This is a genomic window from Micromonospora sp. NPDC005979 (assembly GCF_040614415.1).
Classification (GTDB): Bacteria; Actinomycetota; Actinomycetes; order Mycobacteriales; family Micromonosporaceae; genus Micromonospora.
Map to the genome: position 1 here is coordinate 112,383 of NZ_JBEXUR010000008.1, position 114,276 is coordinate 226,658.

At 70.8% G+C, this 114,276-nt stretch carries 104 protein-coding genes and 2 pseudogenes (2 of these 106 running past the window's edge); 51 read left to right on the plus strand and 55 right to left on the minus strand.

Annotated features, from left to right (window positions below):
* Nucleotides 1-816 carry the 3' portion of a prolyl oligopeptidase family serine peptidase gene (locus ABZ272_RS15465; protein ID WP_355050600.1) on the plus strand. Its footprint begins 1,329 nt before the window's first position, so the window shows 816 of its 2,145 coding nt (coding positions 1,330-2,145); its start codon lies beyond the left edge, outside the window; the stop codon is at nucleotides 814-816.
* Between the two features lie 113 nt (nucleotides 817-929).
* On the plus strand, nucleotides 930-1,850 hold the full coding sequence (locus ABZ272_RS15470) for an alpha/beta hydrolase (protein ID WP_355050601.1): 921 nt from the start codon (nucleotides 930-932) through the stop codon (nucleotides 1,848-1,850).
* 105 nt (nucleotides 1,851-1,955) lie between these two features.
* Here the strand turns inward: ABZ272_RS15470 and ABZ272_RS15475 are convergent, their stop codons facing one another.
* The 4 genes from ABZ272_RS15475 to ABZ272_RS15490 form a co-directional block, all read right to left on the minus strand.
* Nucleotides 1,956-2,330, minus strand: coding sequence for a DUF805 domain-containing protein (locus ABZ272_RS15475; protein ID WP_355050602.1), 375 nt, complete (start codon nucleotides 2,328-2,330; stop codon nucleotides 1,956-1,958).
* Nucleotides 2,331-2,462: 132 nt separating this feature from the next.
* On the minus strand, nucleotides 2,463-3,104 hold the full coding sequence (locus ABZ272_RS15480; protein ID WP_355050603.1) for a hypothetical protein: 642 nt from the start codon (nucleotides 3,102-3,104) through the stop codon (nucleotides 2,463-2,465).
* A 100-nt stretch (nucleotides 3,105-3,204) separates the two neighbouring features.
* Nucleotides 3,205-4,377, minus strand: coding sequence for a helix-turn-helix domain-containing protein (locus ABZ272_RS15485; RefSeq protein WP_355050604.1), 1,173 nt, complete (start codon nucleotides 4,375-4,377; stop codon nucleotides 3,205-3,207).
* Nucleotides 4,367-4,594, minus strand: coding sequence for a hypothetical protein (locus tag ABZ272_RS15490; protein ID WP_355050605.1), 228 nt, complete (start codon nucleotides 4,592-4,594; stop codon nucleotides 4,367-4,369). The genes ABZ272_RS15485 and ABZ272_RS15490 overlap by 11 nt, the downstream gene beginning before the upstream one ends.
* 77 nt (nucleotides 4,595-4,671) lie before the next feature.
* Between ABZ272_RS15490 and ABZ272_RS15495 the strand changes: the two genes are divergently transcribed.
* Nucleotides 4,672-5,424, plus strand: a complete 753-nt coding sequence (locus tag ABZ272_RS15495; RefSeq protein ID WP_355050606.1) for an XRE family transcriptional regulator — start codon at nucleotides 4,672-4,674, stop codon at nucleotides 5,422-5,424.
* On the opposite strand, the gene ABZ272_RS15500 is transcribed toward ABZ272_RS15495, so the two are convergent.
* The 4 genes from ABZ272_RS15500 to ABZ272_RS15515 all read right to left on the minus strand — a co-directional run bounded on the left by ABZ272_RS15500 (nucleotide 5,413) and on the right by ABZ272_RS15515 (nucleotide 7,551).
* Nucleotides 5,413-5,865, minus strand: coding sequence for an NUDIX hydrolase (locus ABZ272_RS15500; RefSeq protein ID WP_355050607.1), 453 nt, complete (start codon nucleotides 5,863-5,865; stop codon nucleotides 5,413-5,415). The two genes, ABZ272_RS15495 and ABZ272_RS15500, sit on opposite strands and share 12 nt — an antisense overlap.
* Nucleotides 5,866-6,016: 151 nt before the next feature.
* On the minus strand, nucleotides 6,017-6,562 hold the full coding sequence (locus ABZ272_RS15505) for an ATP-binding protein (protein ID WP_355050608.1): 546 nt from the start codon (nucleotides 6,560-6,562) through the stop codon (nucleotides 6,017-6,019).
* A 16-nt stretch (nucleotides 6,563-6,578) separates the two neighbouring features.
* Entirely contained in the window at nucleotides 6,579-7,256 is a 678-nt protein-coding gene (locus ABZ272_RS15510; protein ID WP_355050609.1) for a uridylate kinase, read from the minus strand.
* A gap of 1 nt (nucleotide 7,257) precedes the next feature.
* Nucleotides 7,258-7,551, minus strand: a complete 294-nt coding sequence (locus ABZ272_RS15515; RefSeq protein ID WP_355050610.1) for a hypothetical protein — start codon at nucleotides 7,549-7,551, stop codon at nucleotides 7,258-7,260.
* A 171-nt stretch (nucleotides 7,552-7,722) separates the two neighbouring features.
* On the opposite strand from ABZ272_RS15515, the gene ABZ272_RS15520 reads away from it, so the two are divergent.
* Entirely contained in the window at nucleotides 7,723-8,535 is an 813-nt protein-coding gene (locus ABZ272_RS15520) for a DUF427 domain-containing protein (protein ID WP_355050611.1), read from the plus strand.
* 84 nt (nucleotides 8,536-8,619) lie between these two features.
* Here the strand turns inward: ABZ272_RS15520 and ABZ272_RS15525 are convergent, their stop codons facing one another.
* The 5 genes from ABZ272_RS15525 to ABZ272_RS15545 form a co-directional block, all read right to left on the minus strand.
* Nucleotides 8,620-10,362, minus strand: coding sequence for an ABC transporter substrate-binding protein (locus ABZ272_RS15525; protein WP_355050612.1), 1,743 nt, complete (start codon nucleotides 10,360-10,362; stop codon nucleotides 8,620-8,622).
* A 146-nt stretch (nucleotides 10,363-10,508) separates the two neighbouring features.
* Nucleotides 10,509-11,495, minus strand: a complete 987-nt coding sequence (locus tag ABZ272_RS15530) for an ABC transporter permease (RefSeq protein WP_355050613.1) — start codon at nucleotides 11,493-11,495, stop codon at nucleotides 10,509-10,511.
* Nucleotides 11,496-11,506: 11 nt separating this feature from the next.
* On the minus strand, nucleotides 11,507-12,514 hold the full coding sequence (locus ABZ272_RS15535; RefSeq protein ID WP_355050614.1) for an ABC transporter permease: 1,008 nt from the start codon (nucleotides 12,512-12,514) through the stop codon (nucleotides 11,507-11,509).
* On the minus strand, nucleotides 12,511-13,647 hold the full coding sequence (locus tag ABZ272_RS15540; protein WP_355050615.1) for a dipeptide ABC transporter ATP-binding protein: 1,137 nt from the start codon (nucleotides 13,645-13,647) through the stop codon (nucleotides 12,511-12,513). Before ABZ272_RS15540 ends, ABZ272_RS15535 begins: the two co-directional genes overlap by 4 nt.
* Complete coding sequence (locus ABZ272_RS15545) at nucleotides 13,644-14,687, minus strand: ABC transporter ATP-binding protein (RefSeq protein ID WP_355050616.1); 1,044 nt, start codon at nucleotides 14,685-14,687, stop codon at nucleotides 13,644-13,646. Before ABZ272_RS15545 ends, ABZ272_RS15540 begins: the two co-directional genes overlap by 4 nt.
* Nucleotides 14,688-15,132: 445 nt before the next feature.
* Here ABZ272_RS15545 and ABZ272_RS15550 point away from each other — a divergent pair, with 445 nt between their 5' ends.
* From ABZ272_RS15550 to ABZ272_RS15575, 6 genes are all read left to right on the plus strand, one after another.
* Nucleotides 15,133-15,684: a Uma2 family endonuclease gene (locus ABZ272_RS15550; protein ID WP_355050617.1), complete on the plus strand. Its 552-nt coding sequence runs from the start codon at nucleotides 15,133-15,135 to the stop codon at nucleotides 15,682-15,684.
* A gap of 32 nt (nucleotides 15,685-15,716) precedes the next feature.
* Nucleotides 15,717-17,153, plus strand: coding sequence for a TldD/PmbA family protein (locus tag ABZ272_RS15555; protein WP_355050618.1), 1,437 nt, complete (start codon nucleotides 15,717-15,719; stop codon nucleotides 17,151-17,153).
* On the plus strand, nucleotides 17,150-18,547 hold the full coding sequence (locus ABZ272_RS15560) for a metallopeptidase TldD-related protein (protein ID WP_355050619.1): 1,398 nt from the start codon (nucleotides 17,150-17,152) through the stop codon (nucleotides 18,545-18,547). The genes ABZ272_RS15555 and ABZ272_RS15560 overlap by 4 nt, the downstream gene beginning before the upstream one ends.
* 231 nt (nucleotides 18,548-18,778) lie before the next feature.
* A complete protein-coding gene (locus tag ABZ272_RS15565; protein ID WP_355050620.1) occupies nucleotides 18,779-19,585 on the plus strand; it encodes a hypothetical protein in 807 nt (268 codons plus the stop codon).
* 12 nt (nucleotides 19,586-19,597) lie between these two features.
* Nucleotides 19,598-21,526 (plus strand): fumarate reductase/succinate dehydrogenase flavoprotein subunit, encoded by a 1,929-nt coding sequence (locus ABZ272_RS15570; protein WP_355050621.1) that lies wholly within the window; start codon nucleotides 19,598-19,600, stop codon nucleotides 21,524-21,526.
* Nucleotides 21,523-22,590, plus strand: coding sequence for a succinate dehydrogenase/fumarate reductase iron-sulfur subunit (locus tag ABZ272_RS15575; protein ID WP_355050622.1), 1,068 nt, complete (start codon nucleotides 21,523-21,525; stop codon nucleotides 22,588-22,590). Before ABZ272_RS15570 ends, ABZ272_RS15575 begins: the two co-directional genes overlap by 4 nt.
* Nucleotides 22,591-22,679: 89 nt before the next feature.
* Here ABZ272_RS15575 and ABZ272_RS15580 read toward each other — a convergent pair whose 3' ends face one another.
* Nucleotides 22,680-23,120 (minus strand): (deoxy)nucleoside triphosphate pyrophosphohydrolase, encoded by a 441-nt coding sequence (locus tag ABZ272_RS15580; RefSeq protein WP_355050623.1) that lies wholly within the window; start codon nucleotides 23,118-23,120, stop codon nucleotides 22,680-22,682.
* A 183-nt stretch (nucleotides 23,121-23,303) separates the two neighbouring features.
* Here ABZ272_RS15580 and ABZ272_RS15585 point away from each other — a divergent pair, with 183 nt between their 5' ends.
* The 4 genes from ABZ272_RS15585 (at nucleotide 23,304) to ABZ272_RS15600 (ending at nucleotide 26,917) form a co-directional block, all read left to right on the plus strand.
* Entirely contained in the window at nucleotides 23,304-23,612 is a 309-nt protein-coding gene (locus ABZ272_RS15585; RefSeq protein WP_355050624.1) for a 4a-hydroxytetrahydrobiopterin dehydratase, read from the plus strand.
* A 40-nt stretch (nucleotides 23,613-23,652) separates the two neighbouring features.
* Nucleotides 23,653-24,015, plus strand: coding sequence for a PH domain-containing protein (locus ABZ272_RS15590; RefSeq protein WP_355050625.1), 363 nt, complete (start codon nucleotides 23,653-23,655; stop codon nucleotides 24,013-24,015).
* A gap of 207 nt (nucleotides 24,016-24,222) precedes the next feature.
* A complete protein-coding gene (locus ABZ272_RS15595; RefSeq protein ID WP_355050626.1) occupies nucleotides 24,223-24,954 on the plus strand; it encodes a class I SAM-dependent methyltransferase in 732 nt (243 codons plus the stop codon).
* A gap of 145 nt (nucleotides 24,955-25,099) precedes the next feature.
* Entirely contained in the window at nucleotides 25,100-26,917 is a 1,818-nt protein-coding gene (locus ABZ272_RS15600; RefSeq protein WP_355050627.1) for an MFS transporter, read from the plus strand.
* Between the two features lie 135 nt (nucleotides 26,918-27,052).
* On the opposite strand, the gene ABZ272_RS15605 is transcribed toward ABZ272_RS15600, so the two are convergent.
* Together ABZ272_RS15605 and ABZ272_RS15610 are read right to left on the minus strand one after the other, a co-directional pair.
* Nucleotides 27,053-27,814: a class I SAM-dependent methyltransferase gene (locus ABZ272_RS15605; RefSeq protein ID WP_355050781.1), complete on the minus strand. Its 762-nt coding sequence runs from the start codon at nucleotides 27,812-27,814 to the stop codon at nucleotides 27,053-27,055.
* 117 nt (nucleotides 27,815-27,931) lie between these two features.
* Nucleotides 27,932-28,363, minus strand: coding sequence for an ArsI/CadI family heavy metal resistance metalloenzyme (locus ABZ272_RS15610; RefSeq protein ID WP_355050628.1), 432 nt, complete (start codon nucleotides 28,361-28,363; stop codon nucleotides 27,932-27,934).
* Nucleotides 28,364-28,440: 77 nt separating this feature from the next.
* Here ABZ272_RS15610 and ABZ272_RS15615 point away from each other — a divergent pair, with 77 nt between their 5' ends.
* From ABZ272_RS15615 to ABZ272_RS15630, 4 genes are all read left to right on the plus strand, one after another.
* A complete protein-coding gene (locus ABZ272_RS15615) occupies nucleotides 28,441-28,809 on the plus strand; it encodes a metalloregulator ArsR/SmtB family transcription factor (protein WP_355050629.1) in 369 nt (122 codons plus the stop codon).
* A complete protein-coding gene (locus ABZ272_RS15620; protein WP_355050630.1) occupies nucleotides 28,806-29,543 on the plus strand; it encodes an MIP/aquaporin family protein in 738 nt (245 codons plus the stop codon). Before ABZ272_RS15615 ends, ABZ272_RS15620 begins: the two co-directional genes overlap by 4 nt.
* Entirely contained in the window at nucleotides 29,540-29,941 is a 402-nt protein-coding gene (locus ABZ272_RS15625) for an arsenate reductase ArsC (protein ID WP_355050631.1), read from the plus strand. Before ABZ272_RS15620 ends, ABZ272_RS15625 begins: the two co-directional genes overlap by 4 nt.
* 121 nt (nucleotides 29,942-30,062) lie before the next feature.
* The gene (locus ABZ272_RS15630) at nucleotides 30,063-30,644 is read left to right on the plus strand and encodes a Uma2 family endonuclease (RefSeq protein ID WP_355050632.1); all 582 of its coding nucleotides are present in this window, start codon (nucleotides 30,063-30,065) and stop codon (nucleotides 30,642-30,644) included.
* 289 nt (nucleotides 30,645-30,933) lie between these two features.
* Here ABZ272_RS15630 and ychF read toward each other — a convergent pair whose 3' ends face one another.
* Nucleotides 30,934-32,019: a redox-regulated ATPase YchF gene (ychF, locus tag ABZ272_RS15635; protein ID WP_355050633.1), complete on the minus strand. Its 1,086-nt coding sequence runs from the start codon at nucleotides 32,017-32,019 to the stop codon at nucleotides 30,934-30,936.
* A 109-nt stretch (nucleotides 32,020-32,128) separates the two neighbouring features.
* On the opposite strand from ychF, the gene ABZ272_RS15640 reads away from it, so the two are divergent.
* Nucleotides 32,129-32,473 (plus strand): hypothetical protein, encoded by a 345-nt coding sequence (locus tag ABZ272_RS15640; RefSeq protein ID WP_355050634.1) that lies wholly within the window; start codon nucleotides 32,129-32,131, stop codon nucleotides 32,471-32,473.
* Nucleotides 32,474-32,480: 7 nt separating this feature from the next.
* Here ABZ272_RS15640 and ABZ272_RS15645 read toward each other — a convergent pair whose 3' ends face one another.
* Both ABZ272_RS15645 and ABZ272_RS15650 read right to left on the minus strand, forming a co-directional pair.
* Entirely contained in the window at nucleotides 32,481-33,215 is a 735-nt protein-coding gene (locus tag ABZ272_RS15645) for a peptidase E (RefSeq protein ID WP_355050635.1), read from the minus strand.
* A 325-nt stretch (nucleotides 33,216-33,540) separates the two neighbouring features.
* Nucleotides 33,541-33,966, minus strand: a pseudogene (locus ABZ272_RS15650) (hypothetical protein); the annotation flags it as partial.
* Between the two features lie 243 nt (nucleotides 33,967-34,209).
* Here ABZ272_RS15650 and ABZ272_RS15655 point away from each other — a divergent pair.
* The 5 genes from ABZ272_RS15655 to valS are packed head-to-tail and all read left to right on the plus strand — an operon-like array spanning nucleotide 34,210 to nucleotide 42,613.
* Nucleotides 34,210-35,682 (plus strand): AlkA N-terminal domain-containing protein, encoded by a 1,473-nt coding sequence (locus ABZ272_RS15655; protein ID WP_355050636.1) that lies wholly within the window; start codon nucleotides 34,210-34,212, stop codon nucleotides 35,680-35,682.
* Nucleotides 35,679-36,188: a methylated-DNA--[protein]-cysteine S-methyltransferase gene (locus ABZ272_RS15660; protein ID WP_355050637.1), complete on the plus strand. Its 510-nt coding sequence runs from the start codon at nucleotides 35,679-35,681 to the stop codon at nucleotides 36,186-36,188. The genes ABZ272_RS15655 and ABZ272_RS15660 overlap by 4 nt, the downstream gene beginning before the upstream one ends.
* A gap of 37 nt (nucleotides 36,189-36,225) precedes the next feature.
* Nucleotides 36,226-38,115, plus strand: a complete 1,890-nt coding sequence (locus ABZ272_RS15665; RefSeq protein WP_355050638.1) for an ABC transporter ATP-binding protein — start codon at nucleotides 36,226-36,228, stop codon at nucleotides 38,113-38,115.
* Nucleotides 38,112-39,992 carry an ABC transporter ATP-binding protein gene (locus ABZ272_RS15670; RefSeq protein WP_355050639.1) on the plus strand — a complete coding sequence of 627 codons (1,881 nt, stop codon included), beginning with the start codon at nucleotides 38,112-38,114 and terminating at the stop codon, nucleotides 39,990-39,992. Before ABZ272_RS15665 ends, ABZ272_RS15670 begins: the two co-directional genes overlap by 4 nt.
* Nucleotides 39,993-40,048: 56 nt before the next feature.
* On the plus strand, nucleotides 40,049-42,613 hold the full coding sequence (gene valS, locus ABZ272_RS15675) for a valine--tRNA ligase (RefSeq protein WP_355050640.1): 2,565 nt from the start codon (nucleotides 40,049-40,051) through the stop codon (nucleotides 42,611-42,613).
* Between the two features lie 47 nt (nucleotides 42,614-42,660).
* On the opposite strand, the gene ABZ272_RS15680 is transcribed toward valS, so the two are convergent.
* The 5 genes from ABZ272_RS15680 to ABZ272_RS15700 form a co-directional block, all read right to left on the minus strand.
* The gene (locus ABZ272_RS15680) at nucleotides 42,661-43,305 is read right to left on the minus strand and encodes a hypothetical protein (RefSeq protein WP_355050641.1); all 645 of its coding nucleotides are present in this window, start codon (nucleotides 43,303-43,305) and stop codon (nucleotides 42,661-42,663) included.
* 85 nt (nucleotides 43,306-43,390) lie between these two features.
* Nucleotides 43,391-44,107: an ABC transporter permease subunit gene (locus ABZ272_RS15685; protein WP_355050782.1), complete on the minus strand. Its 717-nt coding sequence runs from the start codon at nucleotides 44,105-44,107 to the stop codon at nucleotides 43,391-43,393.
* A 62-nt stretch (nucleotides 44,108-44,169) separates the two neighbouring features.
* On the minus strand, nucleotides 44,170-45,084 hold the full coding sequence (locus ABZ272_RS15690; RefSeq protein ID WP_355050642.1) for an ABC transporter ATP-binding protein: 915 nt from the start codon (nucleotides 45,082-45,084) through the stop codon (nucleotides 44,170-44,172).
* On the minus strand, nucleotides 45,084-45,989 hold the full coding sequence (locus ABZ272_RS15695) for an ABC transporter permease (RefSeq protein ID WP_355050643.1): 906 nt from the start codon (nucleotides 45,987-45,989) through the stop codon (nucleotides 45,084-45,086). Before ABZ272_RS15695 ends, ABZ272_RS15690 begins: the two co-directional genes overlap by 1 nt.
* On the minus strand, nucleotides 45,982-46,896 hold the full coding sequence (locus tag ABZ272_RS15700) for an ABC transporter ATP-binding protein (protein WP_355050644.1): 915 nt from the start codon (nucleotides 46,894-46,896) through the stop codon (nucleotides 45,982-45,984). The genes ABZ272_RS15695 and ABZ272_RS15700 overlap by 8 nt, the downstream gene beginning before the upstream one ends.
* 250 nt (nucleotides 46,897-47,146) lie before the next feature.
* Between ABZ272_RS15700 and ABZ272_RS15705 the strand changes: the two genes are divergently transcribed.
* From ABZ272_RS15705 to galT, 4 genes are all read left to right on the plus strand, one after another.
* Nucleotides 47,147-48,661 (plus strand): glycosyltransferase, encoded by a 1,515-nt coding sequence (locus tag ABZ272_RS15705; protein ID WP_355050645.1) that lies wholly within the window; start codon nucleotides 47,147-47,149, stop codon nucleotides 48,659-48,661.
* An 87-nt stretch (nucleotides 48,662-48,748) separates the two neighbouring features.
* Nucleotides 48,749-50,278, plus strand: coding sequence for an adenylyl-sulfate kinase (gene cysC, locus ABZ272_RS15710; protein ID WP_355050646.1), 1,530 nt, complete (start codon nucleotides 48,749-48,751; stop codon nucleotides 50,276-50,278).
* 111 nt (nucleotides 50,279-50,389) lie between these two features.
* Nucleotides 50,390-51,214 carry a DeoR/GlpR family DNA-binding transcription regulator gene (locus ABZ272_RS15715; protein WP_355050647.1) on the plus strand — a complete coding sequence of 275 codons (825 nt, stop codon included), beginning with the start codon at nucleotides 50,390-50,392 and terminating at the stop codon, nucleotides 51,212-51,214.
* Nucleotides 51,211-52,287 carry a galactose-1-phosphate uridylyltransferase gene (galT, locus tag ABZ272_RS15720; RefSeq protein WP_355050648.1) on the plus strand — a complete coding sequence of 359 codons (1,077 nt, stop codon included), beginning with the start codon at nucleotides 51,211-51,213 and terminating at the stop codon, nucleotides 52,285-52,287. Before ABZ272_RS15715 ends, galT begins: the two co-directional genes overlap by 4 nt.
* A 328-nt stretch (nucleotides 52,288-52,615) precedes the next feature.
* Here galT and ABZ272_RS15725 read toward each other — a convergent pair whose 3' ends face one another.
* The gene (locus tag ABZ272_RS15725; protein WP_355050649.1) at nucleotides 52,616-53,833 is read right to left on the minus strand and encodes an NADP-dependent isocitrate dehydrogenase; all 1,218 of its coding nucleotides are present in this window, start codon (nucleotides 53,831-53,833) and stop codon (nucleotides 52,616-52,618) included.
* A 137-nt stretch (nucleotides 53,834-53,970) separates the two neighbouring features.
* Here ABZ272_RS15725 and ABZ272_RS15730 point away from each other — a divergent pair, with 137 nt between their 5' ends.
* Nucleotides 53,971-54,771 (plus strand): MBL fold metallo-hydrolase, encoded by an 801-nt coding sequence (locus ABZ272_RS15730; RefSeq protein ID WP_355050650.1) that lies wholly within the window; start codon nucleotides 53,971-53,973, stop codon nucleotides 54,769-54,771.
* Nucleotides 54,772-55,303: 532 nt separating this feature from the next.
* Here the strand turns inward: ABZ272_RS15730 and ABZ272_RS15735 are convergent.
* Complete coding sequence (locus ABZ272_RS15735; RefSeq protein WP_355050651.1) at nucleotides 55,304-56,254, minus strand: malate dehydrogenase; 951 nt, start codon at nucleotides 56,252-56,254, stop codon at nucleotides 55,304-55,306.
* A 152-nt stretch (nucleotides 56,255-56,406) separates the two neighbouring features.
* A complete protein-coding gene (locus ABZ272_RS15740; protein ID WP_355050652.1) occupies nucleotides 56,407-57,267 on the minus strand; it encodes a bifunctional methylenetetrahydrofolate dehydrogenase/methenyltetrahydrofolate cyclohydrolase in 861 nt (286 codons plus the stop codon).
* Between the two features lie 449 nt (nucleotides 57,268-57,716).
* On the opposite strand from ABZ272_RS15740, the gene ABZ272_RS15745 reads away from it, so the two are divergent.
* The 5 genes from ABZ272_RS15745 to ABZ272_RS15765 all read left to right on the plus strand — a co-directional run bounded on the left by ABZ272_RS15745 (nucleotide 57,717) and on the right by ABZ272_RS15765 (nucleotide 63,483).
* Nucleotides 57,717-59,318, plus strand: a complete 1,602-nt coding sequence (locus ABZ272_RS15745; RefSeq protein ID WP_355050653.1) for an ABC transporter substrate-binding protein — start codon at nucleotides 57,717-57,719, stop codon at nucleotides 59,316-59,318.
* Between the two features lie 197 nt (nucleotides 59,319-59,515).
* Entirely contained in the window at nucleotides 59,516-60,454 is a 939-nt protein-coding gene (locus ABZ272_RS15750; RefSeq protein ID WP_355050654.1) for an ABC transporter permease, read from the plus strand.
* 18 nt (nucleotides 60,455-60,472) lie between these two features.
* Nucleotides 60,473-61,429: an ABC transporter permease gene (locus ABZ272_RS15755; RefSeq protein WP_355050655.1), complete on the plus strand. Its 957-nt coding sequence runs from the start codon at nucleotides 60,473-60,475 to the stop codon at nucleotides 61,427-61,429.
* Between the two features lie 7 nt (nucleotides 61,430-61,436).
* A complete protein-coding gene (locus tag ABZ272_RS15760) occupies nucleotides 61,437-62,465 on the plus strand; it encodes an ABC transporter ATP-binding protein (protein ID WP_355050656.1) in 1,029 nt (342 codons plus the stop codon).
* Nucleotides 62,449-63,483 carry a dipeptide ABC transporter ATP-binding protein gene (locus ABZ272_RS15765; RefSeq protein WP_355050657.1) on the plus strand — a complete coding sequence of 345 codons (1,035 nt, stop codon included), beginning with the start codon at nucleotides 62,449-62,451 and terminating at the stop codon, nucleotides 63,481-63,483. Before ABZ272_RS15760 ends, ABZ272_RS15765 begins: the two co-directional genes overlap by 17 nt.
* 129 nt (nucleotides 63,484-63,612) lie before the next feature.
* On the opposite strand, the gene purH is transcribed toward ABZ272_RS15765, so the two are convergent.
* On the minus strand, nucleotides 63,613-65,184 hold the full coding sequence (gene purH / locus ABZ272_RS15770; protein WP_355050658.1) for a bifunctional phosphoribosylaminoimidazolecarboxamide formyltransferase/IMP cyclohydrolase: 1,572 nt from the start codon (nucleotides 65,182-65,184) through the stop codon (nucleotides 63,613-63,615).
* Complete coding sequence (gene purN, locus ABZ272_RS15775; protein ID WP_355050659.1) at nucleotides 65,181-65,801, minus strand: phosphoribosylglycinamide formyltransferase; 621 nt, start codon at nucleotides 65,799-65,801, stop codon at nucleotides 65,181-65,183. The genes purH and purN overlap by 4 nt, the downstream gene beginning before the upstream one ends.
* A gap of 168 nt (nucleotides 65,802-65,969) precedes the next feature.
* On the opposite strand from purN, the gene ABZ272_RS15780 reads away from it, so the two are divergent.
* On the plus strand, nucleotides 65,970-66,281 hold the full coding sequence (locus ABZ272_RS15780) for a CD225/dispanin family protein (RefSeq protein WP_355050660.1): 312 nt from the start codon (nucleotides 65,970-65,972) through the stop codon (nucleotides 66,279-66,281).
* 26 nt (nucleotides 66,282-66,307) lie between these two features.
* Entirely contained in the window at nucleotides 66,308-66,844 is a 537-nt protein-coding gene (locus ABZ272_RS15785) for a DUF4190 domain-containing protein (RefSeq protein ID WP_355050661.1), read from the plus strand.
* Between the two features lie 201 nt (nucleotides 66,845-67,045).
* Here the strand turns inward: ABZ272_RS15785 and ABZ272_RS15790 are convergent, their stop codons facing one another.
* The gene (locus tag ABZ272_RS15790) at nucleotides 67,046-68,341 is read right to left on the minus strand and encodes a DUF6350 family protein (RefSeq protein WP_355050662.1); all 1,296 of its coding nucleotides are present in this window, start codon (nucleotides 68,339-68,341) and stop codon (nucleotides 67,046-67,048) included.
* Between the two features lie 200 nt (nucleotides 68,342-68,541).
* Between ABZ272_RS15790 and ABZ272_RS15795 the strand changes: the two genes are divergently transcribed.
* Complete coding sequence (locus tag ABZ272_RS15795) at nucleotides 68,542-68,802, plus strand: hypothetical protein (RefSeq protein WP_355050663.1); 261 nt, start codon at nucleotides 68,542-68,544, stop codon at nucleotides 68,800-68,802.
* Between the two features lie 63 nt (nucleotides 68,803-68,865).
* Here the strand turns inward: ABZ272_RS15795 and sucD are convergent, their stop codons facing one another.
* From sucD to ABZ272_RS15810, 3 genes are all read right to left on the minus strand, one after another.
* The gene (gene sucD, locus ABZ272_RS15800; RefSeq protein ID WP_355050664.1) at nucleotides 68,866-69,753 is read right to left on the minus strand and encodes a succinate--CoA ligase subunit alpha; all 888 of its coding nucleotides are present in this window, start codon (nucleotides 69,751-69,753) and stop codon (nucleotides 68,866-68,868) included.
* A gap of 2 nt (nucleotides 69,754-69,755) precedes the next feature.
* Complete coding sequence (gene sucC / locus ABZ272_RS15805; RefSeq protein WP_355050665.1) at nucleotides 69,756-70,934, minus strand: ADP-forming succinate--CoA ligase subunit beta; 1,179 nt, start codon at nucleotides 70,932-70,934, stop codon at nucleotides 69,756-69,758.
* A gap of 417 nt (nucleotides 70,935-71,351) precedes the next feature.
* Nucleotides 71,352-71,756 (minus strand): cobalamin B12-binding domain-containing protein, encoded by a 405-nt coding sequence (locus ABZ272_RS15810; RefSeq protein WP_355050666.1) that lies wholly within the window; start codon nucleotides 71,754-71,756, stop codon nucleotides 71,352-71,354.
* 427 nt (nucleotides 71,757-72,183) lie between these two features.
* Here ABZ272_RS15810 and ABZ272_RS15815 point away from each other — a divergent pair, with 427 nt between their 5' ends.
* Both ABZ272_RS15815 and ABZ272_RS15820 read left to right on the plus strand, forming a co-directional pair.
* On the plus strand, nucleotides 72,184-72,891 hold the full coding sequence (locus tag ABZ272_RS15815) for a M23 family metallopeptidase (protein WP_355050667.1): 708 nt from the start codon (nucleotides 72,184-72,186) through the stop codon (nucleotides 72,889-72,891).
* Between the two features lie 261 nt (nucleotides 72,892-73,152).
* On the plus strand, nucleotides 73,153-73,926 hold the full coding sequence (locus tag ABZ272_RS15820; protein WP_355050668.1) for a M23 family metallopeptidase: 774 nt from the start codon (nucleotides 73,153-73,155) through the stop codon (nucleotides 73,924-73,926).
* Nucleotides 73,927-74,046: 120 nt separating this feature from the next.
* Here the strand turns inward: ABZ272_RS15820 and pcrA are convergent, their stop codons facing one another.
* Entirely contained in the window at nucleotides 74,047-76,452 is a 2,406-nt protein-coding gene (gene pcrA / locus ABZ272_RS15825; protein ID WP_355050669.1) for a DNA helicase PcrA, read from the minus strand.
* A gap of 292 nt (nucleotides 76,453-76,744) precedes the next feature.
* Here pcrA and ABZ272_RS15830 point away from each other — a divergent pair, with 292 nt between their 5' ends.
* Complete coding sequence (locus tag ABZ272_RS15830) at nucleotides 76,745-77,134, plus strand: chorismate mutase (protein ID WP_355050670.1); 390 nt, start codon at nucleotides 76,745-76,747, stop codon at nucleotides 77,132-77,134.
* A 66-nt stretch (nucleotides 77,135-77,200) separates the two neighbouring features.
* On the opposite strand, the gene ABZ272_RS15835 is transcribed toward ABZ272_RS15830, so the two are convergent.
* The 8 genes from ABZ272_RS15835 to ABZ272_RS15870 all read right to left on the minus strand — a co-directional run bounded on the left by ABZ272_RS15835 (nucleotide 77,201) and on the right by ABZ272_RS15870 (nucleotide 86,884).
* Entirely contained in the window at nucleotides 77,201-78,214 is a 1,014-nt protein-coding gene (locus tag ABZ272_RS15835; RefSeq protein ID WP_355050671.1) for a dipeptide ABC transporter ATP-binding protein, read from the minus strand.
* Nucleotides 78,207-79,181, minus strand: coding sequence for an ABC transporter ATP-binding protein (locus tag ABZ272_RS15840; protein ID WP_355050783.1), 975 nt, complete (start codon nucleotides 79,179-79,181; stop codon nucleotides 78,207-78,209). The genes ABZ272_RS15835 and ABZ272_RS15840 overlap by 8 nt, the downstream gene beginning before the upstream one ends.
* 79 nt (nucleotides 79,182-79,260) lie before the next feature.
* Nucleotides 79,261-80,220: an ABC transporter permease gene (locus ABZ272_RS15845; RefSeq protein ID WP_355050672.1), complete on the minus strand. Its 960-nt coding sequence runs from the start codon at nucleotides 80,218-80,220 to the stop codon at nucleotides 79,261-79,263.
* Complete coding sequence (locus ABZ272_RS15850) at nucleotides 80,213-81,139, minus strand: ABC transporter permease (protein WP_355050673.1); 927 nt, start codon at nucleotides 81,137-81,139, stop codon at nucleotides 80,213-80,215. Before ABZ272_RS15850 ends, ABZ272_RS15845 begins: the two co-directional genes overlap by 8 nt.
* A gap of 149 nt (nucleotides 81,140-81,288) precedes the next feature.
* Nucleotides 81,289-82,929: an ABC transporter substrate-binding protein gene (locus tag ABZ272_RS15855; protein ID WP_355050674.1), complete on the minus strand. Its 1,641-nt coding sequence runs from the start codon at nucleotides 82,927-82,929 to the stop codon at nucleotides 81,289-81,291.
* Between the two features lie 650 nt (nucleotides 82,930-83,579).
* A complete protein-coding gene (locus ABZ272_RS15860; protein WP_355050675.1) occupies nucleotides 83,580-84,743 on the minus strand; it encodes a Cys-Gln thioester bond-forming surface protein in 1,164 nt (387 codons plus the stop codon).
* A gap of 192 nt (nucleotides 84,744-84,935) precedes the next feature.
* Entirely contained in the window at nucleotides 84,936-85,616 is a 681-nt protein-coding gene (locus ABZ272_RS15865) for a response regulator transcription factor (RefSeq protein ID WP_355050784.1), read from the minus strand.
* Nucleotides 85,617-85,618: 2 nt separating this feature from the next.
* A complete protein-coding gene (locus tag ABZ272_RS15870; RefSeq protein ID WP_355050676.1) occupies nucleotides 85,619-86,884 on the minus strand; it encodes a PspC domain-containing protein in 1,266 nt (421 codons plus the stop codon).
* 159 nt (nucleotides 86,885-87,043) lie between these two features.
* Between ABZ272_RS15870 and ABZ272_RS15875 the strand changes: the two genes are divergently transcribed.
* From ABZ272_RS15875 to ABZ272_RS15885, 3 genes and pseudogenes are all read left to right on the plus strand, one after another.
* On the plus strand, nucleotides 87,044-88,888 hold the full coding sequence (locus ABZ272_RS15875) for a PspC domain-containing protein (RefSeq protein WP_355050677.1): 1,845 nt from the start codon (nucleotides 87,044-87,046) through the stop codon (nucleotides 88,886-88,888).
* Nucleotides 88,885-89,079: pseudogene (locus tag ABZ272_RS15880) on the plus strand (hypothetical protein); the annotation flags it as partial. The gene ABZ272_RS15875 and the pseudogene ABZ272_RS15880, both read left to right, overlap by 4 nt.
* A gap of 644 nt (nucleotides 89,080-89,723) precedes the next feature.
* Entirely contained in the window at nucleotides 89,724-90,977 is a 1,254-nt protein-coding gene (locus tag ABZ272_RS15885; protein WP_355050678.1) for a phosphatidylserine decarboxylase, read from the plus strand.
* Between the two features lie 51 nt (nucleotides 90,978-91,028).
* Here ABZ272_RS15885 and ABZ272_RS15890 read toward each other — a convergent pair whose 3' ends face one another.
* From ABZ272_RS15890 to ABZ272_RS15900, 3 genes are all read right to left on the minus strand, one after another.
* Nucleotides 91,029-91,964: a CDP-alcohol phosphatidyltransferase family protein gene (locus tag ABZ272_RS15890; RefSeq protein ID WP_355050785.1), complete on the minus strand. Its 936-nt coding sequence runs from the start codon at nucleotides 91,962-91,964 to the stop codon at nucleotides 91,029-91,031.
* Between the two features lie 347 nt (nucleotides 91,965-92,311).
* Nucleotides 92,312-93,199: an NUDIX domain-containing protein gene (locus ABZ272_RS15895; protein WP_355050679.1), complete on the minus strand. Its 888-nt coding sequence runs from the start codon at nucleotides 93,197-93,199 to the stop codon at nucleotides 92,312-92,314.
* A gap of 155 nt (nucleotides 93,200-93,354) precedes the next feature.
* Nucleotides 93,355-94,305 carry an NUDIX hydrolase gene (locus ABZ272_RS15900; RefSeq protein ID WP_355050680.1) on the minus strand — a complete coding sequence of 317 codons (951 nt, stop codon included), beginning with the start codon at nucleotides 94,303-94,305 and terminating at the stop codon, nucleotides 93,355-93,357.
* A gap of 144 nt (nucleotides 94,306-94,449) precedes the next feature.
* Here ABZ272_RS15900 and ABZ272_RS15905 point away from each other — a divergent pair, with 144 nt between their 5' ends.
* A complete protein-coding gene (locus ABZ272_RS15905) occupies nucleotides 94,450-94,788 on the plus strand; it encodes a PspC domain-containing protein (RefSeq protein ID WP_355050681.1) in 339 nt (112 codons plus the stop codon).
* A gap of 7 nt (nucleotides 94,789-94,795) precedes the next feature.
* Here ABZ272_RS15905 and guaA read toward each other — a convergent pair whose 3' ends face one another.
* Nucleotides 94,796-96,352 carry a glutamine-hydrolyzing GMP synthase gene (gene guaA / locus ABZ272_RS15910; protein ID WP_355050682.1) on the minus strand — a complete coding sequence of 519 codons (1,557 nt, stop codon included), beginning with the start codon at nucleotides 96,350-96,352 and terminating at the stop codon, nucleotides 94,796-94,798.
* Nucleotides 96,353-96,524: 172 nt separating this feature from the next.
* Between guaA and ABZ272_RS15915 the strand changes: the two genes are divergently transcribed.
* Nucleotides 96,525-96,986, plus strand: coding sequence for a GNAT family N-acetyltransferase (locus ABZ272_RS15915; protein WP_355050683.1), 462 nt, complete (start codon nucleotides 96,525-96,527; stop codon nucleotides 96,984-96,986).
* On the opposite strand, the gene ABZ272_RS15920 is transcribed toward ABZ272_RS15915, so the two are convergent.
* Nucleotides 96,975-98,672, minus strand: coding sequence for a GMC family oxidoreductase (locus tag ABZ272_RS15920; protein WP_355050684.1), 1,698 nt, complete (start codon nucleotides 98,670-98,672; stop codon nucleotides 96,975-96,977). The two genes, ABZ272_RS15915 and ABZ272_RS15920, sit on opposite strands and share 12 nt — an antisense overlap.
* Nucleotides 98,673-98,818: 146 nt before the next feature.
* Here ABZ272_RS15920 and ABZ272_RS15925 point away from each other — a divergent pair, with 146 nt between their 5' ends.
* Nucleotides 98,819-99,937, plus strand: coding sequence for an LCP family protein (locus ABZ272_RS15925; RefSeq protein WP_355050685.1), 1,119 nt, complete (start codon nucleotides 98,819-98,821; stop codon nucleotides 99,935-99,937).
* Nucleotides 99,938-100,043: 106 nt separating this feature from the next.
* On the opposite strand, the gene ABZ272_RS15930 is transcribed toward ABZ272_RS15925, so the two are convergent.
* The 4 genes from ABZ272_RS15930 to guaB form a co-directional block, all read right to left on the minus strand.
* Complete coding sequence (locus tag ABZ272_RS15930; protein WP_355050686.1) at nucleotides 100,044-101,504, minus strand: M1 family metallopeptidase; 1,461 nt, start codon at nucleotides 101,502-101,504, stop codon at nucleotides 100,044-100,046.
* 107 nt (nucleotides 101,505-101,611) lie between these two features.
* Nucleotides 101,612-103,033, minus strand: coding sequence for a M1 family metallopeptidase (locus ABZ272_RS15935; RefSeq protein ID WP_355050687.1), 1,422 nt, complete (start codon nucleotides 103,031-103,033; stop codon nucleotides 101,612-101,614).
* 151 nt (nucleotides 103,034-103,184) lie between these two features.
* The gene (locus ABZ272_RS15940) at nucleotides 103,185-104,303 is read right to left on the minus strand and encodes a GuaB3 family IMP dehydrogenase-related protein (RefSeq protein WP_355050688.1); all 1,119 of its coding nucleotides are present in this window, start codon (nucleotides 104,301-104,303) and stop codon (nucleotides 103,185-103,187) included.
* Between the two features lie 30 nt (nucleotides 104,304-104,333).
* On the minus strand, nucleotides 104,334-105,896 hold the full coding sequence (gene guaB, locus ABZ272_RS15945; protein WP_355050689.1) for an IMP dehydrogenase: 1,563 nt from the start codon (nucleotides 105,894-105,896) through the stop codon (nucleotides 104,334-104,336).
* Between the two features lie 186 nt (nucleotides 105,897-106,082).
* Between guaB and ABZ272_RS15950 the strand changes: the two genes are divergently transcribed.
* Nucleotides 106,083-106,508 (plus strand): DUF5319 domain-containing protein, encoded by a 426-nt coding sequence (locus ABZ272_RS15950; RefSeq protein ID WP_355050690.1) that lies wholly within the window; start codon nucleotides 106,083-106,085, stop codon nucleotides 106,506-106,508.
* A gap of 19 nt (nucleotides 106,509-106,527) precedes the next feature.
* Here the strand turns inward: ABZ272_RS15950 and ABZ272_RS15955 are convergent, their stop codons facing one another.
* On the minus strand, nucleotides 106,528-107,346 hold the full coding sequence (locus ABZ272_RS15955; protein ID WP_355050691.1) for a response regulator transcription factor: 819 nt from the start codon (nucleotides 107,344-107,346) through the stop codon (nucleotides 106,528-106,530).
* A 256-nt stretch (nucleotides 107,347-107,602) separates the two neighbouring features.
* On the opposite strand from ABZ272_RS15955, the gene ABZ272_RS15960 reads away from it, so the two are divergent.
* The gene (locus ABZ272_RS15960) at nucleotides 107,603-107,986 is read left to right on the plus strand and encodes a WhiB family transcriptional regulator (protein WP_355050692.1); all 384 of its coding nucleotides are present in this window, start codon (nucleotides 107,603-107,605) and stop codon (nucleotides 107,984-107,986) included.
* A gap of 465 nt (nucleotides 107,987-108,451) precedes the next feature.
* On the opposite strand, the gene ABZ272_RS15965 is transcribed toward ABZ272_RS15960, so the two are convergent.
* The 3 genes from ABZ272_RS15965 to groES form a co-directional block, all read right to left on the minus strand.
* Entirely contained in the window at nucleotides 108,452-110,017 is a 1,566-nt protein-coding gene (locus tag ABZ272_RS15965) for a molybdopterin-dependent oxidoreductase (protein WP_355050693.1), read from the minus strand.
* 126 nt (nucleotides 110,018-110,143) lie between these two features.
* Entirely contained in the window at nucleotides 110,144-111,781 is a 1,638-nt protein-coding gene (gene groL / locus ABZ272_RS15970) for a chaperonin GroEL (RefSeq protein WP_355050694.1), read from the minus strand.
* 70 nt (nucleotides 111,782-111,851) lie between these two features.
* Nucleotides 111,852-112,166, minus strand: a complete 315-nt coding sequence (gene groES, locus ABZ272_RS15975) for a co-chaperone GroES (protein WP_030330046.1) — start codon at nucleotides 112,164-112,166, stop codon at nucleotides 111,852-111,854.
* Nucleotides 112,167-112,424: 258 nt separating this feature from the next.
* Between groES and ABZ272_RS15980 the strand changes: the two genes are divergently transcribed.
* The 3 genes from ABZ272_RS15980 to ABZ272_RS15990 all read left to right on the plus strand — a co-directional run.
* Nucleotides 112,425-113,606: a methyltransferase domain-containing protein gene (locus ABZ272_RS15980; protein WP_355050695.1), complete on the plus strand. Its 1,182-nt coding sequence runs from the start codon at nucleotides 112,425-112,427 to the stop codon at nucleotides 113,604-113,606.
* Between the two features lie 9 nt (nucleotides 113,607-113,615).
* Nucleotides 113,616-114,095 (plus strand): Cys-tRNA(Pro) deacylase, encoded by a 480-nt coding sequence (gene ybaK, locus ABZ272_RS15985; protein ID WP_355050696.1) that lies wholly within the window; start codon nucleotides 113,616-113,618, stop codon nucleotides 114,093-114,095.
* Nucleotides 114,096-114,272: 177 nt separating this feature from the next.
* Nucleotides 114,273-114,276, plus strand: partial view of a substrate-binding domain-containing protein gene (locus ABZ272_RS15990; RefSeq protein ID WP_355050697.1) — the start only. Its footprint extends 1,094 nt past the window's final position; the window shows 4 of its 1,098 coding nt (coding positions 1-4); its start codon is at nucleotides 114,273-114,275; its stop codon lies beyond the right edge, outside the window.

Consider the following 114,276-nt stretch of genomic DNA (forward strand, 5'->3'; position numbering starts at 1 on the left):
GAGCTGACCGAGTTGCGGTCGTTGGCCGCCGAGCCGCCGTACTCGCCGCTGCCGCTGCTGGAACGGGTGACCGACCGGCGGCTGCCGGCCGCGGTGCTCTACCCGGACAACCATGTGACCGGCCGGCGGCTGCCGGTGCTGCTGGACATCTACGGCGGCCCGGGGCACCAGGAGGTGGTGGCGGCGCGGGCCGCGTGGTTGGAGCGGCAGTGGTGGGCCGACGCCGGGTTCGCGGTGGTCACGATCGACAACCGGGGTACGCCGGGAGTGGCGCCCTCGTTCGAGAAGGCGATCCACCGCCGGCTGGCCGACGTGATCCTGACCGACCAGATCGACGCGTTGACCGCGCTCGCCGGCAAGCACCCGGACCTGGACCTCGGTCGGGTGGCCATCCGTGGCTGGTCGTTCGGCGGGTGGCTGGCCGGGTTGGCGGTGCTGCGGCACCCGGAGCTGTTCAAGTGCGGCATCGCCGGCGCCCCGGTGACCGACTGGACGCTGTACGACACCGCGTACACCGAGCGGTATCTCGGCCTGCCGGAGGACGGCATGGACGTGTACGCCCACCACTCGCTCGTCGAGTTGGCCGCCGAGCCGGTCACCGGCCCGGACCAGGCCCGCCCGCTGCTGCTGGTGCACGGCCTGGTCGACGACAACGTGGTGGCCGCGCACACGCTGCGGCTGTCGGCGGCGCTGCTGTCCACCGGTCGGCCGCACGCCGTGCTGCCGCTGACCGGCGCCACCCACATGGCCGCGAACGGCACCGCCGAGCGGCTGCTCCCGCTGGAACTGGAATTCCTCCGTACGCATCTGCGCTGAGCGGCATTCCGCACATCGAGCCCACGGCCGCATGCCATGCTGATCGAAGGCGGGACCCGACGGCGCAATTTCCGGGGTGATACCGCGTTCCGCTATCCCGAAAGGAATCCAGGATGGTTGGCATCGCCCAGAAACCCTCGGTCGCCGCCGTCCAGGAGGGCGAATTTCCCGTCACGCACTTCCACACCACCACCGTGAACGGGATCGACATCTTCTACCGTGAGGCCGGGCCGGCCGACGGTCCCGCGGTCCTGCTGCTACACGGCTTTCCCACGGCGTCCTCGCAGTTCCGCCACCTGATTCCCCTGCTCGCGGACCGGTACCGGGTGATCGCGCCGGACCTCCCGGGTTTCGGCCACAGCGCCAGCCCGGACCGGTCGGCGTTCGACTACACGTTCGCCAACTTCGCCGACCTGATGCACGGTCTGATCGACCAGCTCGGCGTGGACCGTTACGCGCTCTACTGTTTCGACTACGGAGCGCCGACCGGATACCGGCTGGCTCTCAAAAGGCCCGAGCGGGTCAGCGCGCTCATCGTGCAGAACGGCAACGCGTACGAGGAGGGCCTGAGCGAATTCTGGAATCCGATCAAGGCCTACTGGGCGGAGAAGACCGACGAACGCCGACAGGCGATCGCGTTCATCCTCAGTTCCGACGCGGTGCGGTCGCAGTACACCCAGGGGGTGCGGGACCTCAGCCGGCTCGACCCCGACAGGTGGATCCACGACGAGACGCAGCTCGCCCGCCCCGGGAACGCGGACATCCAACTCGACCTGTTCTACGACTACGGCAGCAACGTCGCGCTGTACCCCGAGTTCCAGGCCTTCTTCCGCGACCACCAGCCGCCGACGCTGGTGATCTGGGGCAAGAACGACATCGTCTTCCCGCCCGATGGCGCCCACCCCTATCAGCGTGACCTGCCGTCGGCCGAGTTCCATCTGATCGACACCGGCCACTTCCTGCTGGAGGACAAGCTCGACGTCGCCGCGCCGATGATCCACGACTTCCTCGACCGCTCGATCGGTCGCTCCTGACCCGAAGTGGTGACGACGCCGCAGGGCCCCTTTCAGACAGCGCTGTCTAAAAGGGGCCCTGCCCGCTCAACAGTGGATCCGCGCGGGTGGGGGCGCGGAGTGCGGTCAGCCCTTGGGGCTGGGGCCGAAACGGTTCCCACCCGGCGTGCTGTCCTGCACGAAGAACACGATCAGGACGATGGCGCCGATGAGCGGGATCAGGGCGATCAGCAGCCACCACCCCGTCTTGTCGGTGTCGTGCAGGCGTCGTACCGCGACGGCCAGCGTCGGCAGCAGCAGCGCCAGCGAGACGACGAGGCCGATGAAGCCGCTCGACGAACCGTCCACGAAGTTCAGTCCCAGCGCGCTGTCCAGGACGGAGGTGACAATGCTGACAAGGACAGTGAACAGGGCGAACCACCAGTACTCGGACCGGCGGGCCCGACCCGCGAAGCCGACGTACTGACTGAGAACCGATTTGATCGCGGTACCGAAGGACACAGCTATCTCCCGTTGTGTGAGGGGCTTCCAAGCTCAACGCGGAGGCAGCCAAGCAGATCGATCGGGCGGGGGCAACGGCCGAGCGGCCGAACAGCGGTAGCTACAGCGCCTGACCCTCGGCGGTATCGGCGGCTACAGGCTCCCCGACTCCGGCCAGTGGGACCAGTGTGTGTTCGGGTGCGCTCTCGGCCCGTAGAGCGTGCGATCGCCGGTCGCCAGGACATCGGCGATCTGGCGGAACGTCTCGGACTGGCTTGGACGTGAGCCACCAGCCAGGTCAGGGTGGTGCCATTCGTCCAGCCGCAGAACCTCGGGCAGGTCGACGGGGATTCGGCGTCGCAGTTCCCGTTCGTCCGCCAGGAGAAGCTCGCGGTGACGCGGAACGAGCCGACGCAGCACGTCGATCAGATCCTCACCTGCTTCCCCGGCAACGGCGATGTCCTGACCGCGAAGCACCAAGGGACCACCCCGGTACGTCTCCGGCTCCTCCGGATCCTCTATCTCGTCCCAGTTGTCGACCCGCTCGAGAAAGTCGCCGTTGTCGGTGCCAGGTTCGCCGCTGATCAGGCAGTTGCCGAACACGTGGAGCACGTCGGTGAGGTTCCCGGCCCGTGGCGAGTAGCCGATCAACTCGACGACGAGCGCCCATCGTCCCGCGTCCCGATATCCGTGCAGCCGGGCGTCGACGGCGTAGTAGTAGCCGTTGTCGAGGTCCGGAAACCGAAACTCTTGGGCTGCGGCGTCGAGCTGTTCGAGGATGTCGGCCGGGCGCACAGCCGAGCACTGTAGTGCCCAACGCGGTGACCAGAGCATTCACCTCGTCCTTACGTCAGCTCTCCTGGGCCTGATACCGATCCGGGGCGGACCGCCATGCTTACAGCACCCCGAGGTTGATGGCGAGCTGGGTGATCGTGGGTGGGGCGTCCGGGTGGCGGGCGGCCTGGGCAACAACGTGCCGCGCACAAGGCCGGTCGCGGATCTCGGCGGGCGCGATGCTGTCGGCCCGCACCAGAAGCCCGGCCGCATTGCCGGGGTCGTTCGTCTGGAGGTGGGCACGCGCCGCGTCGATGAGGTGCGCGGCGCGATGTTCGACCGGCAGCCACCGCCAGCCGTCCCGCCCGATCGCCCCCCGATGCCGGGCGACCGCCTGCGGACCGTCGCCCAGCTCCACTGCTGCGGTGACCCGCGCCAGCTCGACGGCCGTAGGCCCAAAGGCCGTCCGGTGATGATCGTGTCCATCACCTACCCGAGCGGCCAGCCCGGCGGCCTCGTCCAGCAGGTCACCGCTCGCCCGGTCGTCACCCGCCACGGCTGCCGTCAGGGCAGCTTGCACGAGCAGCGATCCGCACAGCGACAACTCCTGGGGCGTTTCCGGGGTGATCTGGGAGGCGGCAGCCAGCAGCACCGGCCTGGTTCGCGCCGATGCTCGCAGCACCTGGCCAAGCTGCACCGCCGCGCAGGCGAGCAGCACCCGGTCGCCGGCGGCGGCGGACATCGCCCGATCAGCGGCCAACCAGGCCAGACTTTCCTCGCCCAGCTTGACCAGCAGCGCTGCCGTCACCCGGTACACCTCCACCACTGCTTCCGGCCCAGCCGCCGGCACCTGCGCGTCCACGCGGTGAATCTCGGTGACCAACGCGGGCAACAGTTCGACCAGACGCGGGTATCGGGCGTACTGGTACGTCATCCACACCTGCCATACCTCCCGCGCCAGCCGGTCCGGCGACATCACCGCCTGGTCCGCCGGACGATGAAAGGCCATGGGATACGCGGACAGCGCTGCCCGGATCCGCGCAACGCCCTCGCGGCACTCGGCCACCCCAGCGGGCTGCGCATCCCGCCCGAGAAGCGCGGCGGGATCGACTCGCAGCACCGCCGCGACCTCCCGGATGGTCGATACCCGCTCCAGCGAGCGAACCCCTCGCTCAACCTTGTCCACCCAGCTCTTCGACTTTCCCAACCGATCGGCGAACGACTGCTGCGACAACCTCCGCCGAGCCCGTAGGTACGCGACCCGCCGACCGATGGGAACCGGATCACCGCCCACGTCGCCACCGCCGATCCGGCACCGCCCGAGTCGTCTCCTCCACCGGTATCCGCTCCGACTCGGCCTGCGCGAGCAACCGGCGCTTGGCCGCCTCCCGTTCGGCGGCGTCGATCTGCTCGCCCGTGCTGGGCAGCCCGTCGTCACGCTTGGACATCATCACCTCGCTGCTGGGCGCATCGGCGTACCCGCCGTCGTCGCTGACCACGATGACGCCCATTGGTCGCCGGATGCGACGGCACGGGAAATGACATAAGGGATACATCAGAGGCGACATTTAGACGACGTAGGGTTATCGTGGCGAACATGAACGCCCCGAATACCGCCTTGCGCTCGGTCCGGATCGGGATGCGCATGAGCCAGGACGACTTCGCCCGCGCGCTCCAAGCCGCTGGCCTCCGCGTCGGCGAGCCCAACGACGCCAACAAGAGGCTCGTCCAACGCTGGGAGGCCGGCGTGATCGCCGCACCCCGGCCCGTGTACGCACGCGCCTTGGAGGTCGTCACCGGCCTACCGGTCTCGCTACTCGGCTTCGCCGCGATCCCCGACGGCCACGCCGCCAGCGACCAACAGGGCGGTCACGACCTGACCTCACCCATGTCCACCCTGGCCACCCCGACGCCCAAGCCACGCATGGTCCACAAGTCCTACGAGGGGGTGTGGCTCAGTCGCTACCAGTACCACTCCAGCGGCCGGAGCGAATCATTCGCCGGCCAGCATTTCGTTGTCGTACTCCAGCACGGCGACCGCCTGACCGTGCGCAGCCTGCCTGGCTCGGCGGCCTCGTCGCTGTCGCTGGATCTCACCGTGGACGGCGCCGTGGTCACCGGGACGTGGGTGGAACAAACCGATCCCGCCGGCTACTACCGCGGAGCCCGGTACCACGGCGCCATTCAGCTTCTGGTGGAACCGACAGGCCGGCGGATGGCCGGGAAGTGGGTCGGATTCGGCAAAGACATGGACGTCAACACCGGCCCATGGGAGTTGACCTTCCGCGATGCCTCCACCTCCAAGGCGACGCTCGACCGCTACAACATGTCACCCGAATAGGGCTTGTCCCTTGGGTCGGGCTCGGTGATCGGCAAGGGCTCTGGTGAACAGGGCGAGGTAGCTGTCGTGGGCCAGGGACAGTCCGCCAAGCTCGTCTTCGGTGAACCAGCCGATGGCATCGTGTTCGTCCGGCGCGGCGTTGAACGGGGACCCCGTCCACGCTTCGATCAGCCAGATCTGCATGTCGAACGTGTCGGTATGAACCTCGTGCACGGGCGGCCCCGAGGGTGCCGTGATGTCGACGCCCACCTCCTCCCGCAACTCCCGGGCAAGCGCCTCGCCCGGTAGTTCTGCGGCCTCCACATGTCCACCGGGCATGTCCCAGACGTCTGGGTACCACCGACGCTGCGGGGATCGGTGACACAGCAGCACCCGGTCGCCGTCGCGCAGCAGACCGGTGACGATGCGTGCCCTGGCAGCGCTTTCGAGGGAGTTCGACACGGCCGCATCGTGTCACCTGTGGCGGCCCAGTGGTGGGCACGACCGCTCAAGATCGTCACAAGATCAAGGATGTTGCTGCCTCAGAGGCTCGGCACGCAGCAACATCAGGGTTGTTGCTGCCTGCGGGACGCGGCACCCAGCACCGCGGCGATCAGGGGAGGTCGCGGCGGGTTGGCGGCCAGCGGTCGGCACGCCACTCGTTCCAGGTCAGGTAACCGGCCGGTGGGTCGTCGACAGGTTCGGAGCCGTCGAGTTCGCCTGGCGTCGGGATGTCCATGCGGGTGGCCCATTCGGCGAGTTCCTCGTCGGTCATGGGCCACGTCGTGTGCGGCGCGTCCGCCTGGCGCTGATCGACCCGTTCGCGCTGCTCGGCCGGGGTGAGTTCGAAGTAGCGCAGCTCCACCTCCGCGCCGAGGTCGGCTGCCGCCCGCCGCAGAGCGGAACGCTCGTCCCGACTCCAGAGGCCGAAGTCGATCACCACGTTGTTGCCGAGTTCGAGGGCGCGCAGCCCGATCTCGATGAGCCGCCCCTCGATCACGTCCGAGGCCGTCGGCGGATTCTCGGCTCCGTAGAGGGCCTTCACCCACTCGTCCTTGGTCAGCCGAAGAGCCTTCTGCTCGACCTCGATCCGCCGGGCGGCAGTGGTCTTTCCCGTACACGGGAGCCCCACCGTCAGGAACAGTGTCGGTCGCGTCATCACGGCTCCCATCCGGTCAGCGTGTCCGGGCCTCCCAGACCGGCTTCTGCGGCTCGTCATTGTGCACGACGAAGTCGACGTGATCGGTCGGGCGCACGGTGTCGAAGTAGAGCTGTTGAGCGGGGATGTAACGCTCCCGCCAGCGCCGTTCGACCTCCGCCCGGGATGACACCCGCCGCTCTCGGATCACGGCACGGTCCACCGTCGTCTCGACCGCCGTGGAGACGAGGATCCGCAGCTCCCACCGATCGATCAGTTCCGGGCGCATCAGGAAGACGCCGTCGAACACCAGCACGGCGTCGGCGGGGGCCGTCCTGCTCGGCGGGGACAGCACGGTATCCGTTGCGCGGTCGTACACCGCGGGTTGGAAGCCCCGATCGCCGTCCGGTCCGAGCGGATCGAGCAGAACCCGGTTCAGCGCCGGCCAGTCGTGGGTGTCGAAGTAGCAGCCTTCAGCCGAGTACTCGCCGCGCGGGTAGCGTCGCGCCCGGGGAAAGAGGAAATCGTCGATCGTCGCGCGGATGACGTAGCAGCCCTGACTCCGCAGGACGACGGCGAGTTCATCGGCGAGGGTGGTCTTGCCGGTGGCCGGTGGACCGTCGACGGCAACCCGTACCGGGTGTGCGACGTCGACGGATCCGACCGCCTCGGCGAGACGGGCGAGCAGCTCCGCACGGCGCGGCCCCGGCCTCATGTCAGTCGTCCTCGATGCGCCCGGTGGTCGGATCGACCATGGCCAGAAAGTCGCGGATGTTCTTCCGGTGCTCGTCGAGCGACAGGCCGAGCGTCGGACCAACGCCGAATCCGTAGCCGGGGTTCGGCCCGCTGAGCCACGTGTAGTCGGTGCCGTCGCACTCGTTCGGGCGGAGGGCGAAGATCTCTCCGTCCACGTCGACGGTGACTGACGTGGCGTCGTCCGTAGGTATGGGACGCAGGCCGGGTACGGCGTACGGGTCGACATCGCCGTCATCTGGGTAGATCGGCTTCACCCGGCCATCTTCCCGCGAAACGACCCGAACGGCAGGGCCCCTTTCGACGACGCTGTCGGAAGCGGCCCCGGTGCCACCCGACCTCTGCCGCGAAGGACTCGTCACGAAAGGCGAGATCGGTTACGGTCTCTGCAACAAACGCATGTGACAACGCGGGGGCCACCCTGATCGTTGAACCGGCGCCTGCCAGAGCCGGCCGTCACAGCACGGGAGGACAACGTGTCGGATTATCCGAAGATGATCGTCCCGGTCGGCCACATTGAGCCGGTGCCTCGCCGGATCCGAGCCTTCCTCGGCGGCGAGCAGGTACTGGAGACCACGCGGGCGTTGTACGTGTGGGAATGGCCGTTCTTCCCGCAGTACTACATCCCCGTCGACGACCTGAATCGCGACCTGTTGATCGAGGGCCAGCGCACCGAGGTGACCCCGCGCGGGACCGCGCGGCTGCACGGGCTGCAGGTTGGCGAGACGATCCGCACTTCGTGCGGGCGGTTGTACGGAGACGACGCGCTGGCCGGATTGGCGAACACGATCCGGTTCGACTGGGCAGCCATGGATGCGTGGTTCGAGGAGGACGAAGAGGTCTTCGTGCACCCCCGCAACCCGTTCTCGCGGGTGGACGCCGTGCGTTCCACCCGCAGCGTCAGGGTGGAACTGGAAGGGGTCGTCCTGGCCGAGTCGACCTCGCCCGTGATGGTCTTCGAAACCGGTCTACCGCCCCGCTACTACCTCAACCGGACCGACGTGAACTTCACGCACCTCGTGCCGTCGGCGACGAGGACCGCCTGCCCGTACAAGGGGCAGACCAGCGACTACTGGTCGATCCGTCTCGATGACCAGACCCACCCGGACCTGGCCTGGTCGTACGACTTCCCGACCGCCGCACTCCTGCCGATCGCCGGCCTGATCGCCTTCTACAACGAGAAAGTCGATCTCTTCGTCGACGGCGAGCAACTGAGCCGGCCGACAACGCCCTTCCACTGAACCAACGCGCTGGATTGCTCGAAAATCGGCAAGGGCCCCTTTCGACGACGCTGTCGAAAGGGGCCCCGCGCGCGGTACGACGACCTACGGCTTGACGAACGCGTTGACGAACGCCGGGTAGCCGAAGACGCTGGAGACGAAGACGCCGCCGGCCTTGGAGCCGTACACGTGGTACGCCACGTCGACGTAGAGCGGCACCACGGGCGCGTGCTCCTTCATGATCCGCTCGTCCAGCTTGGCCCATTCCGGGCCCTGCTCGGACGGGGCGAGCGCCAGGATCCGGTCCATCTCGGCGTTGATCGTCGGGTCGTTGAAGTAGGACTGGTTGCTGTTGCCCTCGGCCTTGATGCTGCGGCCGTCGTACAGCACCGGCAGGATCGCCGCACCGCTCGGCCAGTCCGCCGCCCAGTTACCGATGTACAGGTCCCACGGGTTGTCCTTCTTCTTGATCTCGTCGAGCTTCGCGTCGTCCGAGATGTTCCGCAACGTGATCTTGAAGCCGGCGCGCTCCAGGTTGGCCTTGAGCTGGGCGCCCTGCTGCTGCTCGGTCGAGTTGTCGGCGACACCGAGGACCAGCTCCGGCGTCTGCCCGCCGAGCAGCTCCTTGGCCTTGGCGACGTCGCCGTTGGGGCCCGCCGGGTACGCCTCGTACGCCTTGTAGCCGATCGTGGCCGGCGGCATCAGCGTGGTCAGCGGGGCGGCGACGTTCTGCCCGCCGAGCGCCTTGACCATGCCCTCCCGGTCGATGGCGTAGTTCAGCGCCTGGCGGATCTTCAAGTCCTTGACCCGCTGGTTGTTGATGACGAGCTGGTTGGCGCTCGGCGTCGGCGAGAGGATGCTGCGCGACTTCAGCGCGGCGTCCCCGGCCACCTTGGCGACCAGCGAGGCGGGTACGGCGTTGAAGGCGAGCGCGCTCTGGTCGGCACCGTTGTCGGCGATGACCCGGTTGTTGGCGGCGTCCGCGGTCGGGCCGAAACTCCAGACGAACTGGTCCGGGTACTGGTGCCGGACCGGGTCGGTGTTCGGGTCCCAGTTGGTGTTGCGGTCGAGCGTGATCTGGACGCCGACCTGGTTCTTGGCGACCTTGTAGGGGCCGGACGAGAACGGCTGCTTGTCCAGGTCGATGCCGGTGTCCTTGTCCGGGGGCAGCGGCGCGGTGGTCGGCAGCGACGCGGCGAACGGCAGGTCACAGCGCGGCTTGGCGAACTCGAACCGCAGCGTCTTCGCGTCCGGCGTGGTCAGGCCGGGGGGCAGGGACGTCTTGTTCTTCTTGAAGTCCCACTTGGTGTCGAACTGCGGGGTGTCGGCCAGCCACTCCTGGATGTAGGTCGGGCCACCGGAGAGGTCGGGGTCGAAGGAGCGGGCGATGCCGTACGCGATCTCCTTGGCGGTGATCGGCCGGCCGTCCTCGAACTTCACCCCGTCCTTGATGGTGAATTCCCAGACCTTGCAGTCGTTGTTGACGTTCTTGCCCGGCGTCTCGGCGAGGTCACCGACGAGGACGAGGCCACCCTTGCCGTCGTCCTTCCAGGTGGTCAGGTAGCGCGCGAAGAGCGGGTTGGTCATGAGGCCGGCGAACGAGTACGTCCGCTGCGGGTCGAGGTGGGAGATCGGCGACTCCCGGATGATGGTGAAGGTGCCGCCCTTCGCGGCGCCGCTCACCTCGGCCGCCGGCCCCTGCGAGTCCTTGGGGTCGGTCGCGATGACCCCGGTCTGCTGCCGGTTGTTGTCCACCGTGGTGCCCTCGCCCGTGTTCTTCGAGCACGCACCCAACGCAACAACCAGAGCGATCGCGCCGCCTGCGGCAACCGCCACGCGTGGTCGCATGAAGTACCTCCTTCACCCATGTGTCGTGCGGTTCCGTCGGGGCGGGAACCGCCGACGTCCCGAGGATCGTAAGGAAGAAAAACTACAAGTTGTGTAACAGTTGTCGATAAATTCCGCCAGCAGCCACGCGCGGGACCGCGCACGGCTCAGCGCAGCCGCACCCGTGGGTCGATGGCCGCGTACAGCAGGTCCACCAGCACGTTCGCCAGCACCACGAAGACGGCGGCGATCAGCACGGTCGCCATGATGGTGGGCAGGTCGCCCGAGCGCACGGCGTCCACCGCCGTACGCCCCAACCCCTGGATGCCGAACGTCGTCTCGGTGATCACCGTGCCGCCCAGCGCCCCGCCCACGTCCAGCCCCGCGATGGTCACCACCGGAGTGATCGCCGCGCGCAGCGCGTGTCGCCCGTACACCTTGGGTTTGGCCAGGCCCTTGGCCCGCGCGGTCCGGACGAAGTCCTCGGACAGCGTCTCCAGCATCTGCGCCCGCGACAGCCGGGCATAGATCGCCGAGAACAGGAACGCCAACGACACCCAGGCGAGCACCAGCCCACTGGCCCACTTCGCCGGATTGTCGAAGAGCGAGGTGTAACTGGGCACCGGCAGCCACCGCAGGTTGTAGACGAACACCAGCAGCAGCACCGCGCCCACGAAGTAGAGCTGCAACGACGCGCCGGTGAGCGAGAAGCCGATGGCCGCCCGGTCCAGCCAGGTGCCCCGGCGCAGCGCCGAGACCATGCCCAGTCCCACCCCGAGCAGCAGCCAGAGGATCGCCGCCGGGATCACGATGCTCAGCGTCACCGGCAGCACCCGGGCAATGGTGTCCGAGACGGCCTCGTTGGTGACGTACGACCAGCCCAGGCAGGGCGCGTCGCACCGGCCGCCCTGAGCGCTGCCCAGGTCCCGACCGGCGACGATGCCCTTCATGTAGCCGGCGTACTGGCTGATCAACGGGTCGTTGAGGCCCAGGTCATCGCGGACCCGTTCCAACCGCTCCGCGTTGCAGTTCTTGGAGCAGATGCTGCTCACCGGATCGCGGGGCAGGGCGAAGAACATCAGGAACGTCAACACGCTCACCGCGAACAGGGTCAGCGTGGCGGAGAAGAGTCGCTTGATCAGAAATCGCGCCATGATTGTGACCCCTACCGGGACGACTTCGGGTCGAGCGCGTCCCGCAACGCGTCGCCGAAGAGGTTGAAGGCGAACACCAGCGCGAAGATCGTGATGCCCGGGAAGAACACGTACGCCGGGTCGGTCTGGAGGAAGTCCAGACTGCGGTAGATCATCCGGCCGAAGCTCGGCGTCTCGTCGCTGAGGCCGACGCCGATGAAGGAGAGCGCGGCCTCGCTGGTGATGAACTGCGGCACCGCCAGGGAGAACGACACCAGGATCGGCGCCCAGATGTTCGGCAGGAGCTGCCGGAAGATGATGTGCCCCAACCCGGCGCCGCTGGCCTTGGCGGCCTCCACGAACTCCCGCTCGCGCAGCGCGATCACCTGCCCACGTACCAGCCGGGCCGTGCTGGTCCAGCCGAAGATCGCGAAGACGGCGATCAGCACCCCCACCCCGAACGCGGAAGACACCTGCCCCCGCTCGCCGTAGAAGCGCAGCGTGATCGTGGGGGTGAGCGCCAACGCGATGATCAGGAACGGCATGGCGAGAGTCAGGTCGGTGATCCAGTTGATCACCGCGTCCAGCCAGCCGCCGAGGTAGCCCGCCAGCGCGCCGAGCGCGATGCCGATCGTGGCGGTGATCAGCGCGGCGGCGAACGCGATGAACAGTGACGTGCGCAGCCCGTAGATCAACCGGATGAAGATGTCCCGGCCCAACCCCGGTTCCAGGCCGAACCAGTGCTCCCCGGTGACCCCGCCGACGTAACCCAGCGGCATGCCGAAGCCGTCCAGCAGGCTCTGGAACTGCTCGCGCGGCCCGACGCCGTAGACCATCTCGATCAGCGGGGCGGACAACCCCAACACCATGAAGAACACCAGCAGTACGCCGCTGACCACGGCCGTGCGATCGCGGCGCAGCCGCATCCAGGCGAGCTGACCGGGCGAACGGCCGACGACACCCTTCACCTGCGGCCCGCTCGCCTCCGAGCCGGACTCGATCTCGGCCAGCGCCACACCCTCCACCGGGGACAGGCTCACGACGACACCTCCTCGACGGTCGGGGCCGCTACCTGGGGGCCGGTGCTGCCTGCTTCCCCTTCGGGGCCGGTGCTGGCGGCTTCCCCTTCGGGGCTCGTGCCGGCCGCTTCCCCTTCGGGGCTCGTGCCGGCCGCTTCCCCTTCGGGGCTCGTGCCGGCCGCTTCCCCTTCGGGGAAGTGACACGCGGTGGCCTGCCGGCCTCCGTCGCGCGGGATCAACGCGGGCTGCTCGGTGGCGCAGACGTCCTGCGCCTTCCAGCAGCGGGTACGGAACCGGCAGCCGGACGGCGGGTCGAGCGGCGTGGGAACGTCACCGGTCAACCGGATCCGGCCGGCCGGACCGAGCTGCGTGACGTCCGGGATCGCCGAGAGCAGCGCCCGGGTGTACGGATGTTGCGGGCGCTCGTAGATGTCCTCCCGGTCGCCGATCTCCACGATCCGGCCCAGGTACATGACCGCGACCCGCTGACAGAAGTGCCGGACCACGGCCAGGTCGTGCGCGATGAACACGAACGCCAACCCGAGTTCTCGTTGCAGGTCCCGCAGCAGGTTGACGACCTGCGCCTGGATCGAGACGTCCAGCGCGCTCACCGGCTCGTCCGCGACGATCAGCTTCGGTCGCAGCGCCAACGCGCGGGCGATACCGATGCGCTGGCGCTGCCCGCCGGAGAACTCGTGCGGGTACCGGTTGTAGTGCTCCGGGTTCAACCCGACCAGCTCCAGCAGCTCCTGCACCCGCGCCTTGATGCCGCCGGGCGGCTTGATGCCGTTGACCTGCAACGGCATCGCCACGATCCGACCGACCGTGTGCCGGGGGTTCAGCGACGCGTACGGGTCCTGGAAGATGATCTGGAGTTCCTGCCGCAGCGGGCGCAGCTCGCGCCGGCCGGCGTGGGTGATGTCCCGCCCGGCGAACTCAATGCTGCCGCTCGTCGGCTCCAGCAGCCGCACCAGCATCCGGCCGGTGGTCGTCTTGCCGCAGCCCGACTCCCCCACCAGGCCGAGCGTCTCGCCGGGGCGCACGTCGAAGTCGAGCCCGTCGACAGCCCGCACCAGACCGGTGGCGCGCAGCCCCTGCCGTACCGGGAAGTGCTTGGTCAGCCCCCGGACCCGCAGCAGCGGTTCGTCGCTCATCGGGCCACCCCCACGGATGCCACGTTCTCGGCGTAGATCGCCGCACGCTCCTCGGCGCTCAGGTGGCAGGCGACCAGGTGGCCGTCGCCGCCCGCCGGTCGCAACTCGGGCACCTCGACACGGGACCGGTCGCCGACGCGGTCGTCGTAACGGCAGCGCGGGTGGAAGGCACACCCGGACGGCAGGTTGATGAGGCTCGGCGGATTGCCGGGGATCGGCACCAGGTCCGCGTCCGCGTCGCCGTGCAGCGACGGCACGCTGGAGAGCAACCCCCAGGTGTACGGATGCTGCGGCGAGCGGAGCACCTGCTCCACGCTGCCGTGCTCCACGGCCCGCCCGCCGTACATGACCAGCACCTCGTCGGCGACCTGGCCGACCACACCGAGGTCGTGGGTGATCAGGATGATCGCGGAGTGGAACTCGGCCTGGAGGTCGGCGAGCAGGTCGAGGATCTGCGCCTGCACCGTGACGTCCAGCGCGGTGGTCGGCTCGTCGGCGATCAGCAACGCCGGGTCGTTGACCAGCGCCATGGCGATCATCGCCCGCTGACGCATGCCGCCGGAGAACTCGTGGGGGTACGCATCGAAGCGGCGGGCGGGCTGCGGGATGCCGACCCGGTCCAGCATGTCCACCGCCCGCTGCCGGGCCGCACGCCGACCGACCTTCGGGTGGTGCACCCGGTACGCCTCGGCGATCTGCCGGCCGACGGTGTAGTACGGGTGCAGCGCGGACAGCGGATCCTGGAAGATCATCGCCATCTCCCGGCCGCGCAGTCGGCGTACCTCCTCCTCGGGCAGACCGACGAGCTGCCGGCCGCCGACGGAGATCTCCCCGGTGATCGTGGCCCGCTTGGGATCGTGCAGACCGAGGATGGCCAGCGACGTGACGCTCTTTCCGGAGCCGGACTCACCGACGATGCCGAGCGTGCGCCCCCGCTCGACGGCGAAGGACACCCCGTCGACCGCGCGCACGACGCCGTCGGAGGTGTCGAAGCGGACCCGCAGGTCACTCACCCGCAGGTAGGGATCCGAGCTGTCCACGGCACCTCCCTCAGTGACGAAGAGAACTTACAACAATGTCCAGAGGGTGAAAATAAGCTACAAGTTCGGCACGTGTCAGCGGGCCCGAGCGTAACGAGTCCGCATCAGCCCCGCACGCCCCGAGGCGCGAGGTGCGAGGTGCGACGCCCGCGCCCGCGCCCGCGCCCGCGCCCGCGCCCAAGATCCTCACAACATCACCGAAGTTGCTGCCTCAGCCCGCGCCGGAGACAGCAACATCCCCGATCCTGCGCAGATCTTGACGGCGAATCCACCCCAGCGTCGTCAAGGTCGTGCTCGAACCAGGATGTAGTGGCCTCGACGCGCCGGGAGACCACTACATCCACGATCGAGCGCGATCTTGACGGATCACCAGCCCGAGCCGCATCCATGCGTGCTCGCACCACAAGTGCGACCTCAGCAGGCGGGAATGAGGTGCGCTGGTCAGGTGATACCCACCGGCATTCTTTGCCGCAGCCTGCCGTGGACTGAATCGGACTACCTCGCCCTTGGCGTAACGGCCGAGCGGATCGAACTCCTCGATGGCGCCCTGCTCATCGGACCGCCACCGTCTGTACGCCACCAGGTGATCTTCGGTGCGCTCGCAGCCACGCTGACACCGGGCTGCGTAGCGGCGGATCGCACCCTGCTGCCGGTGGTCAACCTACGACTCAGCACCAGTCGGATCCTCAACCCCGACCTCGTTGTGACGGCGGAGCTGGACCTCACGGCCGACTGCGTGCCGGCGAGCGCGGTCCTGCTGATTGGCGAGATCACCGCGCCTCACACCGCCGTCATCGACCGCCTGTTGAAACCGCATGTCTACGCTGCGGCCGGCATCGAGTGGTATCTCCTCGTCGAGCAGGAAACGCTGGCCCTGCACCTCTATCGGCTGGAGGGTTCCCGATACGTGCGGCAGTCGACGACCAGGGTCGGCGAGGTGCTGGAACTGACCGAGCCGGTACGGGCCACCATCCGGCCGGAGGAACTTCTTCCCTGACGGGTGTCGGTCGGCTGCCCTAGGGTCGTCACATGACCGAGTTCGACGCGGCCACCGCCGCCGTCCAGGCCGCTCTCGACGCGGGCGCCCGGTACGCCGACGCGCGGGTGATGCACCGCCGCTACGAGTCGATGACCGCGCGCAACGGCGACGTGGAGGAGCTGACCCAGGACGAGAGCATCGGGCTCGGCGTCCGGGCGCTGGTCGGGGCCAGTTGGGGCTTTCACGCCGTACCCGATCTGTCGGACGCCGCCGCCCGCGACGCCGGCCGGCGGGCGACCCGGACCGCGATGGCCAGCGCGCGGGTGCCCGGCCCCGCGGTCGACCTGGTCGCGGTCGAGGCCGTGACGGCGAGCTGGTCCTCGGATTGCCGGATCGACCCGCTCGGGGTTCCGCTGTCCGACAAGGGCGACCTGCTGGTCGGCGCGACCCGCGCCATGGCCGAGCACGGCGCGGACCTGGCCGAGGGGCTCTACCAGATCTGGGACACCGCGAAGTGGTTCGTCTCCAGCGAGGGTCACCGCATCGACCAGCGCATCCGTGAGTGCGGCGGCGGCATCTCGGCCACCTCGATCGGCGACGGCGAGACGCAGCGGCGGTCCTGGCCCAGTTACCGGGGGCAGTACGGCACCACCGGCTGGGAGCTGGTCGACTCGCTCGACCTGGCCGCGCACGCCGCGCAGATCGCCGAGGAGTCCCGGGCGCTGCTCACCGCGCCACCCTGCCCGGCCGGCGAGACGGATCTGATCCTCGGCAGCGAGCAGCTGGCCCTGCAGATCCACGAGTCGGTCGGACACGCCATCGAGCTGGACCGGATCCTCGGCTGGGAGGCCGCGTTCGCCGGCACGTCCTGGCTGGACCTGGCCCAACTCGGCTCGCTGCGCTACGGCTCCGAGCTGATGAACATCACCATCGACCCGACGATCCCCGGCGCGCTGGGCAGCTTCGGTTTCGACGACGAGGGCTCCCCCGCCGTCAAGCGGGACGCGGTACGCGACGGTCGGTGGGTGGGGGTGCTCGCGGGCCGCGACTCCGCGGCCGTGGCGGGCCTCGACTACGGCGGCAGCGTACGCGCCGACGGGTGGGCCCGGCTGCCGATGGTGCGGATGACGAACGTGGGCCTGGAACCCGGTCCGCACACCCTGGAGGAGATCATCGCGGCCACCGACGACGGGGTGCTGATGGACCTCAACCGCTCGTGGTCGATCGACGACAAGCGGCTCAACTTCCAGTTCGGTTGTGAGATCGGCTGGGAGATCAAGAACGGTCGGCGGGGGCGGATGTTGCGCAATCCGACGTACACCGGGATCGGCCCGCTGTTCTGGCGTTCGATGGACATGCTCTCCGGCGAGACGGTGCCCTGGGGGACCCCCAACTGCGGCAAGGGCCAGCCGGGCCAGGTCGGACACACCGGCCACCCGGCCGCGCCGGCCCGCTTCCGCAACGTCCGGGTGGGGGTTTCGGCATGACGGAGATCGATCTGGCGGGGCAGGTCGTCGAGTTGGTCCGGCGGCTCGGTGGCCCGGCCGTGCAGGCCGAGGTGGTGGCGACGCGGGCGGATCTGGCGCTCACCCGCTTCGCCAACTCGGCCATCCACCAGAACGTCTCCGAGTCGACGGTCGGCGTCCGGCTGCGGGTGCACGTCGACGGACGCACCGTCGCCGGCAGCGGGAGCATCGTCACCCCTGACGGGCTGCACGCGCTTGTCGAGCGGACCTTGGCCGCGACCCGCCTCGGTCCACTCGACCCGGGATGGCCCGGCCTGGTGCCGCCCACGCCCGCGCCGGTCGCGCCGCCCGTCGACGAGGCGACCGCCCATGCCGAGCCGGACCAGCGGGCCGACCGGGTGGCCGCGTTCGTGGCCGCCGCCGGACCCCTCACAACGGCGGGTTACTGCCGTACCGCGCATCGCTCGTCGGCGTTCGCGAACTCGGCGGGGCACAGCGCGTACGGCCGGTCGGCGGAGGCGGCGATGGACGGCATCGCCCGCCGCGACGGCGCGGACGGCGTCGCGCGGCACAGCGCGGACCGGCTGTCCGACCTCGACGGGGCCGAGTTGGGCGCGCACGCCGCCGCGAAGGCGCAGGCGGCAGCAGACCCGGTCGAGTTGCCGCCGGGGCGCTACGAGGTGGTGTTCGAACCGGCCGCCGTGGCGGACCTGTTGCAGAACCTGTCCTGGTACGGCTTCAACGGCAAGCGGTACGCCGAGCGGCAGTCCTTCGCCGAGCCGGGGGCGGCCCAGTTCGACCCGCTGGTGACCCTGGTGGACGATCCGCTCGGCGCGTCCGGCCTCCCGTTCGATGCCGAGGGGACCGGCCGGCGGGCGGTGACCCTGGTCGAGGCGGGCACCACGCGGGCCGTCGCACACGACCGGCGGACCGCCGCCGACGCGGGCGCGGAGTCCACCGGACACGCGATCGCGGGCGGCGCCACCTGGGGCCCGATGGCCCGCAACCTCCGACTCTCGCCCGCGGTGGCCGGGCCGGCCAGCGCGGTGGGCCGGAACACCACGGGCACGGCCGCCGGCGCGGTGGTCGACGCGGACACGGCGGCGCTGGTCGCCGGAGTACGACGGGGGTTGCTGGTCAGCGACCTCTGGTACACCCGAGTGCTCGACCCGAAGAGCCTGGTCGTCACCGGGTTGACCCGCAACGGGGTGTGGCTGATCGAGGACGGCACGGTCGTCCGGGCGGTCCGCGACCTGCGGTTCACTGAGTCGTACCCCCGGGCGCTCGGGCCGGGCGCGGTGCTCGGGCTGGGCTCGGAGACGGTGCGCCAACCGGACCGGGTGGACGGTGCCTGGTGGGCGGCGCCCTCGGTGCGGCTGGCGTCCTGGCACTTCACCGGAGGCGCGTCGGGCTGAGGACCGCGACGGTCGACTCGCCTCGGCGTTTTACCAGGCCAGACACACGGGACACTCCCTTGCGCGGACGGCCCGCAAAGATCGGCGTAACGTGTGTCACTTAGCTGCGTCGGTCGATCCGGCGTGGTCGTTGGTGTGCGCATGACGTGGCAGCGGGTGCGGGTTCGCCGGTCCGCGTGCCGACCGGAGACAGCAGCCCGCCCGTACGGGCCCGTCGAGGAGACGACTCGAATGACTTCAACGGCAACGAGGCCGCGGGGGGCGCGGGCGCGCGCCGCCATCACGGCGAAGACGTTGCGTACCGACCGATGGTGGTTCGCCCCGCTGATCACGGTGATCGGGCTCGGCGCCTGGGTGGCGTACGCGACGGTCCGGGTCTTCATGCACAAGTGGTACTGGGTGGACCAGTTCCACTACCTGACCCCGTTCTACTCCCCGTGCGTGACCGACCGGTGTGTCGAGCAGGCCTCGCACTTCGGCCGGTTCCTGCCCGGCTGGTGGATCATCCCGGACGCGGCGCTGACCCTGCCGTTCCTGCTGCTGTTCCGGCTCACCTGTTACTACTACCGCAAGGCGTACTACCGGTCGTTCTGGCTGTCGCCGCCGGCCTGCGCCGTCCCGGACGGCCACAAGGAGTACGGCGGGGAGACCCGTTTCCCGCTGCTCGGTCAGAACCTGCACCGCTACTTCTTCTACGCCGCCGCGATCATCTCGCTGATCAACACGTGGGACGCGATCCTCGCGTTCCACTCACCCAAGGGCTTCGGCTTCGGGCTGGGCAACCTCGTCCTGCTGCTCAATGTGGTCATGCTCTGGGCGTACACGATCTCCTGCCACTCCTGCCGGCACATCATCGGCGGCCGGCTCAAGCACTTCTCCAAGCACCCGGTGCGCTACCGCGCGTGGACCTTCGTCTCGGCGTTGAACGTCCGGCACATGCAGCTCGCCTGGATCACCCTCGGCACCCTCGCGCTGACCGACTTCTACGTGATGGCGCTGTCCGCCGGCTGGTTCAACGACCTGCGGTTCATCAACTAAAGGGCCCCTGACATGACCACTACCACTCGGATCGAACGACACCACTACGACGTCGTCGTCATCGGGGCCGGCGGCGCCGGTCTGCGCGCCGCCATCGAGGCCCGCCTCGCCGGCAAGAAGACGGCGATCATCTCGAAGTCGCTGTTCGGCAAGGCGCACACGGTGATGGCCGAGGGCGGCGCCGCCGCCGCGATGGGCAACGTGAACAGCCGGGACAACTGGCAGGTGCACTTCCGCGACACCATGCGCGGCGGCAAGTTCCTCAACAACTTCCGGATGGCCGAGCTGCACGCGAAGGAGTCGCCGCAGCGGATCTGGGAGCTGGAGACGTACGGCGCGCTCTTCGACCGTACGAAGGACGGCAAGATCTCCCAGCGCAACTTCGGTGGGCACGAGTACCCCCGACTGGCGCACGTCGGCGACCGGACCGGCCTGGAACTGATCCGCACCCTCCAGCAGAAGATCGTCTCGCTGCAACAGGAGGACAAGCGCGAGTTCGGCTCGTACGACGCCCGGATCAGGGTCTTCTCCGAGACGACAATCACCGAGTTGTTGCTCGACGGCGACCGGGTAGCGGGCGCGTTCGGCTACTACCGCGAGTCCGGCGAGTTCATCCTCTTCGAGGCGCCGGCGGTGGTACTGGCCACCGGCGGTGTCGGACGCTCCTACAAGGTCACCTCGAACTCCTGGGAGTACACCGGGGACGGGCACGCGCTGGCGCTGCGCGCCGGGGCGACGCTGATCAACATGGAGTTCCTCCAGTTCCACCCGACCGGCATGGTCTGGCCGCCCTCGGTGAAGGGCATCCTGGTCACCGAGTCGGTCCGTGGCGACGGTGGTGTCCTCAAGAACTCCGAGGGCAAGCGGTTCATGTTCGACTACGTCCCCGACGTCTTCCGCAAGCAGTACGCGGAGACCGAGGAGGAGGCGGACCGCTGGTACACCGACCCGGACAACAACCGGCGTCCACCGGAGCTGCTGCCCCGCGACGAGGTGGCCCGAGCGATCAACAGCGAGGTCAAGGCCGGGCGGGGCTCCCCCGCCGGCGGTGTCTTCCTGGACATCGCGAGCCGGCGCTCGGCCGACGAGATCCGCCGGCGGCTGCCCTCGATGTACCACCAGTTCAAGGAGCTGGCCGACGTCGACATCACCGCCGAGCCGATGGAGGTCGGGCCGACCTGCCACTACGTGATGGGCGGCGTCGAGGTGGACCCGGACTCGGGCGCCGCCTTCGGCCACGTACGCGGACTGTTCGCCGCCGGTGAGGTGTCCGGCGGCATGCACGGCTCCAACCGGCTCGGCGGCAATTCCCTGTCCGACCTGCTGGTCTTCGGCAAGCGGGCCGGCGGGCACGCGGCCAGCTACGCCGACGGGCTGTCCGCCCGACCGAAGGTGGCAGTCGACGCCGTCGAGGCCGCCGTGGAGACCGCTCTCGCCCCGTTGCAGCGGGACACCGGCGAGAGCCCGTACACCCTCCAGCAGGACCTCCAGGCGGTCATGGGGGATCTGGTCGGCATCATCCGGCGCGAGGGTGAGCTGGCCGACGCGCTGGTCCGCCTCGCGGAGCTGCGCGAGCGGGTGGCCAAGGTGAGCGCGGCCGGTGGTCGGCGCTACAACCCGGGCTGGCACCTCGCCCTGGACCTGCGCAACATGCTCGTGGTCTCGGAGTGCACCGCGAAGGCGGCGCTGGAGCGGCAGGAGTCGCGCGGCGGGCACACCCGCGAGGACTTCCCGGCGATGGAGCCGAAGTGGCGGCAGGTCAACCTGGTCTGCGCGCTCGACGGTGACACCGTGCAGCTGACCCGCAAGCCGTTGCCGACGATGCGACCGGAGTTGATCGGCCTCTTCGACCGGGCGGAGCTGGCCAAGTACCTCACCGACGAGGAGCTCACCGACTTCGACGCTCTCGTCGCCGACGCTGGAGAGGCGGACAACCGATGAGCGCGAAGCGTCAGTTCCGGATCTGGCGGGGCGACGAGACCGGCGGCGACCTGCAGGACTACATGGTGGAGGTGAACGAGGGCGAGGTCGTCCTCGACGTCATCCACCGCCTGCAGGCGACCGACGCGCCCGACCTGGCCTGCCGGTGGAACTGCAAGGCCGGCAAGTGCGGCTCCTGCTCCATGGAGATCAACGGCAAGCCGCGGCTGGGCTGCATGACCCGGATGTCGACCTTCGGCGACGACGAGACGGTCACGGTCACCCCGCTGCGGACCTTCCCGGTCATCCGGGACCTGGTCACCGACGTCTCGTTCAACTACGAGAAGGCGCGGGAGACGCCGGCGTTCGCCCCGCCGGCGGACGTCGCGCCGGGTGACTACCGGATGCAGCAGGTCGACGTCGAGCGCTCGCAGGAGTTCCGCAAGTGCATCGAGTGCTTCCTGTGCCAGACGGTCTGCCACGTGATCCGTGACCACGAGGAGAACAAGCAGGCGTTCTCCGGGCCGCGGTACTTCATCCGGGCGGCCGAGCTGGACATGCACCCGCTGGACGCCCGGACCGACCGCAAGGAGTACGCACAGGCGGAACAGGGCCTCGGTTTCTGCAACATCACCAAGTGCTGCACCGAGGTCTGCCCCGAGCACATCAAGATCACCGACAACGGGATCATCCCCATGAAGGAACGGGTCGTCGACCGCAGGTACGATCCCCTTGTGTGGCTTGGTAGCAAGATCTTCCGTCGGGGCGAGACGCCCCAGACCAGCGTGACCACCGCCCGTCAGGGCTCGGCGAACCTGCCGGGTACGAGCCGAGGTGGCGTGCACTCGCACGCCGGTGGCTCGCACGACCCGCAGGCCGAGGCGCAGGCGCAGAGCGGCGTCAACTGGCACCGCGAGGTTCCCCACCCGACCGCTCCGGCGGTCGACGACCGGGGCAAGCTGCCGCTGACGGAGCTCACCTTCGACCGGCCCGCCGCGCCGTCGCCCTTCGGCGACGACGTGACCTTCCCGCTGCCTCCGGAGCACCTCAACTTCGCGCACCCGGACCAGGACGACAAGCACTAGCAGGACCACCGGAGACGGGGGCTGTCGGCGATGCCGACAGCCCCCGCCCCATTCCCCCACCCCTGGCCCGGCCCAAGGGGCCGGCGGGGTTAGGGGGTTTTCAGGTGGGGGCGTAGGGCGGCCACGATGGGAGCGTCGGCGGGGAGCCAGGTGACCGAGTCCAGTTCGTCGACGGTCAGCCAGCGCAGCGCCTGGTGCTCCAGCGCCTGCGGCTCGTCACCGTGGAGCAGGCGGGCGGCGTACACCTTCAGTACCGACCGGCCATGGGCCATCCGGACGTTGCGGCCGACCCGAGCACCGATCTCGACGCGTACGGCCAGCTCCTCGGCGCACTCCCGGATCAGCGCCTCGGTCTCACCCTCCCCCGGCTCGACCTTCCCACCAGGGAACTCCCACATACCGGCCACCTCCGGCGGGGCGGAGCGCGCACAGGCGAGCACCCGTCCGTCCCGGATGATCGCCGCTCCCACGATCACCTTCAGGTCCCGTCGCTGGGCCTGCCCGCCACCATTAGCCCGTTCGGTCTGCACGGGCGTCCAGGGTGCCAGATCAATCGGCGGTTTGGGTACCGACACCGTCCGCTAGGCCAATAGAACACGGAAGTGTGGGCGTGGACACCCCTACCGAGCGACGACAGACTAGAAGGCACCGACAAGACACGGGATGGCGACGATTTGGCCACAAGCCGGCAACGGCGCTTGGGGGGTGCGGTAATGCGCGTGCTGTTCAGCAGCCGAGCCAAACACGACTACCTTTCCGACGCGTTGACCTTGCTATCTGGTTGGACGCGGGACGGTGAGCAGATCCGGCGCACGCTGGTGATCGACGATACCCAACACGCGGCCCTGACTGAACGGGTCAAGGTCGTGGCGGACGCCCTGCACCTGCGTCCCGAGATAAGCCGCCGGTCCGACAGCACCCTGATCCGGGTGGGGCATGGCAACGGTGAGCCCCTGACCGAGGGTGAGGTCCTGCTGGCCGCCCGTATCGAGGACGCCTACCGGGCGGTCACCGAGTCCTGAGTAGCCGGCGCGTTGGCACCGGTTTTCTAGCCTGGATCGCATGGCGAACATCGCGTACGACCGCAAAGAGCAGGTCCAGCAGATCGAGAGTGGGCTGCTCGACGGCGAGCAGATCATCGCCGTCTACGACGCCGTCGGCACCGGCACCGGGTTCATCGGGCTGACCGACCGGCGCGTGATCATCCAGGACCGCTCCTTCGTCGGCAAGCGGTATGCGATCACCAGCATCCCGTACTCGAAGATCACCAGCGTGAGCGTGGTCAGCAACAAGTCCTGGGGTGGGTCGTTCTTCTCCACCGGCGCGATCGCGATCCACGTCGGCACGCACACGTACGAGGTGGAGTTCCGCGGCGCGCAGAAGAGCCACCACGTGCACAACGTGATCCTGCACCACATCTCCTGACGATCTTTCTGACCGGGAGCCCGGCGGGCGTAAATGCCTTGCCGGGCTCCCGGCGTCTCTGGTGTCCTCGGTGCACCGCCGCCCGAAGGGAGCAGTGCCATGCCCAACACGACGAAGTCCCCCCGACCGAACGTCATCCGACTTGAGGAAACGAGGCTTCGTGAGCAGAAAGTCATGCGCCACTGACACCCACCCCGGAGGCCGCTGATGTCGGTCTTCGACGATCCCGGCCTCTTCGGCCGGCTGTGGGCTGCCGGATACGACAGCCCCGGCAACCCCGACCCGGCTCCGGCCGTGGACTTCCTGGCCGATCTGGCTGACGGCGGTCCGGTCCTGGAACTGGCGATCGGCACCGGCCGGGTCGCACTGCCACTGGCCGAGCGCGGCCTCAGCGTGCACGGCATCGAGGCGTCCGAGGAGATGGTGGCGCTGATGCGGGCCAAGCCCGGTGGCGACCAGATCCCCACGGTCGTCGGTGACATGGCGGACGTGGGCGTGCAGGGCCCGTTCCGCCTGGCGTACCTGGTCTTCAACACGCTGTTCAACCTGGTGGACGCCGAGCGGCAGGCGGACCTGTTCCGCAACGTCGCCCGGGTGCTGTCGCCCGGCGGGGCGTTCGTCATCGAGACGTTCGTCCCCGACCCGAGCGGTTTCGACGCGGACGAGCAGTTGCAGGTCCGCGAGGTGACCGAGGACTCCGTGACGATCCGAGTGCACCGGTACGACCGGCCGGCGCAGCGCTTCATCCGCCAGACCATCACCTTCGACGGCAACGGCGTGCACCTGAAGCCGTTCGCGATGCGGTACGCGTGGCCGCACCAGATCGACGAGATGGCGCGGCAGGCGGGCCTTGCGCTCACCGAGCGGTACGCCGACTGGCACCGGCAGCCGTTCACGGCGGAGAGTCCGTCACACATCTCCGTCTACCGGGTGCGGTAACGGTCGGTCGACTCGGGTCCCCGGTGGACGTCCACCGGGGACCCGAGTCGATCCCGACACCCGAACGAGCGCTTCCGCGCTGGGCTGATTCTGCTGGCAGCAGTACCTGCTGGCGGATGGCGTCGATGCCCGGTCGACTGCTCTCATGCCTCGTTCTCCGCGTACCTCGCCGTACTGGCCGGTGGTCAGTCATCCCCTGCTGCGACGCGTACTACCCGGGTTGGCCGTGTCCGCTCTCGGCGATGGCATGGCGGTGGTCGCGGTGACCTGGCTTGCCATCCAGCTCGCACCGACCGGTCAGCGCGGTCTCTGGATCGCGGTCGCCGTGGCCGCGTACACCCTTCCCAGCGCTGTCGGAACGGTGGCCTTCGGTCGGCTGCTGCGCGGGCGCGGCGGCGCCCAGCTCGCCGGGTGGGACGCGATCCTGCGCGCCGCAGCGCTCGCCGCGATCCCGATCGCCCACCTGACCGGCACGCTGACGATCGGGCTGTACGTCGCCCTGCTCGCCGCGTCCGCCCTCCTGCACTCGTGGGGTTCGGCCGGGCGGTTCACCCTGATCGCCGAGTTGCTGCCCCCGCGACACCACCTGCCGGCGAACGCGGTGCCCACCACCATCTCCGGCTTCGCCACCGTCGTCGGCCCACCGCTGGCCGGCATCCTGATCGGCTGGGTGGGGCCGGTGTGGGTCATCGCCGTCGACGCCGCCACCTTCGCGGTGCTGGCGCTCACCTATCGGCTCGCGCTGCCCACCACCAGGACGATCCCTGGGTACGAGCGCAGCGCCTCCCGTACCGCCGGCTTCGCGTTCATCCGCCGTCAGCCCACACTGCTGGGCCTGCTGGTGCTGAGCGTCGCGTTCTTCTTCCTGTTCGGCCCGGTGTACGTCGCCATGCCCCTGCACATCACCGACGACCTGCGAGGTTCCGCGACGTTACTCGGCGCGTACTACACCGCCTTCGGCGTCGGCGGCCTCCTCGGCGGTGTGCTCGCCGGTCATCTTCGGCACTGGCCGCTACAGCCGACGATCATCGGGATCGTCATCGGGTTCGGCGCGGCGATGCTGCCGCTCGGTCTGGGAGCGCCCGTCGTCCTGTCCCTGCCCGCGTTCGCCCTGGCGGGCCTGATCTGGGCGCCGTACATGTCCACGTCGATGGCGCTGTTCCAGCGCAGCGTGTCGACCGAGCAGCTACCCGCCGTACTCGCCGCGAACAGCGCAGTGCTTGTTCTCGCGGTGCCTCTGGGCACCATGCTCGGCGGCCCGCTGGCCGGCGCCATCGGTCCCCGCCCGACGCTGCTCCTCTGCGGTACGGCGATTCTGGCGCTCGGGCTGGCCGCCGCAGGGCTCGCGATGCTGCGGCGGAGCGCAGGAGGCCCGGTCGGAGTGCCGCGCCGGTCCAGCTCGCGGCCATGTCACTCACACGGCGAGCGCGAGGCCGAGGCCGATCAGCACCGACGCGGTGGCGCCCGTCGCGAAGACCCGCCTGCTCCGAGGCCGCATTCCCCAGGTGTTGTCCCTGAACGGCACGCGCTGGCCGCTGATCCTGCCGCGCAGCCACCTGGCGGTGAGGAACAGCAACGTCCAGACCATGGCGGCACCGAACGCACCGACCAGGCCGGAGGCCAGCGCCTCGCCAACGGGAGTGTGGGCGGCCAGCCGGTAGGCGTCCGAGGAACGTCGTTCCTTGCGGAGGATGGTGGGAATCTGGCCTGCCAGCACGAGGCCACACAGCGCTATCGGGGTGAGCCAAGGCTGCCGCATCGGCGGGGCGTCGACCCGTGCCGAGTCCGCAGCGAGGAAGAGGATGAGCAACCCGAATGGCAGCCAACTCAGCACGACGACCAGCGGCAGCCATGCCCCGGACATGACATCGACCAGCATGACCATCAGGTCGTCACCGATGAGGTTGCCGGCACCGAAGATCGCGAACCACAGCACCAGGTAGGGGAAGCCGAACCGTCGTAGATCCTGAGGCGTCACGGACGTGGAGTGTATTCAGCAGCGACGACAGCTCAGCCGCAGGCCGCGGTCGTCGTTCCGCTGGGATGTGGCGCCGGATCGAGAACCCGGTGCCGCCCTGACGACGACCGTCGACGACCGTCAGAGTCGGCGGGCGCGAAGGACGCCGGTCAGCATGGGCAGGGTGAAGTCACCCTCGGCGGTCTCGGGCCTTCCGGCGAGGAACTCGCGAATCCGGTCGAGCGTGGCCGTCCGCTCCGGTTCCGGCATGACCAGCAACCCGGCCCGGGTGGCGAGCATCGCGACCAGAGAATCCGCGGTACGGCGCTGCCCGTGGGCAAACTCGGCCTGCTCCGGCGCACCGAACCGGCCGGCGACCCCGCCGCTCGGAGCGAGCAGGTCTGCCGTCGCCGCACGCCAACTGCTCAACGTGTCACGTGGGCCGATGGTCGCGCTTCCACTGACCCGTTCGAGTGCGGCGACCCAGGCGACCCGGTCGTCCAGGATGTTCCAGAGGCCGGCCAGGACGCCGCCGGGCTTCAGGACCCGGGCGATCTCCGGCCCGGCGACGGCCATGTCGAACCAGTGCAGGGCGTTGCCGGCCAGCACCGCGTCGACGGACGCGTCCGGCAGGGGGATTGCCTCCGCGCTACCCGCGAGGGCCCGTACGGTCGGCAGCGCGCGGCCGAGCTCGGTGCGCATCGCCGGATCGGGCTCCACCGCCACGACGTCGACGCCGAGCGCGATCAGCGTGGCGGAGAGTTTGCCGGTGCCGGCGCCGAGGTCGAGTACTCGCGGGCCGGGCGCGAACTCGAGCGCCCACCGCGCAGCGGCCCGCGCGTAGTCCGGGCGATGTCGGGCGTACGCGGACGCCGCCGTACCGAACGACGAGCTGAGCACCATCGATCCCACCGTCCTCTTGCTGCCGGTGTCCACATCATCCCCCAGCTCCTGGATGTCGGGGTGTCCCGATCGGCCGGACACCCCGACATTCAGGAAGCCGGGAACGCAGATCTGCCGTCAGCAGCAGCGCGAGCCGACTCCACTGGCCACCGGCTCGGCGTCGGTCACCTTGCCGAGCGTGTCGGCGTCGGCCTTCACGGTGTAGACCTCCCAGCGCTCGTTGCCCGGGCCGCGGACCCAGACCTTGTCCTGCAGGGCGTAGCAGCACTCGGTGTCGTTCTCCTCCAGCGTGATCAGGCCGGAGTCGGTGAGGCGCTTGGTGGCGGCGGTGACGTCGTCGGTGCTGAACACCTCGACACCCAGGTGATCCAGCGCGGTGGACTGGTCGGCCTCGCCCTCGATGAGGACGAGCTTCAGCGGCGGGTTCTCGACGGCGAAGTTGGCGTAGCCGGGCCGGCGCTTGGCCGGTTCGACGCCGAACAGCTTCGAGTAGAAGGCCACGGAGCCTTCGAGGTCGGACACGCGCAGGGCGAGCTGAACACGGGACACGATCATCTCCTTGCCTAGATGTTTATCGAATCAAGGCCTACGTTGCACCCTGTTTTGAAGTCTGTCAAGCTAGAGAAATGTCGAAACAAGAGCTGCCGGTGGTGGACCTCAACGCGGTCGCCTGCTGCTCCCCGATCGCGGCCCGCCCGATGGACGCCGATCAGGCAGCGGTGGTCGCGCCGCTGTTCAAGGCCCTGGGCGACCCGGTCCGGCTGCGGCTGATGTCGATGATCGCGTCGGTCCCCGAGATCTGCGTCTGTGACTTGACGCCGGCATTCGACCTGTCCGGGCCCACCATCTCCCACCACCTCAAGCTGTTGCGCGAGGCTGGCTTGGTCGACTCGGAGCGGCGCGGCACCTGGGTCTGGTACCGGGTCAAGCCGGAGGCGTTCCGCCAGCTCGGCGCGCTGCTGGACATCTCCGCCGCCCCGGTTGCCGCCACGTGAGCCTCACCCTGGCCCGGCGGGCATCGGCGGAGTTCGCCGGCACCGCCCTGCTGGTCGCCGCCGTGGTCGGCTCCGGGATTGCCGCCGCCCGGCTCTCCCCCACCGACGTCGGCCTCCAACTGCTGGAAAACGCGATCGCCACCGCCCTCGCGTTGGGTGCGCTGATCCTGACGTTCGGTCCGGTGTCCGGGGCGCACTTCAATCCGGTCGTCTCCGCCGTGGACTGGTGGCTCGGCCGGCGTGCCGGCACCGGCCTCACCGGTCGGGACCTCGCCGCCTACACCGCCGCCCAGACCGGCGGAGCCGTCACCGGCGCGGTGCTGGCTGACCTGATGTTCAACCTGCCGGCTGTCGCCTGGTCCCGTACCGAACGGGCCGGGGGAAACCTGTGGCTGGCCGAGGTCATCGCCACCGCCGGACTGGTCGTCCTCGTCTTCGCCCTCGCCCGCTCCGACCGCACCACGGCCGCCCCGGCCGCCGTGGGCGCCTACATCGGCGCGGCCTACTGGTTCACCTCGTCCACGTCGTTCGCGAACCCCGCCGTCACCATCGGCCGGGCCTTCACCGACACCTTCGCTGGCATCGCACCCACCTCGGTGCCCGGCTTCGTGGCCGCCCAGCTCGTCGGTGGCCTGGTCGGCGTCGCCGCGCTCGCCGCCTGGTACCCCCACGCCGCAGACGCCGCCGACGATGTCCTCGTACCCCACCTCACCCAGGAGCCAGAAACCCGATGAGTGACAAGCCCACCGTCCTGTTCGTCTGCGTGCACAACGCCGGCCGCTCGCAGATGGCCGCCGGCTGGCTCCGCCACCTCGCCGGGGACACCGTCGAGGTCCGCAGCGCCGGCAGCGAACCCGCCGAGACGATCAACCCGGTCGCCGTCGACGCCATGCGCGAGGTCGGCATCGACATCACCGACCAGACTCCGGTCCGACTCACCTGGGACGCCGCGGAGGCCAGCGACGTCATCGTCACCATGGGCTGCGGCGACGCCTGCCCGGTCTTCCCGGGCAAACGGTACGAGGACTGGAAACTCACCGACCCCGCCGGGCAGCCCATCGACGTGGTCCGCCAGGTGCGCGACGACATCAAGGGTCACGTCCACGCACTGCTGCGGGAGCTACGCCCGTGACGCGGATACGGTGAGCAGCGGCGCCGGTCGTATCGGAATGGCGCAGTGCCCACCACTACCCGGTCGAGGTGCTGGCCTCAGCGTGCCGGATCGCACCGTTACCCGATGCTACGGTGACGTCATGTCTGCGGTGCCCGAGTGGATGCGGCCGCCTCGCCCTGAGGGGTGGTTTGCCGATGACCTCGACCACCTTCCCGAGGCTCCCCGCCACACCGAACTGCTCGATGGAGCACTCGTCTTCATGATGTCTCCGCAGCGAGCCTGGCACAGCCGAGTTGTCTCGGCCCTGTTGTTCGCTCTGGCGGAGCAGGCGCCACCGGGTGTCGAGATCGAGCGGGAGATGACCATCCGGCTTGACCCACGCAACCGCCCCGAGCCCGATCTCCTCGCCACCAATGCGCCCTACTACGACCCCGACCGCACCTTCTACACGCCTGACCAGGTGCTGTTGGTCGTCGAGGTAGTCTCGCCGGAATCGGCTCACCGTGATCGGACGATCAAGCTGCGGAAATACGCAGAGGCGGGCATCGGAAACTACTGGCGCGTCGAGGAAGAGGGATCGCCAGTGATCCACACCTACGAGCTCGACGGCCCGACCCAGTTGTATGCGCCGACGGGCATCCATCGCCATGAGCTACGCGTCACGACACCATTCGCGATCAAAATCGACCTTGATGGGCTGGTGCCGGGCCGGAAGATCTGAATCCGGGGCACCGCTCGGTCGGGTGCGCAGACCCGCGTGACACTCCGCCGCTCTGGTGGGTCCCCTGCTCGGACCGCTGCGATGCGTCGTACTGCCACAGCTGTGGCACGGCCCGGATGATGCCGGCCACGGCAAGGATGGTCAGTCCTCCACCGACTGAGATCGCCCAGCGCGGTCCCCATGCCGCGCCCGTAGCCGCGATGAACCGCTCGGCGCGTGTGCGTTCACTCCACGGTGGCGCATTCCAGTAGCGCAGCACGTAGGCGCTGGGCGGTGCAACAGGCCGGATTCAGACGTTGAAGCGGAACTCCACGACGTCGCCGTCCTGCATGACGTACTCCTTGCCCTCGATGCGGACCCTGCCCGCCGCCTTCGCCGCCGCCATCGAGCCGGCCTCGACCAGGTCGCCGTAGGAGACCACCTCGGCCTTGATGAAGCCGCGCTGGAAGTCGCTGTGGATGACACCCGCGGCCTCCGGCGCGGTCGCGCCGATCGGGACGGTCCAGGCCCGGGCCTCCTTGGGGCCGGCCGTGAGGTACGTCTGGAGCCCGAGCGTACGGAAGCCGACGCGGACGAGCTGGTTGAGGCCGGGCTCGTTCTGGCCGATCGACTCCAGCAGCTCGCGGGCCTCCTCCTCGGGCAGGTCCACCAGCTCGGATTCGATCTTGGCGTCCATGAAGACAGCCTCGGCGGGGGCGACCAGGGCACGCAGTTCGTCGAGGAACGCCTCGTTGGCGAGTTCGGCCTCGTCGACGTTGAAGACGTACAGGAACGGCTTGGTAGTGAGCAGGTGCAGCTCGCGCAGGTGCTCCAGCTCGATCTTCGCGGCCGCGGCCCCGGAGTAGAGGGTGGTGCCGCCGTCGAGCACCTCGATGGCCTGCTTCGCGGCGGCGACCGCGGCGGCCCGGTCCTTGCGGAGCTTGGCCTCCTTCTCCAACCGGGGCAGCGCCTTGTCCAGGGTCTGCAGGTCGGCGAGGATCAGCTCGGTGTTGATCGTCTCGATGTCGTCGGCCGGCGAGACCTTGCCGTCGACATGCACCACGTTCGGGTCGGAGAAGGCCCGGACCACCTGGCAGATGGCGGAGGCGTCGCGGATGTTGGCCAGGAACGCGTTGCCCCGCCCCTGCCCCTTCGACGCGCCGCGCACCAGGCCGGCGATGTCGACGAACGACACCGGAGCCGGCAGCACCTTCTGCGAAGAGAAGATCTCGGCGAGCTTGCCCAGCCGCTCGTCGGGCAGCCCGACCACGCCGACGTTGGGCTCGATGGTGGCGAACGGGTAGTTCGCCGCCAGCACGTCGTTCTTGGTCAACGCGTTGAAAAGCGTGCTCTTGCCGACGTTGGGCAGGCCGACGATGCCGATGGTGAGACTCACGACGAGCCAGCTTACGCCGGTGCCGAGCGGGCCGGTCGACGCGGCTCCGATTCCACCGGGCCGAACGGGGCCCTGGTCGCTCCTCAGCGCGTCTGCCAAGGTGGCAGACGTGCCGACGTTGCAGTTCCTCATCATGGTCGACGGCCCGCTGACGGCGGCGGAGCTGCTCGACCTGATCCGCGCCCGGCTGCCCGACGCGATGCCCTACCGCCGGGACTCGGTCGACGTCCGGGGCAACCTGCTGGAGATCAACACCAACGAGGGCGCCGACCCGCGGCTCGCCGCCACCGACGAGGACGGCTATCTCTACTTCCGGTGGCGGGTGGAGGTGACGCCGATGGACCGGTCGGTCGACGAGGCGCAGCAGATCACCCTGGCCCGGGAGCTGCTGCGGGCGATCGACGGCCAGCAGGCGCGGGCCACCGTGTGTGCCGCGTTCGAAGATCGGGTCTGACCGGCGCTCAGCGGAGCAGACGGGGCGCGATGACCTCTTCCCGCACACTGCCATCGGCGCGACGACTCACCTCGTACGCCGAGACGCCCTCGCGGTCGGCGACCGCCTCGACCAGCCGGGTCCCCCGGTAGACCAGGCCGACGCCGTCGTCGGTGCAGTGGCTGGTCGGCAACGTCCCGTCCCCGACCAGCTCGTGCATCAGCGGCCGACGCTGACTCTCGCTGTCGTAGTGCACGCCATTGCCGTACGGCAGCCAACCCAACGCCCCGGTGTAGCCGCGCAGCCGGGGTCCGAAGCTGTCGGTGGCGCCGCCCACGTGCCAGCAGATCGAACCGGCCGAGACACCGGCCAACACCACGCCGGCCTGCCAGCACTCGTGCAGGATCTCGTCCAGCCCGTGCACCCGCCAGACCGCGACGAGATTGGCGACGCTACCGCCGCCGACCCAGATCACATCCTGTGCGAGCAGGTGGGCTCGGACGTCGTCGACGTTGGGCATCGGGAACAGCGCCAGGTGCGACAGACGGAACCGCGTGTCGGCGAACGCCCCGTAGACAGCGGTGAACGAGGTCGGCTGGTCACCGACGGCCTGCCCGAGGTAGCTGATCCGTGGCTGCGGACCGGCCTCGGCCAACTCGGCGGCCAGCTCGAAGATCGGGCCGGGACGCAGGTCGGACGGCCCCCGGTCGCCACGGAAGAAGCCCATGCTGGTGGCGAGGATGGTGGGTTCACTGGCGGGCATGAGCGATCCTTCCGTCGGTGTGGCGTGCCCAGCATCCTGCCGGAGTCGATCATTCTTCAAGGACTACCAGCAGTCGGGCGCGTCGACCTGTCCGACCTCCGTCGATCGGTCGGCGCGGCCGCTCAGCCGGCACGGCGTCGACCCGACCCGCTCAGCCAGCACGGCGTTGCCGGGGAAGGAGAGAGGGCCGCGCGCTGGCCGGGTCGGCGGTGACGCTCGACGCGCCCGACGGAGACGCCTGCGGATCGGGCCGGCGCCTCGCCGCCGTGCCCCCGGCGGAAGGCTCGATCTCGGTGGGCAGGTCGTCGAACGGCCGCTCGGACGCGGGCAGTTGCGCGCACGCGGCGCGGGGCAGGGTGAACCGGTCCGCCGCCGCCGGGCCCGCGGAGATCGACTCGCGCAGCATCCAGCGCACCTCGTCCGCCGTCCAGCCGAGGCTGGGCCGGGTCGCGATCTCCCCGATCAGCCGCCGGCCGACGGTGGTGTCGTCGTCGTAGAAACGCATGCACCGGTGATGCGTCCACATGCCGAGCGCCCGCAGACCGGCCTCGTCGAGCGACCGGGCCAGCCGGCCGCAGGCGGTGTCGGCGAACGGCTCCGCCTGGTCGGCGGACCGGTCCCGTTCGATGGCGCCGACGGCAGCCGGCGCGACGACCCGCATCCGGCGGTAGAAGGACTGCACCACGGCGCGGGGCAACGGCGGAATCGAGCCGTGTGTCGACGCCGCCACCCAACCCGCAACGCTCGCCATCGCCGCCCCCCTTCTTGAGTTGGTGGCGAGACGTTACCCGGGACGACCGACACTCCCGGGCAGGAATCCCCCACCCCTACCTCTCCGCCCTGGTGATCAAGAGGTTCGCGTCACGGCGCACGGCGTGTCGTGACGCGAACCTCTTGATCACCGGGACAAACGGGGGCCGGAGGCGCGGGGTGGGCACAGTCAGGTCTGATTTCCGCCAGCCGGGGGCTTGAGCAGCGGGGCATCATCGGTGGCGTGGAGATGGACTTCGAACGGTGCTACCGGGCGGTGGACAGTCGCGACCAGAGGTTCGACGGCTGGTTCTACACCGGCGTGACGTCGACCGGGATCTACTGCCGGCCGTCCTGCCCGGCGGTCACCCCAAAGCGGCAGAACGTCCGGTTCTTCCCGTCGGCCGCTGCCGCCCAGGGCGCCGGGTTGCGCGCCTGCCGCCGCTGTCGGCCGGACGCCGCGCCGGGCTCGCCGCAGTGGGACATCCGCGCCGACGTGGTGGGCCGGGCGATGCGGCTGATCGCCGACGGGGTGGTCGACCGGGACGGCGTGCCGGGGCTGGCCGCCCGACTGGGCTACACCGAACGGCACCTGCACCGGATGCTGCGCGCCGAGATGGGGGCCGGGCCGCTCGCACTGGCCCGGGCCCAGCGTGCGCAGACCGCGCGGATCCTCATCGAGACGACCGGGCTGGGGATGGCCGAGATCGCGTTCGCCGCCGGCTTCGGCAGCGTGCGGCAGTTCAACGATACGGTCCGCGAGGTGTACGCGAGCGCCCCCTCGGAGCTGCGGACCGCTCGCGGCCGACACCTGGCGGCAATCGGGGCGGGGACGATCACACTCCGGCTGGCGTACCGTCCGCCCCTGCACGCCCACGCGCTGCTGGACTTCCTCGCCCTACGCGCGCTGCCGGGTGTCGAGGAGGTACGCGACGGGACGTACCGCCGGGCGTTGCGGTTGCCACACGGCCCCGGCCAGGTGGCTCTGACCCCGGCGGACGGGCACGTGGCGGCGACGCTGCGCCTGGCCGACCTGCGCGACCTCGCGCCGGCGGTGGCCCGCTGCCGGCGTCTGCTCGACCTCGACGCGGACCCGGAGGCGGTCGACGCCACGCTGGCGGCGGACCCGGCCCTGGCCCCGGCGGTGGCGGCCGAGCCCGGCGTCCGCGTCCCCCGCGCGGTCGACGGTTTCGAAATGGCCGTACGCGCGATAGTGGGCCAACAGGTCTCGGTGCGCTCCGCGAGAACCACCCTGACCCACCTACTGGCCACCCGCGTCGATCATGAAGTTGTTGCCCCCGACGACGGCGTGTCGCGACAACAACTTCATGATCAACGGGGTGACCTGCGGGGGTTTCTGACGCCGGAGGAGGTTCTGGGGATTCCGGATGGGGAGTTCGGGATGCCGGGGCGGCGGCGGGAGACCATTCGCGGGCTGGCCCGCGCCGTGGTGGACGGGACCGTGGATCTCGCGCCGGGGGGTGACCGCGCGGAGACCAGGCGGCGGCTGTTGGCGCTGCCCGGGATCGGGCCGTGGACCGCCGACTACCTCGCCATGCGCGCCCTCGGCGACCCCGACGTCCTCCTCGACAGCGACCTCGCGATCCGCCGGGGCGCGACGGCGCTCGGCCTACCCGACACGAACCTCGACGCGCACGCCGAACGGTGGCGCCCCTGGCGGTCCTACGCCACGATCAGACTCTGGAGAGCGGCATGAGCATCGACAGCACCGTCCTGACCACCCCGACCGGCCCGCTGAGCATCCTCGCCGACCGCGACGGTCAGGTCCTGGCGGCCGGCTTCACCCCCGACCCGGCGGCGCTGCCGCCCCTGATCCACCCGAGTCTGCGCGCGTCGGTACGGCAACGCGCCGACCTCGGGCCGACCACCGTGGCCGTCCGGTCCTACCTGGACGGGGATCTCGCCGCCATCGACTCGGTGCCGGTACGGCAGCACACCGGCGGCGAGTTCATGGCCTACGCCTGGAAGGTGCTGCGGGACGTGCCGCCGGGCGCGCCGGTCACCTACACGGGGTACGCGGCGCTGGCCGGGAGGCCACCCGCGGTGCGGGCCGCGGCGGCCGCCTGCGCGCGTAACGCCGCGGCGCTCTTCGTGCCCTGCCACCGGGTGCTGCGTACCGACGGGAGCCTCGGTGGCTACCGCTGGGGGCTGGAAGTGAAGAAGTGGCTTCTCGGTCATGAGCGGCGGTTGACGGCAAGCTGACAACTACACGGGCACCCAATGACGCTACCGTCGGGTAGTGCCTGTGGAGAGCGACGGCGACCGGGCCGCCCCGGTCGCCGCGGGCCGCCACCCCGTGCACAACCTCTGGCGGCTGCGCCGCTACCTGCGCCCGTACGCCACCGAGTTCGTCTGGTTGCTGGTCGCCGGGCTCGCCGGCACGGCCGCCGGGATCGCCGTACCCCTGGTGGTGCAGCGCGTGGTGGACGGGCCGGTGGCCCGCCACGAGCCGGCGGGCCTGCTCCAGCTCGGGGGTCTGGCGCTGCTGCTCGGCGTGGTCGAGGCGCTGCTCATCTTCATCCGCCGGTGGGTGCAGTCGTCCTCGGCGGTGGGCATGGAGGCTGCCCTGCGCGCCGACGTCTACGCGCACCTGCAACGGCTGCCGGCCAGTTTCCACGACCGCTGGCAGTCCGGCCAACTGCTCTCCCGGATCACCAGCGACCTGTCGGTGATTCGCCGGTTCCTGTCGTTCGGTGTCTTCTTCCTGGTGCTCAACCTGACCACCTACGTGGTGGTGGTGCTGCTGCTGATCCACCTGCACGCGGCGCTCGGGTTGCTGGTCGCGGCCAGCGCCGTGCCACTGCTGCTGATCACCCGCCGGTTCGGTCGGCACTACCACACCGCGTCCCGGCGAATGCAGGACCAGCAGGGCGACGTGGCGACGCTGGTCGAGGAGACCGCGCAGGGTCTGCGCACGATGAAGGCGTACGGGCGGGGGCCCGAGCTGGCCGCCCGCTTCGCCGACGGGGCCCGGACGCTGCACGACACCGGCGTGGGCAAGGGCCGGCTGCTGGCGAACACGGCGGCGCTGCTCGACCTGGTGCCCAACCTGACGCTGGGCGTGGTGCTGGTCGCCGGTGCCGCCGCCGCCGCGCGGGGCGTGCTCACGCTCGGGGAGCTGGTGGCGTTCGCCAGCCTCCAACTGATGCTCATCTGGCCGGTGCAGTCACTGGGCTGGATCATCGCCAACGGGCAGGAGGCCGCCACCGCCGCCGACCGGATCCAGGAGGTGCTGGACACTCCACCGCAGATCGTGGACGCCCCCGATGCGCTCACGCTCAGCCGCGACGCGGTCCGGGGTCGGCTCCGCTTCGAAGGGGTCGCCTTCCGCTACCCGGGCGCGGCCACGGGCGTCCTGGACGAGATCGACCTGACCATCGAGCCGGGCGAGACGCTGGCCCTGGTCGGTGCCACCGGCTGCGGCAAGAGCACCCTGCTCTCGCTGGTGCCCCGACTGCACGAGGTGACCGGCGGCCGAATCACGCTCGACGGGCACGACCTGCGCGACCTGCGGCTGGCCTCGCTGCGCCGGCTGGTCGGGGTGGCGTTCGAGGAACCCACCCTCTTCTCCATGTCGGTGTGGGAGAACCTCACTCTGGGCCGCCCGGACGCCGACGACGACGAGGTCCGCGCGGCACTCGCGCTCGCACAGGCCGATTTCGCGTACGACCTGCCGTGGGGCCTGGCCACCCGCGTGGGTGAGCAGGGGTTGTCCCTCTCCGGGGGCCAACGGCAGCGGTTGGCCCTGGCGCGGGCGGTGCTGGGTCGCCCGGCGCTGCTGGTGCTAGACGACCCGCTGTCCGCCCTCGACGTGCACACCGAGGCGCTGGTGGAGGCGGCGCTACGGCAGGTGCTGCGAGCCAGCACCGCGCTGCTGGTGGTGCACCGGCCGTCGACGATCGCGCTTGCCGACCGCGTCGCCCTGCTCGACGGTGGACGGATCGCCGCGGTCGGCCGGCACTCGGAACTGCTCGCCACCGTGCCCGCCTACCGGTCGTTGCTCGCCGCCGAGCCACCACCCGCGCAACCGGCCACCGCCGTCCACCCAGCCGGAACCGGGCCCGGGGGTGTCGGGCCGCCCGGGCCCGGCGCGTCCACCTCGGACGGCTGGGGCCTGGTGCGCTCGTGACAATCCCCGAGCAGGCCGATCCATCTCCCGGTGGGGAGCCGGAGCTGGCCCGCTGGCGGGGGACGGCCACCGACCCGGAGGCCGACCGGAGCCGGGCCGAGGAGAACACCCCGGAGGCCGTCGCCCGGCTGCGCCGGCACAGCCGGGCCCTGCTGGCCGACCTGCTGCGCCCGCACCGGGGGCGACTCGCCGCCGCCGTCGGTCTGCTGCTCGCGCAGAACGCCGCCGCGATGGCCGGCCCGTACCTGGTCATGGTCGGCATCGATCGCGCCATCGCCCCGCTGCGCGCCGGGAACGCCACCCCGCTGGTCGCGGTGGCCGGGGCGTTCGCCGCCGCCGCCGTGACGGAGTACGCGGCCCGCCGCGGCTTCCTGACCCTCTCCGCCCGCATCGGCCAGGCCGTTCTGCTGGACCTGCGACAGCGGGTGTTCGGGCACTTCCTGCGACTGTCGGTGGGCTTTCACGAGCGGTACACGTCGGGTCGGATGGTGTCCCGCCTCACCAGCGACCTGGACAGCATCGCCGAGTTGGTCGACGGGGGAATCGACAGCCTGGTGCTGGCCGCGCTGTCGATCCTGTCGGTGGCTGCCATCCTGCTCTGGCTGGACCTGCCCCTGGCCGCGGTGACGCTGCTCGCGTTCCCGTTCCTGTTCTGGCTCTCCCGCTGGTTCGCTCGGGCTTCGGCCACCGCCTACCGGCGGACGAGGGAGGCCATCGCCCTGGTCATCGTGCACTTCGTCGAGTCGATGCGGGGCATCCGGGCGGTGCAGACGTTCCGTCGGGAGCCGCGCAACCAGCGGATCTTCGTGACGCTCGGGGACGACTACCGGCGGGCGAGCCTGCACGCGTTCCGGCTGATCGCCACGTACTCGCCGGCGATCAAGTTGATCGGCAACCTCACGGTCGCGGTCGTGCTCTGTTACGGCGGGTGGCGGGTGCTCGACGGGCGGACCGAGATCGGCGTGCTCGCCGCGTTCCTGCTCTACCTGCGACGCTTCTTCGAGCCTATGCAGGAGCTGAGCCAGTTCTACAACTCGTTGCAGTCGGCGACGGCGGCGCTCGAGAAGCTGGCCGGGGTCCTCGACGAACGTCCCGGCGTCGCCGAGCCGGCCCGGCCGGTGCCGCTGCCACGCGGCCCCGGTCACGGCGAGCTGACGTTCCGGGGCGTCTCGTTCGGCTACCGCGCGAACACCCCCATCCTCGCCGGACTGGACCTGCGGGTGCCGGCCGGGCAGACGGTCGCGCTGATCGGGCCGACCGGCGCGGGCAAGTCGACCATCGCCAAGCTCGTGGCCCGGTTCCACGATCCGGACGCCGGCACGGTCCTGCTGGACGGCATCGACCTGCGCGCGGTGTGCGACGCCGACCTGCGCCGCGCCGTGGTGCTCGTGACGCAGGAGAACCACCTGTTCAGCGGCACGGTGGCGGAGAACATCCGGTTCGGCCGGCCGGGCGCCGACGACGCCGAGGTGCGGGCCGCCGCGCAGGCGATCGGCGCGCACGAGTTCATCGCCGCGTTGCCCGAGGGGTACGCCACCCAGGTGCACCGGCGCGGCGGGCGGCTCTCCGCCGGCCAGCGACAACTGGTCGCGTTCGCCCGGGCGTTCCTCGCCGACCCGACCGTGCTGATCCTCGACGAGGCGACGTCGTCGTTGGACGTGCCGACGGAACGGCTGGTGCAACGCGCGCTCGGCACCATCCTGCGGGACCGGACGGCGCTGGTGATCGCACACCGCCTCTCCACAGTGGAGACCGCCGACCGGGTGCTCGTCGTCGACGGCGGGAAGGTCGTCGAGGACGGCCCGCCGGCCGTGCTGGTCGGGTCCGGCGGCCGGTACGCGGCCCTGCACCAGCAGTGGCGCGACTCGCTCGGGTAGGACCGGCGATGCGCAACTCCGTGGCCCGGCACCCTGCTGATGCCTACGATCGGCAGATGACCGATACGGCGAGGACCGCCCGCGCCGGCGTTCCCGAGCGTCCCAGTCTGGACGGGCTCGAGGAGCGTTGGGCGCAGCGTTGGCAGGAGGAGGGCACGTACGCGTTCGACCGTTCCCGGGAGCGGAAAGACGTGTACTCCATCGACACCCCGCCGCCCACCGTATCGGGCGAGCTGCACATGGGGCACGTCTTCTCGTACACGCACACCGACACCGTCGCCCGCTACCAGCGGATGCGGGGCAAGGCGGTCTTCTACCCGATCGGCTGGGACGACAACGGGCTGCCCACCGAGCGTCGCGTGCAGAACGTGTACGGGGTGCGCTGCGACCCGGCGTTGGCGTACGACCCGGTGTGGCGGCCGCCGGCCACCCCGGTCGACGACGCCGCCCGCCGCGACCCGACGCCGATCTCGCGGCGCAACTTCATCGAGCTGTGCGAGCGGCTGACGGTCGCCGACGAGCAGGTCTTCGAGGCCCTGTGGCGGCGGCTCGGGCTCTCGGTGGACTGGTCCCTGACGTACACGACGATCGGCCGGGTGGCCCGCGCAACCAGCCAGCGGGCGTTCGTGCGCAACCTGCGCCGGGGTGAGGCGTACCAGGCGGAGGCGCCGACCCTGTGGGACGTCGGCTTCGCCACCGCGGTGGCCCAGGCCGAACTGGAGGACCGGGAACGTCCCGGCGCGTACCACCGGCTGCGGTTCGCCGGGCCCGGCTGGCGGGAGGTGCTCATCGACACCACCCGGCCGGAGCTGCTGCCGGCCTGCGTCGCGCTGGTCTGCCACCCCGACGACGAGCGGTACGCCGACCTGGTGGGCGCGACCGTGCGCAGCCCGCTGTTCGACGTCGAGGTGCCGGTGCGCGCCCACCCGCTCGCCGATCCCGCGAAGGGCACCGGCATCGCGATGGTCTGCACGTTCGGCGACCTCGCCGACGTGACCTGGTGGCGTGAGCTGCAGCTCGACACCCGCGTGGTGATCGGCCGGGACGGTCGTCTGTTGCCGGAGCCGCCGGCCGGGGTGCCCGCAGCGCCGTACGCGGCGCTGGTGGGGCAGACCGTCAACGGCGCGCGCCGGGAGATCGTCGGGATGCTGGCCGACGCGGGTGACCTGGTCGGCGAGCCGCGTCCGGTGACCCACCCGGTGAAGTTCTACGAGCGTGGCGACCGGCCACTGGAGATCGTCTCCACGCGCCAGTGGTACCTGCGCAACGGCGGACGGGACGCCGACCTGCGGGCGACGCTGCTGGCCCGGGGCGCGGAGCTGCACTGGGTGCCGGCGCACATGAAACACCGCTACGACAACTGGGTGGGCGGCCTGACCGGCGACTGGCTGGTCAGCCGGCAGCGCTTCTTCGGAGTGCCGGTGCCGGTGTGGTACCGGCTCGACGACACTGGCGAGCCGGACTGGTCCCACCCTCTCACGCCGGACGACTCGGCGCTGCCGGTCGACCCGTCCAGTGACCCGGCGCCCGGCTTCGACGAGTCGCAGCGCGGGCGGCCGGGCGGCTTCATCGGCGACCCGGACGTGCTGGACACCTGGGCGACGTCGTCGTTGACGCCGCAGATCGTCGGCGGCTGGGAGACCGACCCGGAGCTCTTCGCGCAGGTCTTCCCGATGGACCTGCGCCCGCAGGGGCAGGAGATCATCCGGACCTGGCTCTTCGACACGGTGATCCGTTCGCACTTCGAGCACGGGGTGCTGCCCTGGCGGGACACCGTGCTGTCGGGCTGGATCCTCGATCCGGACCACAAGAAGATGGCCAAGTCCAAGGGGAACGTGGTCACCCCGCTCGCGCTCTTGGAGCAGCACGGTTCGGACGCCGTGCGGTACTGGGCGGCCAGCGGCAAGCCCGGCATGGACCTGGCCTTCGACCCGGCGCAGATCAAGGTCGGCCGCCGGCTGGCCACCAAACTGCTCAACGCGTCGAAGTTCGCCCTCGGCCTGGGCGCCGCGGACGCGCTACGCGCCGCGGCGACCGCCCCGCTCGACCGGGCCATGCTCGCCGAACTGGGCACGGTGGTGAGCGCCGCGAGCACGGCCTTCGACGGGTACGACCACACGGCCGCCCTCCAGGTGACCGAGGCGTTCTTCTGGCGGTTCTGCGACGACTACATCGAGTTGGTCAAGGAACGGGCGTACGGCACCGGAGCGGCGGCCGACTCGGCGCGGGCGGCGCTGGCCTCGGCGCTGTCGGTGCAGTTGCGGCTGTTCGCCCCCGTGCTGCCGTACGTCACCGAGGAGATCTGGTCGTGGTGGCGGTACGGGTCGGTGCACCGCGCGCCCTGGCCCACCACCTACGAGGTGGCCCGCGCGATCGAGGGGACGGGCGAGCCCGCGCTGCTGCGGCTGGCCGGGGACGCGTTGGGCCAGGTGCGACGGGCCAAGTCGGAGCGAAAGCTGTCGATGAGGGCGGAGGTGCCGCTGGCCGAGGCGCTGGGCCCGGCGGCGATGCTGGAGCAGCTCACCCTGGTCGCCGACGACCTGCGGGCGGCGGGCCGGATCGGCAAGCTCGATCTGCTGCCGGACCGCACCCCGGAACTCGTCATCGCCTGCGCCTTCTGACCGGATCCGCCGCCGCCCACCCCCCGGGGGCGGCGGCGGACCGGCCGTCACCAGCCGCGCAGGAAGCGCAGGCCGAGCAGGAAGGCCACCACGGAGGGCCCGACCAGCAGGGTGATCGCCTGGAGCCGGTACGGCATCCGGTGCCGGGCCAGCTCAGCCGCGTTGCCCAGCACGATGACCCCGGCGAGCATCATGAACACGCCCCACCAACCCGTCTCCAGGTGGATCACCCGGGCGTGGAGCAGTTGCAGGGTCACACCGACCAGCGCGCCGGTCAGCGCGAGCAGCGCCACCGCGCGGTGCAGACCACGGGCCAGCGGGTGGCCCGCCCGCCAGCCGTACGTGCCGGCCACCGCCAGGCAGGGCAGCACCACCAGCAGCGGCCAGCCCTCACCCATCGCGCCGAACATCAGCAGCGCGCCCACCACGAACGCCAGTGCCCCGACGCAGGCGACGACGTAACCCGCGAAGGCGCGACCACCGCCGCGGGCCAGCAGCGGGCCGCCGCTGGCTGCGATCAGCGCGGCCGGGATCAGGATGAAGCCGGCCCACCAGTGGAACCGGCCGCTGCCCTGGGCGGCCGTCGCGACCGTCGCGGACGCGAGGCCGGCAGCGGCGAGGCTGATCAGCCACGCCCGGCTACCGCGGGAGTACGGGTCAGCCAAGGGTCTGCGCTCCGCTTCGACAGTCACGTCCACCAGCCTCGTGGGTGGGGCCCGCCCGGTCCATCCGGCCAGCCCTACCCGCCGCCGGAGGGCTGGCCGGACTCCGCACGCCTCAGCTCGTCTCGCCGGCCACGCTGAACGAGCGCAGGCGGTCGATCGCCAGCACGGTGAAGCCGACGCTCACCAGCGCGGTCATCACGCCGGCCACCGGCACCGAAACGCTGGTCTCCAGCAGCCCGCTGGGGGCGAGCCGGTCGGCGAGTGCGATCACGTACTGCTGGATGGAGAGCACCTTCGTGCCGCTGACGAAGTTACCCAGCAGCCCCTCCCAGATCAGCACGTAGACGAGGCCGAGCAGCACCGGACGCCGGGTGATGAGGCTGAGCGCGAGGAACAGCGCCGAGTACGCCAGCGCGCCGAGCGCGGACGCGGCGGCGAGGGCCAGTCCGAGGCGTACCGAATCGGCAAGCACGCCCGCGACGTAGAGCGGCACCGCGACGGTGGCCGCGGTGACGCCGGTGGCGACCGCGAGCTTCGGCAGCACGATCTGCCAGCGCGGCAGCGGCTTGGTGAGGATGTGCACGACCGTGCCGTCGTCGATCTCGGCGCCCAGCACGCCCGTGCCGATGATCAGGGCCACCACCGGCAGCACCACCGCCAGGCCGAGGCCGACCAGCACCGGCGGGCCCCACTGGCGGGGGTCCACACCCAGCGAACGGCAGAGGACGGCCAGGCCGAGCAGCACCAGCGGCAGGGGCAGCAGCAGGAGGAACCGCCGCCGGCCGAACAGCCCACGCGCGGTGATCCAGGTAATGGTCGACATTCTCAGCTTCTTTCGTTCGTGACTGCGGGGCTCACTCGCTGCGCTCGTTCACTCCTCGCACTCACCGGTCAGGCCTCCACGAGGTAGGAGAAGACGCTCTCCAGGGACTCGTCGGACGGCACCAACTGACGCACCCGGATGCCCTGGCGCAGGGCGATCCGGGGCAGCGCCCGGGTGAAGGCGCCGTAGTCGCCGGCGCGCACCGTGAGGCCGGTGCGGTCCAGCTCGACGCCGCTCACCGACGACTCGGCGATCAGGGCGACGGCCAGCGCCCGGTCGTCGGTCGAGCGCACCGCGAAGACGTGCGGCCGGTTGGTCATGAGCCGGCGGATGGTCCGGAAGTCGCCGGAGGCGGCCAGCCGGCCCGCCACCATCACCTGCACCGTGCCGGAGACCTGCTCGACCTCCTCCAGGATGTGCGAGCTGAACAGGATCGTCCGGCCGGAGTCGCCCAGGGAGTGCAGCAGATCCATCATGTGCAGCCGCTGACGCGGGTCCATCCCGTTGAACGGCTCGTCGAGCAGCAGCACCTGCGGGTCGTGCACCAGCGCCGCGGCCACCCGCGCGCGCTGTCGCATGCCCTTGGAGTACGTGCCGATCCGGCGGTCCTGCGCCGACTCCAACTCCACCAGGTCGATGGCGCGCCGGGCCGCCGCCGCCGGGTCGGCCAGTCGGTGCAGCTTGGCGCTGGCGAGTACGAACTCGTACGCGGTGAGGAAGCCCTGCACCGCCTCCCGCTCGCTGACCAGGCCCAGCCGGCGGTAGACGGCGGGGTTCCGCCAGGTCGGCTCGTCGTCGAGGGTCACCGTGCCGCGCGACGGGGCGAGGAATCCGGCCATCATGTGCAGCAGCGTGGTCTTGCCGGCGCCGTTCGGGCCGAGCAGACCGGTCACCCCGGGGCCGAGGGTCATGCTGATGTCGTTGACGGCCACCACGTTGCCGTACCACCGGGACACCCCGGTCAGGCTCAGCGTGCTGCTCATCAGGAGGCGACCTTCCGGTAGCGGGCCAGCAGGAGGGTGGTCGCGCCGGCGACCAGCAGCACCGCGACCAGGGCGTAGAGCGGGCCGAACCCACCGATCGACGGGCCGCCGCCCTGGTTTTCGGGGACCAGCAGGTCACCGAGCGACCAGATGCCCACCCCCTGCACGAGGGTGGTGGGCGAGGCCAGCCCCGCCAGCTCGTTGGCCGTCCGCGACGGCAGGATGCTCAGCACACCCACGATCGGGGTGGTCATCAGGAAGACGGCCACCACCCCACCGGCGGCGAACGCGCGCTTGCCGGTCAGCGACGCGACGAGCAGCCCCACCGAGGCGAAGACCACCGCCCACAGCCCGGCGTAGAGCAGGCCGGGGAGCAGGTCGAGCAGCTCGTTCCAGACGCCCTTCAGGCCGTCCTTGGTGGTGAACGCGGCACCCAGGAACATGATCAGCTGCGGCCCGCCGAGCAGCAGCCAGAGGCCGGTGACCAACGCCAGCAGCTTGGCGATCGCGTAGTCGGCGCGCGGCAGAGGGCGGGAGAAGTAGAGCGGCAGCACACCACTGCGCAGGTCGCGGGAGACCAGCTCCGGAGCGGCCACCGCGACGAAGAACAGGACCAGCCAGCTCATCGCGTCGGCGAACTGGGCGTACGTGGCGACCGGTTCACCGAGTTGGCTGCGTACGGCGGCCAGGGCCACCGCGACCAGGGTGACGATGCCGATCACCAGCCACGGAAAGATCTTGGCCTTGGCGCTGCGGCCGAGCCCGAAGATGGTGCGCAGCCCGTGCAGGTAGAGCGCGCCGAAGACGTGCCGGCGGCCCAGGCGGGGGCCCTCGTAGCGCTGGTAGCCGATGTCGTGGATGACGCCGGCCGGCGCGGACCGGACGGCGGATGACGGCTCAGGCATGGGTGAGCTCCCTTGTGGCGAAGAGTTCGGCCACCCGGTGCCGGCGCTGGTCCAGCCGGTGCAGCGGCAGGTCCAGTTCGGCGACCGCGCCGAGGATCAGGTCGTAGGTGCTGTCGTCGGCGAGCGGTACGAGCAGCAGCCGGCCGTCGCGCGCCACCGGCAGGTCGAGCGCGGCGAGTCGGGCGGCCAACTCCTCGGTGCCCTCGCTGACCTCGACGGCCAGCACGTCGGTGGCCGAGGTCATGGCAGAGATGTGGTCGGCGCGCAGCAGGCGGCCACCGTCGATGGCGATCAGCGTGTCGCAGATCCGCTCCACCTCGCCCAGCAGGTGCGAGCACACCAGGACGGAGATGCCGAACTCGGTGCCGATCCGGTGCACCAACGCCAGCATGGCGTCCCGCCCGGCCGGGTCCAGACCGTTGGTCGGCTCGTCCAGCAAGAGCAGGTCGGGGTCGTGCACCAGCGCCTGGGCCAGCTTGACCCGTTGCTTCATGCCGGTGGAGTAGCCGCCCACCGGCCGGTAGCGCTCCTCGTAGAGCCCGACGTGGCGCAGCGCCTCGGAGGCACGCTCGCGGGCCACCGTGCGCGGCAGACCACTGATCCGTCCGAGGTGGGTGACCAGCTCGGCGGCGGACAGGTCGGGTGGGAGGCAGTCGTGCTCGGGCATGTAGCCGACGCGGGCGCGGACCGACGCCGGTTCGGTGGTCGGGTCGATGCCGAGCACCGAGACCTGCCCGCTCGTCGGGGCGATCAGGCCGAGCAGAATCTTGATCAAGGTGGATTTGCCGGCGCCGTTCGCCCCCACCAGGCCGATGATCCCGGGCTCGACGGCGACGGTGAGGTCGGCGAGCGCGGTGACCCGACCTCCGTACGTCTTGGTGAGCGACTGGGTCGCGATCAGTGTCACCAGGCCAGCGTAAGGAGTCGATGCCCCAGGTCGACACCGGCGCGCCCCCGGCGCTCCCCTGATCCTCGCGGCGCCGTACCCCTAGGGTCTGTTCCATGCGCGCGGTCGAGCCAAGGCGAACGTTTGCGCCGGTCCTGCGCTCACCCAGACCCCGCCGCCGGAAAGTCCACTCCGGGGTGGCACGATTCACTTCCCGTTCACCGGGCAGTGTTCCGGGGGATATTCGACCGCCGACGCGGGAAGGATCGTGATGGTCGAGGTTGGCGTCCCCAAGGTCAGTGTCGTGGTGCCCGCGTACAACTGCGGCCCGCACATCGAGAAGCTGGTGGCCTCGCTGCTGAGCCAGTCGCTACCAGCGGACGAGTTCGAAGCGATCTTCGTCGACGACGGATCCACCGATGGCACGGGCGCGCGGCTGGACCAGTTGGCCGCCAAGCACCCGCACATCCAGGTGGTGCACATCGAGAACTCCGGCTGGCCGTCGCGCCCGCGCAACATCGGGATCGAGCGGGCCCGAGGCGAGTACGTGTTCTTCGCCGACGACGACGACTGGTTCGCCGACCAGGCGCTGGAACGGCTCTACGACTGCGCGAAGAAGTACGACGCGGACCTGGTGATCGGGAAGATGGCCGGGCACGGGCGCGGTGTGCCCCGGGAGCTGTTCCGCAAGAACCGCTTCGACGCCACCCTGGAGAACGCACCGCTGATCGACAGCCTGACCTGCCACAAACTGTTCCGCCGTGCCTTCCTCGACGAGCAGAAGCTGCGGTTCCCGGAGGGCGGTAAACGGCGGCTCGAGGACCATTCGCTCGTCGTACGCGCCTACTTCGCGTCCCGCCGCACCTGCGTGCTGTCCGACTACACCTGCTACCACCACACCCAGCGGCCCGATGCCAAGAACGTCACCGCCGCCCGGCTGGAGCCGGTGAGCTACTTCGCGAGCGTGCGCGACGCGCTCGACGTCGTCACCGCCCACACCGAGCCCGGGCCGCTGCGCGACCGGCTGCACCGCCGGTGGCTGCGCAACGAAATGATCAACCGGCTGCGCGGCAAGCGGCTCCTGGACGCTCCCGAGGACTGGGTGGAGCAGGTCGCCGTCGAGGCCCAGAAGATCATCCAGGAGCGGTTCGCCCCCGGGGTCGCGGCTGGCCTGCCGCCGCTGCAACGGGCCGTGGCGTACCTGGTCGAGCGGGGGCGGGTCGCGGACCTGCGCCGGCTGGCCACGTGGGAGTCGGGCATCGCCGGGCACGCCCGGATCGACGCGCTGGAGCCGGACGGGCACTCCGTCACGGTGAGCGTGGCCGCCGAGCTGCGCTCCGCCGACCAGCCGATCGGCTTCCGCGCCGACGGCGAACGCGACGTGCTGGTGCTCCCGGTCGACGAGATCCCCTCCGACGTGCTCGACTCCACCGCGCAGGTCCGTAAGGCCCGCCTGGACGTGGTCGCCCGCCGCCGGGAGACCGGTGACGAGATCTTCCTGCCGGTGAAGTTCCAGGTCGAGCGGATCGCCGCGACCGGCGGCGCCGACACCGTCCATCTGGTGCACCGCGCCACCACCACTATCGACTTCCGGGCCCTCAACGGCGGTCGTACGCGGGGTAGCTGGTTCCTCAAGGCACGGATCACCAACGCCGGGTGGACCGAGGACGCGCGGCTGCCGTTGCTCTTCATCTGCTCGGCCGACGGCGCGACGCCGAGGATCCGGGACGAGCGGAAGGTCTGGAACTGGCTGCGGTCGGCGGTGGGGCGTCGGGTCCGTCGCTGACCCGACCGCGCACGTCGTGGAGTGGCGGCCTCGACCGATCGGCGGTCGGCTGCGAAACTGTGTGCCGTCAGCGAGTGGGGGGTGTGGATGAGCAACGGCTGGGTGCTGCCCGACGAGGTGCTCCGGGACGCGCCGGCGTACACGCCGCGTCCCGGTGAGCTCGCGGATCTGGAGCTGCTGCTGACCGGCGCGTACGCCCCCCTGACCGGCTTCATGACCCGTGCCGACCTGGTGTCGGTGAGTCGGCGCGGCCGGCTGGCCGACGGCACACCGTGGCAGGTGCCGGTGACCCTGCAGGTGCCGGCCGCGCTGGCACAGGGCTTCGACCCGCGCGACGAGGCCCGCCGCGCGCTGGTGCTGACCGACGCCGAGGGCGCGCCGGTCGCCGCCCTCCACGTGGCGGACGTCTGGCCGGTACGCGAGGGCGTCGCGGGCCTGGGTGGCCCGCTCCGGCGGCTCGGCGACGGCGCCCAAGGCCCGTTCCAGCGGCTGCGACGCAGCCCCGAGGAGGTTCGGGCGCTGCTTCCCCCGGGCCGGGTGCTCGGAGTCATCGCCGACCGTCCGCTGCACCGGCCACAGCTGGCCCAGATCGCGCACGCCGCCCGTACCCTGGCCGCCCACCTGCTGGTGATGATCCCGGTCGGCGAGGGCGGTGTCGGTGGGCTCGCACCGGAGGCGCTGGTGCGGACGATCTTCGCCGCCCGCGACCGGATGCCCCCGGCCACCCTGGTGGCCGTGCCGCTGTCGCACCGCCGCGACGAGATCAGCGACGCCCTGCTGCGGGCCCGCGTCTCCGCCGCGTACGGGGTCACCCACCTGCTCTCCACCGGGGAGATGCTCTCCGGGGCGGGCCTGCGGGTGCTGGTGCCGCGCGAGCTGGCGTACGACAACCGGGACGGGCAGTGGCGCTGGCGGGAGGACATTCCGCCGCGTAACCGGCGTCTCGCGCTCACCCAGGACGAGATCGACGACCTGCTCGACCGCGGCTTCCCCCTGCCCGAGTGGCACACCCCTCCGGCGGTCGCGAAGGAGTTGGCCCGGGCTCGGCCACCGCGCCGGCACCGGGGGCTCGTGGTGTTCCTGACCGGCCTCTCCGGCTCCGGCAAGTCCACCGTCGCCCGGGGGCTGGCCGACGCGTTGCGGGAGAACGGCGACCGGTCGGTGACCCTCCTCGACGGCGACGTCGTACGCCGCGAACTGACCGCCGGGCTGGGCTTCAGCAAGGCCGACCGGGATCTCAACGTCCGCCGGATCGGGTGGGTGGCGGCCGAGATCGCCCGGCACCACGGTATGGGCATCTGTTGCCCGATCGCTCCGTACGCGGCGGCCCGCGCGACGGCACGGGAGATGGCCCTGGCCGCCGGGGCGGGCTTCGTGCTGGTGCACGTCGCGACACCGCTCGAGGTGTGCGAGCAACGGGACCGCAAGGGCCTGTACGCGCGGGCCCGCGCCGGTCTGCTGACCGGGATGACCGGCATCGACGACCCGTACGAGGAGCCGACGGACGCGGACCTGGTGCTGGACACCTCCCGCGTGAGCATCGCGGAGGCGGTACAGGCCGTACTCGATCACCTGACCGAGACCGGCTGGGTGGAGTTGAAGATCCAGTCCGCCTGACCGTCGCCCGACCCCTTTCCTTCCGCCGGTTCCAGGCACGCGCTAGTGTTCATCTTTGTTGGAACACGTTCGACCACGTGAGAGTACGTGGACCCCTGGGAGGCACGGCGGATGCTCGCACGGCAGCGGCAGTCGGCCATCCTCGATCGGGTCCGGGCCACCGGCGGTGTCCGGGTGAGCGACCTGGCGACCGAGTTCGGCGTCTCCGACATGACCATTCGGCGCGATCTGGAGGCGCTGCACGAGCGCGGCCTGCTGGCCAAGGTGCACGGCGGAGCGACCGCGGCCGGCACCAGCTCGACCGACGAGCCGGGCTTCCACGCCAAGTCCGTCCGGCAGCTACCGGAGAAGGCCGCCATCGCGGACCGGGCGGCGGCGCTGGTCCGGCCCGGCGCGGCGGTCGCCCTCTCCGCCGGCACCACCACCGCCGAACTGGCCCGCAGGCTGGTGGACGTTCCCGGTCTGACCGTGGTGACCAACTCACTGCCGGTGGCCGAGATCCTGCACGCCGGCGGTCGGTCCGACCAGACGGTGGTGCTCACCGGCGGCGTCCGGACACCGTCGGACGCGCTGGTCGGACCGCTCGCGGTCGGGGCCGTCCGCCGTCTGCACCTCGATCTGCTCTTCCTGGGCGTCCACGGCATCACCGAGCGGGCCGGCTTCACCACCCCGAACCTGATGGAAGCCGAGATCGACCGGGCACTGGTCGCCGCGGCGGACCAGCTGGTGGTGCTCGCCGACCACACGAAGTGGGGCACGGTCGGCATCTCCTCGATCGTCGAGCTGGCGGCAGCCCACGTACTGGTCAGCGACGAGGCGTTGCCTCCGACCGCGCGACGGGTACTCGGCGAACAGGTGGGCCAACTGATCATGGTTAAGGCGACGAGGGCGGGCCGCGTGACGCGCACGCCGACGAGTGAGGGGACGGCGCCGTGAAGCGCACCGCGATCAACCTGGCCGACGGCCGGGAACTGATCTACTTCGACGAGAACGACGACGCCGTCCGCGACCAGCCGGACCGCCGTGACCTGCCGCCGCCGCCACCCGCGTCACAACTGCGCTACGACCCGCTGACCGACGAGTGGGTGGCGGTGGCCGTGCACCGGCAGACCCGTACGTTCCTGCCGCCTGCGAACGAGTGCCCGCTCGACCCGTCCGAGGGCGACCGGCTGACCGAGATCCCGGCACCGGACTACGACGTCGTGGTCTTCGAGAACCGGTTTCCCTCGTTGAGCGGCCGGGTCGCCGACGAGCCCGGCGAAATCACCCCGTTCACGCCGGTCCGACCGGGCCAGGGCCGGTGCGAGGTGGTCTGCTTCACCTCCGACCACAACGCCTCCTTCGCCAGCCTCCCGCCGCGCCGCGTCCGCACCGTGCTGGACGCGCTCGCCGACCGGACCGAGGTGCTCGGCGAACTGCCCGGGGTCGAGCAGATCTTCTGCTTCGAGAACCGGGGTGTCGAGATCGGCGTCACGCTGCACCACCCGCACGGGCAGATCTACGCGTACCCCTTCGTGACGCCGCGCACCCGGGCGTTGCTGGCCGCGGCTCGACGGCACGCCGAGCGCACCGGCGGGGGCAACCTGTACGCGGACGTGCTGGCCGCCGAACGCGCCGCCGGCGACCGCGTCGTCACCGAGAACGAGCACTGGACGGCGTTCGTGCCGGCGGCGGCCCGCTGGCCGTTCGAGGTGCACGTCGCGCCGCGGCGCGTGGTGCCGGACATCCCGGCGCTCGACGACCGCGAGCGGGACGCCTTCGGGCCGCTCTACCTGGATCTGCTGCGCCGCTTCGACGGGCTGTTCGACATGCCGATGCCCTACATCGCGGCGTGGCACCAGGCGCCGGTGCGCATCGACCGCGAACTGGGCCACCTGCACCTTCAGCTGTTCAGCATCCGGCGGGCCAAGGACAAGCTGAAGTACCTGGCCGGTTCCGAGTCGGGGATGGGCGTCTTCATCAACGACATCTCGCCCGAACGCGCCGCCGAACTGCTGCGCGCCGCCTGAAGGAAGGGCACCTTATTAACGCCTCGTGTATAGGAGGGGGCCCGTCCTAACACCTGCCACCGCGCCAGCGAACAGGGCGCGGGGGGCCCGGGACAGGGCCCCCCGCAGGGAAGGGACGGCTGGCTGTGCGCGACACAGCCGGGAAGGCTGGCTGATCGGCACGCAGACCGCGGTCGACCTCGGTCAACCTTCTGGACGCGACTGGCATCTCGTCCACCCTGGTCAACGAGACGTGCCGGGCCGGGGTGACGCCGCCCGCGTGTCGCCCGCCGGACACAGCGGAGCCCGCCGGCGGGTACCGACGGGCTCCGGTGCTGGTGCTGTCGAATCAGGCGGAGAGCCGGCGGGCCAGGTTCTCGTCGAGCGCGTTCATGAACTCGTCGGTGGTCAGCCACGGCGCGTCGCGCGAGATGAGCAGCGCGAGGTCCTTGGTCATCTGGCCGCCCTCGACGGTGTCGATGATGACCTGCTCCAGGGTGTTGGCGAACTCGGTGACCGCCGGGGTGCCGTCCAGCTTGCCCCGGTGGGCCAGGCCCCGGGTCCAGGCGTAGATAGAGGCGATCGGGTTGGTCGAGGTCTTCTCGCCCTTCTGGTACTGCCGGTAGTGCCGGGTCACCGTGCCGTGCGCCGCCTCCGCCTCGACGGTACGACCGTCCGGGGAGAGCAGCACCGAGGTCATCAGGCCCAGCGAGCCGAAGCCCTGCGCGACGGTGTCGGACTGCACGTCACCGTCGTAGTTCTTGCAGGCCCAGACGTACCCGCCCTCCCACTTGAGCGCGGCGGCGACCATGTCGTCGATGAGCCGGTGCTCGTAGGTCAGGCCAGCGGCGTCGAACTCCGCCTTGAACTCGCTCTCGAACACCTCGGCGAAGATGTCCTTGAACCGGCCGTCGTACGCCTTGAGGATGGTGTTCTTGGTCGACATGTAGACCGGGTAGTTGCGGTCCAGGCCGTACCGGAACGAGGCGCGGGCGAAGTCCCGGATCGACTCGTCGTAGTTGTACATGCCCATGGCGATGCCGCCGCCGGGGAAGTTGGCGACCTCCATCTCCATCGGCGTGCCGCCGTCGGCCGGCGTGTAGGTGATGGTCACCGTGCCCGGGCCGGGGACGACGAAGTCGGTGGCCTTGTACTGGTCACCGTGGGCGTGCCGGCCGATGATGATCGGCTTGGTCCAGCCGGGGACCAGGCGCGGCACGTTGGACATGATGATCGGCTCACGGAAGACGACGCCGCCGAGGATGTTGCGGATGGTGCCGTTGGGCGACCGCCACATCTTCTTCAGGCCGAACTCCTCGACCCGGGCCTCGTCCGGGGTGATGGTGGCGCACTTGACGCCGACGCCGTGCTCCTTGATGGCGTTGGCGGCGTCAATGGTGACCTGGTCGTCGGTCTCGTCGCGGTACTGGATCGACAGGTCGTAGTAGTGCAGGTCGACGTCGAGGTAGGGCAGGATCAGCTGCTCCCGGATCTGCTTCCAGATGATCCGGGTCATCTCGTCGCCGTCGAGCTCCACGACCGGGTTGTTTACCTTGATCTTCGCCATCGGCCGGCGCTCCTCTCGGGGGACACGTGCTCAAGCAGTACGAGCGTACTGCAATTGGGCCGGCAGCCCCCAGCCGGCCTCGGCCGGCCGGTGAAAGCGGGCTGCACGGCACAGCAGTTCCCTGCCACGATCGCGCAATGCCACTGAGCCGCACCTTCGGGTCTATCACGATCACCGCGCTCACCGACGGTGAGGGCGCGTTCTTCCAGCCCCGCGACGAGGCATTTCCGCACGCCACGGCCGCGCACTGGGCGGAGGCCGACCGCCGCGACCCCGGTTCGGTCACCGCGGACGGGCAGTGGTGGCTGCCGTTCCGCAGCTTCGCGATCCGCTCCGGCGACGGACCGGTGACCCTGGTCGACGCCGGAATCGGCCCGACCGACGCGCCCGCCGCGAGTTGGGCGCCGGTCCCCGGCCGGCTACCCGCCGAACTGGCCGCCGCCGGCATCGACCCCACCGACGTCGAGACGGTCGTACTGACCCACCTGCACAGCGACCACATCGGCTGGGCGGTCACCGGCACACCCGCCCGGCCGTACTTCCCGAACGCGAGCTACCTGCTGCAGCGCGCCGAGGCGGACGCCGCCGAGGCGCTCAACCCCGAACTGCCGGCCGGCCTGATCGCGCCGTTGCGCGCCGCCGGCCAACTCCGGGTGGTCGACGGCGACACGGACCTCACCCCGGGGGTACGACTGCTGTCCACCCCCGGACACACCCCCGGCCACCAGTCGGTGCTCGTGACGGTGGCCGACGAGCGCCTGCTGGTCACCGGCGACCTCCTGGTCCACACGGTGCAACTGGTCGACCCCACGCTGGCGTACGCCCACGAGGAAGACCCCGACGAAGCCCGCCGCTCCCGGGAAACCGCCCTGACCACGGCGAACCCCACCCTGCTGGCCACCCCCCACCTAGGCACCCCCTTCACCCCCCACCCCTAACCCCGCCCCAGCCAGCCCCGCCCCCCGCGCCCCCGCCCGCCCGCCCGCCGACCCTCCGCGCGCCCTGCCTGCCCCCCGCCCGCCCTGCCTGCCCTGCCTGCCCTGCCTGCCCCCGTCGATCATGAAGTTATTGCCTTCTCACCGGCGTGTCCGGGCAATAACTCCATGATCGACACGTGGATAGGGGTGCGGACCCGGCGGCAACCCCGGTGATCAAGAGGTTTGCGTCAGGAATTGGGGTTTTGGTGACGCAAACCTCTTGATCACCGGGTTAGGTGGGCGCGGGCGGGGATGTGGGGCCAGACCTGGGCGGCCGGGCGCGGGTGGGGACCGGGATTTGGGGCCAGACCTGGGCGGCCGGGCGCGGGTGGGGACCGGGACGTGGGCCGAAGCAGACGGCCAGGCCCGGCCCAGGCGCGGGCCGGGCGCGGGCGGCCGGGTGGGAGGGAGTGCGGGGGTGGGAGGGGTGAGAGGGGGTGCGCAAAGGGCGCGCCGGCTTGGCCGGCGCGCCCTTTGTCGTGGTGCTAATGGATCACATGCTGGAGATGTCGCCCTGCTTCGCGCGGACGGCCTCGGCCGCCTCGAGGAGACTGGCGCGCTCGTCGGCGTCCAGGTCGGTCTCGACGACCCGACGGACACCCTCGGCGCCGATCTCGGCCTCGACGCCCAGGTAGACGCCGGAGATGCCGTACTCGCCGTCGACCCAGGCGCAGACCGGCATGACGTCGCCGGAGTCCTCGGCCACGGCCTTCGCCATGCGGGCGGCGGCGGCGGACGGGGCGTAGTACGCCGAGCCGGTCTTGAGCAGCGCGACGACCTCGGCGCCACCGTTGCGGGTCTTGACGACCAGCTCCTCGATCTGCTCGGCCGGCATGGCGTCGCGCAGCGGCTTGCCGTTGACGGTGCTCTGCGACGGTACCGGGACCATGGTGTCGCCATGCGAGCCGAGGGTCAGGGTGCGTACGGACGCGACGGGCACGTTCAACGCCTCGGCGACGAAGTTGCTGAACCGCGCGGTGTCGAGCATGCCGGCCTGGCCGAGGACCCGGTTCTTGGGGAACTGGGTGGCGAGCTGCGCCAGGGCGGTCATCTCGTCCAGCGGGTTGGAGACGACGATGACGACGGCGCTCGGGGCGTACTTGGCGACGTTCTCGGCGACCTGGCGGACGATCTTGGCGTTGGTCTCCAGGAGGTCCATCCGGCTCATGCCCGGCTTGCGGGGCAGACCAGCGGTGATGACGACGACGTCGGAGCCCTCGATGGCCTCGTAGCCCTCACCGTTCGGGCCGGTGGTCACGCCGACGACCTTGGTCTCGAAGCCCTCGATGGCCCGCGACTGGTTGAGGTCGAGCGCGAGGCCCGCGGGCTTGCCCTCCACGATGTCGGTGATCACTACGGTGTCGAAGACGTCGTACTCGGCCAGGCGCTGTGCGGTGGTGGAGCCGTAGAAACCAGCCCCGACGACAGTGACCTTCTTACCCATGGTCGTCCCACTCCCTGATACCAGTCGGTTTTCCGGACCGTATCAGCCATCCTGGCACCGATAGGGCCAGGGGCGGACGGTTACGGCCTTCTCGGGTTAGGAAGGGCCCCTTTACATGCACCAGGTGTTAATAAGGTGCCCTTCCTTACACATCAGCCGCGTTCGGCGCGCTCCACCACGTTGGTCAGCAACATGGCGCGGGTCATCGGGCCGACACCGCCGGGCATCGGGACGAGCGCGCCGGCCGTCTCGGCCACCTCCGGGTCGACATCGCCGGTGTAGCGGCCCTTGCCGTCCGGGCCGATCACCCGCGTGATGCCGACGTCGACGACCACCGCGCCGGGGTTGATCATGTCGGCGGTCAGCAGTCCGGGTACGCCGGCCGCGACGATGACGATGTCGGCGGCGCGGGTGTGCGAGGCGAGGTCGAGGGTGCCGGTGTGGCAGAGCGTCACCGTGGCGTTCTCGCTACGACGGGTGAGCAGCAGGCCGAGCGGACGGCCGACGGTGTTGCCCCGGCCGACCACGGCCACGGTGGCGCCCCGCAGCGCCACGTCGTGGCGGCGGAGCAACTCGACGATGCCGCGCGGGGTACAGGGCAGCGGACCGTCGTAGCCGAGGACCAGGCGACCCAGGTTGACCGGGTGCAGGCCGTCGGCGTCCTTGTCCGGGTCGATCAGCTCCAGCACGCGCTGAGTGTCCAGGTGGGCGGGCAGCGGCAGCTGGACGATGTAGCCGTGGCACGCCGGGTCGGCGTTCAGCTCGGCGATCACGTCGTCGACCTGCTGCTGGGTGGCGTCGGCCGGCAGCTCCCGGCGGATCGAGGCGATGCCCACCTCGGCGCAGTCGCGGTGCTTGCCGTTGACGTACGCCTGGCTTCCCGGGTCGGCCCCGACCAGGACCGTGCCCAGCCCGGGGACGATGCCGCGCTCCGCGAGAGCCTTCACCCGCGTCCGCAGCTCGTCCTTGATCTCCGCTGCGGTCGCCTTGCCGTCCAGAACCGTCGCCGTCACGACCAGATCGTCTCATGTCCGGCACCTGCCATTTCCCGGGACCTCGCTCCGGCCGGCCACCGCGGCCCCGATCACACACCCATCGGTAACGAAGAGTCACGTGCCGTTCATCACTATCAGTGACCGCCTGTGGAACTGGTCACCGTCGAATCGGGCGGCGGCGGTGCGCGTGGCTGAGACGGGACGGCTCGCCACGGAGGACCGAATCCGGTGCACCAGAGCACGGAGGATCTCCGATATCACCGACGAATTCCCAGTTCAGCGCCGCCTGTCCGGTCTGGGGTAGCACGCGCTGGAGCCGCACGCAAGCAGGTACGACTGGAACCGTTACCCGCCCGCGACCCAGCCGTTGTCGACAGGCGGTAGGCCGACCTACCGTTACCGCCTGTTGCGCAGCGTAAACCCAGCGTCGGGCATGACTGCGCAGCGTGAGGAGATGAGGAGGCTCAATGCGAGTTCGTAGACTCGCTGCCTGGACCGCCCTCCCGCTCGCGGTGACGCTGGGCCTCGCGGCCTGCGGCAGCGGCGGAGACGGCGGATCCGGTGGCAACGGCAGTTCGGCCGTCAGCATCCAGATCGGCGAGCCGAAGCACCTGGTTCCCACCAACACCACGGAGACGTCCGGCTCTCAGGTCATCGCCGGCCTGTTCAGCCCGCTCGTCGACTACGACGCCCAGAACAAGCCGTACGAGGTGGCTGCCCAGTCGATCACCTCGTCCGACAACAAGGTCTGGACGATCAAGCTCAAGGACGGCTACACCTTCCACAACGGTGAGAAGGTCACGTCCCAGAACTACATCAACGCGTGGAACTACGGCGCGTACGCCCCGAACGGCCAGGACAGCAACTACTTCTTCGAGAAGATCGCTGGCTACGCCGACCTGCAGGGCAAGGCGCCGAAGGCCAAGGAGATGTCCGGCCTGAAGAAGGTCGACGACCTCACCTTCACCGTGACGCTCTCCGACCCGTACATCGACTTCCGCACGACGCTTGGCTACAACGCGTTCTTCCCGATGCCGGACGCCGCGTTCTCGGCTCCGGGCGTGCTCAAGGACTCCTACGAGCAGGCGCCGATCGGGCAGGGCCCCTTCAAGATGAAGGGCACCTGGCAGCACGACAGCAAGATCGACATCGAGCGCTACGACGCGTTCCCGGGCGAGAAGCCCAAGGTCAAGGACATCGAGTTCCGGATCTACCAGCAGCTCACCGCGGCGTACGCGGACGTCCTGGCGGACAACCTGGACGTGCTGCCCACGATCCCGACCGAGAGCCTGAGCACCGCGCCGACCGACCTGGGCGACCGGTACCAGACCAGCCCGATGTCGTCGTTCCAGTTCCTGGCGTTCCCGACGTTCGACAAGGACTACAGCAACCCGGACGTGCGCAAGGCCATCTCGATGGCGATCGACCGTGACGAGATCACCAAGTCGGTCTTCAAGGGCTCGCAGACGTCGGCGCGCTCCTTCGTCTCGCCGGTGCTGCCGGGTTACCGGGAGAACACCGCGGGCAAGGCCGGCGAGTTCAACCCGACCGAGGCCAAGAAGCTCTACCAGGCCGCCGGCGGCCCGTCGAAGATCGTCATCTCGTACAACGGCGACGGCGGCCACAAGGACTGGGTCGACGCCACGGTCAACCAGCTCAAGGCCAACCTGGGTGTGGACGCGGTCGGCTCGGCCGAGCCGAAGTTCGCCGACCTGCTGACCAAGGTCGAGAAGAAGACGCCGGTGGGTGCGTTCCGGATGGGTTGGGTCATGGACTACCCGACCATGGAGGACTACCTCGGCCCGCTGTACAGCACGAACGGCTCGTCGAACTACTACGGCTACAGCAACAAGGACTTCGACAGGCTGGTCAAGGAGGGTTCCGCCGCCAAGACGCAGGACGAGGCGATCGCCAAGTACCAGCAGGCGGAGGACATCCTGGCCAAGGACATGCCGGTGATCCCGCTGCGCTTCGGCCAGAACGTGTTCGGCTACTCGTCCAAGGTCAAGAACGTGCAGATGGACCTGTTCCAGCGGGTCAACCTCGTCAAGATCGAAGCAGCCAGCTGAGCTGAGCATGCTGCGGGCCACCCGGGCGACGAAGCCCGGGTGGCCCGGTCTGCACCACCGGGGCCGGGCCGCAGCAGCGGACCCGGCGTCGGTGGCGTCGGCTCCCCCGGGCCGGACGGCCCATCCCGGATATTTCGGGTACGACCAGAGATGCCGTCCTGCGACCCTTTCGCACATTTCCGGAGAGACTGCTAAGCATGTTCCGCTACATCCTGCGGCGCCTACTGCAGATGGTCCTCGCCTTCTTCGGGACCACCCTGATCGTCTACGCGCTGACATTCGCCGGGCAGGGCGACCCGATCCAGGCGCTCGCCGGCGAACGGCCGGTGACGCCAGCGCAACGGGCCTACCTGACCGAGAAGTACCACCTCGACGCCACCGGCGTCGGCGGGTTCTTCTACCGCTACTTCGACTACGTGAAGAACCTGCTCCAGGGCAACCTGGGCGAGTCACTCACCGGTCGGAACATCGGTGACATCCTCCAGTCGGCCTGGCCGGTCACCGTGCGGCTCGCGCTCATCGCACTTGCCGTGGCGATCATCTTCGGCGTCACCGCCGGGGTGCTCGCCGGCATCCGTCGGGCCAGCATCTTCGACAACTCGACGCTCGTGCTGACCCTGCTGGTGCTCGGCATCCCGACGATCGTGCTGGCGCCCCTGGCGCAGTACCTCCTGGGCGTCAAGTGGCAGCTCTTCCCACCCACCGCCGGCTCCGACCCGACGTTCTACGCGCTGCTGCTGCCGGGCATCGTGCTCGGCTCGCTCTCGCTGGCCACCGCCCTGCGACTCACCCGGGCCTCGGTGGCGGAGAACCTGCGCGCGGACTACGTCCGGACCGCCCGGTCCAAGGGCCTGGTCAAGCGGCGCATCGTCGTCGTCCATGTGCTGCGCAACTCACTGATCCCGGTGGTCACCTTCCTCGGTGTGGAACTGGGCAACCTGATGAGCGGCGCGATCATCACCGAGGGCGTCTTCAACATCCCCGGCGTCGGCTTCAACCTCTTCCGCGGCATCCGCACCGAGGACGGTCCCCTGGTGGTGGGCATCGTCAGCGTGCTGGTCGTGGTCTACCTGGTCTCGAACCTGGTGGTGGATGTCCTGTACGCCGTACTCGATCCGAGGATCCGCTATGAGTGAGCGCAGCGAGGTGCCGGCATGAGTGACTTTGAAACTGTCGCGGCCAGCGAGAACCAGGCCGCGCGGCGGGGCCCTTCGGGCGAACCGGGCGCACCCAACCAGGTTGGCGCTCCGCAGAAGCCCCGCAGCCTGGCCGGAGACGCCTGGCGGGACCTGCGCCGCAACCCGATCTTCTGGATCTCGTTGGCGCTGGTCACCATCTTCACCCTGATGGCACTGCTCCCCGGGGTCTTCACCGCGAACAATCCGAACGACTGCCTGCTCTCCCGACAGCACGCCGGGCCGTCCGGCGGGGCCATCTTCGGGTACGACTTCCAGGGCTGCGACACGTACTCCCGGGCGGTCTACGGCACCCGGGCCTCGCTGCTGGTCGGTGCGCTCGCCACCCTCGGCACCGGGATCATCGCGCTCGTGGTCGGCATGCTCGCCGGCTACTTCGGCCGCTGGGTCGACGCGGTGCTCTCCCGGGTGATCGACGTGGTGCTCGGTATCCCGCTGCTGCTGGCCGCGATCGTGCTGCTCAAGCGGGTGTCCAGCGACAGCCAGTGGGCCCGGATCGGCGCTGTCGTCTTCGTGCTGGCGCTCCTCGGATGGACCACCGCCGCCCGCGTGGTCCGTTCCTCGGTGATCACCGCCAAGGAGCAGGACTACGTCGCGGCGGCCCGGATGCTCGGTGCCGGCAACAGCCGGATAATGTGGCGGCACATCCTGCCGAACTCGCTGGCTCCGGCCATCGTGGTGCTGACGATCGCGCTCGGCTCGTTCATCGCCGCCGAGGCGACGCTGTCCTTCCTCGGCATCGGCCTCAAGGCGCCGACCATCTCGTGGGGCCAGGACATCGACACCGGCCGGATCCACATGCGCGAGGCGGCCACCCCGCTCCTCGTTCCGTCGGCCTTCCTCGCGCTCACCGTCCTGGCGTTCATCATGCTCGGCGACGCGATCCGTGACGCCTTCGACCCGAAGCTGCGGTGATCAACTCATGACCGTCGAACCCACGCCCGCCTCCGCCACACCCGAGGGCGGCCACCTGCTGGAGTTGCGGGACCTGCACGTCGAGTTCCGCACCAGCGAGGGCGTCGCACGGGTGATCAACGGGGTGTCGTACCACCTGGACGCCGGCGAGACGCTCGCCGTACTCGGCGAATCCGGCTCGGGCAAGTCGGTGACCGCCCAGGCGATCATGGGCATCCTGGACACGCCGCCCGCGTTCGTCCGCTCCGGCCAGATCCTCTACCAGGGTCAGGACCTGCTCACCCGCTCCGAGGAGCAGCGTCGGCAGGTACGCGGCAAGGAGATCGCCATGATCTTCCAGGACGCGCTCTCCGCCCTCAACCCGGTCTTTCCGGTCGGCTGGCAGATCGGCGAGACACTGCGCCAGCGCGCCGGGATGTCCCGGGCCGACGCCCGCCGCCGTGCCATCGAACTGATGGACCTGGTCAAGATCCCCGGGGCCGCGAAGCGGGTCGGCGACTACCCGCACCAGTTCTCCGGCGGGATGCGGCAGCGCGTCATGATCGCGATGGCGTTGGCGCTGGACCCGAAGGTGCTCATCGCGGACGAGCCCACCACCGCGCTCGACGTCACCGTGCAGGCCCAGATCATGGACCTGCTCGCCGACCTGCGCCGGGACCTCAACATGGCGATGATCCTGATCACCCACGACCTGGGCGTGGTCGCCGGCGTCGCGGACCGGATCGCGGTCATGTACGCGGGCCGGATCGTCGAGCACGCCGACGTCCGCTCGCTCTACAAGGCGCCGGCCCACCCGTACACCAAGGGGTTGTTGGAATCGATCCCCCGCCTGGACGTCCGCGGCCAGGAGCTGGCGACGATCAAGGGGTTGCCCCCGAACCTCATGCGCATCCCCTCCGGATGCCCCTTCCACCCCCGGTGCCCGTACGCGCAGCAGGTCTGCGTGGACGTGGTGCCGCACGACCTGGTCCTCGGCGACGGCCGGACCAGCGCTTGCCACTTCGCGCAGGAGGTCCGTGATGACAGCGCCCGCTAGCTCCGCCAAGCTCCGGGGCGAGACGATCCTCTCCGTCGACAACCTGGTGAAGCACTTCCCGATCAGTCAGGGTGTGCTGTTCCAGCGGCAGATCGGCGCGGTCAAGGCCGTCGACGGCGTGAGCTTCGAGCTGCGCCGGGGCGAGACGCTGGGCGTGGTCGGCGAGTCCGGGTGCGGCAAGTCCACCCTCGCCCGACTGCTCATGCGGCTGGAGACGCCCACCTCCGGAAGCGCCACCCTGGAGGGTAGGGACCTGTTCAAGGCCTCCGGATCCGAACTGCGCCGGTTGCGCCGGAACATGCAGATGGTCATGCAGGACCCGTACACGTCGTTGAACCCGCGGATGACGGTCGGCGACATCATCGGCGAGCCGTTCGAGATCCACCCCGACGCCGCGCCCAAGGGCAGCAAGGCCAAGCGGGTCCAGGAGCTGCTCGACCTGGTCGGTCTGAACCCGGAGCACATCAACCGGTACCCGCACCAGTTCTCCGGCGGTCAGCGGCAGCGCATCGGCATCGCCCGGGCGCTCGCGCTGCGGCCCGAGGTGATCGTCTGCGACGAGCCCGTCTCGGCGCTGGACGTCTCCATCCAGGCCCAGGTGATCAACCTGCTGGAGCAGCTCCAGGACGAGTTCGGGCTCTCGTACATCTTCATCGCCCACGACCTGTCCGTGGTGCGGCACATCGCCGACCGGGTCGCCGTCATGTACCTCGGGCGGATCGTCGAGATCGGCACCGAGGACGAGATCTACGAGCGGCCGACCCACCCGTACACCCAGGCCCTGCTCTCGGCCGTGCCGGTGCCGGACCCGGAGGTACGCGACCAGCGCAGCATGATCCGGCTGGTCGGCGACGTGCCGAGCCCGGCCGACCCGCCGAGCGGCTGCCACTTCCGGACCCGCTGCTGGAAGGCCCAGGAGATCTGCGCGATCGAGGACCCGCAGACGGTCCCGAGGGCGGCGGACCCCCACCCCTGCGCCTGCCACTTCGCCGAACTCCGCTCCCCCACCACAGCCTGACCCCGCCGCCGCCGCCGTCCGCCCGCGTCGATCATGGAGTTGCGGTGGGTGGCTTCTCCGCCGGTGCCCCTTTTGCGGGGCACCACAACTCCATGATCGACGCGGGCAGGGGCGGGCGGGCTGGGGTGGTTAGTGGAAGAAGTGGCGGGTTCCGGTCAGGTACATCGTCACGTTGGCCTTCTTCGCCGCTTCGATGACCTCTTCGTCGCGGATGGAGCCGCCGGGCTGGACGATGGCGCGGACGCCCGCGTCGATGAGGATCTGCGGGCCGTCGGCGAACGGGAAGAACGCGTCCGAGGCGGCCACCGAGCCACGGGCCCGGTCGGCGCCGGCGCGGCTCACCGCGAGCTGCGCCGAGTCGACGCGGTTGACCTGACCCATGCCCACCCCGACGGTCGCGCCGTCCTTGGCGAGCAGGATCGCGTTGCTCTTCACCGCGCGCACCGCCCGCCAGGCGAACGCCAGGTCACGCAGCAGCTCCTCGTCGGCGGCCTCGCCGGTCGCCAACTGCCAGTTCGCCGGGTCGTCGCCGGGGGCGTCCACCCGGTCGGCGGCCTGGGTCAGCACGCCGCCGGTCACCGACCGCCACTCGACGGCAGCCGGGGTCCACGCGGGCGCACGCAGCAGCCGGATGTTCTTCTTGCCCTGCAACACCTCGACCGCGCCCTCGTCGAAGCCGGGGGCGACCACCACCTCGGTGAAGATGTCCGCGACCTGCCGGGCCATCTCGACCGAGACCGGCCGGTTGACGGCGATGACACCGCCGAACGCCGACACCGGGTCGCAGGCGTGCGCCCGGCGGTGCGCCTCGGCCACGTCCACGCCCACCGCGATGCCGCACGGGTTGGCGTGCTTGATGATCGCCACGGCCGGCTGGTCGGCGAAGTCGTTCGCGGCCCGCCAGGCGGCGTCCGCGTCGACGTAGTTGTTGTACGACATCTCCTTGCCGTGCAACTGCTCGGCCTGGGCGAGCCCCGCCGGGGCGTCCGGGTCGGTGTAGAGGGCGGCCGGCTGGTGCGGGTTCTCGCCGTACCGCAGCACCGTCGACTTGCGCAGCGCCGAACCGGCGAACGCCGGCCACGTGTCGTCGGCGGGGGCCAGCTCACGGGCGCACCACTGGGCGACCGCCACGTCGTACTCGGCGATGTCGGCGAACGCGCGGGCCGCGAGCGCGCGACGCTGGGCCAGCGTGAAGCCGCCCTCGTCGAGCGCGCCGAGCAGCGCCGAGTAGCCGGCCGGGTCGGTGAGCACGGCGACCGAGGCGTGGTTCTTGGCGGCGGCGCGCACCATGGCCGGGCCACCGATGTCGATCTGCTCCACGCACTCCTCGACACTGGCCCCGGAGGCGACGGTCGCCTGGAACGGGTAGAGGTTGGAGACCAGCAGGTCGAACGCGGCCACCCCCAGCTCGTCGAGCTGCGCGACGTGCGTGTCCTTGCGCAGGTCGGCGAGCAGGCCGGCGTGCACCTTCGGGTGCAGGGTCTTCACCCGGCCGTCGAGCACCTCGGGAAAGCCGGTCACCGTCTCCACCGGCGTCACCGGCACGCCCGCGGCGGCGATGGTGCCCGCCGTGCTGCCGGTGGACACGATCTCGACGCCGGCCGCGTGCAGGGCCTGGGCCAGCTCGACCAGACCGGTCTTGTCGTAGACGCTGACCAGCGCCCGCCGAATCGGGCGACGCCCGTCCTGAGTGGGACTCACGGAACCGTGACCTTTCTTCCGGTGATGGTCCAGCCTTCGCGGACCAGCCGACCGACCTGCTCGACGAGCTGGCGGCGCTCGGCTTCCTTGATGCGTTCGGTGAGGGTGTCCACGTCGTCGTCGTCGAGCACCGGCACCGCGACCTGCGCCACGATCGGCCCGGTGTCCATGCCGGCGTCGACGAAGAACAGCGTGGCCCCGGTGAGCTTCACGCCGTAGGCGAGAGCGTCGCGCGGGCCGTGGATGCCGGGAAACGCCGGCAGCAGGGTGTTGTGGGTGTTCAGGTAGCGGTCGCCGAAGGCGGCGAGGAAGTGCGGGCCGACCAGCTTGAGGAATCCGGCGGAGATGACCAGGTCTGGTTGGTGCTTGGCGACGTGCGCGGTGAGCGCCCGGTCCCAGTCTTCCCGGCTGTCGTGATCGGGGACCCGCTCGACGAACGTCGGCACCCCGGCGGCCTCGGCCCGGTCCAGGCCCGCGATGCCGTCGCGGTCCGCGCCGACCGCCACCACCTGGGCGCCGTACGCGGGGTCGACTGCGGCGTCCAGCAGGGCCTGGAGGTTGCTCCCGGAGCCGGAGACGAGGACGACGATGCGGGCGACGGACGCGGGCTCGGTCACCGCAACACCCTATCGGGCAGGTCACGAACGACCTTCGACCGGGCGGCGCGCCGAATCTGTGCCGGCGCGGACGAGCATCGAACCGGTACGCTGCCGGTCGCTCGGGCTGGACACCGTGCCGGCCCGCAACCCCTGTCAGTGACCCGGCACGGCGAGCGTGCCGATCGAATGAGGAGCACCCCCATGCACCCCGGCGCCCACCCCCAGCAGCAGCCGCCGATCAACAACAACATGACGATGTCGATCGTCGCCATCTTCCTGTTCTGGCCCCTGGCCATCCCGGCGATCATCAACGCCTCGAAGGTCAACCCGCTGCTGCAGCAGGGTGACTACGCCGGTGCCCAGGCCGCCGCCGCGGAGTCGCGGAAGTGGTCGAAGTGGGCCCTCATCGTGGGCATCGCGTGGCTTGTCATCGTGTTGCTGTGCTGTGCGTTGGGTGGTCTGGGCGCGATCATGAGTGGGAACAGCAGCACCAACTGACGGAACGAACCAAGGAGTTCTCTCGAATGCAGCCCGGTAATCCCGGTCAGGACCCGTACGGCCAGCAGCCGAACGACCCGACCGCACCCCAGCCGCCGCACGACCCGTACGCCCCGCCGCCGGCCGCCCCGTACGGCCAGCAGCCCACCTCGGGTCAGCCGTACGGCCAGCCCACCTCGGGGCAGCCCTACGGCCAGCCGCCGCAGGACCCGTACGGCGCGCCGCAGGCTCCGTACGGTCAGCAGCCGCCCTACGGCGCTCCGACGTACCCGAACGCCGGGTACCCGCAGGCCCAGGGGCAGAACAACACCCTCGGTCTGGTGTCGATGATCCTCGGCATCGCGTCGATTCCGCTGGTCTGCTGCCTCTACCTGGGCATCCCGGTGGGTATCGCGGGTGTGGTGACCGGCTACCTCGCCAAGCAGAAGGTCGCCCAGGGCCAGGCCAGCAACGCGGGCCAGGCCAAGGCCGGTCTGATCTGCGGCGCGGTCGGTGTCGGCCTGGGCATCCTGCTGTTCATCCTGGGCATCATCGCGAACGTGAACCTGCCGACCGAGCCCTGATCGGCGACCTCTCGTCGGGGCGCTCCGGATCTCCTCCGGGGCGCCCCGCGGCGTTCCCGCCCCCAGACCGCTCCCGGCCCACCCGGCCCACCCGACCCCCGTGCGTCGATCATGAAGTTATCGCCCCTCACCTCGGCGTGTCGGGACAACAATTTCATGATCAACGGAGGGAGGCGGGGCCTGGGGGCAGGTGGGGGGTGTTCAGGGGGTGGGGCGGGGGGTGCGGGTCAGTACGCGGGTGGCGGCGGCGCCGAGCAGCGCGCCTACCGCGACGACGCCGGCCGCCACGGCGCCGACCTGCCAGGCCACCGGCCCGAGCTGCGCCAGCCGTCCCGACCCGAGTGGTCCGGCAGAGGCTGCGGCGGCGACGCCGAGCAGCACACCGGCCACCGGGCCGGCCAACGCCGCCGGCGCCAGCAACTCCGCCCACCGTCGCGGGGCGCGCTCCGGCCCGGCGGCGCGGGCCAGCCGGCGGGCGAGCAGCCAGCCGGCGACCATCCCGGCCAGCACCGGCACCGCGAGCAGCAGGGCGCCGAGGCCGTCCACCGGGCCGCGCGGCAGGCCAGCGAGCAGGGGTACGGCCGGGAGCGCGCCGACGGACACCTCACTGGTACGCACGGCCGTGTCGACGCCGACCGCGAAGCCCGGCCCGAGCAGATAGCTCGTCGACCAGACCGCCGCGTTCGGCGCGTACGCCATGCTGACCAGGGTGATCCCGGCCTGCCCGGCCACCCCGGTCCGGTACGCGCCGATCATGTCCGCCGCATCGCCGCCGCCGGTGGCCACGGCCAGGCCGGCCGCGCCAGCCCCCGCCCCGAGGAGCAGGAGCGCTGCCACCAGGCCGGTGCGGACGCCGTCGCGCAGCGGGCCGGGTATCCGGGTGATGAGCAGCCGGGTCACGGCGGTGATGCGGATCGCGCCGACCAACGCGCCGAGCGCACCGACCACCGCGAACGTGGCCGCCGCCCGTACCGGCGACACCTGTGGACCGTGCGCGCCGATCAGCACCGCGGCGAGAGCGCCGAGCAGGGCGTACGCCAGACCGACCGCTCCGGCCGCGATCAGCGCCCGGCGCGGTGAGCGGCTGTCGCGGGCGCCGATCGCGCGGCTCACGTGCACACCGGCCCGGCTGAGTCGCCACAGCGCGAGCACGGTCAGCGCCAGCGGGGCGAGCCCGAACGGGCCCGCCTCGGTGTGCAGCGGAACGCCGTGCCCCACCAGCCAACCGGCCAGCGCGGTGCGCAGGGTGCCGCCCAGCGTGGTGGAGTCCGCGCCGAGCTGGACCAGGCCGAGCACGATGGCCACCGGCAGGTACGACGTGAGGGCGGCCCCGCCGGCGGCCACCCCGGCGGCGACGGGCAGCGGAGCCCGACCGCGCGGCGACCCACCGGCGCGGGGCGCGGGCACCCGTCGGCGCGGCGCGGCGCGGTCGACCGGCCGCTCGTCGGCGCGTACGCCGCCGGCACGGCTGGGACGGTCAGGGGTGACGGGGGACATCCGCTCTACTCTGGCACGTCGCGCGGGCTGTGGCAGTCCGATAACCCGCCCCGGAGGGCGGCGAGTTGGGCGAACCGGGGTCTGGGCGACCCGGACGGGTCTAGCCTCGGCCCTGAGGGGGTGGCCGCCGCCGCCATCGGGTCCCACCCGCCGGTCGCGACCCGCGTCGGTCGGCCGCCCACGACCCACCGGAGGTAGTCGTGACGACCGCATACCCGCCGCCACCGCCGGCCCGGGGCCGGGACCGCACCACGCTCTGGGGCGTGCTGGGCATCGTCCTCGGCCTGATCTGTTGCGGCATCCTCGGCATCATCTTCGGCTACCTGTCACTGCGCGACGCGCGGCGTAACGGCCAGTCGCCGGTGCTCGGCTACCTCGCCATCGCGTTCGGCGTGATCAACATCATCGGCGGGGCGATCCTGCGTCTCACCGGCAACTACCCATTCTGGAACAACGACTGAGCCGGCGGTACGACGAAGGGGCCGACCGGTTCCGGTCGGCCCCTTCGCTGTTGCCCTGCCGGCTCAGCTGCCGGACATGATCTCCCGCATCAGCTTCGCGGTCTCGGTCGGCGTCTTGCCGACCTTCACCCCGACGGCCTCGAGCGCCGCCTGCTTCGCCTCGGCGGTGCCGGCCGAGCCCGAGATGATCGCGCCGGCGTGACCCATGGTCTTGCCGGGAGGCGCGGTGAATCCGGCGATGTAGCCCACCACCGGCTTGGTGACGTTGGCCTTGATGAACTCGGCGGCCCGCTCCTCGGCGTCGCCGCCGATCTCACCGATCATCACGATGGCGTCGGTCTCCGGGTCGGCCTCGAACGCCTTGAGGGCGTCGATGTGCGTGGTGCCGATGATCGGGTCGCCACCGATGCCGACGCAGGTGGAGAAGCCGATGTCGCGCAGCTCGTACATCATCTGGTAGGTCAGCGTGCCGCTCTTGCTGACCAGGCCGATCCGGCCGGAGCCGGTGATGTCGGCCGGGATGATGCCGGCGTTGGACGCGCCCGGCGAGGCGATGCCCGGGCAGTTCGGCCCGATGATGCGGGTGCGCTCGCCCTGCGCGAGGTTGTACGCCCAGAACGCGGCCGTGTCGTGCACCGGCACGCCCTCGGTGATCACCACGGCCAGCGGAATCGCGGCGTCGATCGCCTCGACCACGGCGGCCTTGGTGAACTGCGGCGGTACGAAGATGACGGTGACGTCGGCCCCGGTCTCGGCCATGGCGTCCGCCACGGACGCGAAGACCGGCAGCTCGGTGCCGTCGAAGTCGACCTTCTGGCCCGCCTTGCGCGGGTTGACGCCGCCCACCACGTTGGTGCCGGCGGCGAGCATCCGCCGGGTGTGCTTGGAGCCCTCGGAGCCGGTCATCCCCTGGACGATGACCTTCGAGTCCTTGGTCAGCCAGATAGCCATGATCAGACCCCCGCAGCTGCCAGCTCGGCGGCCCGCTCGGCCGCTCCGTCCATGGTGTCCACCCGCTGCACGAGCGGGTTGTTCGCGCCGTCCAGGATCGCCCGGCCGGCCTCGGCGTTGTTGCCGTCGAGACGGACGACGAGCGGCTTGGTGACCTGCTCGCCGCGCTGCTCGAGCAGGGCCAGCGCCTGGATGATGCCGTTGGCGACCTCGTCGCAGGCGGTGATGCCGCCGAAGACGTTGACGAAGACGCTCTTCACGGCCGGGTCGGAGAGCACGATCTCCAGCCCGTTCGCCATCACCGCGGCGCTCGCGCCGCCGCCGATGTCGAGGAAGTTTGCCGGCTTGACGTTGCCGTGCCGCTCCCCGGCGTACGCGACCACGTCGAGGGTCGACATGACCAGACCCGCGCCGTTGCCGATGATGCCGACCTCACCGTCGAGCTTGACGTAGTTGAGGTCCTTGGCCTTGGCCGCCTGCTCCAGCGGGTCCACGCTGGCCTGGTCGACCAGGGCCTCGTGGTCCGGGTGCCGGAACGCGGCGTTCTCGTCCAGAGTGATCTTGGCGTCGAGCAGCAGCAGCCGCCCGTCACCGTTCTTGGCGAGAGGGTTCACCTCGACCAGGGTGGCGTCCTCGGCGACGAACGCCTGCCACAGGCCGACGGCCACCTCGACGACCTGGTCCGCGACCTCGGCCGGGAAGCCGGCCGCGGTGACGATCTCCCGCGCCTTGGCTTCGTCGACACCGGTGTTGGCGTCGATCGGCGCCTTCACCACGCGGTCCGGGGTCTCGGCGGCGACCTGCTCGATGTCCATACCGCCGGCCACGCTGGCGATGCAGAGGAAGGTGCGGTTCGCCCGGTCGAGCAGGTACGAGAAGTAGTACTCCTCGGCCACGTCCGCCGTCACGGTGATCATGACCTTGTGGACGGTGTGACCCTTGATGTCCATGCCCAGGATGTCGGTGGCCCTGGCCACCGCCTCATCCGGGCCCTCGGCGAGCTTGACGCCACCGGCCTTGCCTCGGCCGCCGACCTTCACCTGCGCCTTGACGACCACTCGACCGCCGAGGCGTTCGGCGATCGCGCGGGCCTCTTCCGGGGTCGTGGCAACGCCGCCGGCCAGCACGGGCAAGCCGTGCCGCTCGAACAGGTCCCGCCCCTGGTACTCGTACAGGTCCACGATTGCGCGTCCCGTCCCGTCTCCGCGGCGCGCCGTCGCGCCGCCACCAGCGTTCAGAAAACAGTTTGACGCCTGTCATCAGTTGAAACAGGCCATTGGCGGCAGCCTAGCGAGGTGGGCACGGCCGGCAACCGAGCGGGTGCGCGGTGTGCGGTAATGCACAGAGGCGATCGGGAGACGACCGATTCTGGCCAGGCCAGAGCGGGTGTCAGCCGTCCGGGCGATGTTGGCGGGGGTGCGTAACCCGGCCGAGGGGTCGTCGTTGAGTCAGGTGTCGGAGCGCTGCACAGCGCGATGACGGGAGACGGCCGATGCCCTGTCGGTCGAGGGGTGGCGGCGGGGCATCGTGCATAGAGGGGCCGGACGTGTGAGGGGTGCGTCCGGCCCCTCCCCCGTGCCCGGAAACAGCGCCTCCGCTCAGGAGACCGGCTGCGCCACGTTCTCGCGGACCCACTCGACGATCGCCTGGGTGGTGGCGCCCGGCGTGAAGATCTTCGCGACGCCCAGCTTCTCCAACTCCGGGATGTCGCCGTTCGGGATGATGCCGCCACCGAAGACGACGATGTCCCGCGCGTCGCGCTCGTTGAGCAACTCCAGCACCCGGCGGAACAGCGTCATGTGCGCGCCGGAGAGCACGGAGAGTCCGACCGCGTCGGCGTCCTCCTGGATGGCCGTCTCCACGATCTGCTCAGGCGTCTGGTGCAGGCCGGTGTAGACGACCTCCATCCCGGCGTCCCGCAGGGCCCGGGCGACGACCTTCGCGCCGCGGTCGTGGCCGTCCAGACCTGGCTTCGCGACGACGACCCGAATTCGAGAGCTCATCAGCGCACACCTTTCACCGGCTCCACGGCCTTCACCTGAACGAACGGTAACCCGCCCGGCCGGGGCCGGGAAATCCGGGCCGGAAACACGTCCGTCATCCCGGCGACCTCGGACGGACCCGGCGGCACGCGCCCTCGTCCGGCTGCGGCGTCAAGCCGGACTACTCCGCCGGATCGGTCACGCTCGGCGACGAACGGGTGGTTACGGGGGCACCGTTCGACGGCACGATGCGTGACAATCGTGGACGCAAACGGACAAGTCGACACGCCAATTCGACGGTCTGGCTTGTGACTCGCCTGGTGGTTGGCTAACGTGTCCACGGTTGTCATCAGGTCCATGGACGGGTGACGACGCGGTCGGCAGACGTTCACCTGAGCTTCACGGACGTCCACCGGTCGCCTCGGAACCCCGACAACGGAGGGTGTGCGTGCGCCAGCGCCTGTCGTCTGAGCCCGATCGATATCGCGGCCGCCGCCGCGTACCCACCCCCCCGCGTAGCCGTTACGCGGCGGTCGTCACCACCGCGTTCGTCGGCGCGGGCATCGTCGCGCTGGGCGCGTCGGCCCTGCCGGACGCCAAGGACGTCAGCCCGTCGGTGCTCGACGAGCTCAAGCAGGCGTCGGTCACCAGCCAGGACGCCGCTGCCCGCGCGGACAACGCCGAGCGCGCCTCCCGGGACAGCCGCGGCAAGGAGGCGGCCGAGCCCGATGTCTGGATGCTGCCGCTGCAGGGCTACGACTTCAACTCGCCGTACGGGATGCGGTGGGGCAAGCTTCACACCGGTGTCGACCTGGTCGTCCCCGAGGGCACGCCCTACGTGGCCGTCCACGACGGGCTGGTCACCAAGGCCGGCTGGTTCGGCGGTTACGGCTACGCCGTGATCGTTCAGCACGCCGACGGCAGCGAGGCCATCTACGGCCACTCCTCCGCGCTCAGCGTCAAGGAGGGCCAGCAGGTCAAGGCGGGCGACCAGCTCGGCCTGGTGGGCCAGACCGGTCACGCCTACGGCACTCACCTGCACCTCGAACTCCATGTCAAGGGCGCACCGATCGACCCCGTTCCGTACCTCGCGGAGCGCGGAGTGGACATCAAGCTGCAAGTCGAGGCAATCTACAGCGATGCAGCCGCGTCCTGACGCTGCGTACTGACCGTTGGCCGCCCGGATCTGTCGATCCGGGCGGTTCTGCATGTGCTGATGTTTCCTGGGTCACAGCGGCAACTGTGGCTCAGCACACGCCGCACATGATCATTTTTCTGGACGTGGGGCTGAAAAGCGCCTCATAACGGGCGGTCTCGCCTGCGGTCCGCGCGGCGGGCGGCCGGACCACGCGGTCGTCCCACTCGGCCCGGCACCAGTATTTCGAGGTCAAGTGCCCCTCGACTGTGAAGGTCCGCCGTGCCGGAAGACAGCCCCGTCCAGAACGAGAACACCCCCGACACCACCGGTGAGCAGCCTCGGCGCGCCCGCCGGCGGAACCGCCTCATCGTGCTCGGCGCGGCCGGCCTGGTCGCCCTCGGCCTGGGCGGGGTCGCCGTCGCCACCACCGGACCCGACCGGCCCGCGCCGACCGCCGTCTCCCTCGACGCGCAGTCCCGAGCCGAGGCCGCCAGCCGGGCCGACCGATCGGCCCGCGAGTCGGGCGCGCCCGCCTCCCCGTCGGCCAGCCCGACCGCGAGCCCGTCGGCCGTCGTCGCCAGCCCGTCGCCCACGAAGACGGCCCCCGCCAAGCCGAAGCCGAAGCCGAAGCCGAAGAAGACCACCAAACCGACGGCCGCCTGGGTCGATCCGATGCCCGGGGCCGAGGTCACCTCCTGCTACGGCGAGCGCTGGGGCACCCTGCACGCCGGGATCGACCTGGCGCTGCCCTCGGGCACCCCCATCCGCGCCGCGGCGGCCGGCACTGTCACCCAGGCCGGTGACGCCGCCGACGGGTACGGCAACTCGGTCTTCATCGACCACGGCAACGGCTACCTGACCCACTACGCCCACCAGAGCCGCATCGCGGTCACGGTCGGCCAGGCGGTCAAGGCCGGCCAGGTGATCGGCTACGAGGGTGCCACTGGCGACGCCACCGGCCCGCACCTGCACTTCGAGGTGCACCAGGGCATGTGGAACCAGATCGACCCCGCCCCGTTCATGCGCGCCCGCGGCGTGGACCTGGGCTGCTGACCCCGTACCTGCGCCGATCTTGCACTTTCTGCGGCGACATAAAGAGCAGAAGCCCTCAAATCGACAACCGAAAGTGCAAGATCGGCGCGGGAGTGGAGCGGGGCGCGCGGGGCGCGCGGGTTAGAGCTTGTCTACCGGGGCGTGGCGCAGGACCAGCCACATGGTCTGGTCGCCGAAGTCGATCTGCGCGCGGGCGCCGGGGCCGTGGCCCTCGACGGCGAGCACGCGGCCCAGGCCGTAGCGCTGGTGGTTGACCCGGTCGCCGGCCGCCACCTTCGGCCCCTGCGGCAGCTCGCTGGCCGTGGTCAGGCGACTGCCGTCCACGCCGAGCCGCTGGGCGAGCTGGGCCGCCTTGGGCGTACCCCCGGTAAAGGTGCCGCGCCCGCCGGGCGCGCGGTCCGCGCGGCCACCGACGCCGCCGCCTCCGCCGGCCCACGAGGTGTACGACCCCTCGGTGCGCTCCCAGCGCACCAGCTCCGGCGGCAACTCCTCCAGGAAGCGTGACGGGGGGTTGTAGGACGGCTGCCCCCACGCCGAGCGGGTGACCGCCCGGGACAGGTAGAGCCGCTGTCGGGCACGGGTGATCCCCACGTACGCCAGTCGGCGCTCCTCCTCCAACTCGCGGGTGTCGCCCAGCGAGCGCAGGTGCGGGAAGACGCCGTCCTCGAGGCCGGTCAGGAAGACCACCGGGAATTCCAGGCCCTTGGCGGTGTGCAACGTCATCAGGGTGACGACGCCCTGGTGGTCGGGGTCGTCGGAGGGGATCTGGTCGGCGTCGGCCACGAGCGCGACCTGCTCCAGGAACCCGGCCAGTGTGGCCCGCTCCCCGTCCTCGCCCAGGGCCTCGATCCGCTCGGTGTACTCCCGGGCGACGCTGACCAGCTCCTGGAGGTTGTCCACCCGACCGGCGTCCTGCGGGTCGAGGCTCTCCTCCAGCTCGGTGAGGTAGCCCGAGCGGGTCAGCAGGGCCTCCAGCACCTCCTCCGGGGTGCCGGTCTCGGCCAGCTCCCGTGCGCCGTCGAGCAGCGCCACGAAGTCGGCGATGCCGTTGGCCGCCCGGGTGGAGATGCCGGGCGCCTCCCGGGCCCGGCGCAGCGCCGCGCCGAAGGAGATCCGGTCGCGGCTGGAGAGCGCCTCGACGCAGGCCTCCGCACGGTCGCCGATGCCCCGGCGTGGGGTGTTCAGCACCCGCCGCAGGCTCACGGTGTCGTCGTCGTTGACCACCGAGCGCAGGTACGCCAGCGCGTCGCGGACCTCCTTGCGCTCGTAGAAGCGCACCCCGCCGACCACCTTGTACGGCAGGCCAGCGCGGATGAACACCTCCTCGAAGACGCGGGACTGGGCGTTGGTGCGGTAGAAGACGGCGACGTCACCGGGGCGGGTCTCGTCGGCGTCGACGAGGCGGTCGATCTCCCGGCCCACCCAGTCGGCCTCGGCGTGCTCGGTGTCCGCCACGTACCCGACGATCCGCTCGCCGTCGCCGGCCTCGCTCCACAGCCGCTTCGGCTTGCGGGAAGTGTTCCGGTCGATCACCGCGTTGGCCGCGTTGAGGATGGTCTGCGTGGAGCGGTAGTTCTGTTCCAGCAGGATCGTCCGCGCGTCGGTGAAGTCCCGCTCGAACTCCAGGATGTTGCGGATCGTCGCGCCCCGGAACGCGTAGATCGACTGGTCGGCGTCACCGACCACGCACAGCTCGGCCGGCGCCAACCCGTCGGTGCCGGAGACCAGCTCCTTGATCAGGATGTACTGGGCATGGTTGGTGTCCTGGTATTCGTCGACAAGCACGTGCCGGAACCGCCGCCGGTAGCTCTCGGCCACGTGCGGGTGGGACTGGAGCAGGTGCACCGTCGTCATGATCAGGTCGTCGAAGTCCAGCGCGTGCGCCTCGCGCAGCCGGCGTTGGTAGAGCGTGTACGCCTCGGCGAGCGCCCGCTCGTTGGGCCCGCTGGCCCGCGCGGCGAACTGCTCCGGGTCGACCAGCTCGTTCTTGAGGTTGGAGACCTGGGCGGCCAGCCCGCGCGCCGGGTAGCGCTTGGGGTCGAGATCCAACTCCCGGGCGACCAACTGCATGAGGCGCCGGGAGTCGTCCGCGTCGTAGATCGAGAACGTCGATTTGAGGCCGGCGTGCTCGTGCTCGGCGCGCAGGATGCGGACGCACGCGGAGTGGAACGTCGACACCCACATCAGCCGGGCCCGTGGCCCGACCAGCGCGGCGACGCGCTCCTTCATCTCGCCCGCCGCCTTGTTGGTGAACGTGATGGCGATGATCTCGCCGGGGTGGACGTCCCGTGCGGCGAGCAGGTAGGCGATCCGGTGGGTGAGCACCCGGGTCTTGCCGGAACCGGCGCCCGCCACGATCAGCAACGGGGAACCGGCGTGACTGACCGCGTCGCGCTGCGGCCCGTTCAGCCCGTCGAGCAGTTGCCGCGGATCGAGGCGGGCGGAGGCCGACCCGGGCCGGTGCGGACGGGCCGGCACGGACTCCGGCGCGGGCGGGGACGCGGGGATGTCGAAGAGAGGATGCATCGCGGGACAAGTCTATGCCGCCAGCCGGACACTTCCCGACCGGTGCACGGCTCGTCCGCCAGCCGGGCACGGCGTCACGAACCGCGTCGAATCCTTGCGCACCGGCCATCCGCGTGGGCATACTCGACGGCGTGATCGGAGCGCGCTACTACTTTTACTACGGCACCGGGAGTCCGGCTGCCGTAGGTCGCGCCTGATCGATCAGACCTGCGAAACGCCCCGGGCTCCTGGAGTCCGGGGCTTTTTCGTCCCGGGTTGCGGGCACGGGGCACCAGAGCGCGAGAGGTACCCGATGATGACAGACGTGGTGGAGCAGAACGGCGGCCCGGCACGGCCGGACCCGGCACGGGCCCCGGTCGACGGGAGCGTGCCGGAGGCGGGCCCACCGGTGGAGTCCGGCGAACCGGCCGACGCGCGGACCGGCACCGTGGAGCCGACCGCTGCCGCGCGGATCGTGCAGATCAGGGAGCGGATCGACGAGATCGACAACGCCCTGATCACGCTCTGGCAGGAGCGGGCCGCGCTGTCGCGGGAGGTCGGCGCGACCCGGATGGCCTCCGGCGGCACGCGGCTGGTGCTCTCCCGGGAACGGGACATCCTGGAACGCTTCCGGCTCGCGCTCGGCGCCGACGGTACGCAACTGGCGCTGTTGCTGCTGCGAGCGGGCCGCGGCCCGCTGTAGGGCGAACCTGGACAGACGAAACCGCCTGCCGCCGTCGTGGTGACGTCGGCAGGCGGTTCCGGGAAATCACGCCTCGTGGGTGGCGACGATCTCGCGCCGCTCCGCGAAGTGGCAGGCGCTCGGGTGGTCCGAGTCGCGGCGGATCTCCAGCAGCGGGACCTGCTCGGCGCAGACGTCCTGCGCCTTCCAGCAGCGGGTCCGGAACCGGCAGCCCGAGGGCGGGCTGATCGGCGACGGCACGTCACCCGTGAGCCGGATGATCGTCTTGTTGTTCCGCTGGGTCGGGTCCGGCACCGGCACCGCCGAGAGCAGCGCCTGGGTGTACGGGTGGGTCGGCCGCTCGTAGATCTCGTCCTCGGTGCCGATCTCGACGATCTTGCCGAGGTACATCACCGCCACGCGGTCCGACAGGTGGCGGACCACCGACAGGTCGTGGGCGATGAAGATGTACGACAGGCCCAGCTCACCCTGCAGCTTCTCCAGCAGGTTCATCACCTGGGCCTGGATGGAGACGTCCAGCGCCGAGACGGGCTCGTCGCAGACGATCACCTCGGGCCGCAGCGCGAGCGCCCGGGCGATCCCGATGCGCTGCCGCTGACCGCCGGAGAACTGGTGCGGGTACCGGTTGATGTGCTCCGGGTTCAGACCGACCAGGTCGAGCAGCTCGCGGACCTTGGCCCGGCGGCTGCCCCGGGGCGCCACCTCCGGGTGGATCTCGAACGGCTCACCGATCAGGTCGCCGACCGTCATCCGCGGGTTCAGCGAGGTGTACGGGTCCTGCATGACCAGCTGGATCTGCCGACGCAGCCGGCGCAGCGCCCCACCGGAGAGCTTGGAGATGTCCTGGCCCTTGTAGACCACGCTGCCGGCGGTCGGCTTCTCCAGGTTCATCAGAACCCGGGCGAGGGTCGACTTGCCGCAGCCGGACTCGCCGACGACACCGAGCGTCTCGCCGGCCCGCAGACCGAACGAGACCCCGTCGACGGCCTTGACCTGACCGACGGTCTTCTTGAACACCACGCCCTGGGTGACGGGGTAGTGCTTGACCAGGTCACGGACCTCGAGGATGTTCTCAGACACGGTTCACCAGCTCCTCGGCGAAGTGGCAGGCGCTGGCCCGAGCGTGGCCCACCTGAAGCAGCGGGGGGACCTTCTCCCGGCACACCGGCTGAGCCATGGGGCAGCGCGGGTTGAACGGGCAGCCCGGCGGGATGTTCATCAGGTTCGGCGGGAGGCCCTTGATCGTCCGGAGCTGCTGCCCCTTCTCGTCGAGCCGCGGGATCGAGTCGATCAGACCCATCGTGTACGGGTGCGCCGGCTTGGCGTACAGGTCGTACACGTCGGCTTCCTCGACGATACGGCCCGCGTACATGACGGCGATCCGGTCCGCGACGTCGGCGACCACGCCGAGGTCGTGGGTGATCAGGATCATGCCCATCTGCCGCTCACGCTGAAGCTCCGCGAGCAGGTCCATGATCTGGGCCTGCACGGTCACGTCGAGCGCGGTGGTCGGCTCGTCGGCGATCAGCACCTCGGGGTCGAGCGCCAGCGACATCGCGATCATCGCGCGCTGCCGCATACCACCGGAGAACTGGTGCGGATAGTTGTTGAACCGGCCCTTGGCGTTCGGGATCTTGACCTGGTCGAGCATTTCGATCGCGCGCTTCTTGGCCTCGGCGCGACCCATGCCCCGCCGGACCCGGAACTGCTCGGCGATCTGGAACCCGACGGTGAAGACCGGGTTCAGGGCGGAGAGCGCGTCCTGGAAGATCATCGCGATGCCCTCGCCGCGGATGCGGCGGCGCTCCTCGCCGGCCATGCGGAGCATGTCCTTGCCGTGGAAGCGGACCTGCCCACCGGTGACGAAGCCGGGGGGCGTGTCGAGGATGCCCATGATGGTCTGCGCCGTGACGCTCTTGCCGGAGCCGGACTCGCCGAGCACGGCGAGGGTCTCCCCCGCGTCGACGTGGTACGTGACCCCGTTGATGACCTTTGCGACGCCGTCCCGGGTACGGAACTCCACCCGCAGGTCGTCGACCTCAAGCAGCCGGCCGGAGGGACGTCCGGACCCGCCGGATCCCGGCGCGGACTGCTCGGAAACGAGAATGTCGGACACTGGATATCCCCTAGCGGAGTTTCGGATCGAGGGCCTCGCGGACCGCCTCGCCGAGCATCACGAAGCTCAGCACCGCGGCGACGAGGAAGGCGGCAGGGAAGAACACCAGCCCCGGCGCGACCCGGATGAAATCCTTGCCCTCGCTGATCATGATGCCCCAGGACACCACCGGCGACTTCAGGCCGACGCCCAGGAACGACAGGGTGGCCTCGGCGCCGATGAACGAGCCGACCATGATCGTGCCGTAGACCAGCAGCGGGGCCAGACAGTTCGGCAGCAGGTGCTTGAGGATGATCCGACCGCTGCCGGCACCCAGCGCGCGGGCCGCGACGATGTAGTCGGCCTCCCTGGTGGCGAGCACCGAGGAGCGCATCAGCCGCATCACGACCGGCCAGCTCAACACGATCAGCGAGATGATCACCAGGCCCATGATCTCGGCCTTGCTGTTGGTGGCGCCCGAACCGTTGAACGTGGTCAGGATGACGATCGCGCCGAGCACGAACGGAATACCGAAGAACACGTCGGCGATCCGGCTGAGCAGCGTGTCGACCCAGCCACCGAGGTAGCCGGCGATGATGCCCATGGTGCCGCCGACCAGCAGCGTGCCGATCACGGAGAGCACAGCCACCACGACGGAGGCACGCGCGCCGTAGATGACCCGGGCGTAGACGTCCCGACCCTGCAGGTCGTACCCGAACCACGCGCTCCCGGACGCCTTGTTGAGGCTGCGCGACAGCGAGCCGTTGACCGCGTCGCCCGGGGCGAACAGCGACGGGAAGGCGGCCATCAGCAGGAAGATGACGATGAACGTCGCCGAGATCCAGAACAGCGGCTTGCGGCGCAGGTCGCGCCAGGCGTCACCGAGCAGACCACGCGGCTTCTCGTTGCTCTGCGGTCCGGGGGCGGCCGGGGTGTCGACCGCGTGCGCGGGAGGGGTGCTGACGATCGATGCGGTGCTTGGGTCACTCATAACGGATCCTCGGGTCCAGGGCGGCGTAGAGCAGGTCGACCAACAGGTTCATCACCAGATAGACGACCACCAGTACGACCACGATGCCAACCACGGTAGCGCTTTCCTTGGTGACGATCGCGCGGTAGACCTCGCGGCCGATTCCGTTGATGCCGAAGATGCCCTCGGTGACGATCGCGCCGCCCATCAGGGCACCGAGGTCGGTGCCGAGCAGGGTGACCACCGGAATGAGCGAGTTGCGCAGCAGGTGCACGCCCACGACCCGGCGCATCGGCAGGCCCTTGGCGATGGCGGTACGCACGTAGTCCGCGCGACGGTTCTCCGCGATGCTCGTACGGGCCACCCGGGCGATGTACGCCACCGACGCGCTACCGAGCACGAAGCCCGGGACGATCAGTTCGGAGAACCGCATCTCGGACGAGACGGTCGGCTTGACGATGCCCCACTGCACACCCAGCAGCCACTGCAGCACGAAGCCGACGACGAACACCGGCAGCGCGAGCAGGAACAGGGTCGAGACCAGGACCAGGTTGTCCAGGAAACCGTTGCGACGAAGGCCGGTCAGGATGCCGGCGCCGAGGCCGATGACGGCCTCGATGGCGAGCGCGACCAGGGCCAGCTTCAGCGTGTTGGGGTACGCGTTCGCGATGATGTCGCCGATGTCACGCTGCGAGAACGTCTGCCCGAAGTCGCCCTGGAGGAGGTTCTTCATGTAGTTGCCGTACTGCACGAAGACGTTCTGGTCCAGGTGGTACTTCTCGGTCATGTACGCGACGTACTGATCCGGGCAGCGCCGCTCGCCGCACTTGCCGGCGAACGGGTCGCCCGGCACGGCCCAGACGAGGGCGTAGATGAGGAAGGTCGAGCCGATGAAGACCGGCACGAGTTGGAGCAGCCGTCTCAACAGATAACGGCCCATGGGGTGGTCCTCCAGACAGGGGGCGCGTCGGACGGCCGACACGGTGGTGACAACGTGGCGAGTGGAATGTTGTAGCACCCACTCGCGGAACGGCCCCGGGTCGGGCTCACCGGATGTGGCGAGCCCGACCCGGGGTCAGACCGTACGGATCAGAGCTCGACCGAGGTGATGTCGAGTTCACCGACGTTGTTCAGCTCGAGCTTCTTGATCTTCTCCGAGTGGCCGGACTGCTGACCGTAGAAGTAGATCGGGATGCTCGGGACGTCCTGGTCGACAACCTCGACGGCCTTCGCGAACGCCTCGTGCGAGGCCTCCAGGCTCGGCGCGGCGCTGGCCTCCTTGGCCAGGGCGTCGACCTGCGGGTTGCTGTACAGGCCGTCGTTCGAGGAGCCACCCTTGATGAAGAGCGGGTTGACCCAGTTCTCCACGTCCGGGTAGTCCTGCTGCCAGGCGGCACGGTACGGGCCGTTCATCTTGTGGGCGTTGATGTTCTGCCGGAAGACCGCGAAGGTCGGGATGCCCTCGGCGCGAGCCTCGATGCCGAGGTTGGTCTTGACCTGCTGCGCAACGGCGTCCATCCAGTCCTTGTGGCTGGAGTCGGCGTTGTAGTAGAACACCATCTCACCGGTGAAGCCGCCGGCCTCGGTCAGCAGCTGCTTGGCCGTGGTCGGGTCGAACTTGCAGGCGGTGCAGTTGCCCGGCTTGGCGCCCGGGGTCAGCGGGTTCGCCCAGCTGTCGGCCGGCTTGCGGGTACCGAAGAAGATCTTGTCGGAGATCTCCTGCCGGTTGATCGACAGCGACACCGCGCGACGCAGCTTCGGGTTCTGGAAGCGCTTGTCGTAGATCGGGAACGCGATGAACGCGGTCGACGGGGTGACCGTGTTCAGGCCCCGCTCACCGAGGTCGGCCTTCCACTTGTCGCCGGCGAGCGCCGAGGTGGGGACAACCTCCATGAAGTCGAGGTTGTTGGCCAGCAGGTCGGCGTAAGCGGCCGTCTCGTCCTGGTACAGCTTGACGTCGACGTCCTTGATCTTCATCTTGTCGCGCAGGTTGTAGTCGTCGAAGCGCGTCAGCTTGATGAGGACGTTGTCCTGCCACGAGACGAACTTCACCGGGCCGTTGCCGATCGGGTTCTTACCGAACTCCTCGGGCTTCATGGTGAAGAACTTGTCCGGCAGCGGCATGAAGGCGCTGTAGCCGAGCTTGGTCGGGAAGACCGCGGTCGGGGCGGCGAGGGTGACCTCGAAGGTCTGGTCGTCGATGACCTTCAGGCCGGAGAGCTCCTTGGCCGTCGGGGTCGGGGCCTTCTGCGGGCCGTCCGCGCCGTCCGGGTCCTCGGTGTAGGTCTTGTCGAAGCCCGCGATGTCCGAGAAGAAGGTGCCGTTCTGCGCGCCGTTCGGCGAGTACGCGGCCCAGTTCCAGGCGTCGACGAAGTTCTTCGCCTTGACCTCGGTACCGTCGTGGAACTTGGTACCCTTCTTGATCTTGATCGTGAAGACCTTGGAGTCCTTGGTGTCGATGGACTCGGCCAGCGCGTTGCGCGGGGCCCCACCGTCGTTCGGGTACTCGACCAGGCCGGTGAACAGCCAGTCGATGACCTTGCCACCGCCGGTCTCCGTGGTGTTCGACGGAACCAGCGGGTTCTCCGGCTGGACGCCGTGGATGACGATCGCGCCATCCTTGCTGGCGGCGGCGTCGCCGTCGCCGTCACCGCTCGAGCAACCGCTCGCGACAAGCGCGGCGGCCGCGCTGAGCGCGATCGCGCTCGTCGCCCGCTTCGAGACTCTCATTCCGAGGGGCCTCCTCTTTCTAACCTGGTCCGTCGTGGGTTTCACGCACGTTTGGGGGTGACACCGCCCGGCTACCTCGGGGCGGAGGTCGCCGGGACCACAGGGAAGTTTGGAGACACCCCTGATGTTCCGATCCGCCGGGCTCCCCACCCGACGGGGCACGACCCTACGCAGGCGTCGCAACCACGAACCCGCCGGAAAGCAGCGGAGATCATGGTCGTGGGCCGTACGGAGTGCCACACACCGAGGGTGAGGTGCTGCCACTGTGACACCCACCGGCCTCTTCCGTGAAGGTGCCGTTATCAAGCCGTTAGTTGCCCGCCACGTAGCCGATACTTGAAAAATGATCATAAAACGGTCACCGCGCAGCTCCCTGGCTCCAACGCCCCGACCTGCGGGGAGAGCCGTGCGGCGCTCAGATCCGGCCTTTGCGAGTCACTCCCGCACCCGGGGCCGTCGACCGGTGACCGCTCGCGCACTCAGTGTTCTTTACCCGTCCGGATGATGTCCTCGTCCGCTACACGGGCACCAGCGCCGACTGGGTGGACGAGTGCGCCGCGGACGGACTTCTGACCACCGCCTACCGCCGAGACGACATCGGCCCCGGCACCGCTCGCGCGGTTCCGGGGCCGATGGTGGGGCGAGATGGATCAGGCGGTGAAGCGGACCTTACGGCGACGCACCACCAGGACGGCCACCGCGCCCGCGGCGAGCAGCAGCAGACCCGCGGTTGCCGCCGCCGCGATCGGCGAACCGGTCAGCGGCAGGCCGCCACCGTTGCTCGCCGGCGAGGTGGACGGGGCCGGGCTAACCGGCTGCGCCGAGTCCGACGGCGTGGCCGACGGGGTGGTCGGCGACGGCGACGCGCTCGGGGTCGCCGACGGGGTGGCCGGCGGCGTCGTGGGTACGGCCGTGAAGGTCGCCGCCGCCCGGGCGGTGACGGTGGCGCCGGTGCTGCCGCCGAGGATCAGCTTCTGCGCCTTCTTGGCACCGGTGAACAGGAACACCCGGCCGAAGGAGACCGAGTCCTGCGCGGTCAGGGTCACGTTGACCGTGCCGGCGGCCTCGGCGGCCAGCCAGAACTGCCCGCCGTTGGTGGTCGTGGTGACCGGCTTGCCCTCGGCGTCGACGGCGGTGCCCCCGGTGGCCGCGACGGTGATGGTGCCCGCCGGGCCCTTCACCGTGAACGGACCGGCCTTGCCGCCGACCGTCGCGGTGGCGCTGGCCGGGTCGACGGACAGCTCGGCACGCGGCTCCGGCTGGTCGGTGGCGTTCTTGATGAGGTAGTCACGGACCTTCGTGATCACCTCGTACTGGTTGCGCGGCTCCAGGTCCTTCTCCCAGGCGCCCAGCTCGATTCCGTCGCTGAAGTGCCAGACGGCGGTCTGGGTGCCGAAGTAGAGCAGGTTGTCGAGCTGCTTCTTGCCGATCTTGGTGTCCACGCCGGCGGCGGCGAGGAGCTTGGTGGAGTCGGCGTTCGGGTAACCGTGGGTGAGCACCCACTGCACCTTGCCGAGGTTCTTCACCTGGGACTCGTCCCAGGTGCCCTCCTCGTACTTACCGTCGAGCTTCACGTTGGTGTGGTAGTCGATGCAGAACGCCGGCACCAGCTTGCCGTCGATCTTCAGGGCGAGCGCGGACGTGGTGCGCGTCTTGCCGTCGAGCTTGAGGGTGACCTCGCTGCCGTCGACCGCCTTGGCCACACCGGTGGCCGGAGCGGCTGCTGCGGCGCCTGCCACGCCGAACGCCAGGGCGCTGCCGGCGACAGCCGCCAGGGCTACCCGCGCCCAGCGTCGTCCTCGTTGTCCGAACATCAGAAGTGGTACCTCTCCCCCAGGGGTGACCCGCGATTCGCGGGCACGCGCGTGAGCCGCCGTTTCCACGGGATGCGATACCCACGCGCGGAATACGGGACCGGGGCAGTATGGAACCACGATTGATCTTTTGTCAGCCCCGCCCGGCGGCATCCGTGGCATGTGCCCGAATTGCCGGGGCGGAGGAATTAATCACACGAGCCGACGGTCCGCAGCCCAGCGGGACAGCTCGTACCGGTTGGACATCTGGAGCTTGCGCAGCACGTTCGACACGTGCGTCTCCACCGTCTTGATGGAGATGAACAACTCCTTGGCGATCTCCTTGTACGCGTACCCCCGAGCGAGCAGGCGCAGCACCTCCCGCTCACGGTTGGTGAGCTGGTCCAACTCCGGGTCGGCGACCGGCGCGTCCGGCCGCGCCGCGAACGCGTCCAGCACGAACCCGGCCAGCCGAGGGCTGAACACGGCGTCACCGTCGGCCACCCGGCGGATCGCGGCGGCCAACTCGTCCGGAGAGATGGTCTTGGTGACGTACCCGCGGGCGCCGGCCCGGATCAGCCCGATCACGTCCTCGGCCGCGTCGGAGACGCTCAGGGCCAGGAACTTGACCTGTGGGTGGCTGCGCCGCATCGCCTCCAGCACCGCGCGGCCACCGCCGTCCGGCATGTGCACGTCGAGCAGCACCACGTCGGGCACCGTGACGGCGATCCGGGCGACCGCCTCGGCCACCGTGCTCGCCTCGCCCACCACCTCGACGTGCGCGCCCAGCTCGGCGCGTACCCCGGCGCGGAACATCGCGTGGTCGTCCACCAGGAAGACCCGCAGTCGCTCCGGGCGGCTCTGCACCGGTTGCTCCGTCGGCTGCTCGGCCATGGTCATCTGTTCCTCTCCGCTGCGGACGAGTCCCGGGAGATCGGCAGGATCAACCGGACCTCGGTCCCCTCCCCCGGGCCGGACCGGATCTCGGCCCGTCCGCCGTGCCGCTTCATCCGTCCGATGATCGAACCGCGTACGCCGTGCCGGTGGTCCTCCACCGTATCCGGATCGAAGCCCTTGCCCCGGTCCCGGACGAAGACACTTACCTGTTCCGGTTCCACCTCGGCGTAGAGCGACACGGTCTGCACGCCCGCGTGCCGTGCCGCGTTCACCAGCGCCTCCCGGGCGGCGGCGACCAGCGCGCCGACCTTCTCGTCGGTCTCGCGGTCACCCACCACCACCGCCTCCACGGTGATCGCGAACGTGTCCTCGACCTCGGCGGCAGCCTGCTCCAGGGCGGCCGCGAAGCGTTCGTTCGGCGAGGCCGTGGGCTTGTAGAGCCAGTTGCGCAGCGAGCGCTCCTGCCCCCGCGCCAACCGCTGCACCGTCTTGACGTCGCCCGCGTTGCGCTGGATCAGCGCCAGGGTGTGCAGCACCTGGTCGTGCACCATCGCGGCCAGCTCCGCCCGCTCCTGCTCCCGGATGCGACCCTCACGCTCCGCGCGGAGCTGGTTGTACGTCCGCCAGAGCACCGGCGCGGCGACCACGCCGACCCCGGCCAACCCGACCAGCGCGAAGATCACCCCGTTGATCACCGCGTCGAAGTTCTGTGCCGGCGAGTAGACCGCCGCGACACCGATGATGCCGACCGCGACCAGCACCCCGCCGCCGATGAACCGGAGCACGAAGGCCCGCCGGTCGCTCTCCTCGACGACCGCCCCGAGCCACGGGACCGGCATCGTCTCGCCCCATCGCCGCCGCCGCTCGGGCGCCGACTGGTGCCAGATCACGCCCGCGCCGACCGCGATGATGGCCACCAGCCAGCCGGCGGTACCCGCCGCGCCGACCGAGTCGAAGACCATCACCTGGATCAACAGGACGCCGAGCCCGATCGCGACGAACGGCAGGAGCTGGGCCACATCCCGCCGGGGCGGCACGGCGGTGTCACCGGGCCGCAGCGGCACCACCGCCCAGAACGCCGCGTACAGCAGCAGGCCGAGCCCACTGAGCCCAAGCAGCACCATGAACGCGACACGCACGCGCAGCACCGAGATGCCGAGGTGGTCGGCGATACCGGCGGCGACGCCAGCGGCCATCCGATGCTCGGGGGCCCGGTACAGGCGCGGAGGCGGGGTCACGGTGCTGATCGCAGGCTCCCTGGTCACGGTGGTGGGTTGGGTGTGGGTCGGTGAGTCCGATCGTCACACGCTGCGGCGTCCCACGACCACGGGGACGCCCCCGACATTCCGGCCTCGGAGATCTCAGGGTGGCGTCAGGGTCGGGTCCTGAGGTCGTTCGGGCGAGGTGGGCAGCAGGATCGAGGCATGACCGAGGAAGCTGCCCCGCCGCCCCGCCCCGGGTCGGCACAGCCGGGCGGTTCAGTACCGCCCGCACCGCCCACGACACCTGCCGGCTGGGCCGAGCCGACCACGTTCGGCCCACCTGCCGCACCGCCGGCCGACGGCCGGTACGAGCCGCCGGGCACCGGCTACGCGCCGGGCGCCGGCTTCGCGGCCGGCACCGGCTACGGCCCCGGCGAGGGTACGACCGGCACGGGCTACGGGCCCGGCGGTGGCGCGGGTGCACCTGGCGGGCCCGGCACGGCCGGTCCGACCGGGGGGCCGCTGGGCGGCGCCGGCTTCACCTCGCGGTACGGGCTGGTGCGGCCCCGCGACGGTCGTTACCTCGCCGGGGTCTGCGCGGCGATCGGACGGGCCACCAACACCGACCCGGTGCTGTGGCGGGTACTCCTCGCGGTGCTCGGGTTCTTCGGCGGCATCGGCATCCTGGTGTACGTCGCCGCCTGGCTGATCATTCCCAACGAGGGCGACACGGCCTCTCCGGTGGAGTCCATGCTGGGGCGGGGCCGTTCCAGCATGTCCCCGGTAACCGTGATCATCCTGGGCATCCTGGTGGCCGCGAGCTTCGGCTACATCGTCACCGACGCCTTCCGCGCGGTCCTGCTCGGCGCGGCCATCCTGATCGGCGGCGCGCTGCTCCTCAACCGGGACAACCGTGGGCCGCAGCCCTCGGGTGGACCGGTGCCGCCCTCCCCGGGGGGCACGCCACCCGGGCCGGTCCCGCCGGTCGCCTGGCCCGCTCCCGCGCACGGCACGGTGCCGCCCGGCGGTCCACTGGCGACCGCGCCGCTGGCGGGCGACACCCTGTCGTACGCCGCCGCGCCGCAGAGCGCGTACCCGCCTGTCCAGGGCGGTCAGCCGCCCGTGACGGCGCAGCCGACCGTCGGCGCGCAGCCCGCCTCCCCGGCGGCGATGGCCGGGGCAGGTCCGGTCTCCGCGCAGCCGGCCACCGCGACGGCCGCGTCGCAGGGCACCGGCTGGCCGGCCCCCGATCCCGGTTGGCCGGGCAGCGACAGGCCCACCAGCGGCTGGCCGTCCGCGCCGGTGGCCGCCGTACCCGCCGCCGGCCCGTCCACCCATCCCGGGGCGACGACGCCGGGCGGATACCGCCCTCCGTTCGCTCCACACGGCCCGTACGCCGCGCCGGCTCCGGCCGCCTACCCCCCGCCCAAGCCACCGAAGCCACCCAAGCGGCCCCGGGAGCGTTCGCCACTCGGTCCGGTGACCTTCTCGCTGATCTTCCTGGCGCTCGGCGTGGTCGCCCTGCTCGACCTGTTGGACGTCTTCGACGTCGGCGCCTCCGCGTACTTCGCGGCCGCGTTGGCCACCATCGGGCTGGGACTGCTGGTCGGCACCTGGTTCGGCCGGGCACGCTGGTTGATCGCGCTGGGGCTGGTGACGGCCGCCGCGTTGGGCACGGCGACCGTCGCCGAGTCCTACGACCGGATCCGGGGCGTGGACGGCGCGGTCACCTGGGCGCCCACCGACTACCGCGACCTCGCCGACCGGTACGAGAACAGTTTCGGTGACGCCGTCCTCGACCTGCGCGGCATCGACTTCACGAAGCAGGACACCCAGGTGACCGTGGCGATCAACTTTGGTCAGGCGACCGTGGTCGTACCGCCCAACGTGGACGTCACCACGGTGGCCGACGTCAACGCCGGCGACGCCACCGTCTTCGGCAACCGATCCGGCGGGATCGACGGCCGGCTGCGGGAGTCCACCGACCTGGGCGCGGACGGCCCCGGCGGCGGGAAGCTGCGGCTGTACATCCACGTCAATGCCGGCAACCTGGAGGTGACCCGGTGAAGGCTCACCGTACGGACCTGCTCTCGTTCGCCTTCGGGCTGGTGTTCCTGGCGCTGTCGGCCTGGTGGCTGCTCGCTCAGCTGCTCGGGCTCGCGCTGCCGCCGGTCGGCTGGTTCCTGGCCGGCGCGCTGATCCTGATCGGAGTCTTCGGTCTGGTCGGCGCGCTGCGCTCCGGCCAGTCCGGCCGCCCGGAGCCGATCGAGACCACCGGGCCGGGTGCGACGGCCTCCGCTGCCACGGTCGCGCCCGAGCCCGTCGCAGCCGAGCAGGGCACGCCGCGGACCGCCTCGTTCGCGCCGCCGGTGTACGAGCCGCCCACGCCGACCATGTTCGAGTCCACGCCCGACCCTGCGCCCACGGCGGAGCTACGCACGCCGGAGCCGCCCACGGCCGAACTACGCACACCGGAGCCACCCACGGCCGAGCTGGGCACGGCGGACGCGTCGACGGCCGGCATGGTCCATCCCGCCTGGCTGGCGCATGCCCCGGCCGATCCGGAGACCTCGCCCGTCACGGCGCGGGCCGCCGAGTCGACCCGGGTCGACCACCCGGTCACCCCGGCCGGCGAGAACCGGGCGGCCGAGACTTCGGCCGAGAAGGCGGCCAGCGACGACCACGCCACCGGCGACGATCCGGCGGGCGCTGACGAGCGGGCGGGGCGGCGAGAGGATTCCTGACCCCGGCTGTCGCCCCGGGCCGGAGGGCTCGCCGGTGCGGCCGGGGCGGACAGGCGCATATGCTGGCCGGTGGAGATCTCGCCTCCGCCGGCCGGCCCGTCCCGCCATGGCGCCCCCGCCGCGATTCCCGTCTCTACCCCGTCAGGAGCCCGCCCGTCATGACGCAGTCCCCCGCCGTGCGTACCACCGGCCGGTCCGGTCCGGTCCGCATCGGCGAGCGAGCCGCCCGTACGCTCGTCTCCGAGCTGGCCCGGATGAACGACCCGAAGGTCGCCCTGCTGATCGGCGCGACCCCGGAGTCCGCCGTGCTGGCCGCGGCGATCGAGGCGTTGCTCCCCGGCGACCGGCTCACCGTGGTGCCCGCCGAGTCGTCCACCGCCGCCGCGCTCCGTGAGCACGTCACCGGCCAGGGCCGGTGGGTCGCCGACCGGGTACACGTGGTCGACGCGCTCGCCGACGCCGAGCCCGCGGCGGTGGTCGTCGCCGGTGAGGCCTTCGTCGGCACCGCCGAGGAGGCCCGTGCCGACATCCAGGGGTTGTCGAAGTACCTCATCGACGGCGCGGTACTGAGCGTCGCCACCACCGCGACGCCGGGCCGGACCACCGGCGCGGCCGGCGAGCTGGGCCGCCAGGATGCCCTGTACGGCGTCGGCAGCGACCTGGTGCTGCGTAACTCGCCGCCGGTACGGGTCCACCGACTGCGGTTCACGCCGGCCAGTCCGGCGGCGGCCGACAGGTTGGCCCCGGCGTACCGGCCGTCCAGCGTGCCGCTGACCAGGGGCATGCACATCGACTCCAACGGGGTGGCAGCGGCGGGCATCACGCTGGGTCTGGCGGCGCTGGCCCGGGTGGCGCGTCCGTCGTCCAAGCTGTGGCTGCTGCCAGCGCTGGCGGCCGGCCCGGTCGCCGCGTTCTTCCGGGATCCGCAGCGGGACGTGCCGGAGGACCCGAACGCCGTGGTCGCCAGCGCGGACGGCAAGGTCCTGTCGGTGCAGCGGCTGTACGACGAGCGGTTCGGTGACGGCGAGTGGCTGCGCGTCGCGGTCTTCCTGTCCGTGCTGGACGTGCACGTCAACCGTGCCCCGGTCGCTGGCAAGGTGGCGGACTACTTCGTCGCCGACGGTGGTTTCGTCAACGCGATGAAGCCGGACGCCGAGCACAACGTCGCCGCGTACACGGTGCTGGACACCAGCCGGGGCACGGTGGTGGTCGCGCAGCGGACCGGTCTGATCGCCCGCCGCATCGTGCAGCGCGCGCCGATCGGCGCGCTGCTGGCCAAGGGCGAGCGGTTCGGGCTCATCCGGTTCGGCTCGCGGACCGACGTCTACCTGCCGGCCGACGCCGCGGACCCGCTGGTGGGACCGGGCGACAAGGTGGTCGGCGGCGCCACGGTCATCGCCCGCTGGCGCTGAGACGAAGAACGGGGCGCCGCTGTTAGCGGCGCCCCGTTCTCGTACGACGGATCAGGCGGTACGACGCTGGCGCAGCCAGAGCACCGGCCCGCTGACCAGGTAGCCGACCACGATCAGGGCGAACGTGAGCCGGATGTCGACGAGCGCGCCGAGCACCGGGGCGAACAAGAGCCACGGCGGCAGCTTCACCAGGCGCGCGAGCTTGGCGTACGGGAAGCTGGACACCATCGCGAAGGCGAGCAGCGCCACGCCGGCCACGAGCACGGGGCCGGGCACCGGCAGACCGATCGCCACGGTCACGGCGAGCACGGCGGCGGCCATCGTGGTGGGGACACCGCAGAAGAAGCGGCCGTCCTTCGGTGAGACGTTGAAGCGGGCCAGCCGGATCGCCGCGCACGCCGCGACCAGCGCACAGGCGACCGCAGCCGCGGCCGTCGACACGGAGCCGGCGAGCGAGGCGTAGACCACCACGGGCGCGGCGAGGCCGAACGAGCACATGTCGGCGAGCGAGTCCATCTGAGCGCCGAACGGGCTGGCGACGCCGAGCCGACGCGCCAACGCACCGTCCAGGCCGTCGAAGATGACGCAGGCGATCAGGCAGAGGGCCGCGATGCGCACCTCACCCTGCATGGCCAGGAAGATCGCCAGCATGCCGAGCATCAGGCTGGACAGGGTGCAGGCGTTGACCACGGCGAACTTCATCCGGCGGGCCATCGTGCGCTCGCCGGGGAGCAGGGGGATCGACCCGGCGGTGGCCTCGTCGGTGTGCTGCGCCATCGGCAGCGCCGGGCTGACCGGCATGACCGCTTCGATGCCTGCGCGGCTGACGCCGGCGGGCCGGCTGAGCCGGTCCAGGCCGTAGCGACGGCGCTGGCGGTCGGCGTACCGGTGCTCGGGGAGTGTCAGGTCGGTGGTCCGCAGGTCACCGTCACGGCGGCCCACCCGGACCAGCAACACCTGGCGGGCGAACGTGCTGCTGCGGCGCAACTGGCCCGCCCAGCGACGCCCTGCGGGGCGCGGACTGTCAGTCGTACGACGCCGGCGCCAAAGGGCTCTCGGCACGTTTCCTCCATCACCGGATCGGCTTGCCGCCCTCGGGGGGCGGGTGTCCGGCTGTCTCGTGCCGGACCTTACGTGGCCCGGCAGCCGTTTTGGCGGAGTACACCATCGCACAGGGGAACGGGGCTTGGCGATAGCTGCCGGCGGTACTTATCTGGTACAAACCGCGCGATCCGCTTGTTATTCCCCATCCCGGGCTTCATCGCCCGTTTCCTCCACCATTCCCGCCTCTGACTCTACCGGAGGGTAGCCAACTCGGCTCGCTGAGCCGAGTGCTATGCGGCCAGGTGTCCGATTGCCGAGGCAGCGATACCCGTCAGCGGCAGCTCAGCGGCCTCCGCGACGGTGAACCAGCCCGCCCGCGCGGTCGAGCCGCCGGCGGACTCGGTCACCACGGCGTCGGTGGGCGCGTCCACCAGCACCCGATAGACCACCCGCACGCCGTGCCAGTCCAACGGACGGCCCTCCGGGCCGAGCGCGGCCGGGTTGTGCAGGTTGTCCACGCCGAGCAGCTCCACCACGCGGCCCACCTGACCGCCCTCCTCCACCAGTTCCCGGAGCAGCCCGGTGGTCGGCTGCTCGCCGTGATCGGTGCCGCCGCCGGGCAGGTGCCACTTGCCGGCCCCGGGGTAGCCGTCGGCGATCTGGGTCAGCAGGATCCGCCCGGCCGGGTCGGTGACCAGCCCGTACGCCCCGAAGCGCAGCCGGCGATCCGGATGCGGCGTCGCGGGCGGTTCGGTGGACGGGTACGCGTCGACCGGAAGCGGAACGGCGGGCAGGCCGAGCAGTTCGGCGCTGAACGGCGTCAACGGCAGCTCGGCCACGGCCTGGAGGTCGACCCAACGGGTCTCCACGTCACCGACGGTGACCTCCGGCACACCATCCAGTAAGGCGATGTCGAACAGCAAGCGGTCGGTGTGCACCGACGTACCGCCACCCGCGCCGGCGTTCACGTCCGCGACGACGGACCGCAACCGACCCACCGACGCGGTCGAACCGGTCTGCTCGGTGAACGCGCGCACCACGGCCCGCTCCGGGTGCTCAGCGTGCACGACGAGCCCTCCCGGCAGCGACCAGGCCCGCGCCCCACGATCCCGAACGACCAGGAACCGCCCCAGATCCCCCAACAGACCATAGGAACCAACCCGCCGCACCAGTTCCACCCGCCCCAAGCCCACGCCCCTGCCCACTCCCCAGCCCCCGTCCTCCACAGCACCCGGTGATCATGAAGTTATCGCCGTCCATCTCGGCGTGTCCTGACAATAACTTCATGATCACCGGGAGGCGGGTGGGTGGGGCCGAGGGAAGGGGGCGGGGGTCAGGTTAGTTGGGCTGCTTGGACTGCTTCGGCTGTCACCTCGGTGAGGCGGTCGGTTCCGAGGGCGCCCAGCTCCTCGCGGGCGAACCAACGGGCCTCGCAGGTGGAGCCGCCGACGTCGCCGATGATCAGCGGGTTGGGCTGGTCGACCACCACGCGGTAGAAGGCGCGTACGCCGTGCCAGTCGATGGGGTAACCCTCCGGACCGAGCGAGGCGGCGTCGCGGTGGCTCGCCACTCCGAGCAGCTCGACGAGGCGGCCGGCCTGGCCGGTCTCCTCGACCAGTTCCCGGATGAGCGCCGCGCCGGGCTGCTCGCCGTAGTCGGTGCCGCCGCCGGGCAGGTGCCAGCAACCGGCACCCGGGTAGCCGTCGGAGATGCGGGTGAGCAGCACCCGCCCGGCCGGGTCGGTGCACACCGCGTACGCGGCGAAGCGCTGCGCGCGGTGCAGCCCGTCCGGGCCGGGGACCGCGTAGAAGGAGGGGAACTCGGGGGCCTCGTCGGGCACCACGTCGGCCGAGGAGGCGGGGAGGCCGAGAGTCCGGGCGGTGAAGGAGCGCAGCGGCAACTGACGCGCCTCGTCCAGCGTGTACCACCGGGCCAGGTCGGTGGGGCGCTCGCCGGCCCGGTCGGCCAGCGTGCCGCCACGCACCGCCACCCGGTAGATCAGGCGATCGGTGTGGATCGTGATGCCGCGCTCGGGCAGCGCCCGCATGTCGGCGAGCACGTCGGCCAGGCCCGAGACGGCGACCGAGAGGCCGGTCTCGGCGGCGGTCTCGCGGACGACGGTGTGATGGGGGTCCTCGCCGTGGTCGACCGCCCCTCCGGGCAGCGACCAGGTGCCGGGGGTGCCGGAGCGCTCCGATGCGCGGACCAGCAACACTCGGCCGTCTGAATCAGCACAAACTGCGTATGCCGCGATCCTGCGAAGCGGCTCCAGCATGGTGGTCACGGGTCCAAATTCTCCCCGGGCCGCGTTACCGGAACGGAAAAGAGTCGGATTCCTGACTCCTGGCTTCCCGCTCAGGGATCGATCAGGGTAGGGATCCGGGCGGTCACCGAGGGCAGGCCGCGCGTCGGCGCGGACCGTGGAGGCATGACACCTACCGCCGCTCCCCAGGCCCCGTACAAGCAGCTCCGGCGACCCACCACCGACCGCATGGTCGCGGGGGTCGCCAGTGGCCTCGGCCGCTACTTCGACGTCGACCCCACCCTGGTCCGCGTGGCCTTCGCGGTCACCGGCCTGCTCACCGGCGGGGTCGCGCTGCTCGCGTACCCGATCATGTGGTTCCTGATGCCCGAGGAGCCCACCGGCGCGCCCGCCTGGCCGCACCCGGCGGGCGTCGCGCCGACCGCCGGGTCCGCGCCCGGCGGTCCGCAGCCGGGGTACGCCCCGACGCCGCCCTACCCGCCGACGACCCCGCCGGCCGCGTGAGGCCCGCTCACTCCCACTCGATGGTGCCCGGCGGCTTGCTGGTCACGTCGAGCACCACGCGGTTCACATCGGCGACCTCGTTGGTGATCCGGGTGGAGATCCGGGCGACGACCTCGTAGGGCAGCCGGGACCAGTCGGCGGTCATCGCGTCCTCGCTGGAGACCGGGCGCAGCACCACGGGATGCCCGTAGCTGCGCCCGTCACCCTGCACCCCGACACTGCGCACGTCGGCGAGCAGCACCACGGGGAACTGCCAGACGCCCCGGTCCAGGCCGGCGGCCGTCAGCTCCTCACGGGCGATCAGGTCGGCCTGACGCAGCAGGTCGAGGCGCTCCCGGTCGACGGCGCCGATGATCCGGATCGCCAGACCGGGGCCGGGGAACGGGTGCCGCCAGACCATCGCCTCGGGCAGGCCGAGCTGGAGGCCGAGCGCCCGGACCTCGTCCTTGAAGAGCGTGCGCAGCGGCTCGACGAGCGCGAACTTCAGGTCCTCCGGCAGGCCGCCGACGTTGTGGTGACTCTTGATGTTGGCGGTGCCGGTGCCGCCGCCGGACTCGACCACGTCCGGGTAGAGGGTGCCCTGCACGAGGAACTCCACGTCACCGTGCGAGGCGATCTCCCGGGCGGCGGCCTCGAAGACCCGGATGAACTCCCGGCCGATGATCTTGCGCTTCTGCTCGGGGTCGGTCACCCCGGCCAGCGCGCCGAGGAACCGGTCCGCCGCGTCGACCACCTTGAGCTTGATGCCGGTGGCGGCGACGTAGTCCTTCTCGACCTGCTCGGCCTCACCGGCGCGCAGCAGACCGTGGTCGACGAAGACGCACGTGAGCTGGTCGCCGACCGCCCGGTGCACCAGCGCGGCGGCGACCGCCGAGTCCACCCCGCCGGAGAGGCCGCAGATGACCTCCTTGTCGCCGACCTGCGCCCGGATGCGGGCGACCTGCTCGTCGATGATGTTCTCGGGCGTCCAGGTCGGCTCGATGCCGGCGATGTCGTACAGGAAGCGGGTCAGCATCTCCTGGCCGTGCGCCGTGTGCCCGACCTCCGGGTGGAACTGCACGCCCGCCCGACGGCCGACGGTGTCCTCGAAGGCCGCGACCGGGGCGCCCGCCGACTCGGCCGTCACCGTGAAGCCCTCGGGAGCCTCGGTGACGCAGTCGCCGTGGCTCATCCAGACCGGCAGGTCAGCCGGCAGGTCACGCAGCAGCACGCCCGGCTCGGTGAGGCGCGGACGCAGCGGGGTGCCGCCGTACTCCCGGTTACCCGTGTGCGCGACGGTGCCGCCGAGCGCCTGGGCCATCGCCTGGAAGCCGTAGCAGATGCCGAAGACCGGCACGTCGGCCGTGAACAGGCCGGCGTCGACCTGCGGGGCGTCCGGCGCGTACACGCTGGCTGGGCCGCCGGAGAGGATGATCGCGGCCGGGTTCTTCGCCAGCATCTCGGCGACCGGCATGGAGTGCGGCACGATCTCGGAGTAGACCTTCGCCTCGCGGACCCGGCGCGCGATGAGCTGGGCGTACTGGGCTCCGAAGTCCACCACGAGGACGGGGCGAGGCAGGCTCATGTGCACAAAGCCTACCGACAGTCACCCCCGGCCCGACCCGCGCCCCACGCACTCGGCGCGGCGGCCGCACCGTTGGCGGTATGCCCCGTGATGTCCGGTGGGGTGGCGACGGTGTTCCGCGTCCCGATACGGTCCGCGACGATCCCCATTCGGATCGGACGGAGGCGTGCCGATGACCGAGCTGACCATCCGAGCGTTCCGCCCCGAGGACGGCGACGCGCTGGCGGCCCTGGTCGTCCGCTGCCTGCGGGAGGTGAACAGTCGCGACTACCCGGCCGAGCTGATCGACCGGATGTGCGACCACTTCACCGCCGACCGGTTCCGCGAACTCAGCGCCGAGCGGCGGATCTACGTCGCCGAGCAGGACGGACGGCCGGTCGGCACGGTGTCCCGCGACGGCAACAAGGTCTACACCATGTTCGTCGACCCGGACGCGCACAGCCGCGGCATCGGCCGTCGGTTGATGCGGCACATTGAGGAGCTGGCCCGGGCCGAGGGGCACACGTTCATGGAGACCGGCGCCAGCCTCACCGGGCACGGCTTCTACCAGCGGATCGGCTACACCGACGTCCGCGTCAGCGACACGGTGTTCGGCGTCAACCACATCCTCCGCCGACCCCTGTCAGGGTCGTAGGGCGGCCGGGGCGTCCGCGGGCACCGCCGGCGTGTGCGGGGGTACGGGTGGCAGCCGTCGGTACGGATCTCCGAGCGGGGGCCGGGGGTCCTCGTCGCCCCTGTTCGGCCAGAAGGACATCGCCCGTTCCGCCTGCGCGGTGATCGTCAGCGACGGGTTGACCCCGAGGTTGGCGGAGACGGCCGCGCCGTCGACCACGTGCAGCCCCGGATGGCCGTACACCCGGTGCCAGGGGTCGACCACCCCGTCGGCCGGGGTGGCGCCGATCACCGCCCCGCCCAGGATGTGCGCGGTGACCGGAATGTCGAACGGCTCGGTGAGCGAGCCGCCGGGCGTACCGCCGATCTCCTCGGCGAGCAGTCGGGTGGCGGTGTTGCCGGCCGGGATCCACGTCGGGCTCGCTTTGCCGTGCCCCGGCCCCGCGACCAGGCGGCGACCCAACGGGCCGCGCCGCCAACGGGTGGTCAACGAGTTGTCCACCGACTGCATCACCAGGGCGATCACCGTCCGCTCCGACCAGCCGCGCACGGTCAGCATCCGCGCGGCCAGGCGCGGCTGCCGGACGATGCTGCCCAGCCAGCGCCGGACCCGGTGCGGCCCGCCGTCGACCAGCAGCGACTGGAGCAGGCCCATGGCGTTCGAGCCGCGGCCGTAGCGGACCGGCTCGATGTGGGTCTGCGGATCGGGGTGGAACGAACTGGTGATCGCCACCCCCTCGGTGAAGTCGGTCCGCTCCTGCCGGGCCCGTCGCCGGGGGATCGACGCGCCGAGGATCGCCTCGGAGTTGGTGCGGGTCAACGCGCCCAGCCGGTCCGACAGGCGCGGCAACGCCCCGGTGGCCTTCATCTCGTGCAGCAGCCGCTGCGTGCCGAGCGCCCCGGCCGCGAAGACCACCTGGTCGGCGTGGATGACCTGCCGCCGTCGGCGCAACCACGCCCCGGTGCGCTCGGTGTGCACCTCGTACCCGCCGCCCGCGGCCGGCCGGACGGCCGTGACCGTGGTCAGCGGGTGCACGGTGGCGCCCAGCCGCTCGGCGAGCCAGAGGTAGTTCTTGGCCAGCGTGTTCTTGGCGCCGTGCCGGCAGCCGGTCATGCACGAGCCGCAGTGCAGGCAACCGGTGCGCTCCGGGCCGACGCCGCCGAAGTAGGGGTCGGCGACGCGTTCACCCGGACGGCCGATGTGCACGCCGACCGGGGTGGCGTGGAAGGTGTGGCCCACCCCCATCCGGTCGGCCACCGCCCGCATGGCACGGTCCGCGCCCGTGTGCACGGGGTACGTGGTGACGCCGAGCATCCGCTTCGCCTGGTCGTAGTGGCGGGCCAGCTCGGCACGCCAGTCCGTGACGTCGCGCCACTGTGGATCGCGGTAGAAGGCGTCGAGCGGCTCGTAGAGGGTGTTCGCGTAGACCAGCGACCCGCCACCCACCCCCGCTCCGGAGAGCACCAGCACGCCGCCGCCGGACCGGCCGGTGGCCGAGCGGAGCAGGGTGAGCCGCTGGATGCCGTAGCAGCCCAGCTTCGGTGCCCAGAGGAATCGGCGCAGGCGCCACGACGTCTGCGGGAACTCGTCGTCGGCGAAGCGGCGGCCGGCCTCGACGACACCGACCGAATAGCCCTTCTCGGCCAGCCGCAGGGCGGTGACGCCGCCGCCGAAGCCGGACCCGATGACGACCACGTCGTACCGCATGCACGCATCATTACTTGCGAGTAGCGCTCGCGCCAGCGCCCGTTTTCGCGCGATCATGCACCGGCCGACCGACCCGTCGCCTCCCGGCCGCAACCCGGAGCACCCGTCGGAGCGTTGTTCCGGATACGGGTGGAAGGAAGCACACGATGATCCTGGGGTCGATGGAGCCGCGCCGACGCTGGCTGCTGCTCGGGCTGGCGGCGCTCGCCGTCGTCGCGTTGGTCGTCGGCGGAGCGACGGTGATCACGCGGCTGAGCGGCGACGACAAGCCCGCCGGCACCCCGCTGGCCGGCTCGCCGAGCCCGTCGCCGGCCGCCCCACCCACCCCGAGCCCGACCGGCCCGCCGCCGGGCGCGAACATCAGCGGCCCGTTGACGCTGCTGCTGGTCGGCGTGGACACCCGGGTCAGCGTGCCGGGCTGGGAGCCGCACTCCGACGCCGTCCTGGTGCTGCACGTGCCGAAGGGCCTCAACCGGGCGTACCTCTTCTCGCTCCCCCGCGACCTGCTGGTGGACATCCCGGCGTTCCCCAAGGCCGGCTACAAGGGCGGCAAGACCAAGCTCACCCACTCGATGAGCTTCGGCAGCCGGGTGCCGGGCAAGCCCAAGCAGCCGAGCACGGCCCAGGGGTACGAACTGCTGCGCAGCACGGTGAGCGGCTACACCGGGCTGCGGATCGACGCGGGCGCCGTGCTCACCTTCGGCGGGTTCGACAAGCTGGTGAACGCCCTCGGCGGGGTGGACATCTATGTCGACCAGCGGGTCGCGTCCCTGCACCGCAAGCCGGACGGCAAGTACCGGGACAGCGCCCCCGGCGGCTACACCGGCCCGCAGAAGGTCTACGAGAAGGGCGAACAGCACCTCAACGGCTGGCAGGCACTGGACTACGCCCGGCAGCGCTACATCACCGGCGGCGACTACGCCCGCCAACGTCACCAGCAGCAACTCGTCAAAGCCCTGACCCGCAAGATCCTCGACGAGGGCCTGGCCCGGCAGCCCGAGCGGGTCGACCAGGTGGTCGCCGCCCTGGGCGACACCCTGGTGTACGTGGGCGGCGACCGGATCGTCGACCTGGCGTACGCCCTCAGCGGGGTGCCGGAGAACCAGTTCACCCTGGTCGGGCTTCCCGGCTCCGGCATCGGCAAGGGCAGCGCCTACCGGGGCGAACAGCTCACCGGTGAGGGGCGGACGTTCATCACCGAACTCCGGGCCGGTCGCGCCGACGCGTACCTGAAGGCCCACCCCAAACTGGTGGTCAAGAACTGACCGCCCGGCCCCCTGAACCCCCGCGATCTTGCACTTTCGGTTGCCGATTGGGCCGCACTCGCCCCTTTTGCCGGCGCAGAAAGTGCAAGATCGCGGGGAGTGGGGGTCAGAGCTTCTTGGGCTGGGCGGGCTTCTTGGCGCCGTACAACCACGCGTCGAAGAGCGCGTCGAGCTGCTTGCCGGAGATCCGCTCGGCGAGGGCCACGAACTCGGCGGTGGTGGCGACACCGTTGCGCTTCTCCGCCGCCCAGGTCTTGACGATCTCGAAGAACGCCTTGTCGCCGACGGCCACCCGCAGCGCGTGCAGGGTCATCCCGCCACGCTGGTAGACCGACTCGCTGAACAGGTCCTTCACACCCGGCTTGCCGGGCGGGGTCTTCCACACCGTGGCGGGCACCCGCTGGTACCGGATGTCGAAGGCCTGCTTGGCGGTGTACTCCTTGGTGTGCTCCGCCCAGAGCCACTCCGCGTACGTCGCGAAGCCCTCGTTGAGCCAGATGTCCTCCCACTTGGCCAGCGCCACGCTGTCGCCGAACCACTGGTGGGCCAGCTCGTGGGCGACCACCTCGGTGTTCTCGCCCCGCCGGAAGAAGCCGGCCGAGTAGACCGGGCGGCTCTGCGTCTCCAGCGCGTACGCGATCCGGCTGTCCGAGACGACCACACCGCCGTACGCGTCGAACGGGTACGGCCCGAAGACGGTCTCCAGGTAGTCGGCCACCTTGACGGTCTTCGCGATGGACGCGTCGGAGGCGCCCTTGGCCACCTTGGTGGTGACCGCGCTGTAGACCGGCTTCCCCTTGTGCTGACCCGTGGTGATCCGGAACTTGCCGATCACCACGTTGCTCAGGTAGCTGGCCATCGGCGACTTCTCCGACCACTTCCAGGTGGTCCAACCGTCCGTGGTGGTGCTACCGCCCGGCACGCCGTTGCTGACCGCGGTGAGACCCTGCGGGACGGTGATCTCGAAGTCGTACGCCGCCTTGTCCGACGGGTGGTCGTTGACCGGGAACCAGGTGCTCGCCGACTCGGGCTGACCCAGGGCGATGGCGCCGTCGGCGGTGTGCAGGAACCCGCCCTCGCCGAGCACCTCGTTCTTCAGCGGCTTCGGCACACCCTCGTACGCGACCTCCACCACGAACCCGTTGCCCGTGATGAGGCCGGCCGCCGGCGTGATGACCAGCTCGTTCTTGTTCCGGGTGTGGGTGGCCGGCGCGGCGTCCACAGTGACCGTCTTGACGGTCAGGCCCGCCAGGTCGAGGTTGAAGGTCGACAGGTCCGCGGTCGCCGTGGCCTGCACGGTGGTCGTACCCGTCAACTGGTCCTTCGCCGGGTCGTAGCGCACCTTGACGGTGTACTTCCCGACGTCGTACCCGCCGTTGCCGTAGCTGGGGAAGTACGCATCGCCGACTCCGGCCGCACCGGCGGTGAAGTTCCGCGACGGCGTCGGGGACGCGCTGGGCGACGGCGGTGCCGCCTCCGGAGTGGACGAGTCGCACCCGGACAACACGAGCGCCCCGGTCACCAGCAGACCGACGCCCGCCCGCAGCCTGTGCCGCGTACCCCGCATCACGAACCTCCCCGTACGTCCGGTGCGGGAGGGCCTCGCCACCCCGCGCGACCGGCGCTCCCGCCCGATCGCAGGCGGCAGCCTATCGACAGATGATCACGGGGCCGTCACGGCAGGGTCGGTGCGGCGCCGCCCACCAGCCAGGCGTCGAAGAGCGGCCGGAGCGGCCGGTCGGCCACCCGCTCGGCCAGCGCCACGAAGTCCGAGGTGGTGGCGGTGCCGGACGCCCGCTCCGACGTCCACGTGCGCAGGATGCGGAAGAAGGTGTCGTCACCGACCGTCCGGCGTAGCGCGTGCACGGCGAGCGCGCCACGCTTGTAGACGGCGGTGCCGAACATCCGCTCCCGGCCCGGCTCGACCGACGGCTCCGACCAGTCGGTCGACGCGTACTGCAGCTCGAAGTTGCGCTGCGCGGTCCGGCCGCCGTCGTGCTCCTCCCACAGCCACTCGGCGTAACTGGCGAAGCCCTCGTTGAGCCAGATGTCGCTCCACCTGCGCAGGGACACGCTGTCGCCGAACCACTGGTGGGCCAGCTCGTGCGCCACCACCCCGGGGTTCGGGTGGTCGCCGGTGAAGAAGGCAGGCCCGTAGACCGGCCGGGACTGCGTCTCCAACGCGTACCCGATCCGCTCGTCGGCGACCACGATCCCGCCGTACGAGTCGAAGGGGTACGGACCGAAGCGGCTGGCCAGGAAGTCGACGATCTCCCCGGTGCGGGCCACCGAGCCGGCCGCGCCACCGTTCGCCGGCAGGCTCGCCGCGACGGCGGTGACCATCGGCCTCCCGGCGTGGGTGCCGGAGACCACCCGGTAGTTCCCGATCACGAGGGTGCTCAGGTAGCTGGCCATCGGCGTACGCTCCGACCAGCGCCAGGTCGTCCACCCGTCGGCGCTGCTCCGGGGGCCGGGCACCCCGTTGCTCAACGCGGACAGTCCGTCCGGGACGGTCACCGCGATGTCGTAGCTGGCCTTGTCCGACGGGTGGTCGTTGACCGGGAACCAGGTGGCCGCCGATTCGGGCTGGCCGAGAGCGATGGCCCCGTCGGCGGTGTGCAGGAAACCGCCGCTGCCCAGCACGCCGTCGTCGACGGGGGTGGGCACGCCCGCGTAGTCGACGGTCACCGTGAACGACCGACCGCGCGTCAGCCCGTCGCGCGGGGTCACGACCAGCTCGCCGTCGTCGCGTCGGTGCTGGGCGCGCTTGCCGGCGACCGTGACCCCGTCGACGTTCAGGCCGACCAGGTCCAGGTTGAACCGGGACAGCTCCTGGGTGGCGGTCGCCGTGATGGTGGCCCGACCGGTGAGCCGGTCCGTCCTCGGGTCGTAGCGGACGTCCAGCCCGTAGTGCGTGACGTCGTAACCGCCGTTGCCCCGGCCCGGGACGTACGGGTCGCCGGCGTCCGCCGCACCGGGCCGGAAGCCGTCGTCGTCGCCCGTGCAGCCGGCCGTGGTCAGCGCGAAGGCACAGCTCAGAGCCGTGAGAGTGGCGGCCAGCCGACGGCGCGGCGGCGTCAGTCCGCTCCGGACCATGCACCACTCCTTCCGCGCCACCCGGGGTCAGGACCGAGCGTAGCCACCGACACGCCGGCGGAGGCCCGAATCGACGGCGAGGGCGTCGACGGTGACGGCGAAGGGCCGGCCCCGCACGGTGGCGGAGCCGGCCCTTCGACGACGTGAGCGATCAGCGGTCGAGGACCAGGCCGACCTTCTGGAACTCCTTGAGGTCGCGGTAGCCGCACTTGGCCATGGCCCGACGCAGCCCACCGAACAGATTGAGCTGGCCGTCCGCCTCGTCCGCCGGCCCGAAGAGCAGCTGCTCCATCGAGCCGAGCGGCTCACCGGACACCTCGAAGGCGCCCCGGGGCAGCGACGGGTGGCTCGCCGCCGAGTGCCACCAGGCGCCACCGGCGGGGGCCTCGTCGCAGAGCGACAGCGGCTCACCGAGCATCACCGCGTCCGCGCCGCAGCCGAGCGCCTTGGCGATGTCACCGGAGGTCTGGAGGTCACCATCGGCGATCAGGTGCACGTACCGGCCACCGGTCTCGTCCAGGTAGTCACGGCGGGCCGCCGCGGCATCCGCGATGGCGGTGGCCATCGGCACCCGGATGCCCAGCACCGACTCGGTCGTCGACCACTCGTCGCCGCCGATACCCACGATCACGCCGGCCGCGCCGGTCCGCATCAGGTGCAGCGCCGTCTTGTAGTCGGTGCAGCCGCCGACGATCACCGGCAGGTCGAGGTCGGCGATGAACTCCTTGAGGTTCAGCGGCTCGTCGGTCGTCGACACGTGCTCGGCCGAGACGATGGTGCCCTGGATGACCAGGATGTCCACCCCGGCGTCCAGGATCACCGGCGCCAGCGCGAGGGTGTGCTGCGGGGAGACCCGCACCGCCACCGTGCCGCCGCCGGCGCGCAGCTCGCGCACCCGCTCGGCGATCAGGTCGGGACGGATCGGCTCCGCGTAGACCTCCTGGAGGCGCTTGGTGGCACGGGCGTCCTCGTCGAGGCCGGCCAGCTCGTCCAGCACCTTCGTCGGGTTCTCGTAGCGGGTCCACAGACCCTCGACGTTGAGCACACCGAGACCGCCGAGCTGACCCAACCGGACCGCCGACGACGGACTCATCGTGGCGTCCGAGGGGTGCCCGACGCAGGGGATGCCGAACGGGTACGCGTCGAGCTGCCACGCGGTCGAGACGTCGTCGACGTCCCGGGTCCGGCGGCTCGGCACGATGGCGATGTCGTCCAGGTGGTAGCCGCGCTGCGCGGTCTTGCCCAGCCCGATCTCGACCACGTCACGCATGGGGACTCCAGATTGTTGGGGGTGGTGGGGTCAGCGGGAGTGGTAGTTGGGCGCCTCGACGGTCATCTGGATGTCGTGCGGGTGGCTCTCCTTGAGCCCGGCCGCGGTGATCCGGATCAGCTGGCCACGCCGGTGCAGCTCGGGGATGCTCTCCGCGCCGACGTACCCCATGGCGGCCCGCAGCCCGCCGATGAGCTGGTGGGCGACCGCGGACAGCGGGCCCCGGTAGGGCACCTGGCCCTCGACGCCCTCGGGGACCAGCTTGTCCTCGGCGAGAACGTCCTGCTGGAAGTACCGGTCCTTGGAGTACGACTTGGCCTGCCCCCGGGACTGCATCGCGCCGAGCGAGCCCATCCCGCGGTACGCCTTGTACTGCTTGCCGTTGATGAAGATCAGCTCGCCGGGGCTCTCCTCGCAGCCGGCCAGCAGGCTGCCGAGCATCACGGTGTCCGCGCCGGCGACCAGGGCCTTGGCGATGTCGCCCGAGTACTGGATGCCACCGTCACCGATCACCGGCACGCCGGCCGGACGGGCGGCACGGGCCGCCTCCATGATCGCGGTGATCTGCGGGACGCCGACGCCGGCGACGATCCGGGTGGTGCAGATCGCACCCGGGCCCACACCCACCTTGATGCCGTCGGCGCCGGCCTCGACCAGCGCACTCGCGCCGGCGTACGTGGCCACGTTGCCGCCCACGATGTCGATCGTCACGTCCTTCTTGAGCCGGCGGACCATGTCCAGCACGGCCCGCTGGTGCCCGTGCGCCGTGTCCACGATCAGCACGTCGACACCGGCGTCGACAAGCGTGCGCGCCCGCTTGTACGCGTCCTCGCCCACACCCACGGCGGCGGCCACCCGCAGCCGGCCGGCGTCGTCCTTGGTGGCGTTCGGGTACTGCTCGCTCTTGGTGAAGTCCTTCACGGTGATCAGCCCGCGCAGCCGGCCGGAGTCGTCCACGATCGGCAGCTTCTCGACCTTGTGCTGGCGCAGCAGCGCCAGCGCGTCGTCCTTGCTCACCCCGACCGGGGCGGTGACCAGCGGAGTCCGGGTCATGATCTCGCGGACCGGGGTGTCCGGCTCGGTGACGAAGCGCATGTCGCGGTTGGTCACGATGCCGACCAACTGGCCATTGCCGTCCACCACCGGGACGCCGGAGATGCGGTACCGCCCGCACAGCTCGTCGACCTCGCTCAGCGTGTCGTCCGGGCTGGCGGTCACCGGGTTGGTGATCATGCCGGACTCGGAGCGCTTCACCAGGTCGACCTGGAGCGCCTGGTCCTCCAGGGACAGGTTGCGGTGCAGCACGCCGATGCCACCCTGGCGGGCCATGGCGATCGCCATCCGCGCCTCGGTGACCGTGTCCATGGCGCTGGAGAGCAGCGGGACGGTCAGTTCGACGTTGCGGGTGAGCTTCGTCCGGGTGTTGACCCGGCTGGGCACCACGTCCGACTCGCCCGGCTGGAGCAGCACGTCGTCGAAGGTGAGCCCGAGCGGAACGACCCGGGCCGAGCCGGTGGGCAGCTCGGGCAGGTGGCCGCCCAGGTCGGCGTGCTCGACGCCGGCCGGAAGATCGGTACTGGGCGAATTTTCCACGATTGCTCCCCTGAGCTGCTCGGATGGGCTTCAGCGAGGTGGCGCGGGCGGGCACCGGAACACGCCACGGTGCCGGCACGTCGTCCCATCGTACCCAGTGACCTGCGCGACCTGGATCGGCGGCGGTTGCCTGGGCGCGGTGCCCGGGGGCGGACGTTCCCGCCGCGTTGGGTCTACGGTGAGGGGGTGCACGACGAGCCCATCGACCCGTTCAACGGCGACCCGGCCGACCCCACCGCCGGGCTGGACGATCCGGGCGACGACACGACGCCGGATCCGCTGACCGACGTCGAGCGGCAGGATGTGCTGGAGGACCTCGCCGACCTGGAGATCTACCAGGCCCTGCTGGCGCCCATCGGGGTGCGCGGGCTGGTCATCGAATGCGAGGACTGCCGGGAACCCCACTACTTCGACTGGGACCTGCTCCGGGGCAACCTGCGGCACCTGCTCAACTCGGGGCGGCCCCGGGTGCACGAGCCGGCGTACGACCCGGATCCTGACCACTACGTGACCTGGGACTACGCGCGTGGATACGCCGACGGGGTGCACGACACCCTGACCGAGGGCACCGAGGACGATCCGGACCCGGGCGCCGCCACCACCGCCGACTGAGGTTCCGCCGGCCCCAGCGTCAGGAGACCAGGCCGGCCCGGAAGCCGGCGGCGACCGCGTGGGCGCGGTCCCGGGCGCCGAGCTTGCGGAACAGCCGGCGCGCGTGTGTCTTGACGGTGTCCTCCGAGACGAACAGTTCCCGGCCGATCTCCGCGTTGCTCTTGCCCTCGGCCATGCCCAGCAGCACCTGGAGTTCCCGTTCGGTGAGCCCGACCGACGACCGGCCGCCACGAACGCCCGCGCCGGGCCGGGTGGAGTCGGACTGCCCGGTGGCGGTCCCGTCGGTCGCCGACTCGGCCTCGTCGTCGCCCCGCTGCACCGGTACCGAGGCGACGCCCGCCGGCCCGTCGCCGGTCGCGGCGGTCCAGCCGGGCTCTGCGGCGCCGCGTACCGACGGAGTGGAGCGGGCCGAGCCACCGACCGCCGCCGCATCCCGCGCCGGGTCGGTGACCCGCTGCCGGGAGGCCCGGCCGGGCGCGGTCAGCAGGAGCAAGGCCTTCGCCACCGCGCTGGTGAGGTCGTGGTCGGCGTTCTGGATCAACCCACGGGCGCCGGCGCTGATGGTGGCGGCCGCCGCCTCGGATTCCTCGGTACCGAGGAGCACGACCGCGGCCTGCGGCGCGCGGGCCAGCACCCGGCGGACGAAGCCCGCGCTGTCCGGCCGGGTGAGGGCCGTGTCGGCCAGAACCACGTCGGCCGGTCGTTCGGCCAGGCGCAGCATCACCTCGGGATCGGAGACGGCGGTACGAACGATCGCGGACAAACCCAGCCGCGCGGCAGCAGAAGTGAGGTGCTGAGCCGCGAGCGGTGTCCGAACGCACACAAGAACGGTACGCACTGTGATGGTCTCCTCTCCGCACACGAGCAGACCATGACGGGGTCGGCTGGGGAGGAGGTTCCCGGCAATCATCTGAACTTTTCCGACAGATGGGGCAAAAGCCGCAAGTTGCCAGGGGTTTTCGATCACAGACGTGTGAGCGAGCAACGACCCGGGTACCGGGGGGTCCAGGCCGGGAACGGTGCGCCTGCGCGGCCCGCCGCCCGGAAGCCGGCCACAAGCATTCTCGCGGTGCCGCGCGGGAGGAGGGGTGCTGATGTCGAACGTACGTAGACTGCCCGGACCCATCGTCGACCTCTGGGACTGGCAGCGGCTCGGTGCCTGCCGAGGCCGGGACAGCGCTCAGTTCTTTCACCCGGACGGTGAGCGTGGGTCCTCGCGGCTGCGGCGGGAGTCCCAGGCCAAGTCGGTCTGCCGCGCCTGCCCGGTCCGCGCCGAGTGCGCCGCACACGCGCTGTCGGTCCGCGAGCCGTACGGCGTGTGGGGCGGCTTCAGCGAGTCCGAGCGGCTGCGCCTACTCGCCGTTGGCTGGGAGGACCTGGCGGACCGCCGGCAGATCCGGGTCGACGTGGCCCGCCTGGAGGCCCGCCTGGGCCGCCCGCACAAGTCCACGGTCCCGGCTCAGCGCAACGTAGCCTGACCCGACAACACAGCACTTCCCCGAAACCGCACTCCCGATGGGGAGCGCGGTTTCGCGTCACCACGACCGCGAGGCAACTGCTGACGGGCGGCGGACCGGCGCCGCCGCCCGCTTCGCCGCCATGCCAGGCCTACTGCGACGCCCCAGATGTGTGGGACGGCCTTTCGCTCTGCCCACCGGCGGGCCCACCGTCCTTTGCTCGGCCCACCGGTACGCCCGACGTCCTTTGCTCTGCTTCAGCGGAGGAAACACGCCCTGTCCGAATAGCGGACACGGCGTGTTTCCTGGGTTGAAGCAGAGCAAAGGACGCACGAAGGGTAGGTCCTCCATCGGCCGCCGATGGGCTCGGCGCAAGGCTCCCAACGGCCTCAGCGGACGGCCACCGACGACAGCCTCAGCGCGAGGCCCTTCGACAGCCTCAGCGCGTGGCCCGCCGACGGCCTCAGCGCACGGCCGTGGGCCAGATCAGCGGACGTTGACGGGGACGGTGTGCCAGCCGGTGGCGCCGTCGGGGGCGACGCTCTGGGTGCGCTCGGTCTGGGTCTCGCCGGTCGCGTCCGTTGCCCGGACCTGAAGACGGTGCTCGCCCGGCGTGGCGTCCCAGCGCCAGGACCACTGGACCCAGGTGTCCACCGACACTGTGGGGGCCAGCGCCGCCTCCTGCCAGGGGCCGTCGTCGACGCGTACCTCGACCCGGCTGATGCCCCGGTGCTGCGCCCAGGCCACCCCGGCCACCGTCACCGGGCCCGCGGTCAGCCGGTTGCGCCGTCGTGGCGCGTCGATCCGCGACTGGGTCTTGATCGGCCCCTGGGCGGACCAACCGCGCGGCACCCAGTACGCGTCGAAGTCGGCGAAGCGCGTCAGCTCCAGCTCGGTCACCCACTTGCAGGCCGACACGTAGCCGTAGAGACCGGGCACCACCATCCGCACCGGGAAGCCGTGCTGGACCGGCAGCGGTTCACCGTTCATGCCGATCGCCAGCAGCGCGTCCCGCCCGTCGCGCAGGGCTGCGGTGGGGGTGCCGCAGGTCCAGCCGTCGACCGACCGGCCGACGACCTGGTCGGCGTCCTCGTCCGGTTGGGCCTCGTCCAGCAGTTCCCGCAGCGGTACGCCGAGCCAGCGCGCGTTGCCGATCAGGTCGCCGCCGACCTCGTTGGAGACGCAGGCCAGCGTGACGTACCGCTCGACCAGCGGCCGGGCCAGCAGGTCCGCGTAGGTGTAGGTGCGCTCGGTACCCACCCGGCCGTGAATGCGCAGCCGCCAGGTGTCCGGATTCACCTGCGGCACCACCAGGGCGGTGTCGATCCGGTAGAACCCGGAGTTCGGGGTGACGTACGGCGCGAGCTGAGCCAGGGACAGGTCCGCTCCCGCCGGCACGGCCGGCGCGGGGACGGCCGGGGCGGGCAGCCGGATCGCGTCCCGGGCGGCCGAGACACCCCGCCGTCCGGCCAGCCAACGGCCGCCGAGACCGGCCACGGCCGCCGTACCGAGCAGCACTCCGGTGCCGGTGAGGAACCGTCGGCGCGACTCCGGGTCGACACCCTCGACCGGCGCGGCCGGCGTCACCGGCGTGGGTGGGTCCCACGGCCAGGGGTCCAGCTCGAACGGGCCGGCGATGAACAGCCAGAGCACCAGTGCGCCGAGCCCGCCGCCGACCAGCGACGGCAGCGCGTCGAAGACGTCCGCGCCGGGCCGGGTCAGCGCGGCGGCCACACCGACGGCGCCGAACGCCGCGATACCGGCCAGGCCCAGGGCCAGCCGGCGGACCGCCAGCATTCCGAAGAGGGCCGCGAACCCGCCCAGCAGCAGGGCTGTTCCGGTCAGCAGGGCGATCTTGTCGGCGGTGCCGAAGACGTCGATGGCGAACTGCTTGAGCGGCTCGGGAACGGCGTCGACGACCACCCCGCCGACCGCGACCAGTGGCGCCGACCGGGGGCCGGTCAGCACCGCCACCGGCTCCGCGATGCCGATCGCGACGGCGGCGGCGGTGACTCCGGCCAGCGCGGCGTACCGCCGTGACGTCGTGCTCATCGGCCCAGTGTGCGCGATCATCTCGGCCGACCGCCAACGACGTCATCGCTTGGTAATGCTCGCGCGGACGAAACCGGGGCACACCGCCGTACGGCGGTGTGCCCCGGAACGGGTGTCGCTACCGGGTCAGAAGCCCGGGCCGTGCTGGTGGCCGTGGCCGTGCCCGCCACCGGCGGCGGCCGGCTCGGCCTGCTCCGGCTTCTCCACCACGAGGCTCTCCGTGGTGAGCAGCAGACCGGCGATCGAGGCGGCGTTGGTGACGGCGTTGCGGGTCACCTTCACCGGGTCGATGATGCCGGACTTGACCAGGTCGCCGTACTCGCCGGTGGCCGCGTCGAGGCCGTTGCCCCACTGCATGCCGGCGACCTTCTGGGTCACGACGTAGCCGTCGTGGCCGGCGTTCTGCGCGATCCAGCGCAGCGGCTCGACCAGCGCCTTGCGCACGATCGAGACGCCGACCTTCTCCTCGCCGGTGAAACCCAGGTCGTCGTCGAGCACGGGGAGGATCTGCACCAGGGCGGCGCCGCCGCCGGGCACGGTGCCCTCCTCGACCGCGGCCTTGGTCGCCGCGATGGCGTCCTCGATGCGGTGCTTGCGCTCCTTCATCTCGACCTCGGTCGCCGCGCCCACCTTGATCACGGCGATGCCGCCGGAGAGCTTCGCCAGCCGCTCGGCCAGCTTCTCCCGGTCCCAGTCGGAGTCGGAGGCCTCGATCTCCTTGCGGATCTGCGCCACCCGGTCGTCGACCTCGGTCTTCTGGCCGCCGCCGTCGACGATCGTGGTGTTCTCCTTGTCGACCACGACGCGCCGGGCGGTGCCGAGCACCTCCAGGCCGACCTGGTCGAGCTTGTAGCCCAGCTCCGGGGCGACCAGCTCGGCGCCGGTGGAGATCGCGATGTCCTGGAGCATGGCCTTGCGCCGGTCGCCGAAGCCCGGGGCCTTGACCGCGCAGACCTTGAGGGTCTTGCGCAGCGAGTTGACCACCAGGGTGGAGAGCGCCTGACCGTCCACGTCCTCGGCGATGATCAGCAGGGGCTTGCTGTTCTGCAGGACCTTCTCCAGCAGCGGGAGCAGCTCCTCGATCGCCGAGATCTTCTGGGTGGTGACCAGGATGTACGCGTCCTCGAGGACGGACTCCTGACCCTCCAGATCGGTGACGAAGTTCGGCGAGATGAAGCCCTTGTCGAACTGGAGACCCTCGGTCACGTCCAGCTCGGTGGTGAGCATCGAGCCCTCCTCGACGGTGATGACACCGTCGCGGCCGACCCGCTCCATCGCCTCGGCGATCAGCTCGCCGATGGTGGCGTCCTGCGCGGAGATCGTCGCCACGTTCGCGATCGACTCCTTGTTGGAGACCTCGACGGCCTTGCCGAGCAGCGCCTCGGAGACCTTGGCGGCCGCCGCGTCGATGCCCCGCTTGAGGCCGGCCGGGTTGGTCCCGGCGGTCACGTTGCGCAGGCCCTCACGGACCATCGCCTGCGCCAGCACGGTCGCGGTGGTGGTCCCGTCGCCGGCGACGTCGTTGGTCTTGGTCGCCACCTCCTTGACCAGCTGCGCGCCGAGGTTCTCGTAGGGGTTGGTGAGCTCGATCTCCTTCGCGATGGTCACGCCATCGTTGGTGATCGTCGGCGCACCGAACTTCTTGTCCAGGACGACGTTGCGCCCGCGCGGTCCGAGGGTGACCTTGACCGCGTCAGCGAGGGCGTTGACACCATGCTCCAGCAGGTGTCGGGCGTCGTCCGAGAAGCTGAGGATCTTCGCCATGAATGTCCCTTCGAAGCGCCGCTGCCCCGGCCCGGCGAGCCGGACCGGGGCAACGACACTGATCGGTTGCTTACTTCTCGATGACCGCGAGGACGTCGCGGGCGGAGAGCACCAGGTACTCCTCGCCGGCGTACTTGACCTCGGTGCCGCCGTACTTCGAGTAGAGGACGGTGTCGCCGACCTGCACGTCAACCGGGACCCGGTTGCCGTTGTCGTCGACGCGCCCCGGACCGACAGCGAGGACGGTGCCCTCCTGCGGCTTCTCCTTGGCGGTGTCGGGAATCACGATGCCCGACGCCGTGGTGGTCTCAGCCTCGTTCGCCTGGACCACGATGCGGTCCTCGAGCGGCTTGATCGCAACCTTGGTCGCGGTAGTCACGGGCATACCCTCCTGGGGTACTGGTTTCGTTGCCGGCCAGCGGGGCTGACCAGCGTCAATCTGCCTCATGCCACCGGGCGGGGCCGTCGTCGCGGGTGCCGGTCCGCCTGGCGTGCGCATCCGGGTCGCGAGACCCGGAAGCTGGCACCCTCAGGGTGAGAGTGCTAATCGCAGGTTATTCCGTGGCTAGCACTCCGTCAAGGAGAGTGCCAGCGCGTCGCGCCCCGCCAGCGGTATTTTCCCCTCGGTCGGGAGAATGGGCAGGTGGATCTCGATCAGTTGGCGGCACTGCGTACCCCCGAGGGGTCGGCCGCCCTCACGGCGGCGGCCGAGCTGACCGGCGGCGATCCACTGACCGCGGCGTCGGCTCTCCGCGCGGCCGGGGTGCCCCCCACGCTGGCGGCGGCGGCCCTCACCCAGGCCGAGCTGCGCCACCGGGCGGTCGGCAAGTTCGGCGCGGCCGCCGCCGGGATGTTCCTCACCCGGCCCGGCCTGGAACAGGCCACCCGCCGGGTGGTCGCCGACCGGCGTGCCGCCCGGTTGTCCGCGGCCGGCGTGCGCACCCTGGCCGACCTCGGGTGCGGCCTCGGCGCGGACGCGCTGGCCGCCGCCCGTGCCGGCATCCGGGTGTACGGGGTGGAGGCCGACCCGGTGACCGCGGCGATGGCGGCCGCCAACGCGGCCGCAGCCGGGCTGGCCGACCTGTTCACCGTCGAGTGCGGCGACGCGACCGCGTTCGACGTGTCCCGGGTGGACGCCGTCTTCTGCGACCCGGCCCGACGGGCCACCGGCACCGGACGACGGATCTTCGACCCGCGCGCCTACTCGCCGCCCTGGGACTTCGTGACCGGCCTGGCCGAGCGGGTGCCGCGCACGGTGGTGAAGGTGGCGCCGGGCCTGGATCACGCGCTCATCCCGGCCGGCGCGGAGGCGGAGTGGGTCTCCGTGGACGGCGACCTGGTCGAGGCCGCGCTCTGGTGCGGCGAGTTGGCCGAGGTGCCCCGCCGCGCCAGCGTGTACCGGAGGGAGATCCACCAGCTCACCGGCTCGGGCGACACGGAGGCGCCGGTCGCGCCCGCGCGCCGCTACCTGTACGACCCGGACCCGGCGGTGGTCCGCGCGCACCTCGTGGCCGAGCTGGCCACGGAGCTGGACGCCAGCCTGGCCGACCCGAGCATCGCGTACCTGTACGCCGACCAGCCGACCCGCACCCCGTACGCGCGCTGTCTGGAGATCACCGACGTGCTGCCGTTCTCGCTCAAGCGCCTGCGGGCACTGCTGCGCGAGCGTCGGGTGGGCCGGGTGGAGATCCTCAAACGGGGTTCGGCGCTGACGCCGGAGCAGTTGCGGCGGGACCTGCGCCTGGCGGGCGACCAGGCGGCGAGCCTGGTGCTCACCCGGGTGGCCGGAGCGCCGACCGTGCTGATCGGCCAGCCAGTCGTTTAGGTTGGGAACGTGGCGGGACAGGGCACTCCGGCAACGGCACTGCTGGCCAAGCGCGGGATCGCGCACCGCACCCACCCCTACCGGGTGGCACCGGACGCCCCGAACTACGGCGCCCTGGTGGCGGCGGCGCTCGGCGTGGCTCCGGAGCGGGTCTTCAAGTCGCTGGTGACCGAGGTGGACGGTGTCCTCACCGTGGCGGTCGTACCGGTGACCGGTGAGCTGGACCTCAAGGCGCTCGCGGCGGCGGTCGGCGGCAAGCGGGCGGCGCTCGCCGAGCGGACGGTCGCCGAGCGGGCCACCGGTTACGTGCGGGGCGGGATCAGCCCGCTCGGGCAGCGTCGGCGGCTGCCCACCGTGCTCGACGACTCCGCACTGGACCTCGCGACGATCTACGTCTCCGCTGGTCGGCGCGGGCTGCAACTCGAACTGGCGGCGGCGGACCTGGTGGCGCTCACGGCGGCCCGTACCGCGCCGTTGCAGGCCCGCTGAGCTGTCGTTACATCCCCCTTTTCGTGGGATGTTCGGCGAGTAACAGTCGCGTTGCTGAATTGTTATCGCTTCCAACAAACTTGGGACCTGCGTGGTCTTGTGGTGCCAGTGTGACGCGGAATACGTTGCCGGACACAACAAAACAACACCTCCCCCACCTCCGAAAGGACCCTGCACATGC

Coding starts and splice junctions, on each gene's coding strand:
- ABZ272_RS15875 (WP_355050677.1), top strand. CDS start 87,044: ATGACCGAGGAAGCTGCCCCGCCGCCCCGCCCCGGGTCGGCACAGCCG.
- cysC (WP_355050646.1), top strand. CDS start 48,749: ATGAGCAACGGCTGGGTGCTGCCCGACGAGGTGCTCCGGGACGCGCCG.
- ABZ272_RS15865 (WP_355050784.1), bottom strand. CDS start 85,616: ATGGCCGAGCAGCCGACGGAGCAACCGGTGCAGAGCCGCCCGGAGCGA.
- ABZ272_RS15965 (WP_355050693.1), bottom strand. CDS start 110,017: ATGAGCACGACGTCACGGCGGTACGCCGCGCTGGCCGGAGTCACCGCC.
- ABZ272_RS15905 (WP_355050681.1), top strand. CDS start 94,450: ATGACACCTACCGCCGCTCCCCAGGCCCCGTACAAGCAGCTCCGGCGA.
- ABZ272_RS15850 (WP_355050673.1), bottom strand. CDS start 81,139: ATGGGCCGTTATCTGTTGAGACGGCTGCTCCAACTCGTGCCGGTCTTC.
- ABZ272_RS15855 (WP_355050674.1), bottom strand. CDS start 82,929: ATGAGAGTCTCGAAGCGGGCGACGAGCGCGATCGCGCTCAGCGCGGCC.
- pcrA (WP_355050669.1), bottom strand. CDS start 76,452: ATGCATCCTCTCTTCGACATCCCCGCGTCCCCGCCCGCGCCGGAGTCC.
- ABZ272_RS15525 (WP_355050612.1), bottom strand. CDS start 10,362: ATGCGACCACGCGTGGCGGTTGCCGCAGGCGGCGCGATCGCTCTGGTT.
- ABZ272_RS15760 (WP_355050656.1), top strand. CDS start 61,437: ATGACCGTCGAACCCACGCCCGCCTCCGCCACACCCGAGGGCGGCCAC.
- ABZ272_RS15785 (WP_355050661.1), top strand. CDS start 66,308: ATGCAGCCCGGTAATCCCGGTCAGGACCCGTACGGCCAGCAGCCGAAC.
- ABZ272_RS15930 (WP_355050686.1), bottom strand. CDS start 101,504: ATGCGGGGTACGCGGCACAGGCTGCGGGCGGGCGTCGGTCTGCTGGTG.
- ABZ272_RS15735 (WP_355050651.1), bottom strand. CDS start 56,254: ATGGGTAAGAAGGTCACTGTCGTCGGGGCTGGTTTCTACGGCTCCACC.
- ABZ272_RS15470 (WP_355050601.1), top strand. CDS start 930: ATGGTTGGCATCGCCCAGAAACCCTCGGTCGCCGCCGTCCAGGAGGGC.
- ABZ272_RS15725 (WP_355050649.1), bottom strand. CDS start 53,833: ATGGCGAAGATCAAGGTAAACAACCCGGTCGTGGAGCTCGACGGCGAC.
- ABZ272_RS15935 (WP_355050687.1), bottom strand. CDS start 103,033: ATGGTCCGGAGCGGACTGACGCCGCCGCGCCGTCGGCTGGCCGCCACT.
- ABZ272_RS15540 (WP_355050615.1), bottom strand. CDS start 13,647: ATGAGCGACGAACCGCTGCTGCGGGTCCGGGGGCTGACCAAGCACTTC.
- ABZ272_RS15490 (WP_355050605.1), bottom strand. CDS start 4,594: ATGGGCGTCATCGTGGTCAGCGACGACGGCGGGTACGCCGATGCGCCC.
- ABZ272_RS15925 (WP_355050685.1), top strand. CDS start 98,819: ATGATCCTGGGGTCGATGGAGCCGCGCCGACGCTGGCTGCTGCTCGGG.
- groL (WP_355050694.1), bottom strand. CDS start 111,781: ATGGCGAAGATCCTCAGCTTCTCGGACGACGCCCGACACCTGCTGGAG.
- valS (WP_355050640.1), top strand. CDS start 40,049: ATGACCGATACGGCGAGGACCGCCCGCGCCGGCGTTCCCGAGCGTCCC.
- ABZ272_RS15510 (WP_355050609.1), bottom strand. CDS start 7,256: ATGAGGCCGGGGCCGCGCCGTGCGGAGCTGCTCGCCCGTCTCGCCGAG.
- ABZ272_RS15565 (WP_355050620.1), top strand. CDS start 18,779: ATGACTTCAACGGCAACGAGGCCGCGGGGGGCGCGGGCGCGCGCCGCC.
- ABZ272_RS15590 (WP_355050625.1), top strand. CDS start 23,653: ATGGCGAACATCGCGTACGACCGCAAAGAGCAGGTCCAGCAGATCGAG.
- ABZ272_RS15920 (WP_355050684.1), bottom strand. CDS start 98,672: ATGCGGTACGACGTGGTCGTCATCGGGTCCGGCTTCGGCGGCGGCGTC.
- ABZ272_RS15570 (WP_355050621.1), top strand. CDS start 19,598: ATGACCACTACCACTCGGATCGAACGACACCACTACGACGTCGTCGTC.
- ABZ272_RS15705 (WP_355050645.1), top strand. CDS start 47,147: ATGGTCGAGGTTGGCGTCCCCAAGGTCAGTGTCGTGGTGCCCGCGTAC.
- ABZ272_RS15790 (WP_355050662.1), bottom strand. CDS start 68,341: ATGTCCCCCGTCACCCCTGACCGTCCCAGCCGTGCCGGCGGCGTACGC.
- ABZ272_RS15885 (WP_355050678.1), top strand. CDS start 89,724: ATGACGCAGTCCCCCGCCGTGCGTACCACCGGCCGGTCCGGTCCGGTC.
- groES (WP_030330046.1), bottom strand. CDS start 112,166: ATGCCCGTGACTACCGCGACCAAGGTTGCGATCAAGCCGCTCGAGGAC.
- ABZ272_RS15505 (WP_355050608.1), bottom strand. CDS start 6,562: ATGACGCGACCGACACTGTTCCTGACGGTGGGGCTCCCGTGTACGGGA.
- ABZ272_RS15810 (WP_355050666.1), bottom strand. CDS start 71,756: ATGAGCTCTCGAATTCGGGTCGTCGTCGCGAAGCCAGGTCTGGACGGC.
- ABZ272_RS15860 (WP_355050675.1), bottom strand. CDS start 84,743: ATGTTCGGACAACGAGGACGACGCTGGGCGCGGGTAGCCCTGGCGGCT.
- ABZ272_RS15780 (WP_355050660.1), top strand. CDS start 65,970: ATGAGGAGCACCCCCATGCACCCCGGCGCCCACCCCCAGCAGCAGCCG.
- ABZ272_RS15660 (WP_355050637.1), top strand. CDS start 35,679: ATGAGCATCGACAGCACCGTCCTGACCACCCCGACCGGCCCGCTGAGC.
- ABZ272_RS15915 (WP_355050683.1), top strand. CDS start 96,525: ATGACCGAGCTGACCATCCGAGCGTTCCGCCCCGAGGACGGCGACGCG.
- ABZ272_RS15750 (WP_355050654.1), top strand. CDS start 59,516: ATGTTCCGCTACATCCTGCGGCGCCTACTGCAGATGGTCCTCGCCTTC.
- ABZ272_RS15645 (WP_355050635.1), bottom strand. CDS start 33,215: ATGCCCGCCAGTGAACCCACCATCCTCGCCACCAGCATGGGCTTCTTC.
- ABZ272_RS15745 (WP_355050653.1), top strand. CDS start 57,717: ATGCGAGTTCGTAGACTCGCTGCCTGGACCGCCCTCCCGCTCGCGGTG.
- ABZ272_RS15585 (WP_355050624.1), top strand. CDS start 23,304: ATGCGCGTGCTGTTCAGCAGCCGAGCCAAACACGACTACCTTTCCGAC.
- ABZ272_RS15765 (WP_355050657.1), top strand. CDS start 62,449: ATGACAGCGCCCGCTAGCTCCGCCAAGCTCCGGGGCGAGACGATCCTC.
- ABZ272_RS15615 (WP_355050629.1), top strand. CDS start 28,441: ATGTCGAAACAAGAGCTGCCGGTGGTGGACCTCAACGCGGTCGCCTGC.
- ABZ272_RS15595 (WP_355050626.1), top strand. CDS start 24,223: ATGTCGGTCTTCGACGATCCCGGCCTCTTCGGCCGGCTGTGGGCTGCC.
- ABZ272_RS15730 (WP_355050650.1), top strand. CDS start 53,971: ATGCCACTGAGCCGCACCTTCGGGTCTATCACGATCACCGCGCTCACC.
- ABZ272_RS15690 (WP_355050642.1), bottom strand. CDS start 45,084: ATGAGCAGCACGCTGAGCCTGACCGGGGTGTCCCGGTGGTACGGCAAC.
- ABZ272_RS15695 (WP_355050643.1), bottom strand. CDS start 45,989: ATGCCTGAGCCGTCATCCGCCGTCCGGTCCGCGCCGGCCGGCGTCATC.
- ABZ272_RS15605 (WP_355050781.1), bottom strand. CDS start 27,814: ATGGTGCTCAGCTCGTCGTTCGGTACGGCGGCGTCCGCGTACGCCCGA.
- ABZ272_RS15715 (WP_355050647.1), top strand. CDS start 50,390: ATGCTCGCACGGCAGCGGCAGTCGGCCATCCTCGATCGGGTCCGGGCC.
- ABZ272_RS15630 (WP_355050632.1), top strand. CDS start 30,063: ATGTCTGCGGTGCCCGAGTGGATGCGGCCGCCTCGCCCTGAGGGGTGG.
- sucD (WP_355050664.1), bottom strand. CDS start 69,753: ATGGCTATCTGGCTGACCAAGGACTCGAAGGTCATCGTCCAGGGGATG.
- ABZ272_RS15625 (WP_355050631.1), top strand. CDS start 29,540: ATGAGTGACAAGCCCACCGTCCTGTTCGTCTGCGTGCACAACGCCGGC.
- ABZ272_RS15960 (WP_355050692.1), top strand. CDS start 107,603: ATGTCGAACGTACGTAGACTGCCCGGACCCATCGTCGACCTCTGGGAC.
- ABZ272_RS15940 (WP_355050688.1), bottom strand. CDS start 104,303: ATGCGTGACGTGGTCGAGATCGGGCTGGGCAAGACCGCGCAGCGCGGC.
- ABZ272_RS15555 (WP_355050618.1), top strand. CDS start 15,717: ATGACCGAGTTCGACGCGGCCACCGCCGCCGTCCAGGCCGCTCTCGAC.
- ABZ272_RS15575 (WP_355050622.1), top strand. CDS start 21,523: ATGAGCGCGAAGCGTCAGTTCCGGATCTGGCGGGGCGACGAGACCGGC.
- ABZ272_RS15600 (WP_355050627.1), top strand. CDS start 25,100: ATGCCTCGTTCTCCGCGTACCTCGCCGTACTGGCCGGTGGTCAGTCAT.
- ABZ272_RS15560 (WP_355050619.1), top strand. CDS start 17,150: ATGACGGAGATCGATCTGGCGGGGCAGGTCGTCGAGTTGGTCCGGCGG.
- ABZ272_RS15530 (WP_355050613.1), bottom strand. CDS start 11,495: ATGGCGCGATTTCTGATCAAGCGACTCTTCTCCGCCACGCTGACCCTG.
- ABZ272_RS15845 (WP_355050672.1), bottom strand. CDS start 80,220: ATGAGTGACCCAAGCACCGCATCGATCGTCAGCACCCCTCCCGCGCAC.
- ABZ272_RS15830 (WP_355050670.1), top strand. CDS start 76,745: ATGATGACAGACGTGGTGGAGCAGAACGGCGGCCCGGCACGGCCGGAC.
- guaA (WP_355050682.1), bottom strand. CDS start 96,352: ATGAGCCTGCCTCGCCCCGTCCTCGTGGTGGACTTCGGAGCCCAGTAC.
- ABZ272_RS15755 (WP_355050655.1), top strand. CDS start 60,473: ATGAGTGACTTTGAAACTGTCGCGGCCAGCGAGAACCAGGCCGCGCGG.